The sequence below is a fragment of the Luteimonas endophytica genome, assembly GCF_029887875.1.
In the GTDB taxonomy this organism is placed as follows: domain Bacteria; phylum Pseudomonadota; class Gammaproteobacteria; order Xanthomonadales; family Xanthomonadaceae; genus Luteimonas; species Luteimonas endophytica.
The window spans coordinates 171,259-257,216 of the sequence record NZ_JARXRM010000019.1; the positions used below are offsets into that span (position 1 = coordinate 171,259).

At 69.5% G+C, this 85,958-nt stretch carries 56 protein-coding genes (1 of these 56 running past the window's edge); 25 read left to right on the top strand and 31 right to left on the bottom strand.

Annotated features, from left to right (window positions below; all coding sequences use genetic code 11):
- Positions 1-851, bottom strand: partial view of a Holliday junction branch migration DNA helicase RuvB gene (gene ruvB / locus QFW77_RS04560; protein WP_280573123.1) — the 5' portion only. It extends 214 nt beyond the left edge of the window; only the first 851 of its 1,065 coding nucleotides appear in the window; it begins with the start codon at positions 849-851; the stop codon falls past the left edge of the window.
- A gap of 734 nt (positions 852-1,585) precedes the next feature.
- Between ruvB and QFW77_RS04565 the strand changes: the two genes are divergently transcribed.
- Positions 1,586-2,608, top strand: a complete 1,023-nt coding sequence (locus tag QFW77_RS04565; RefSeq protein ID WP_280573125.1) for a radical SAM protein — start codon at positions 1,586-1,588, stop codon at positions 2,606-2,608.
- A gap of 219 nt (positions 2,609-2,827) precedes the next feature.
- Positions 2,828-3,295: a hypothetical protein gene (locus QFW77_RS04570; RefSeq protein WP_280573127.1), complete on the top strand. Its 468-nt coding sequence runs from the start codon at positions 2,828-2,830 to the stop codon at positions 3,293-3,295.
- A 13-nt stretch (positions 3,296-3,308) separates the two neighbouring features.
- Here the strand turns inward: QFW77_RS04570 and QFW77_RS04575 are convergent, their stop codons facing one another.
- Positions 3,309-4,325 (bottom strand): LLM class flavin-dependent oxidoreductase, encoded by a 1,017-nt coding sequence (locus tag QFW77_RS04575; protein ID WP_280573128.1) that lies wholly within the window; start codon positions 4,323-4,325, stop codon positions 3,309-3,311.
- A gap of 141 nt (positions 4,326-4,466) precedes the next feature.
- Between QFW77_RS04575 and QFW77_RS04580 the strand changes: the two genes are divergently transcribed.
- Entirely contained in the window at positions 4,467-5,798 is a 1,332-nt protein-coding gene (locus QFW77_RS04580; RefSeq protein ID WP_280573129.1) for a TrkH family potassium uptake protein, read from the top strand.
- Positions 5,791-6,468 (top strand): potassium channel family protein, encoded by a 678-nt coding sequence (locus QFW77_RS04585; RefSeq protein ID WP_280573130.1) that lies wholly within the window; start codon positions 5,791-5,793, stop codon positions 6,466-6,468. Before QFW77_RS04580 ends, QFW77_RS04585 begins: the two co-directional genes overlap by 8 nt.
- A gap of 62 nt (positions 6,469-6,530) precedes the next feature.
- On the opposite strand, the gene QFW77_RS04590 is transcribed toward QFW77_RS04585, so the two are convergent.
- The 10 genes from QFW77_RS04590 to QFW77_RS04635 all read right to left on the bottom strand — a co-directional run bounded on the left by QFW77_RS04590 (position 6,531) and on the right by QFW77_RS04635 (position 15,706).
- Positions 6,531-8,438 (bottom strand): potassium transporter Kup, encoded by a 1,908-nt coding sequence (locus QFW77_RS04590; RefSeq protein ID WP_280573131.1) that lies wholly within the window; start codon positions 8,436-8,438, stop codon positions 6,531-6,533.
- 27 nt (positions 8,439-8,465) lie between these two features.
- Positions 8,466-9,056, bottom strand: a complete 591-nt coding sequence (gene ruvA / locus QFW77_RS04595) for a Holliday junction branch migration protein RuvA (RefSeq protein WP_280573132.1) — start codon at positions 9,054-9,056, stop codon at positions 8,466-8,468.
- A 126-nt stretch (positions 9,057-9,182) separates the two neighbouring features.
- Positions 9,183-9,692 carry a crossover junction endodeoxyribonuclease RuvC gene (gene ruvC, locus QFW77_RS04600; protein WP_280573205.1) on the bottom strand — a complete coding sequence of 170 codons (510 nt, stop codon included), beginning with the start codon at positions 9,690-9,692 and terminating at the stop codon, positions 9,183-9,185.
- A 165-nt stretch (positions 9,693-9,857) separates the two neighbouring features.
- Positions 9,858-10,598 carry a YebC/PmpR family DNA-binding transcriptional regulator gene (locus QFW77_RS04605; RefSeq protein WP_280573133.1) on the bottom strand — a complete coding sequence of 247 codons (741 nt, stop codon included), beginning with the start codon at positions 10,596-10,598 and terminating at the stop codon, positions 9,858-9,860.
- A 70-nt stretch (positions 10,599-10,668) separates the two neighbouring features.
- Positions 10,669-11,256, bottom strand: a complete 588-nt coding sequence (locus QFW77_RS04610) for an alpha/beta fold hydrolase (protein ID WP_280573206.1) — start codon at positions 11,254-11,256, stop codon at positions 10,669-10,671.
- A gap of 138 nt (positions 11,257-11,394) precedes the next feature.
- Positions 11,395-11,631: a DUF6289 family protein gene (locus QFW77_RS04615; RefSeq protein ID WP_280573134.1), complete on the bottom strand. Its 237-nt coding sequence runs from the start codon at positions 11,629-11,631 to the stop codon at positions 11,395-11,397.
- A 125-nt stretch (positions 11,632-11,756) separates the two neighbouring features.
- Positions 11,757-12,275, bottom strand: a complete 519-nt coding sequence (locus QFW77_RS04620) for a GNAT family N-acetyltransferase (protein ID WP_280573136.1) — start codon at positions 12,273-12,275, stop codon at positions 11,757-11,759.
- A 125-nt stretch (positions 12,276-12,400) separates the two neighbouring features.
- On the bottom strand, positions 12,401-14,161 hold the full coding sequence (aspS, locus tag QFW77_RS04625) for an aspartate--tRNA ligase (RefSeq protein ID WP_280573137.1): 1,761 nt from the start codon (positions 14,159-14,161) through the stop codon (positions 12,401-12,403).
- Between the two features lie 102 nt (positions 14,162-14,263).
- Positions 14,264-14,644, bottom strand: a complete 381-nt coding sequence (locus tag QFW77_RS04630; RefSeq protein ID WP_280573138.1) for an FmdB family zinc ribbon protein — start codon at positions 14,642-14,644, stop codon at positions 14,264-14,266.
- Between the two features lie 360 nt (positions 14,645-15,004).
- Complete coding sequence (locus QFW77_RS04635; protein ID WP_280573139.1) at positions 15,005-15,706, bottom strand: hypothetical protein; 702 nt, start codon at positions 15,704-15,706, stop codon at positions 15,005-15,007.
- Positions 15,707-16,008: 302 nt separating this feature from the next.
- On the opposite strand from QFW77_RS04635, the gene QFW77_RS04640 reads away from it, so the two are divergent.
- The 11 genes from QFW77_RS04640 (at position 16,009) to QFW77_RS04690 (ending at position 31,841) form a co-directional block, all read left to right on the top strand.
- The gene (locus QFW77_RS04640; RefSeq protein WP_280573140.1) at positions 16,009-17,730 is read left to right on the top strand and encodes an alpha/beta hydrolase-fold protein; all 1,722 of its coding nucleotides are present in this window, start codon (positions 16,009-16,011) and stop codon (positions 17,728-17,730) included.
- Between the two features lies 1 nt (position 17,731).
- Complete coding sequence (locus QFW77_RS04645; RefSeq protein ID WP_280573141.1) at positions 17,732-18,484, top strand: hypothetical protein; 753 nt, start codon at positions 17,732-17,734, stop codon at positions 18,482-18,484.
- 81 nt (positions 18,485-18,565) lie between these two features.
- Complete coding sequence (locus QFW77_RS04650) at positions 18,566-19,135, top strand: RNA polymerase sigma factor (RefSeq protein ID WP_280573142.1); 570 nt, start codon at positions 18,566-18,568, stop codon at positions 19,133-19,135.
- Complete coding sequence (locus tag QFW77_RS04655) at positions 19,110-20,102, top strand: FecR family protein (protein WP_280573144.1); 993 nt, start codon at positions 19,110-19,112, stop codon at positions 20,100-20,102. Before QFW77_RS04650 ends, QFW77_RS04655 begins: the two co-directional genes overlap by 26 nt.
- Positions 20,103-20,177: 75 nt before the next feature.
- A complete protein-coding gene (locus QFW77_RS04660; protein ID WP_280573145.1) occupies positions 20,178-23,513 on the top strand; it encodes a TonB-dependent receptor domain-containing protein in 3,336 nt (1,111 codons plus the stop codon).
- 101 nt (positions 23,514-23,614) lie between these two features.
- A complete protein-coding gene (locus QFW77_RS04665) occupies positions 23,615-25,588 on the top strand; it encodes a S9 family peptidase (RefSeq protein ID WP_280573146.1) in 1,974 nt (657 codons plus the stop codon).
- Positions 25,589-25,620: 32 nt separating this feature from the next.
- On the top strand, positions 25,621-25,938 hold the full coding sequence (locus QFW77_RS04670; RefSeq protein WP_280573148.1) for a hypothetical protein: 318 nt from the start codon (positions 25,621-25,623) through the stop codon (positions 25,936-25,938).
- Positions 25,935-27,773 carry a DUF885 domain-containing protein gene (locus QFW77_RS04675; RefSeq protein ID WP_280573150.1) on the top strand — a complete coding sequence of 613 codons (1,839 nt, stop codon included), beginning with the start codon at positions 25,935-25,937 and terminating at the stop codon, positions 27,771-27,773. Before QFW77_RS04670 ends, QFW77_RS04675 begins: the two co-directional genes overlap by 4 nt.
- Entirely contained in the window at positions 27,770-29,209 is a 1,440-nt protein-coding gene (locus QFW77_RS04680; RefSeq protein ID WP_280573151.1) for a M28 family peptidase, read from the top strand. Before QFW77_RS04675 ends, QFW77_RS04680 begins: the two co-directional genes overlap by 4 nt.
- Entirely contained in the window at positions 29,206-30,558 is a 1,353-nt protein-coding gene (locus QFW77_RS04685; protein WP_280573152.1) for a metal-dependent hydrolase family protein, read from the top strand. Before QFW77_RS04680 ends, QFW77_RS04685 begins: the two co-directional genes overlap by 4 nt.
- Positions 30,534-31,841, top strand: a complete 1,308-nt coding sequence (locus QFW77_RS04690) for a hypothetical protein (RefSeq protein WP_280573155.1) — start codon at positions 30,534-30,536, stop codon at positions 31,839-31,841. Before QFW77_RS04685 ends, QFW77_RS04690 begins: the two co-directional genes overlap by 25 nt.
- A gap of 167 nt (positions 31,842-32,008) precedes the next feature.
- Here QFW77_RS04690 and QFW77_RS04695 read toward each other — a convergent pair whose 3' ends face one another.
- On the bottom strand, positions 32,009-33,943 hold the full coding sequence (locus QFW77_RS04695) for an ABC-F family ATP-binding cassette domain-containing protein (RefSeq protein WP_280573156.1): 1,935 nt from the start codon (positions 33,941-33,943) through the stop codon (positions 32,009-32,011).
- Positions 33,944-34,212: 269 nt separating this feature from the next.
- On the opposite strand from QFW77_RS04695, the gene QFW77_RS04700 reads away from it, so the two are divergent.
- Positions 34,213-36,642: a TonB-dependent receptor plug domain-containing protein gene (locus tag QFW77_RS04700; RefSeq protein ID WP_280573157.1), complete on the top strand. Its 2,430-nt coding sequence runs from the start codon at positions 34,213-34,215 to the stop codon at positions 36,640-36,642.
- A 191-nt stretch (positions 36,643-36,833) separates the two neighbouring features.
- On the opposite strand, the gene QFW77_RS04705 is transcribed toward QFW77_RS04700, so the two are convergent.
- From QFW77_RS04705 to QFW77_RS04725, 5 genes are read right to left on the bottom strand one after another with little or no spacing between them, the layout of a single operon-like run.
- On the bottom strand, positions 36,834-37,406 hold the full coding sequence (locus QFW77_RS04705) for a toxin-activating lysine-acyltransferase (protein ID WP_280573159.1): 573 nt from the start codon (positions 37,404-37,406) through the stop codon (positions 36,834-36,836).
- Complete coding sequence (locus QFW77_RS04710) at positions 37,403-49,672, bottom strand: SPM autocatalytic domain-containing protein (protein ID WP_280573160.1); 12,270 nt, start codon at positions 49,670-49,672, stop codon at positions 37,403-37,405. Before QFW77_RS04710 ends, QFW77_RS04705 begins: the two co-directional genes overlap by 4 nt.
- Positions 49,665-50,258 carry a hypothetical protein gene (locus QFW77_RS04715; RefSeq protein WP_280573161.1) on the bottom strand — a complete coding sequence of 198 codons (594 nt, stop codon included), beginning with the start codon at positions 50,256-50,258 and terminating at the stop codon, positions 49,665-49,667. Before QFW77_RS04715 ends, QFW77_RS04710 begins: the two co-directional genes overlap by 8 nt.
- Entirely contained in the window at positions 50,255-51,652 is a 1,398-nt protein-coding gene (locus tag QFW77_RS04720; RefSeq protein ID WP_280573163.1) for an HlyD family type I secretion periplasmic adaptor subunit, read from the bottom strand. Before QFW77_RS04720 ends, QFW77_RS04715 begins: the two co-directional genes overlap by 4 nt.
- Positions 51,653-51,670: 18 nt before the next feature.
- Entirely contained in the window at positions 51,671-53,854 is a 2,184-nt protein-coding gene (locus QFW77_RS04725; RefSeq protein ID WP_280573165.1) for a type I secretion system permease/ATPase, read from the bottom strand.
- Between the two features lie 368 nt (positions 53,855-54,222).
- Between QFW77_RS04725 and ybaL the strand changes: the two genes are divergently transcribed.
- Both ybaL and QFW77_RS04735 read left to right on the top strand, forming a co-directional pair.
- Positions 54,223-55,923, top strand: a complete 1,701-nt coding sequence (gene ybaL / locus QFW77_RS04730) for a YbaL family putative K(+) efflux transporter (protein WP_280573167.1) — start codon at positions 54,223-54,225, stop codon at positions 55,921-55,923.
- A gap of 35 nt (positions 55,924-55,958) precedes the next feature.
- Positions 55,959-56,693: an SIR2 family NAD-dependent protein deacylase gene (locus QFW77_RS04735; RefSeq protein ID WP_425603266.1), complete on the top strand. Its 735-nt coding sequence runs from the start codon at positions 55,959-55,961 to the stop codon at positions 56,691-56,693.
- A 133-nt stretch (positions 56,694-56,826) separates the two neighbouring features.
- On the opposite strand, the gene QFW77_RS04740 is transcribed toward QFW77_RS04735, so the two are convergent.
- On the bottom strand, positions 56,827-57,729 hold the full coding sequence (locus tag QFW77_RS04740) for a TIGR01777 family oxidoreductase (protein WP_280573169.1): 903 nt from the start codon (positions 57,727-57,729) through the stop codon (positions 56,827-56,829).
- Positions 57,730-57,916: 187 nt separating this feature from the next.
- On the opposite strand from QFW77_RS04740, the gene QFW77_RS04745 reads away from it, so the two are divergent.
- A complete protein-coding gene (locus QFW77_RS04745; protein ID WP_280573207.1) occupies positions 57,917-59,194 on the top strand; it encodes an MFS transporter in 1,278 nt (425 codons plus the stop codon).
- Positions 59,195-59,345: 151 nt separating this feature from the next.
- Here QFW77_RS04745 and clpB read toward each other — a convergent pair whose 3' ends face one another.
- The 5 genes from clpB to QFW77_RS04770 form a co-directional block, all read right to left on the bottom strand.
- The gene (gene clpB / locus QFW77_RS04750) at positions 59,346-61,931 is read right to left on the bottom strand and encodes an ATP-dependent chaperone ClpB (RefSeq protein WP_280573170.1); all 2,586 of its coding nucleotides are present in this window, start codon (positions 61,929-61,931) and stop codon (positions 59,346-59,348) included.
- Between the two features lie 672 nt (positions 61,932-62,603).
- Positions 62,604-63,140 (bottom strand): lactoylglutathione lyase, encoded by a 537-nt coding sequence (gene gloA, locus QFW77_RS04755; protein ID WP_280573171.1) that lies wholly within the window; start codon positions 63,138-63,140, stop codon positions 62,604-62,606.
- Between the two features lie 4 nt (positions 63,141-63,144).
- Complete coding sequence (locus QFW77_RS04760; RefSeq protein ID WP_280573173.1) at positions 63,145-63,759, bottom strand: DUF4166 domain-containing protein; 615 nt, start codon at positions 63,757-63,759, stop codon at positions 63,145-63,147.
- 42 nt (positions 63,760-63,801) lie between these two features.
- Complete coding sequence (locus tag QFW77_RS04765; protein WP_280573208.1) at positions 63,802-65,409, bottom strand: SulP family inorganic anion transporter; 1,608 nt, start codon at positions 65,407-65,409, stop codon at positions 63,802-63,804.
- Positions 65,410-65,528: 119 nt separating this feature from the next.
- Positions 65,529-67,808 (bottom strand): TonB-dependent receptor, encoded by a 2,280-nt coding sequence (locus QFW77_RS04770; protein ID WP_425603267.1) that lies wholly within the window; start codon positions 67,806-67,808, stop codon positions 65,529-65,531.
- A 576-nt stretch (positions 67,809-68,384) separates the two neighbouring features.
- On the opposite strand from QFW77_RS04770, the gene otsB reads away from it, so the two are divergent.
- The 3 genes from otsB to otsA are packed head-to-tail and all read left to right on the top strand — an operon-like array spanning position 68,385 to position 72,285.
- Positions 68,385-69,143, top strand: coding sequence for a trehalose-phosphatase (otsB, locus tag QFW77_RS04775; protein WP_280573174.1), 759 nt, complete (start codon positions 68,385-68,387; stop codon positions 69,141-69,143).
- On the top strand, positions 69,140-70,921 hold the full coding sequence (locus tag QFW77_RS04780) for a glycoside hydrolase family 15 protein (protein ID WP_280573175.1): 1,782 nt from the start codon (positions 69,140-69,142) through the stop codon (positions 70,919-70,921). The genes otsB and QFW77_RS04780 overlap by 4 nt, the downstream gene beginning before the upstream one ends.
- Positions 70,918-72,285 carry an alpha,alpha-trehalose-phosphate synthase (UDP-forming) gene (gene otsA, locus QFW77_RS04785; RefSeq protein WP_280573177.1) on the top strand — a complete coding sequence of 456 codons (1,368 nt, stop codon included), beginning with the start codon at positions 70,918-70,920 and terminating at the stop codon, positions 72,283-72,285. The genes QFW77_RS04780 and otsA overlap by 4 nt, the downstream gene beginning before the upstream one ends.
- Before the next feature lie 146 nt (positions 72,286-72,431).
- Here otsA and pgeF read toward each other — a convergent pair whose 3' ends face one another.
- Together pgeF and rluD are read right to left on the bottom strand one after the other, a co-directional pair.
- Positions 72,432-73,346, bottom strand: coding sequence for a peptidoglycan editing factor PgeF (gene pgeF / locus QFW77_RS04790; RefSeq protein ID WP_280573178.1), 915 nt, complete (start codon positions 73,344-73,346; stop codon positions 72,432-72,434).
- Positions 73,343-74,326: a 23S rRNA pseudouridine(1911/1915/1917) synthase RluD gene (gene rluD, locus QFW77_RS04795; RefSeq protein WP_280573180.1), complete on the bottom strand. Its 984-nt coding sequence runs from the start codon at positions 74,324-74,326 to the stop codon at positions 73,343-73,345. Before rluD ends, pgeF begins: the two co-directional genes overlap by 4 nt.
- 86 nt (positions 74,327-74,412) lie before the next feature.
- Here rluD and QFW77_RS04800 point away from each other — a divergent pair, with 86 nt between their 5' ends.
- Positions 74,413-75,270, top strand: coding sequence for an outer membrane protein assembly factor BamD (locus QFW77_RS04800; RefSeq protein ID WP_280573182.1), 858 nt, complete (start codon positions 74,413-74,415; stop codon positions 75,268-75,270).
- Positions 75,271-75,493: 223 nt separating this feature from the next.
- Here QFW77_RS04800 and QFW77_RS04805 read toward each other — a convergent pair whose 3' ends face one another.
- The 4 genes from QFW77_RS04805 to sucC form a co-directional block, all read right to left on the bottom strand.
- Positions 75,494-76,396 (bottom strand): vitamin K epoxide reductase family protein, encoded by a 903-nt coding sequence (locus QFW77_RS04805; RefSeq protein ID WP_280573183.1) that lies wholly within the window; start codon positions 76,394-76,396, stop codon positions 75,494-75,496.
- A gap of 213 nt (positions 76,397-76,609) precedes the next feature.
- Entirely contained in the window at positions 76,610-78,247 is a 1,638-nt protein-coding gene (locus QFW77_RS04810; protein ID WP_280573185.1) for an NAD+ synthase, read from the bottom strand.
- Between the two features lie 281 nt (positions 78,248-78,528).
- Entirely contained in the window at positions 78,529-79,404 is an 876-nt protein-coding gene (gene sucD, locus QFW77_RS04815; RefSeq protein WP_280573186.1) for a succinate--CoA ligase subunit alpha, read from the bottom strand.
- A 164-nt stretch (positions 79,405-79,568) separates the two neighbouring features.
- The gene (gene sucC, locus QFW77_RS04820; protein ID WP_280573188.1) at positions 79,569-80,735 is read right to left on the bottom strand and encodes an ADP-forming succinate--CoA ligase subunit beta; all 1,167 of its coding nucleotides are present in this window, start codon (positions 80,733-80,735) and stop codon (positions 79,569-79,571) included.
- A 489-nt stretch (positions 80,736-81,224) separates the two neighbouring features.
- Between sucC and QFW77_RS04825 the strand changes: the two genes are divergently transcribed.
- Both QFW77_RS04825 and QFW77_RS04830 read left to right on the top strand, forming a co-directional pair.
- Positions 81,225-82,832, top strand: a complete 1,608-nt coding sequence (locus tag QFW77_RS04825) for a sensor histidine kinase (RefSeq protein ID WP_280573190.1) — start codon at positions 81,225-81,227, stop codon at positions 82,830-82,832.
- Between the two features lie 415 nt (positions 82,833-83,247).
- Positions 83,248-84,654 carry a sigma-54-dependent transcriptional regulator gene (locus QFW77_RS04830; protein ID WP_280573191.1) on the top strand — a complete coding sequence of 469 codons (1,407 nt, stop codon included), beginning with the start codon at positions 83,248-83,250 and terminating at the stop codon, positions 84,652-84,654.
- 170 nt (positions 84,655-84,824) lie between these two features.
- On the opposite strand, the gene QFW77_RS04835 is transcribed toward QFW77_RS04830, so the two are convergent.
- Positions 84,825-85,757 (bottom strand): transposase, encoded by a 933-nt coding sequence (locus QFW77_RS04835; protein ID WP_280573192.1) that lies wholly within the window; start codon positions 85,755-85,757, stop codon positions 84,825-84,827.
- Positions 85,758-85,958 lie beyond the last annotated feature (201 nt).

The window sequence follows — 85,958 nt, forward strand, 5'->3', positions numbered from 1 at the left end:
GAATCCACGCCGACCGGGCCGCCGTCGAAGTTCTCGATGATCAGGTTGAGCAGCCGGCGGTCGAGGTCGTCGAAGCCTTCCGGGTCGACCTTGAGCATCTGCATCGCCGCGTGCGCCACCTCGCGGTCGATGCGGCCGCCGGCGCGCACCTGGGCGTAGTCGCGCACCCGCCGCAGCAGCCGGTTGGCGATGCGCGGGGTGCCGCGGGAGCGCTGTGCGATCTCGGTGGCGCCCTCGCCGGCGCAGTCGATGCCGAGGATCCCCGCCGAGCGCCGCACGATCCGGGTGAGCTCGGCGGCGCTGTAGAACTCCAGCCGCTGGACGATGCCGAAGCGGTCGCGCAGCGGCGCGGTCAGCAGCCCCGCACGGGTGGTGGCGCCGATCAGGGTGAACGGCGGCAGGTCGAGCTTGATCGAGCGGGCCGCGGGGCCCTCGCCGATCATGATGTCGATCTGGAAGTCCTCCATCGCCGGGTACAGCACCTCCTCGACCACCGGCGAGAGGCGGTGGATCTCGTCGATGAAGAGCACGTCGTGCGGCTGCAGGTTGGTCAGCAGCGCGGCGAGGTCGCCGGCCTTCTCGATCACCGGCCCCGAGGTCACCCGCAGGTTCACCCCGAGCTCGTTGGCGATCACGTGGCTGAGGGTGGTCTTGCCCAGCCCGGGCGGGCCGAATATCAGCACGTGGTCGAGCGACTCGCCGCGCTGCTTCGCCGCCTCGATGTAGATCGAGAGCTGGTCCCGCACCGGCTGCTGGCCGAGATAGTCGTCGAGCCGCTTGGGCCGGATCGAGGCCTCGACGGCCTCGTCCTCGCGGGTCGGCGCGGCGGCGATGATGCGCTCTTCGGTCATCCCGGTATGGTCGCACGCCGATGGTCCATACGGGTACGGGTACGGCTCCGGACCGCCCGGCCTGGACAACAGCCGGCAGGAGCGAACTTGCCAGCCCACGCGGAAGCATCGTCACCGCGGTAGCGAAGGGGGACCGCCGATCGGAGTCCACCCGGGGGTGGCGTCGGCGAGGCCCGGGCAGAACGGGCGGGCGGCTTGGCCGGGCCCGCCGGTCGTCTCCGAGCGTGCCGGCCGGATGCCTGCCGTCAGGGGGCGTCGATCCCCTCCGGGGCCGGAAACTCGAATGCCCCTTCTGTTTTTGGACGAATATCACAATCGACCGATTGACCCGGGATACCCGTGGCGTTATTAATCTCGAAAAATGGAAGCGTCGCACCCGAAGGTCCGCTCCATGATTCCCGCCCGTCTGCCGCAGTTCGTACGGCAAGCCACGGACGGAAGGATTCGCGGCGAAGGAGACTGCTATGAATCGCAACGGGATACACCCTCGTGGAATCTCTTATTCAAGTTCCGGCGCACCCATCTACTCGGATGAACGTGCCCGCGAGCTTGCCGAGAGCGGCTTCAGCCCGTCCGACAAGGGACCGGGGGCGAACGATGGATGCACCAATCAGGGCGGGTGCACCGGCCTGAATTTCGGCTGCTCCAATACCGGCAACTGCGATCTCACGACGAACAAGGGCTCGTGCTCCGGCGCGTCGGTGGAACTGCCTCCTCTGGGGCCATGAGGAGCGATGGCCATGTTCACCGATATGGCGCTCGCGGAGGCGCTCACTGATCGCCGCCTGGAATTGATCATTCTCCCGACGGAGAAGTGCAATTTCCGCTGCACTTATTGCTACGAAGATTTCGCCAATGGCCGGATCGCCGGGAAGCTCGTGAGCGGGATCAAGAAGCTGCTTGATGCGAGAGTCGGGACGGTCCACCACATCACCATTTCATGGTTCGGCGGCGAACCGCTGCTTGCCAAGGACGTGATACTGGATGTCGGCAGCTATGCACATGATCTGTGCGGCTCACGTGGTGTGAGCCTGCTGGGCGCGATGACTACCAACGCCTACACTCTCGACCGCGATCTGCTGTCATCGCTTTGCGCGATCCGTCACTCCAGCTATCAGATCACCCTAGACGGCGATGCCGAATGGCATGACAAGACCCGCCTGCTTGCCAACAGGAATGGAACTTTCGACCGGATCTGGTCGAACCTCTTGTCATACAGGAGCCTGGAGGAACGGTTTTCGATCTCCCTGAGGCTGCATCTCCACCGCGAAAACGTCGAATCCGTACGCAGGCTCTACCAGGCCATCCTCCGGAACTTTGGCCATGACGACCGCTTCGGCACCTATTTCCATAGAATTTCGAACCTGAGCGGGGAAAGGGGGATACCCCAGTCCGAGCTATCCACCGACGAATACCGAAAGGCTCTCGCCTATGTCACCGGGGAAAAATCTCCCGCGAATGTAGCCGCCGACGTGAATCTGTCGGACTACATCTGCTATGCAGCCAAGCCGAATTCTCTGCTGATCAGATCGGACGGGCGTATAGGCAAGTGCACGGTCGCGCTGGACGACCCAAGGAATGACATCGGCACGCTCCACGAGGATGGGACGCTCGCGATCGACAACGAGATGGCCCGGCTCTGGTTTCACGGCTATGAATCCATGTCGGAGCAGTCGCTGGGCTGCCCCCTTTCCACGCTGCCGCCGCTCAAGGAGACGCCGCAATGGCTGGGTTCGACGCAAGTTCGATTGGTATAGACGAACGGGGTGTGCCCCGACTATCGGATCCCATGGCGGTATCGATGGCGCGAAAGTACCGTCCAAGGGACTATCGCAAGGGCCCAGAGAACCCCCACTGCAACAACGGCTGCACCAATACCACCGACTGCACCGGGACCAACAACAAGGGGTGTACGAATGTGAACCTATGCGCCATTCAGGTCCCGGAGCTTCCCCCCCTGCAAGAGGAGCGCTGAAATGAAGATCAAGGGATTTTCCCGCAGAGCCCTGCTGAAGCTGATTCCGGCATCGGTGCTCGGCCTGGCCGCATCCTCCGGTCTGCTGGCCAGTAGCCGCGCGGGGGAACGGGACGGCCAGGCCGGCGACGCGACCGCGGTCACCCAGGACATGAGCAAACCCGCCAGCGTCATGATGCGTATCGAGTCACTGAATCCAGCTACGCCGGAACACCTCGGGGCGCACACGCTCCAAGCCGTGCCACTGGACGAGCGGATCGATCTGAGGCATCAAACGAAGATGATGGCGCCCTACTCTTTCGAAGTTGCCGTGGATGAAAGGCATAGCACGCGATCGGATCTGTTCTTGACCATAACCATCTATGGGGAGGCAGGACATCGATTGCAGGCCATCAACATCGGTAACGGTGGAACCGCAATTTTCAAGCGTCAGGGCCTCATGTTCTACGTGAGCGCCAACTACTCCTAGCCTGGCTCGGCCGTCACGGCCCCGCCTGATCGGCACTGTGGGGGGGCTCGAGACCGCACGCCCGCGCGGCCAGGGCGAAGCTGTGCAGGCGCGCGCCGTGCTCGAAAACGTTGGCGGTGACGATCAGCTCGTCGGGCCGGTGGCGCGCGACGAAGGCGCGCACCCCCTCCTCCACCTGGCGCGGATCGCCGACCACCGCACAGGCCAGCGCCTGCTCCACCATCGCCTTCTCCGCCGGCGACCAGAACGCCTCGATGTCGTCGATCGGCGGCGGGATCAGCCCGGGCTGGCCGCGCCGCAGGCGCACGAAGCTCTGCTGCTGGGTGGTGAACAGCCGCCGCGCCTCGGCCTCGGTGTCCGCGGCCACCACGTTGAGCCCGAGCATCGCCAGCGGCTGCGGCAGGCGCGCGGAAGGCCGGAACTCGCGCCGGTACACTGCCAGCGCCTCGTCCATGGCCGCGGGGGCGAAATGCGAGGCGAACGCGAACGGCAGCCCCATGGCCGCGGCCAGCCGCGCGCTGAAGAGGCTCGAGCCCAGCAGCCACACCGGCACCTCGATCCCGGCCCCGGGCACCGCGCGCACCGGCTGCCCCGGCTGCGCGGGCTCGAAGTAGCGCAACAGCTCGGCGACATCCTGCGGGAACGCGTCGGCGCTGTCGAAATAGCGCCGCAGCGCCCGTGCGGTGGCCTGGTCGGTGCCGGGGGCGCGGCCGAGCCCGAGGTCGATCCGGCCCGGATACAGCGAGGCCAGGGTGCCGAACTGCTCGGCCACCTGCAGCGGCGCGTGGTTGGGCAGCATGATGCCGCCGGCGCCGACCCGGAGGGTCGAAGTCCCGCCGGCAATGTGGCCGATCAGCACCGCGGTGGCGGCGCTGGCGATGCCGGGCATGTTGTGGTGCTCGGCCAGCCAGTAGCGGCGGTAGCCGAGGCGCTCGGCGTGGCGCGCCAGGTCGAGCGAATTGGCGAACGCGGCGGCGATGTCGCTGCCTTCGGTGACGGGCGCGAGATCGAGGATCGAACAGGGGATCATGGGCTGGGGCGCAGGCCGGGCCTTCCATGATCGTCCGGGAGGCCGCAGCGTGGCGTGCACGGCGGCGGAACGCTGCGGTCCGGGAGGCGCTGCATGGCACAATTCGCGCCCTCGCGGGCCCCGCCGGGCTGGAGTCGTACCTTGCGTCAAGGCATCCACCACCCCGCCAGGTTGATCCCACTCGGTTTCCTGGGCCTGATCGCGCTCGGCACGGTCCTCTTGATGCTCCCGGCGGCGCGCGCGGGAGCCGGGTCGGCACCGCTGCTCACCGCGTTGTTCACGTCGACGTCCGCGGTCTGCGTGACGGGGCTGATCGTCGAGGACACCCCCGTGTATTGGTCGCTGTTCGGGCAGTGGGTCATCCTGGGCCTGTTCCAGACGGGAGGCTTCGGCATCATGACCGGCGCCACCCTGCTCGGCCTGCTGGTGGCGGGGCGCCTCGGCCTGCGCACCCGCCTGGCGGCGCAGGCCGAAACCAGAAGCCTGCAGCTGGGCGACGTCGGCGACGTGCTGCGCATGGTGGTCCTGGTGACGCTGACGGTCGAGGGGCTTGCCACCGCGGCGCTGGCGCTGCGGCTGCACTTCGCCTACGGCCAGCCGTGGGGCACGGCGCTCTGGGAGGGGTTCTTCCACGCCGTGTCGGCCTTCAACAATGCCGGGTTCTCCACCCGCAGCGACAGCCTGACCGGCTGGGCATCCGATGCCCTGGTGATCCTGCCCATCACCTTCGCGGTCCTCCTGGGCGGGCTCGGATTCCCGGTCCTCAACGAGCTGCGGCGCAAGCCGTTCGCCTTCAGGCAGTGGTCCGTGCATACCCGGCTCACCCTGCTGGGCAGCGCCCTGCTCATCGGCGGCGGCGCGCTGCTGATCGGCGCCTACGAGTGGAACAACCCCGCCACCCTTGGCGCGCTGGAAAGCGGATCGCGGGCGCTAGGCGCCATGTTCCACTCGGTGGCCGCGCGGACCGCTGGGTTCAACACGGTGGACGTGGGCGCGATGCACGTGGAAACGCAGGCCGTCAACTGGGCGCTGATGTTCATTGGCGGGGGAAGCGCCGGGACCGCGGGGGGCATCAAGATCACGACCTTCATGCTGCTCGGCTACGCGGTGTGGGCCGAGGTCCGCGGCAGCGCGGATACCGTGGTGTCCAGGCGGCGGATCCCGCACCAGGCGCTGCGCCTGGCCTTGGCGGTGGTGCTGATGGCGCTGACGGTGCTGGCGTTCGGTACCCTGGCGCTGCTGAGCGTGACCGATCTCGAGGTGCACGACGCGATCTTCGAAGCGGTCTCGGCTTCGGCCACCGTCGGGCTGTCGACCGGCATCACCGGCGAACTGCCGCCGGCGGGTCAGGGTATCCTGATCGCGCTGATGTTCATCGGCCGCGTCGGCTCCGTCACTCTGGTCACGGCGCTGGCGCTGCGCCGGCACCGGCAGGCCTACCGCTATCCCGAGGAGCGCCCGATCGTTGGCTAGGACACCGCATTCCGACAACCGCGGCGACGGCGTCGCCGTCATCGGCCTCGGCCGCTTCGGCAGCGCCGTCGCCACCTCGTTGCTGCATCTGGGTCACGAGGTGCTGGGCATCGACGAGAACCCCGAGATCGTGCAGCGCTGGTCCGACCGCCTGACCCACGTGGTCCAGGCCGACAGCACAAGCACCGAGGTGCTGCGCCAGCTCGGCCTGCGCGATTTCGGGCGCGCGGTCGTGGGGATCGGCAGCGACATCGAGGCCAGCGTGCTGACCGTGCTGGCGCTCGAAGAGCTCGGCGTGGCCGATATCTGGGCGAAGGCCACCAGCGCCAAGCACGGTCGCATCCTCGAGCGAACCGGCGCCCACCACGTCGTCTACCCGGAGGCCGCCATGGGCGAAAGGGTCGCGCACCTGGTGACCGGCCGGATGATCGACTTCATCGAGTTCGACGACGGGTTCGCGATCGCCAAGACCCGGGCGCCGCGCGAGGCCGTGGACAAGACGTTGAGCGAATCGGCATTGCGCACGCGTCACGGCATCACCATCGTCGGCCTCAAGCGGGGCCGCAACGACTTCACCTACGCCCGGGCCGAAACCATCGTGGAGGATGGAGACATCCTGATCGTCTCGGGCGCTACCGCGCTGGTGGAGCGGTTCGCGGCGCTGGACTGAGCCGGGCAACGGCGCCCGGCGCATAGCATCGGGACAGACGGCACCGCTGCGCGGCGAATGCCTCAGATCTCGACCTGCGTCCCCAGCTCCACCAGCCGGTTGCCGGGGATGCGGAAGAAGCCCGAGGCGGGCGCGGCGTTGCGATGCATCAACGCGAACAGCCGCTCGCGCCAGACCGGCATGCCCCGTCGCGCTGCCGCGATCACCGTTTCGCGGCTGGTGAAATAGGTGGTATCCATCGGATCGAAACAGATCCCGCCCTCTTCGTCCCCGCTGCACATCAGCGCGAGCGGCACGTCCGGCGTTTCCATGAATCCGAAGCGGATCAGCACCCGGTAGAAGCCGTCGCCGATCGCCTCGATCTTCAGCCGCTTGTGCGAGTACGGCACGCTCAGCGTCTCGACGGTGAGGATGACGTTGCGCTCGTGCAGCACCTTGTTGTGCTTGAGGTTGTGCATCAGCGCATGCGGCACCACGCCCTTGTCCGCGGTCAGGAAGATCGCCGTACCGGGCACCCGCGTGGGCGGCGCCAGCATCAGCCCCGGGAGGAACGTGTCAAGGCGGATGCCCTCCTTCTGCATCTCCTCGCGCAGCACCTGGCGGCCGCGCCGCCAGGTGCGCAGCAGGGTGAACAGCAGGACTCCCAGCACCACGGGGAACCAGCCGCCCTGCAGCACCTTGGCGATGTTCGCGGTGACGAAGGCCGCGTCCATCACCAGGAACAGCGCGCACATCGGCAGGACCCAGCGGCGCCAGCGCGGCCACAGCGCGCGCGCGACGATCGCCAGCAGCACGGTATCGATCAGCATCGTCATCGATACCGAGATGCCGTAGGCGGTGGCGAGCGCCGAGGAACTGCGAAAACCCAGCACCAGCGCCACCACCACCGCCATCATCGACCAGTTGATCGCCGGGATGTAGATCTGGCCGATGGTCTCCCGCGAGGTATGCAGGATCTTCATCCGCGGGATATATCCCAGCTGCATCGCCTGCCGCGCCACCGAGAACCCGCCGGTGATCACCGCCTGCGAGGCGATCACCGTGGCGGCCGTGGCCAGGAACAGCATCGGGATGCGGCCCCATTCCGGCACCCCGATATAGAACGGATTGCGGATCGCCGCCGGGTCCTCGAGCACCAGCGCGCCCTGGCCGAGGTAGTTCAGCATCAGCGAGGGCAGCACGAAGAAATACCAGGCGTAGCGGATCGGCTTGGCGCCGAAATGCCCCATGTCGGTGTAGATGGCCTCGCCGCCGGTGACCGCCAGGATCACCGCGCCGAGGATGAAGATGCCGCCCCAGGTGTGATCGACGAAGAACCGCGCCGCCCAGAGCGGGTTGACCGCGTTGAGGACCTCGGGCTCGTGCAGGATGTTGACCACGCCCAGCGCCGCCAGGGTGAGGAACCAGATAGCGGTGACCGGGCCGAACACTCGCCCCACCACTGCGGTGCCGTAGCGCTGGGTCGCGAACAGGCTGACCAGCACCAGCAGCGAGATCGGCACGATCCAGTCGTGCAGCCGCGGCGCGATCACTTCCAGGCCCTCGACCGCCGAGAGCACCGAGATCGCCGGGGTGATGACCCCGTCGCCGAAGAACAGCGAGGCGCCGAAGATGCCGAAGATGCCCACCAGGTAGGCCGATCTGCCGCCCTTCGGCAGCGAGCGCTGCGCCAGCGCCATCAGCGCCATGATCCCGCCCTCGCCGTCGTTGTCGGCGCGCAGGATGATGGTCACGTACTTGGTGGTCACCACCAGCATCAGCGCCCAGAAGATCATCGACAGCACGCCGAGCACGGTGTCGTGGTCGGCGACCAGGCCGTAATGCGGCGCGAACGCCTCGCGGATGGTGTACAGCGGGCTGGTGCCGATGTCGCCGAAGACGACGCCGACCGCACCGATGATCAGACCGAATAGCCCGATGTTGCCGTGGCCATGCGGCTGGCGCACGGAACTGCTGCTGGAACTGGACATTGCGGCCGTGGCGACAGGTGGGGGCTGTCAGCGAAGCGCGGACTTTAACGCTTTTCGGATGATGATTTCAGCGCCGTCGCCCTCGGCGGCGGCGGACCTGGCCATTTTCTGCGCTTCGGCGGGCTTGTAGCCGAGCTGCTGCAGGGCGATGGTGGCCTCGGAGAGCGGATCGGCGGCGATTGTCCCGGTGGACATCGCGCCGCCGGCGCCGCCCAGGCCGGCGGCGCGGTCGCGCAGCTCCACCACCATGCGCTCGGCGGTCTTCTTGCCGATCCCCGGCACCCGGGTCAGCGCGGTCACGTCGCCGGCCTGCACCAGCCGCGCGAACTCGTCCACCGACACCCCGGACAGCACCGCCAGCGCGATCTTCGCGCCGATCCCGCTGACCCGCTGCACGTCGCGGAACAGGCGCCGCTCCGACTCGTGCAGGAACCCGTACAGCGACACCGAGTCCTCCTTCTGCGCGTAGTGGGTGTACAGCGAGACCTCGCTGCCCGGCTGCGGCAGGTCGTAGAAGGTGCTCATCGGCGCCTCCAGCTCGTAGCCGACGCCGTGCACGTCGACGACCAGCCACGGCGGCTGCTTGTGGATCAGGGTGCCGCGCAGACGTCCGATCATGGGGTGCCTCCGAGCACGGAATTCGTGATTGATGATTCGTGATTCGCAAGAGCCAGCGCCCAGTGCGGCCGCGGAGGATACCGCCCTTCCCACTCACGAATCATCAATCACCAGTCACGGCCTCCGTCACTTTCGCCCCCAGGCCTCGCGCGCGCCCACGCCCAGGCGCCGCGCGCTGGCGCGCACGTGGGCATGGGTGATCGCGGCGGCCAGCGCGTCGGCGGCGTCGGCCTGCAGCTTGCCCTGCAGGTTCAGCAGGATCCCGACCATGTGCTGGACCTGCGCCTTGTCCGCGCCGCCGCGGCCGACCACCGCCAGCTTGATCTCCTTGGCGGCGTACTCGTGCACCGGCAGGTCGCGCAGCACCGCCGCGCAGATCGCCGCGCCGCGGGCGTGGCCCAGCTTGAGCGCCGAGTCCGGGTTCTTCGCCATGAACACCTGCTCGATGACCACCTCGTCGGGCCGGTAGCGATCCAGCAGCTCGCCCAGCCCGTCCAGCAGCAGCCGCAGCCGCCCGGGGAAATCCTTCGCCCCCAGCAACTGCACCGGCGCATGGAACACGTGCGTGGCCCGGCCGGCGGCGTCGACGTCGATGATGCCCACCCCGGTACGCTGCGAACCCGGGTCGACGCCCATGATCCGCACCGAAGCGCCGTGATGACCAGCCTTCGGCTGTTGAAGCGCGCTGGAGATCGATGATTGGTGATTGGTCATGAAAGCAGCGGCGCTGGCTTCGGCCCAGACGCCACCCGGCGCCCCCGCTGCTGCGAATCACCAATCGCCAGTCCCAGACCGCGGCCCCTAGGCATACGCATCCTCGCCGAGCTCGGCATTGGAGTACACGTCCTGCACGTCGTCCAGGTCCTCCAGCCACTCCAGCAGCTTCGCCACCTGCTGGGCGGTCTCGCCCTCCACCGCGACCGCGTTGTCGGCGCGCCAGGTCACCTCCGCCTGGTCGGCCGGCACGCCGGCGCCGGCCATCGCATCGCGCACCGCCTCGAAGGCCTCCGGCGCGCTCAGCACGTCGATCGAGCCGTCCTCGGGGTAGACCACCACGTCGTCGGCGCCGGCCTCGATCGCCGCCTCGGTGATCCTCTCCTCGTCGGCGCCGGGGGCGAAGCTCAGCACCCCGAGCTTGCGGAACATGAAGGCCACCGAGCCGTCGGTGCCGAGGTTGCCGCCGCACTTGCTGAAGGCGTGGCGCACGTCGGCCACGGTCCGCACCTTGTTGTCGGTCAGACAGTCGACCAGCACCGCCACCCCGCCGGGCGCATAGCCCTCGTAGCGGATCTCCTCGTAGCTCACGCCCTCCAGTTCCCCGGTGGCCTTCTTGATCGCGCGCTCGATCACGTCCTTGGTCATGTTGGCGCCGAGCGCCTTGTCGATCGCGGTGCGCAGGCGCGGGTTGGCGGCCGGATCGCCACCGCCGCCGCGGGCGGCCACCGAGATCTCGCGGATCAGCTTGGTGAAGACCTTGCCGCGCTTGGCGTCCTGGGCGTTCTTGCGGTGCTGGATGTTGGCCCACTTGGAATGACCGGCCATGAGTCCTTCGTCTTGCCTGGAAGCAGACGCGGATTATAGGCGGCGGAGCCGGATCGCCGCCGGCGGGCCGCTACCCCGCCGCGCGCCGGAAGCGCCCCCCGCGCAGGAACGCCACGGTCTGGACCAGGGCCGGTTGCGAAAACAGCAGGCCGCTGTGGCTGGCGGCGACCACGACGTGGTCGGCCAGGGCGGGAAGCCGCGTCTCCTCCACCGTGACGGTGCCGTCGTGGGGGCCGTCGAACCGGGCCAGCAGCGCGCCGAGGCCGCGCGGGATCCGGCCGGCGACCATGCCGACCTCGACCTGCGCCGGCCAGGAGGCGCAGCCGCGGCGCAGGATCGCCCCGCTGCGCCCCATGTACAGCGCGGTCGCGGCGCGGCGCGACAGTGCCATCGCCGCGCCGCTGCCACGGACCGGGGTGCCGAGGCAGACCACGCGCCGGACCGGCAAGCCGGGAATGGTCGCCAACGCATCCAGCGCCAGCAGGCCGCCCAGGCTGTGTCCGACCAGGTGCGCCGGCGGACCGTCGCGCAGGCGCGCCGCCAGCGCGTTGGCGGCGGTCTCCGGGCGGCCGACGATGCTGTGGTAGCCGCAGACCTCGGTGGCGAAGCCGCATCCGCGCAGGCGGCGCGCGAACCACAGCATCGCCGCGCCCGGCATCCACAGGCCGTGCAGCAGGATCACCCGCTCTGGTCCGCCGCGGTCGACCGGTCCGGTCGGGTCCTGGTGCAAGCACTGTCCTCCGGCGGGTGCGCGGAAACGAAAGGGGCGGCCTGCGGCCGCCCCCGGTACGCCATCTCAGTGGCAAGGATAGATGGCCATCGCCCGCGGTGGGCCGGCATTGCCCCAGGTGACGACGTAGCCGTCGCACTCGATGCGGCCACCGCCGATGGCGTTGCCGTTGCTGTCGTAGTTGGTCCACTCGCCCCATTCCTCGCCGAGGATCGGGAAGCGCGCGGAGGCGGTCCCGGCCACGACCAGCACGGCGGCGGTGGCGGCGAGTGCGAGCAGGGTCCTGCGGATACGGGTTTTCATGACGTTTTCTCCTTGTCTGCGGATCCCCCTTGCCCAGCCTAGCGCGGCGCGATCGCCGCGCGGCCACCTGAACAGCGACGGGGGTCGTGCTTTGGCGCATCCGGGGCGCGTCCACCCCCGGCGGGTCAGGGTTCGCGGCGGAGAATGTATTCGAGGTCCTGCACGCGCCCCACCGGGAAGCGGTAGTCGCCGACGCGCTCGAACCCGTAGCGGGCGTAGAACCGCTGCGCTCCGGGGTTCTCCGACCAGACGCCCACCCACAGGGGGCGCGGGCCGCCGCGCAGCAGCCAATCGAGCGCGGTCCGCATCATGCGTCCGCCCCAGCCCCCCGCCTGCCACGGTGCCAGCAGGTACAGCCGCTTGAGTTCGCCGTCGCCCGGCCGCACCGCCGGGTGCGGCAGCCCGCAGGGGCCGGCAGCGGCGTGGCCGACCGCTGCGCCATCGTGCTCCAGCAACCACACCGCATAGTCGGGGTGGGCGAGGATCGTGCGCTGGCGCTCGAGCGCATAGGCCTCGTCGAGGAACGTGCGCAGGTCCTCGGGCGGGTACAGGTGCCCGAACGTTTCGGTGAACGTGCGCGCGGCCAGCGTCGACAGCGCCGCCGCATCCTCGACCGTCGCGCGGCGGATGACCGGCGCGCTCATTGTCGGAGTCCCGGGCGGCACCCTCGCGCGCTGGGCAGGGCATACGCCGGCCCGCGGGCCGGCTCGTTACCCGCAACGGCTGCGGAACTGGGCGCCAGGGACGATTGCACCTTCCCTCCGACCCGCTACTGCTTCTTCAAGACCTGCACGTGCACTTCCGCCAGCTGCGCCTCCGGGATGGGCGAGGGCGCGCCGGTCATCAGGCACTGCGCGGTGGTGGTCTTGGGAAAGGCGATGACGTCGCGGATCGAATCGGTGCCCGCCATCAGCGCGGCGATGCGGTCGATGCCGAAGGCGATGCCGCCGTGCGGCGGCGCGCCGTACTTCAACGCGTCGAGCAGGAAGCCGAACTTGGCCTGCGCCTCCTCGGCGCCGATGCCGAGCAGCTCGAACACGGCCGACTGCATCGACGAGCGGTGGATGCGGATCGAACCCCCGCCGATCTCGTTGCCGTTGAGCACCATGTCGTAGCCGCGCGACACCGCGGTGCGCGCGTTGCCGCGCAGTTCCGCCTCGTCGTCGACCGCGGGCGCGGTGAACGGATGGTGCAGGGCCACGTAGCGGCCGGCCTCGTCGTCCCATTCGAACATCGGGAAGTCGGTGACCCACAGCGGCGCCCAGCCGTCGGCCACCAGGCCGAACTCGCGCCCGGCCCGGAGCCGCACCGCGCCCATGAAATCGCTCACCGTCGCGTACTTGCCGGCACCGAAGAACACCAGGTCGCCGCCGCCGGCGCCGACGTGCGCCAGCAGCGCCGCGAACGCGTCCTCGGCGAAGAACTTGGCGATCGGCGAGGACACCTCGCCGTCCTCCGCGAGCTTGGCCCAGGCCAGCCCCTTGGCGCCGTACTTCGCCGCATGCGCGGCGTACTCGTCGATCTGCTTGCGCGACAGCATGGCGCCGCCGGGAATGCGCAGCGCGCAGACCCGGCCGCCCTCCACCCCGGCCCAGTCGGTGAAGACCTTGAACTCCGAGCCCCGCACCTGGGCGTCGACGTCGACCAGCTCAAGCGGGATCCGCAGGTCCGGTTTGTCGGAACCGTAGCGGCGCAGCGCCTCGGCGTAGCTGATCCGGGGGAATTCGCCCAGCTCCACGTCCACCACCTCGCGGAACACGGCGCGGACCATCGCCTCGGTGGCGTCCTGCACGTCGCGCTCGGAGACCCAGGCGAACTCCATGTCGAGCTGGGTGAACTCCAGCTGGCGGTCGGCGCGCAGCGCCTCGTCGCGGAAGCAGCGCGCGATCTGGTAGTAGCGGTCGAAGCCGGCCATCATCAGGATCTGCTTGAACAGCTGCGGCGACTGCGGCAGGGCGTAGAACTCGCCCGGATGCATCCGCGCCGGGACCAGGAAGTCGCGCGCGCCCTCCGGCGTGGCCTTGGTCAGGACCGGGGTCTCGATGTCCTGGAAGCCGGCGTCGTCGAGCCAGCGGCGCAGCGCGCGCACCAGCCTGGTACGTACCCGCATCCGTCGCTGCATCTGCGGGGTGCGCAGGTCGAGGTAGCGGTACTTGAGGCGGACGTCCTCGCCGGCGTTCTCGTGGGCGTGGAACGGCAGCGGCTCGGCCTTGTTGAGCACCTCGATCCGGCGCGCGACCACTTCCACCTGGCCGGTCGGGATCTTCGCATTCGGCGATTCGCGCCGGCGCACCTGGCCGGTCACGCGCAGGCAGTCCTCGTAGCCCACCGCGGCGGCGGCGGCGATCACAGCGGCGTTGCCGTCGACTCCGGCTTCCGGCTCGGCCACCACCTGGACGATGCCCTCGTGGTCGCGCAGGTCGATGAAGCACAGCCCGCCCAGATCTCGGGCGACATCGGCCCAGCCGCAGAGGGTGACGGTCTGGCCGATCAGGGCCTCGTCGACGAGGCCGCACAAGTGGGTACGCATGGACGCTCCGTGGGGTATCGCCGCCCGGGCGCGGACGGAACCGCGCATTTTACCGGCTGGCGCGCCCACATTCCCGCATCGCGGGCGAATCTCCGCGCGGCGTCAGGGCGCGGCCGCGGGCTTCTCGGCGGGCTTGGGCTTGGCTTCGGGCTTGGCCGGCGCGGCGGCTGCGGCGGTTGCGGCGGGCTTGACGGTCGGATCCGGCTTGGCCCCGCCGGATCCGGCGCCGTCGGACTTGCCGGCATCGGTCTGCTTGCTGGCGCCCTCGCCTCCTTCGACGAGGTTGCGCTTCTTCTCGCCGTCCTTCTTGAAGTCGGTCTCGTACCAGCCGCTGCCGGCCAGGCGGAAGGACGGCGCCGTCAGCTGCCGCTTCACGGCCGCGGCACCGCACGCCGGGCAGGCGGCCGGGTCGGGGTCGGCGAGCTTCTGCAGCCGGTCGAAGGCGTGGCCGCAGTCGGCGCAGCGGAAAGCGTAGATGGGCATGATCGGAACGCTCCTGGAGACTGCCGCATTGTGGGGGCGGCTGCGCCCGTTTCAAGCGGCCCATGGCCGCGAAGGCCGGGGGACGTTGCGGTCGGTCTGGCGCCACACGCCGGCCGATGGATTCCTCATGGGCGCTGTGGTGGGGGGACGAAATCTCCTACGGTCGTGCCAAAGGCCAGATGCGGCTCAGGTCCCTCCGCCCCGACAGGCCCCAAACATACAAGCAGCCCATGGACGCGAAGGACGCGGGGTGCTCCGGCCGGGTGCGCGGCGATCGGGCATCGGCCACCGCGCCGGCCTTCGCGTGCACGCACGCTCCTACGGGCGGCGGCCACGCGGCCGCGGGAGGGATGGGTGGGGTCAGTCGCCCCAGGGGGCCGGGGGCGGGTCGACCGGCGTGCTCAGGTCGAACTCGACCTGGAACAGCCGGCCGCCGGGCCGCGACAGCTCGTACAGGAAGCGTCGGCCCGGTTCGATTTCCATCGCCCAGGTATTGGCGACCGAGGCCGCCAGGCCCTCGCGCTCGAACAGCGCCACCGATTCGGCGTCGACCGGAAATTCCTGGCGGCGGGCGCTGCCCTCGGCGGCGGTGTCGCCGCCGTACATCGTCACCGGGTCGTCGCTGCCGTCCTGGTGGCGGTGGTCGTGCTCGAGCCGCAGCCCCGAGGCCGTGCGGGTCAACACCCAGGTACGGGAGCGGTCGGCGCCGACGTGGAACGGGATCCGCAGCTCGCGCGCCGGCTCCTCGCAGCCGCGGACATGCATCACCAGCGCCTGGCCCTCGAACGCGTCGGGCTGGGGCGGGGCCGGCTCGTTGGCGACGATGCGGCCGGCGAAGGCCTGGCCGCAGTGCTGCGCCAGGCCGGCCAGAAAGGCGTCCGCCGGGGCCTCGCCGCCTGGGACGGGCACGCCGGCGGGCGCGCCGGCGGCTTCGTCGACGAAGTCTTCGGCGGCGGCGTCGGCGCGGGCGGCGGCGCCGTTGCCGGCGTCGGTAACCACGTTGCAGGCGGCGAGCGCGAGCAGCACCACGGAAAGGGGCAGGCGGGCGAGCAATCGGTTCATCGGGCCACCGTAACCACCTGGTACCGGTGCGGCAAGCGCTCCCGAGCCGCGGCGAACGCGCTTTCCGTCCGCGCCGGCCCCGCGCCGAACCCGGCACCCGGTGCCCGGGCCCGTGCCAGGACCCGCCAGGCGTCCGGCAGCGCGGCCGCGAGGTCCGCGCGCCGCGCCGGCGCCGCCCGGCGCGGGGCCCGCCGTCGCAGCGCCGGCCGACGCGCCGCCGCGGCAATGGCGGATTTGTCGCCGGCGTCCCTCGTACTCCTTGTGGGGATGGCCATTCCGGCCGCCGCGACCCAGGAGCGCCGATGCCCGCGCCAGGATCCGTTCGTCATGCCCGGCCGCGGGCCGCGGCCCCATGGCTGCTGGCGCTGCTGTTGATCGCGCTGGCGCCCGCGGCATCCGCCGCCGGCTTCCGCGTGGTGCTGGACCCGGCGGTCGCGGACGGCCCGGTCACCGGGCGCCTGATCGTGGCCGTGGCGCGGAGCGCGGCACCCGAACCGCGGCAGGCGATCGGACTCAACGGCCCGGCCGTGTTCGGGGTCGACGTGGACGCGCTGGCGCCGGGCGCGGAAGTCGTGGTGGGGGCGGACGCCGCCGCGTACCCGCTGGAGAGCCTCGACGCCCTGCCTGCCGGCGACTACCACGTCCAGGCGGTGCTGGTCCGCTACACCCGGCTCGATCGCGCCGACGGCCACCGCCTGTGGCTGCCGCTGACCGACCGCCGGGTGCCGTTCCACGCCAAGCCAGGCAACCTCTACAGCGCGGTGCAGCCAATGGTGCTGGGGCCGGGTGCCGCACTGGGGCCCGGCGCCGCGCCTGCACCGCTGCGCCTCGCCGCCAAGGTGCCCGAGCTGCCCGAGCTGGAAGACACCCCGTGGATCCGCAGGGTGCGGATCCGCAGCGACACCCTGAGCGCATTCTGGGGCGTGCCGATCCACGTCGGCGCCAGCGTGCTGCTGCCGCGCGGCTTCGACGAGCACCCGGACGCGCGCTACCCGGTGGTCTACGTGTTCGGGCATGGCGACGCGCCGTTCGGCTTCGATCCGGACCCGGCCAGCCACGACCAGGCCGCGGTGGCCAGGGCGCGGGACGCCAACGTGGAAACCGGCTACGAGTTCGCCCAGGCTTGGCAGGGCGACGATTTCCCGCGCGTGGTGGCGATCACCTTCGAGCACCCGAGCCCGTACTTCGTCGAATCCTACGCGGTCGACTCCGCCAACAACGGGCCGTACGGGGAGGCCCTCACCACCGAGATCATGCCGGAGCTGGAGCGACGCTTCCGCGGCATCGGCCGGCCCCACGCGCGCATCGTCGAGGGCGCCTCCACCGGCGGCTGGGAGGCGCTGGCGCTGCAGTTGCACTACCCGGAGTTCTTCGGCGGCGCCTGGGTGTTCAACCCGGACCCGATCGACTTCCGCAACTACCTGCTCAGCGACATCTACGCCGACGACAACATGTTCGCCGTGCCGGCCAACGAATGGCTGCAGGCCGAGCGGCCGTTCCGGCGCACCCGCGAGGGCCAGCCGCTGCTGGACATGCGCCACCTGGCCGCGTTCGAGGCGGTGCTCGGCTCGCGCGGGCGTTCCGGCTACCAGCTCGACATTTGGCAGGCCACCCACGGCCCGGCCGGCACCGACGGCTATCCGCGGCTGCTGTTCGACAAGCGCACGGGCGCGATCGATCGCGAGGTCGCCGCCTGGATGCGCGACAACGGCTACGACCTGAGCGCCTTCGCGCGCGAGAACTGGGCGCGGCTGGCGCCGCTGCTGCGCGGCAAGCTGCACCTGTTCGCCGGCGAGATGGACGACTTCTACCTCAATCTCGCGGTCTACCGCTTCGAACGGATGCTGCGCGAGGCAGGCGGCGAGGACTATCCAGCGCGCTTCGAGTACGGCCGGCCGATGAAGGGCCACAACTGGCACCACACCAGCTGGGCCGGGGTTGTGCGCGAAATGGCCGCGCACGTCGAAGCCAATGCCCCCGCGGCCGCTTCCGATTCCGATTCCGATTTCCGCGAAGGACCCTGACATGACGATGACGCCCCGCGACCGCCTGCTCACCGCCTGGCTGCTCGCCGTGACCGCGCTCGCCGGCTGGACCGCCTGGGACCGGATCAAGGCCGGCCCGGCCACCACCGCCGCACCGCCGGCGGCCAGCGCCGCGTTCGAGGAACTCACCGTCGAGCGGATCAACGTGGTCGAACCGAACGGCCTGAACCGCCTGGTGATCTCCAACGCGGCGCGTTTCCCCGGTCTGTTCATGGAGGGCACCGAATACCGCCACCACAGCCGCACCGGCGGTGGAATGCTGTTCTTCAACGACGAGGGCGACGAGTCGGGCGGCATGAGCTTCTCCAGCGCCCGGGAGGACGGGGCGTATGCGGCTTCGGCGGGGTTGTTCTTCGACCAGTACAAGCAGGACCAGACCGTGGGCGTGGTCTACAACGACCAGGACGGCCGTCGCGTCGCCGGGCTGAGGGTCTGGGATCGCCCGGACTATTCGATCGGGCCGCTGATGGAAATGAGCGACCGGGCGGCCCGGGCGGAGTCGCACGCCGCGCGCGAGGCGATCCGCGAGGAAATGATGGACTACGCCATGGCGCGCGGCGGCGCCGGCGCCGAGCGGCTGTTCGCCGGCAAGGCGCTCGAGGACGCGGTGCTGCGCCTGGCGGACCCGCAGGGCCGGCCGCGGCTGCAGCTGACGGTCGATGGCGCGGGCGAACCGCGGGTGGATTTCCTGGCGGAGGACGGCACCGTGCTGCGCAGCATCACCGCGCAGTGACCGATGCCTCAGCCGACGGGCCAGGCGGGACGTGATATGAAGCAACGGTGATCGACATGCGCTGCGCCGTGGACTCCGCCCGTGGAACGTGAGAGCCGCATCCGCTGGTTCGCGCGCGAGGTGCTGCCGCACGAAACCGACGTGCGCCGCTGGCTGGCCGCGCGCATCCGCGGCCTGGCGATGTGCGACCTGGACGAGGTCGTGCAGGAAACCTACGCCCGGCTGTGGGCGGTGGACACCGACGGCATCAACGACGCGCGCGCCTATCTGTTCGTCATCGCCAGGCGCGTGGTCGGGGAGACCGTCAGGAGGTCGAGGATCGTGCCGATCGAGACGGTGGCGGACATCGACGCGCTGAACGTGGCCGACGCCGGGCCGACCCCCGAGCGGCGGCTCAGCGGCCGCGAGGAGGTCGAACGGCTGCATGCGGCGATCGCGACGTTGCCGGCCAAGTGCCGGCAGGCGTTCGTGATGAAGAAGTTCGAGTCGCTGTCCCAGCGCGAGATCTCGGAACGGATGAACATTTCCGAGAGCACCGTGGAAAAGCACCTGGCGAAGGCGCTGCGGACGATCATGCGGGAAATGAGGAAAACGCCGGCCCTGCCGGCACGGAGCAGTGGAGCGGATGAGCGCAGGCAACGACAGCGCTGAGATCGACGGCATTGCCGCCGCGTGGGCGGTCCGGGCGGCCGAGGGCACCCTGGGCGAGCGCGACCGCGGCGAGCTGGAGGCGTGGCTGGCGCGCGATGCGCGCCACCGCGGCGCGTACGTGCGCGCGCAGGCGATCTGGCTCGACCTCGACCGCGTGGCGGCGATGGCCAAGGGCGGCGGCGAGGCGCCGCCGGCACCGCGACCGCGCGCGCGCATGCGCACGTTCGCCGTCGCCGCTTCGGTGCTGGTGGCGGTGCTGGCCGGCGCCGGCATCGGCTACGAGCACTGGTCCGGGCGCCACGCCGCCGGCGTGGGCGAGATCGTGAGACTGGCGCTGGACGACGGCTCCATCGTCGTGCTCAACACCGACTCGGTGATCCGGGTGCGCTACGGCGCGGCGCAGCGCCGCATCCACCTGCAGCGCGGCGAGGCCACCTTCCAGGTGGTGCGGGATCCGGCGCGGCCGTTCGTGGTCGAGGCCGGCGACGTCGCCGCGCGCGCGGTGGGCACCGAGTTCGCGGTGCGCCGGCTGGGCGATGCCGTCGCGGTGACGGTGCTCGAGGGCGTGGTCGAGGTCGAGCGCCCCGGCGCCAGGGGCCTGGAGCGGCCGCGGCGCGCCGTCCGCAACGATCAGGTGGTCTCCGCCCCCGCCCGGCCGATGGTCGAGAAGGCGCTCAGCGCCGAGGAGGTCTCGCGCCGCCATTCCTGGCGCGAGGGCTACCTGACCTTCGACGGCGAGCCCCTGGAAGCCGCCATCGCCGAGATGAACCGCTACTCCGAGGTGCCGATCCGCATCGTCGGCGCCGATCTGGCGGCCGAGCACTTCGTCGGGGTGTTCCGGATCGGCGACACTCGCGCCTTCGCGCGCTCGGCCGCGGCCACCTTCGACGCACGGGTCGAGGAGCGGTCCGATGCCCTCGTGCTGACCCGCGGCCTGCCCGGCGACCCGCCGCCGCAACGGCAATAGCGGATTCGCGGCGCGCGCCCCTCGTACATGGGGAGGGCATGCATCGCGCATGCGACACCGGGGAGAACGGGGACCGTGAACAGCATCGGATCACGCAGGATTCCGCGGCGCAGCAGGCTGTGGCTCGCCATCGGCCTGGGCTGCGCGCTGGCCGCAGCGCCGGCGCTCGCGCAGGAGCGCAGGGACTTCGACCTGCCGCCGCAGGAAGCGGCGGGCGCGATCCGCGCGGCCGCGGAGCAGTCCGGCCTGCAGATCATGGCGCCGGAAGGCGACCTGCGCGGGGTACGCACCCGCGCCGTTCACGGCAGCTTCGAGGCGATCGAGGCGTTGCGGCTGATGTTCGAGGGCACCGGGCTGGAGGTGGTGGCCAGCGGCGCGGACACCGTCACCGTGCGCCGGCCGCGCGCTCCCGCCCCCCGCCCAGACCCAGGCGTTCCGGGCCCGCAGCCGGACGGACAGACCGTGGAACTGGACCGCATCGAGGTTACCGGCACCCGCATCGACCGCGCCGGCTTCGACACCCTGCAGGCGGCGCTGGTCACCACCGGCGACGAGATCGAACGCCGCGGCTACACCAACATCGGCCAGGCGCTGGAGGACACCCCGGGCTTCGGGCCTTCGGCATCGAGCCCGGTGGGGGCGGAGCCTGCGACCCTCGGGGTGGCGCAGACCTTCGTCAACTTCTTCGGCCTGGGCTCGCAGCGCACCCTGACCCTGGTCAACGGCCGGCGGTTCGTCTCCTCCAACACCGTCGCCGGGGCCGGCGGTGCGGCCGCGCCCGGCTCCCAGGTGGACCTCAACGTGATTCCCGCGGGGCTGGTCGACCGGGTCGAGACCGTCGCCATCGGCGGCGCGCCGGTGTACGGCTCGGACGCGATCGCCGGCACCGTCAACGTGATCCTGAAGGAGGATTTCGAGGGCGCCGAGGCCTCGGTGCAGTACGGCATCACCGATCGCGGCGATGCCGAGAGCTACAGCGTGCGCGGCCTGTTCGGCGGCAACTTCGCCGACGGCCGCGGCAACGCGGTGATCGGCACCGAGTACCACCGGCAGCATGGCCTGCGCCTGTCGGACCGGATGCCGTTCCGCTTCGATGAGCTGCCCAACCCCGACGATACCGGCCCTGCGGACGGCATCCCCTCGGTGGTGGTGGTCGACGATCTTCGCTACGCACTGTTCACCGAGGGCGGGTTGCCGTACGACAACCAGCTGGAGCCGCTGGTGGGCTTCGACCTGCCGGGACTGGTGCTGCCGCCGTTCTACCCGCGCGGCAACTACGTCTTCGACGCCGACGGCACCCCCCTGCACTTCGGCGTCGACGGCGAACTGGTGCCTTACCGGCCCGGCACCGTGCTCCAGGCGGAGTCGGGCGCGCCGATCCTGTCGGACGGGGGCGACGGCATGAACCCGGCCGACCACTTCGGGCTGCTGACCCCGAGCGAACGCACCATTTTCAATGCACTCGGGCACTTCGACATCACCCCTGCCGTGCGCGCGTTCGCGGAGACCACCTACGTGCGCACCGAGGGCGTGGAGCAGAGCGAGCTCTACCAGTACGCGGTGCCGCTGCTGGGAGGCCCGACGCTGCGGTTCTCGGCGGACAACCCGTTCCTGAGCGAACGGTCGCGGGCGATCCTCGCCGACAACGGGCTCGAAGCCTTCAACCTGAGCCGCAACCTCAACGACGTGGTCGACCGCCACCCGGGCGAGACCGCGCTGGACCTGTACCGGTTCGTCGGCGGGCTGAAGGGCGACTTCGCGGTCTTCGGCGACACCTGGTCCTGGGACCTCTCCTACAACTACGGCCGCAGCGAGAGCGTCTCCTCGGTGACCTACATCGACCCGGCGCGGCTGCTGCGCGCCATCGACGCGGTCGACGACGGCACCGGCGGCATCGTCTGTGCCTCCGGCGGCGACTGCGTGCCGATCAACCTGTTCGGTACCGGCAACGCGAGCGCCGAGGCGGTCGACTGGGTCACCGATCGCGGCCGCGCCACCAGCCTCAACACCCAGCGGGTGCTCACCGGCAACCTGACCGGCGCGTTCCCGCTGGGTCTGGCCGAGCCGCTGCAGTTCAACCTCGGCGCCGAACGCCGCACCGAGAGCGGCGCGTTCGAGCCCGACGCCACCCTCGAGGCCGGCAACGTGCTGATCGGCACCGGAGCCGGCAGCTTCGAAGGCATCGAGGGCAGCTACCGCACCACCGAGTTCTACGGCGAGCTGGTGGTACCGCTGATCGCGGAGTCGCAAGCGTTGCGCTTCGCCAAGGCGCTGAGCCTGGAGGCCGCGGCCCGCCACGTCGACAACTCGCTCACCGGCAGCGACGTGACCTGGTCGGTCGGCGCGCGCTTCGCACCGCGCCTGCCGGGCTGGGGCGACGGGCTGGTGCTGCGCGGGGTGTATACGCATGCCATCCGTTCGCCGGCGATCACCGAGTTGTTCCTGGGTTCGGCGCCGGTCTCCGGCTCGATCGACGACGTCTGCAACGCGCAGAACTACAACCGCGGCGCCAACCCCGCGGTGCGCGAGGCCAACTGCCGCGCGGCCCTGGCCGCGGTGGGCGTCGAAGATCCCGCCGACTTCGAGTCCACCACCGGCGCGGTGTCCGCGTTCGGCACCCGCTCGGGCAACGTGGACCTGATGAACGAGACCGCCGATTCCTGGTCGCTCGGTTTCGTCTACCAGCCCACCGCCCTGCCCGGCTTCCGCCTGGCGATGGACTGGTCCGACATCTCGCTGGAGGACGGCATCCAGAACCTCGGCATCGATGCGCTCCTGGCGGCGTGCTACGACAGCGCCAACTGGCCAGAGGAACCGGCCTGCGCCAGCTTCGAGCGCCTGACCGCCGAACAGGCGGCGGCCCAGCCGGGCGCTGCCCGCAATGCCGGCGACATCGCGAACGGCTACCGGACCGGTTTCGTCAACACCTCCACCCTGGACTTCTCCGGCCTGATCGGCGCCGCCGAGTACCGCTTCGACCTCGGCGCCGGCAGCATGCGCGTGGGCAGCAAGCTCTCCTACACGCACAAGTACGAGATCGTCCTGCAGCCCGGCGTGCCGGTGCGCGACGCCGTCGGCAGCGTGGGGACCCCCGAGTACCGGGCCAACCTGTCCACCGGCTACACCCTGGGCGACCTGGAGCTGGACCTGCAGGCGCTGTGGACCAGCTCGGTGGTCCGCGACCTGGACGCGACCGGGGAGGATCTCCCGCGCGAGGCCAACCACGTCGGCGACTACTGGCGCTTCAACGCCACCGTCGCCTACTGGCTCGGCAGCCATGTCAAGGCGCAACTGGCGATCCAGAACCTGTTCGACCGCGAGGTTCCCTACGCCGCCCAGGTGGGCCGCAACTTCGGCGCATACGATCCGATCGGCCGCACCTACCTGCTGCGCCTGAGCGCGAACTTCTGAACGGCGCGCGCCGCCGGGGCCCCGCCCCGGCGGCCGCCCGTCCCTCACGGCACCGCCGGCATTCCCGGCCGCCCGCCTCCGCCGCATCGAGGAGCCGCGTGTTGAAACATCTGCTGTCCATCGCCCTGCTGTCGGCCGCGCTGCTGCCGGCGTGCTCGCCCTCGTCGCCCGGCGATTCGGCCGCCGCCGCCGACGCCGTCGTGGCCCCGCCGCCCCGTCATGACATCGAGCGGCTGATGGCGTTCGACGAGATCGCCGGGCTCGACTTCTCGCCCGACGGCGAACTGCTGCTGTTCACCAGCAAGCGCAGCGGCGTGGCCAACCTGTACGTGATGCCGTTGGCCGGCGGCGGCGCCGAGGCGCTGACCGACTCGGACGAAACGGTGACGGCGATCGGCTGGTTCCCCGACGGCGAACGCGTGCTCTACGCCAGCGACCGCGGCGGCGACGAACTGCATCATCTCTACGTGCGCGAGGCCGATGGCGGCACCCGCGACCTCACCCCGGGCGACCGCCTCAAGGCCCGGTTTGTCGCCTGGGCCGCGGACGGCGCATCGTTCTTCGCCGTCACCAACGAACGCGACCCGCGCCATTTCGACCTGTACGAATACTCGACCGCGGACTACGCGCGCCGGCGGCTGTTCACCAACGACGCCGCCTACCAGGTGCACGCGGTCAGCGCCGATCGCGGCCTGGTGGCGCTGAGCCGGATCCACGACAACGCCCACACCGACTGCTTCGTGCACCAGGTCGAAGGCCGCCGCATGCGACGTCTGAACGAGGCGGGCCGCAGGATCGCCTGCGTGCCGCAGGCATTTTCCCCCGACGGCCGGCACCTGTTCCTCACCAGCGACGAGGGCGGCGAGTTCAGCCGGCTCGAGCGCCTCGAGCTGGAAAGCGGAGAGCGCACCACCGTGCTGGCCGCCGACTGGGACGTGACCGGGGCGCGGCTGTCGGCCGACGGCAGCCGCCTGGCCGCGTTCGTCAACCACGATGCGCGCACCGTGGTCCACCTGTTCCACACGGACACGCTCGAGCCTCTGCAGGTGCTGGACGCGGCGCCTGCCACCATCGCCGAGTTCGCGCTGGCCCGCGACGGATCGATCGCGACGGTCGAGAGCGCCGGGGACATGCCCGGCGACCTGCGCCTGTACCCGGCCGGTGCCACGGCGCCGGTGCGCCTGGTCGATTCGCTGCCGCCGGGCATCCCGGCAGAGGATCTGGTGCAGGGCCGGGTGGTCCGGTTCCACTCGCACGACGGGGTGATCGTGCCCGGCATCCTCTACGTGCCAAAGGGCATCGCCGAGGGCGAGACGCGCCCGGCCGCCGTGTGGGTGCACGGCGGCCCCGGCGGCGAGAGCAGGATCGGCTTCAAGCCGATGGTCCAGTACCTGGTGAACCACGGTTACGTGATCTACGAGATCAACAACCGCGGATCTTCCGGTTCCGGCAAGAGCTTCTACCATCTCGACGACGGCCGCCATGGCGAGGCCGATCTCGACGACGTGGTCGCCTCCCGGCAGATGCTGGTCGACACCGGACTGGTGGATCCACGGCGGATCGCGGTGATGGGCGGCTCCTACGGCGGCTTCATGGCGCTGGCCGCGCTGGCGTTCCGCCCCGAGGTGTTCACCGCCGGGGTGAACGTCTACGGCATCTCCAACTGGACCCGGCTGCTGGCCAACACCCCGGACTGGTGGGAGGACCTGCGCCGCCTGCTCAAGAGCGAGATGGGCGACTGGGAAGCCGACCCGGCGCGCTTCGAGGCGATCTCGCCGGCCTTCCACGCCGGCAACATCCGCAGGCCGCTGCTGGTGCTGCAGGGCGCCAACGACCCGCGGGTGCTGCCGGTCGAATCGGAGGACATCGTCGAACGGGTGCGCGCCAACGGCGTGCCGGTCGAATACGTGGTGTTTGCCGACGAGGGCCACGGCTTTCGCAAGAAGGCCAACCAGGCGGTCGCCTACCGCACCATCCGCGAATTTCTCGACCGCCACGTGCGCGATGCGCCGCGCACGGCGGCACCGGCTCCGCCAGCGGCCGGCGCAGGCGACGCCGTCGCGGCGGGCCAGTGAGCGTTCGCGGCGCCAGCCCCGGCCGCCGCGGCTTGCGCGCCCGAACCGCTGCGGGCGCCGCGCTCGCGGCCGGGATCGCCGCCCAGTCCTGCGCGCTCGCCGCCACGCTGGACGCCCACATCCGCGAGACCGACTGCCACGTCCCCGGCAACGGTACCGAATCGGCCACCGGCTACCAGCTCGGCAAGCGCAGCATGACCGCGCTGCAGGTGCGGGCACGGCGCGTACCCGGCCCGGGCTTCCGGCTGCCCGGCTTCAACGATGCGCTGATCGGCGCCGGGCCGCTGCCGCTGCTCGAAAAGCGGGCCGGCCGCCGGATCGCCGCAGGGGCCGGAGCGGGCGCGAGATGAGCGCGGCCCCGCCGCGCACCGCGAAGCGCTGGGCCTGGGCGGCGCTGGCGGCCTGCGCCTGGGCCGGGGCCACCACCGCGGCCGCCCCGGTCCCGGCGGCCGAAGAGGCCCGCCTGGAAGCGTTCTTCGAGCGAGCCTGGCAGCGCGACCTGCGGCGCAGCCCGATCCGCCAGTCGCGGCTGGGCTTGCGCGAGGCGCAGGACCGCTGGGACGAGGTCGGCGATGCGCCACGCGACGCCGAGGCCGCGGCGCTGCGCAGCGACCTGGCGACGCTCGACGGGTTCGACGATGCCGCGCTCGGCGCGCAGGCAGCGCTCAGCCGGCGTCTGTACGCCGGCTTCGCCGAGGACCGCCTGGAACGCCTGCGCTGGCACCGCCACGACTACCTGCTGAGCCAGATGGGCGGCCTGCACTCGCGGGTCCCGGACACCCTCATCAGCCACCACCCGATCCGCGGCCGCGCCGACGCGGAGGCCTACATCGCCCGGCTGCAGCGCGTCGACGGGCTGATGGCCGGGGTGGTCGCCGCGCTGGAGCGCCAGGAAGCGGCCGGGATCCGGCCCCCGCGATTCGTCCACGCCCTGGTGCTGGACGCGGCCGGCAACCAGCTGCGCGGCAGGCCGTTCGACGACTCGCCGCGCGACAGCCCGCTGTACGCGGACTTCAAGGGCAAGCTGGCGCAGCTCGACTGGCCCCAGGACGAGAAGCGGGCCGTGCTGCGCCGCGCCGCCGAGGCGCTGACCGGCGGCTTCCGGGCCGGCTACGGCAGGCTGATCGCGCACCTGGAGGCCGCCGCCGAACGGGCCGGCGAGGACGACGGCGTCTGGCGCCTGCCCGACGGCGCCGCGTACTACGCCTCGCTGCTGCGCCACTACACCACCCTGCCCGTCGAGGCGGAGGCGCTGCACCAGACCGGCCTGCGCGAGGTCGCGGCGATCCACGCGCGGATGCGCGCGATCGTGCGGGAGGTCGGTTTCGAGGGCGACCTGCAGGACTTCTTCGCCCACGTCCGCACCGATCCCCGCTTCCGCTACCCGGACAGCCGCGCCGGCCGCGACGCCTATCTCGCCGACGCCGGCCGCCTGCTGGAGGAGATCCTCGCGCGCCAGGACGAGCTGATCACCCGCATCCCCGCCACGCCGGTGGTGATACGCGCCGTCGAACCCTGGCGCGAGGCGACCTCGCCCAAGGCCTTCTACCGCAGCCCGCAGCCGGGCAGCGGCGGTCCCGGCGTGTTCTACATCAATCTCCACGACATGGGCGCGGCGCCCCGCTACCAGCTGCCGGTGCAGCTCTACCACGAGGCGGTTCCGGGGCATCACACCGAAACCATGATCGCGCACCAGCTCGAGGGCGTGCCGGCGTTCCGCCGCTACGCCTCGATCGCCGCTTTCAGCGAGGGCTGGTCGCTGTACGCCGAGGCGCTGCCCAAGGAGCTGGGGCTGTACCGGGATCCGTACGACGACTTCGGCCGGCTGTCGCTGGCGCTCATGCGCGCGGCGCGGCTGGTGGTGGACACCGGCCTGCACGCCCGGCGCTGGAGCCGCGCGCGCGCGATCGGCTGGCTCGACGCGAATACCCCGGCCTCGCAGTACGACAACCGCCGCGAGGTCGAGCGCTACGTCGTCCTGCCCGGGCAGGCGACCGCCTACTACGCCGGCATGCTGCACATCCGGGCGCTGCGCGAGCGCGCCGAAGCCAGGCTCGGCCCGGGTTTCGACCTGCGCGGCTTCCACGACACCGTGCTCGGCAGCGGCCCGCTGCCGCTGCCGCTGCTGGACGAGGTGGTCGACGCCTGGATCGACCTTCAGCTGCAACAGGGAGACCCCGAATGACCCCACACCGTCCAGCGATGCGCCGCGCCCCGCCGGTCCTCGGCTGCCTGATCGCGCTGCTCGCCGCCGCCGCGCCGGCACCGGCCGCGGACCGCGCCGAGCGCACCGCCGCACGGCTGCGCGACCAGGCCCTGGCGGGCGAGGCCATCGCCTACGGCTTCGTCAGCGAACTGACCACGCGGTTCGGCCCGCGCCCGGCCGGATCGGCCGCCGAACACGCGGCCGCGGACTGGGCCGCGGCGCGGCTGCGCGCACTGGGGTTCGACCGGGTCGCGATCGAACCCTTCCCGCTGGTCGGATGGACCCGCGGCGAGGAGTCGGCCGAGATCGTCGGCGCGCACCCGCAGCGCCTGGCCGCGGCGGCGCTCGGCGGTTCGCCGGCCACCCCGGCGAGCGGCATCGAAGGCGAGGTGGTGCCGTTCGACAGCCTGGAGGCGCTGCGCGCCGCGCCGGTGGGTTCGCTCGAAGGCCGCATCGTCCTGCTGAACCAGCGGATGCCGCGCGTCGCGGGCGGCTACGGCGCGCTGGTGCCGGGGCGCCTGTTCGCGCCCGGCGAGGCCGCCGACCGCGGCGCGGTGGCGCTGCTGCTGCGCTCGCTGGGCACCGGCACGGCGCGCTTCGCCCACGTCGGCTCCACCCGCTACCGCGACGGCCGCGTGCCGCTGCCCAGCTTCGCGCTGGCCGGCGCCGATGCCGACCAGATCGAGCGGCTGCTGGCGCTGGGGGAGACGGTGCGCGTGCGGCTGCACTCGCAGGCCGCGCACGTGGACACCCACTCCCAGAACGTGGTCGCAGAGCTGCACGGCCGCGAAGCGCCCGACGAGGTGATCGTACTGGCGGCGCACCTGGACAGCTGGGACGCCGGCACCGGCGCGATCGACGACGGCGCCGGCGTGGCGATCGTGGTCGCAGCGGCGGAGCTGATCGCGCGCCTGCCGCAGCGGCCGCGCCGCAGCCTGCGCGTGGTGCTGTACGGCGCCGAGGAGGTCGCCCAGCCGCACACGCCCGAGACCGGCGGCGCCGCCTACCTCGCGCGCCACGCCGCCGAGGTCGGAGATCACGTGCTGGCGATGGAGAGCGACTTCGGCGCCGGCGCGGTGCAGGCGCTGTCGCTGCCGCCCGGGGTCGCGGCCAGCGACTTCGGCCGTGCCCTGTATCGGGTGCTCACGCCGATGGCGATCGTGCCTTCGCGCGAGCCGCCGGGGCGCGGCGGCGTCGACATCGCGCCGCTGGTCGAGGCGGGGGTGCCGGCGTTCGTGCTGCGCCAGGATGGCAGCCGCTACTTCGACTTCCACCACACCGCCGACGACACCCTGGACAAGATCGACCGCGCCGAACTGGACCAGAACGTCGCCGCCTGGGCCGCGCTGGCGTGGCTGGCGGCGCAGACCGGCGCGGACTTCCGCGCGCTGTCCGCGGCGGAGCCGGCCGAATGACGGCTTCCGGACCGGCCCGCGCGCTCGCCGCCTGGCTCGCCCTGGCCATGGGCGTGGCACTGGCCCCCGCCCTCGCCACCCCGGCCGGGCGGGACGGCCCGCGCTACGTCCATGCCGGCCGGCTGCTGGCGGATCCCGCGGACGGCCGGGTGCTGGCGCGGATGACCGTGGTGGTGGACGGCGGCCGCGTGGTCGCGCTGCGCGAGGGCTTCGTCGGCCCGCCGGACCAGGTGATCGATCTCTCCGACCGCTTCGTGCTGCCCGGCCTGATCGACAGCCACGTGCACCTGGGCCACGAGAACGGCCCCGACGACAAGCTGCTGCGCACCGTGCGCACCCCGGCCGACCTGGCCATCAACGGCGTGCGCTTCGCGCGGCGCACCCTGGAGGCCGGCTTCACCACCGTCGCCGACCTGGGCGCCGAGAACGAGGCGATCTTCGCCCTGCGCGACGGCATCGCCGCCGGCAAGCTGCCCGGGCCACGGATCCTCGCCGCCGGCAACGTGCTCAGCCCGCACGGCGGCGAGGGCGACCTGTTCGGCTACCGCGACGACGTGACCCGCGCGCTGCAGCGGCCCAACCTGTGCTCCGGCGCCGACGACTGCCGGCGCCTGGTGCGCCAGCAGGTCCAGCGCGGTGCCGACCTGATCAAGATCGTCGCCACCGGCGCGGTGCTGTCGGATGCCGATGCCGGCGTCGACCAGCAGTTCACCGACGCCGAACTGCAGGCGATCGTGGAGGCCGCGCACGCGCTCGGCCGCCGCGTCACCGCGCATGCGCACGGCGCCGCCGGCATCGACGCGTTCCTGCGCGCCGGCGGCGACGCGATCGAGCACGGCACCTGGCTGGACGACGGTTCGGTGGTCCTGTTCAAGCGCAGCGGCGCGTGGCTGGTGCCCACGTTGCTGGCCGGCGAGACCGTGGCCGGCTGGGCGGCCGATCCGGCGTCGTTCCTGAGCCCGGCGGCGAAGGCCAAGGCCGCGTCGGTGGGCCCGGCGATGCTGGCCATGGCGCGGCGCGCACATGCCGCCGGCGTGCCGATCGCCTTCGGCACCGACTCCGGCGTGAGCCGCCACGGCGACAACGCGCGCGAATTCGGGCTGCTGGTGGCGGCCGGGCTGACCCCGCTCGAGGCGATCCGCACCGCGACGGTGAACGCCGCCGCCCATCTGGGCCTGGCGGACCAGATCGGCCGCCTCGCGCCGGGCATGGCCGCCGACCTGATCGCCGTCGACGGCGACCCGCTGGAGGACGTCGACGTACTGCGGCGGGTCCGGTTCGTGATGAAGGCCGGCGTCATCCACAAGCATCATCAGGAGGTCACATGCGAAGCTGGGGAATTCTGTTAGCGGCGCTGGCGCTGGTCGCCGGGCCGGCGCGCGCCGACACCGCCGCCGATGAAGCGGCACCGGCGCACTACGACCTGCAGGCGCGGATCGGTGCGGACGGCACCCTCGATGCCAAGGTCGCGATCGAGCTGGCGGCCGGGGCGGCGGACGGGCCGGTGTCGTTCCTGCTGGCGGAGCGCTTCCAGATCGAACGCACGGATGCCGGAACCGGCGGCACGGTGGCGATCGCCGCCACCGACCAGCCGATCGCCGGGCTGCAGAAGATCACCGCGCGGTTCGCGGGTCCCGGCCCGGCGCGCCTGGAGCTGGACTACAGCGGCCCGCTGGCCGGCGGCGAGAACGGCGTGGCGGCGTTCGCGCAGGACCGGATCGAGCTGTCGGTCGACAACATGTGGTTTCCGGTGCGCGAGGACATCGGCCTGCAGTTCACCGTCGACGCCACCTTCCAGGGCATCCCGGCGGACTACGTGGCGGTCTCGCAGGGCGAGGTGACGCGCGCCGAGGACGGCGCGGTGCGGGTGGTCCGCAGCCGGACGGACGTCGACCTGCCGCTGATCGCCGCGCCCGGGCTGCGCCGCGAACTCCTCTCCGGCGCCGAGTTCCATGCCGCCGACCCCGAGGGCGTGGTCGCCTCGCTGTTCCGCAAGCACGCCGCGCAGGCCGGAGAGTTCTTCCAGGACTGGTTCGGGCCGCTGCGCGTGCCGTTCCGCATCGTGGTGCTCTCGCGCGAGCAGACCATGGGCTACGTGCGCTCCGGCTACATGGTGCTCTCGGACGGCGGAGCGGCGGGGCGCGAGTCGGCGAAGCAGGACTTTCCCGAGGCCAACCCGGCCAAGCACATCGCCCACGAGTTCGCGCACGCCTGGTGGTCGCCCGCGGACCCGCTGACCGAACACTACTGGCTGTCCGAGTCGGTGGCCGAGTACGCGGCGATCCGCTACGTCGAGGCGACCTTCGGCATCGCCGACGCGCAGCGGCTGGTCGACCGCCTGCGCGAGCGCGGCGATGCCGCCGGCCCGGTGATCGGCCACGGCCGCCCCAGCGGCGACCAGCTCTACCGGCGCGGCCCGCTGCTGTTGTTCGAGCTGGAAGAGGCGGTCGGCCGCGCCGCGCTGGACCGCACGCTGGCGACGCTCGGCCGCGATCCCCCGCGCGAGACCGCGCAGTTCCTGGCGGCGCTGGCCGCCGAGGCGGGCGCGGACGCGGCGGCCGCCTTCGACGCCGCGCTGCGCCGCGACGGTCCGCTCACCGCCGAACACGAAGCCGGCGAGGACACTCCGTAGGAGCGTGCCATGCGCGCGAAAGCCCGCGCGGTTGGCCGACGCCCGGCATCACACCGCCGACCCGGCCGCGAACTCCCGCGGCCTTCGCGGCCATGGGCCGCTCCTACCGACGGCCGGTCCCCCGGCAGCGGCGATCCGTTTTCCCGGCCGCCGGCGTGCCGTGCCGATCAGGCGGCTTCGTACAGCGCCAGCAGCTCGGCCTCGGCCCGCTCCAGCGTCTCCCGCAGCTCGCCCTGGCGGCGCGCCAGTTCCGCAGCGCGCGCACTGCCGGCGGAATAGACCGCAGGATCTGCCAGCTCCGCGTCGACCGCAGCGATTTCCGCTTCCAGCTCCTGCACCCTTGCCTCGGCACGGGCAAGGCGGTGCGGATTGACCTTCGGCTTCGCCCGTTTCGCCGCATCGGCCGGCGGTGTCGCGATGGAAGGCTGCGGCGCAACGCCGAGCGAGGCCGCCCCGGTGGACTGGGGCGCGGGCTTCGCTCCGGGCGCCGGCCGCGAACGCAACCACGCAGCGTATTCGTCCAGGTCGCCGTCGAACGGCTGCACGGTGCCGTCGGCGACGCGCCAGAACGTGTCGCTGACCAGCCCGATCAGGTGCCGGTCGTGCGAGACCAGCACGATCGCGCCCTCGAAATCGCTCAGCGCCTCGGCCAGCGCCTCGCGCATGTCCAGGTCGAGGTGGTTGGTCGGCTCGTCGAGCAGCAGCACGTTGGGCTGGCGCCAGGCGATCAGCGCCAGCGCCAGCCGCGCGCGCTCGCCGCCGGAGAAGGTGTCGATGCACTCGAACGCGCGGTCGCCCGGGAAATTCCACTTGCCCAGGAAGTCGCGGAACGCCTGGACCGGGCTGTCGGGCGCAAGCTCGCGCAGGTGGTCGATCGGCGAGGTGCCCGCCTTCAGCGCCTCCACCGTGTGCTGGGCGAAGTAGCCGATCCGCAGGTCCGGATGCGCGGCGCGCTCGCCGGCCAGCAGCGGCAGTTCGCCGACCAGCGACTTGACCAGGGTGGACTTGCCGGCGCCGTTGGCGCCGAGCAGGCCGATGCGATCGCCGGGTTCCAGGCCGAAGCCGACGCCGTCGAGAACGACGACGTCGTGGTTGGTGGCAGGTGATTCGTGATTCGCAGCACGCCGCGAAGCGGCATAGCCGCAACGCGCGTCGTTGAGCCGGAGCAGCGCGTGCGGCAGCTTGTGCGGTGCCGGCAGCTCGATGCGCAGTTCGCGCTCGGCGCGGACCGCCTCGGTGCCCGCCAGCTTGGCCAGGCGCTTGATCCGCGACTGCGCCTGCCGGGCCTTGGTGGCCTGGGCGCGAAACCGGTCGATGAAGCTCTGCAGGTGCGCACGCTCGGCCTGCTCCTTCTCGTGGGCGATCTGCTGCTGGCGCAGGTGCTCGGAGCGCTGGCGCTCGAAGGCGGTGTAGTCGCCGACGTAGAGCTTCGCCTTGCCGTCGTGCAGGTGCAGGGTGTGGGTGGCGACGTTGTCGAGGAACTCGCGATCGTGCGAGATCAGCAGCAGGGTGCCGGGGTATTTCAGCAGCCACTGCTCCAGCCACAGCACCGCGTCGAGGTCCAGGTGGTTGGTGGGCTCGTCGAGCAGCAGCATGTCGCTGGGCATCATCAGCGCGCGCGCCAGGTTCAGCCGCACCCGCCAGCCGCCGGAGAACGCGCTGACCGGCCGCTGGTGGGCTTCGGCCCCGAAGCCGAGCCCGTGCAGCAGCCTGCCGGCGCGCGCGGTGGCGTCGTAGCCGTTGAGTTCGGCCAGGCGGTGGTGCGCCTCAGCCACTGCCTCCCAGTCCTCCGCGGCAGTCGCCTCGGCCTCGGCGCGCAGCGCCGCGGCCACGTCGGTGTCGCCGGAGAGCACGAAGTCGATCGCCGCGTCGGGCAGCGACGGGGTTTCCTGGGCGACGCTGGCGATCCGGACCCGGCCGGGCACGTCGAGATCGCCGCGGTCCGCCTCGACCTCGCCGCGAATCGCCGCGAACAGCGAAGACTTGCCGGTGCCGTTGCGGCCGACCACGCCGACCCGCCAGCCCGCGTGCAGGGCCAGGTCGACGTCGGACAGCAGCAGGCGCTCGCCCCGGCGCAGGGCGAAATTGCGGAATGCGATCATGGACCGCGCATTCTACCGGCAGCGCCAGGCAACTGTAGGAGCGGCCCACGGCCGCGAAAGCCGGCGCGGCCTGCCAGCCCCGGAATCACCGCCCGCTCCATCGGAACCGCCCCTGGCCGGCGCCCTGCAGCCGCCCAGGCCGCGCAGTGTGAACTGCTTCCCATCCACGAAAGGTTGAAGTTGCAACCGTTGACCCGTTCAGGCCCCGGTGTTACAGCGAGATGACGCGCTCCCCCCCGGCGCCGCCAACAAGAACAGGAGTTCACCCCATGCAGCGTCATCCCCTCGCGCTCGCGCTCGTGCTTGTGCTCGCTTCCCCGGCCGCCTTCGCCCAGTCCCCTGAGCGGGAACCACCAGAGCGCGAACGCGCCACCACCCTGGACACGCTGATCGTCACCGGCACGCGGGTGGCCGACCGCACCGTCGCCGAGTCTTCCTCGCCGATCGACATCATCTCCCCGGAGACCCTGGAAGCCACCGGCACCGTGGAGCTGGCAACCGCGCTGTCGCGGGCCCTGCCCTCGCTCAACTTCCCGCGCCCGGCGATCACCGACGGCACCGATGCGGTGCGCCCGGCGCAGCTGCGCGGGCTGGCCCCGGACCAGGTGCTGGTGCTGGTCAACGGCAAGCGCCGCCACACCACCGCGCTGATCAACCTCAACGGCAGCCAGGGCCGCGGCTCCTCGCCGGTCGACCTCAACGCGATCCCGATCGCCGCGATCGAGCGGGTCGAGGTGCTGCGCGACGGCGCCTCGGCGCAATACGGCTCCGACGCCATCGCCGGCGTGATCAACGTGGTGCTCAAGGGCAGCGACGCCGGCGGCGGCATCGCCGGGCGCTACGGCCAGTACAGCGCCGGCGACGGCGAGCAATACCAGCTCTCCGGCGATGGCGGCATTCCCCTGGGCGATGCCGGCTTCCTGCACCTGGCGGCGCAGGCCGGCCATCAGGACCAGACCGACCGCGCACGGCCGTTCCAGGGCACGGTGACGCCCGGCTCGGCGCCGGCCGGCGTGGTGGTGCAGCGCTACGGCGATCCCGAGGTCGACAGCCGCGCCGCCTCCTACAACATGGAGATCAGCCCGGCCGAGGGCGTGGTGTTCTACTCCTTCGGCACCTACAGCCGCCGCGACGCGCTGTCGAACGGCTTCTTCCGGCCGGCCGGCGACAACCGCAACATCCCGGAGATCTATCCGGACGGCTTCCTGCCCAACATCCGCAACATCGCCGACGACCGCGCCGGGGTGCTCGGCCTGCGCGGCACCACCGCCGGCGGCACCGGCATCGACATCAGCTTCAACCACGGCATCAACCACCTCACCTTCGACGTCGAGAACAGCCTCAACCGCAGCCTCGGCCCGGACACGCCGACGCGGTTCCATTCCGGCGCGCTCGAGGTCACCCAGAACGTCCTCAACCTCGACTTCAACCGCCCGGTCGACATCGGCCTGGCCTACCCGCTGGCGCTGGCCTGGGGCGCCGAATGGCGCGGCGAGAAGTTCAACCAGAGCCCGGGCGACCCGGCCTCGTACGCCGACGGCAACCTGATCCTGCCCGACGGCAGCCGCGCCCCGCCCGGCGCCCAGGTCTTCCCCGGCTTCCGCCCCGCCAACGCCGGCCAGCACGACCGCCACAGCTACTCGGCCTACCTGGACGCCGAGGCCGACTTCGGCGAGCGCTTCAGCGCCGGCCTGGCGGTGCGCTACGAGGACTACAGCGACTTCGGCAGCACAACCTCGGGCAAGCTGTCGGGGCGCTACGCCTTCAGCGATGCGGTGGCGCTGCGCGGCACCGTATCGACCGGCTTCCGCGCGCCGTCGCTGCAGCAGCAGCATTTCAGTGCGATCTCGACCAACTTCATTGGCGGCGAGCCGTTCGAAGTCAGCACTTTCGCGGTGAGCGACCCAGCGGCGATCGCTCTCGGTTCTGAACCGCTCAGGGCCGAGGAGTCCACCAACTTGAGTCTCGGCCTGGTGCTACAGCCGGTCGAAGCGCTGTACGTCACTATCGACGCTTACCAGATCGACATTGACGATCGCATCATTCTTTCCGAGAACCTGATCGACGACCGCAACAATCCTGATCCGGCGCTGAGGCGGCTAGTTAGTGATTTTTTGGAGGCGCGCGGCATCTTCGGCGTCAACGGCGGCCGCTATTTCACCAACGCCATCGATACCCGCACGCGCGGCATCGACCTGGTCGGCACCTACCGCTGGGGCCTGGCGGCCGGCAATCTCGACCTGACCGCAGGCTTCAACTACAACGACACCGATATCGAGGCGATCGCCCCCAACCCACCGGAACTGGAGAGCGGCGACCTGGATCTGGAACGCATCGGCCGCGTCGAACAGGGCCGGGTGACCGTGGGCGCGCCGTCGGACAAGTTCTTCCTGTCGGGGACCTGGCATACAGGGCCATGGCGCTTCGCCGCCTCTGCCACCCGCTACGGCGAGTTCGACGTGCTCAACAACGATTCGACCCTCGATCAGACCTTCGGCGCGGAATGGACCCTGGACGTGTCGGCCAGCTACGCGATCGACGGCTGGGACTTCACCATCGGCGCCGACAACGTGCTCAACGAGTACCCGGACGAGGTGATCTTCGTGAACTCCAGCGCCGGACAGCTGCCCTACAGTGCAGCCTCGCCGTTCGGCTTCAACGGCGCGTTCGCCTACGCGAGGGTCGGCTACAGCTGGTAACACGAAACGGCTCCACCCAACCCATCGCAACTGTACACTCGCGATGGTTTGGCGCGGATGGCTGCTAGCCCTCACTGAAGGGATCACAACGATCTGTGCACCCTCGCGCGTTCCGCAGCACCTTCCACGCCGTCTCCGGCCAGCAATCTCCGATCATCGAGCGGCCGTCACACGGTGACGGCCGCAAACGACTACTGCTTTTCCGGCAGTGGCTTGGCGGGTAAGCCGCTCAACTTGACCTTGTCGCGCCTACCGGATTGCGGATCTGTGCGGTGCAGATAGAAAGTCTTGCCGCTGAGGGGACCACCCATCAGGTCCAACATCATCGCTTCGCCCAACTTGTTTTCTGTCGTGGCGAAAGGTGTGACGAACTCCACCACCCACAGACGGTCGCCAGACTGCCAGTCCGCCTCGTCGAGATGCTCGCCGCGCTCCAGCTTGGCCTCGGCTGCTTCCGACAGATGCGCCCAGATCGCCACCCCCAGCGGCAACTGTTCTATACCTTCCTTACTGAATCCAGCAAGCTTGAATTCCGTCGGATTCATCGCCGCAAGCGTTGGCAACGGACCGAAGCGGAAGATCCGAAATTGTTCCTTGAGGATCGCCGGCATGAAGGACCACTCAAGATCCTTCAACTTCATTTGCCGATGCAGCGGTGACTGGCTCAGCAGCCACACCACCTGGCCCAAAGCCTCGGCGACGGTTCTTGGCGCGCCAGGATAGGCGGACTCGCCGCTAATCTGACTGTCAGCGGTATCGTTCATGCCGTCATCTTAAGGTCAGGCAGCGTGGTCAACAACTCCAAGGCCTTGGGATTCTTGCCGGCACCCAAACCGAACTCGGCGAAAGGCTGAGCTGAGAATGCGGACATCGCTTCCACCATCTGGAAGCGCTTCTTTTCGCTCAGCGCAAGGCCGTCATGCAGGGCCGAACGCGAATGGGCAAGTGTAGGGCGGTACCCCTCCAGCGCCGCATCCATTCGCCTGTTCTGGCGCTTTGGCTCGCGCCGTTCGGCACCGGATGTCCGCGAGGCTGCGCTTTCTTCTGAGACCTGGGTTTGCGGGAGGTCTACCGCGCCTCCATTTCCGTCAGGCCCTTCCCAAGCGCCACCTTGCATCGCTCCCGCCATCACCTGGGCGGCGGTGAATTCGCGACGGGCACGGCGGTCCACTTTGCCCGATGCAGCGTCACCCGGGCCGGGATCTCTCGCGCCATTCCAACCGATGTTGTGCCTAACGTAACTTCCGTCCAAACAGTCGTCCTGCAGAACCACCCCGTCCCATCCATTCTTTCCCCGCCCCATGTCGACATCCTGCTTTTGCGATGTCGGCATGGGCTCTATCGTCACGTTGGTATTCGTAGCGTAGAACAGAAATACATCGCCGACCGTACCGACCGACCCGTCGACCCTGTGGAAACTGGAGGTCGCGTAGATCGTATTGTCGAGTTCGGCCTCCGGATCCAGGCCTGTACGTAACCCATCCAAGTCAATAGAGACGATGCCCAAGTCCGCTAACGTCCACAATTCCTCTGCCTGGCTGACGCCGTCCGAATTCTGATCGCGCCATACAGCGAATTCGCTGTATCGTGCATCTTCCGAATCGAACAAGCCGTTACGGTTGCTATCGTAAGCCGCGAGCCCCTGGAGATCAGAATAGGCTTCTGGTAAATCATCGACGAACGAAATTTCCGAGCCGTTATCAATTACGCGGTTGCCATCACGGTCAAGCACCAACAGGCCGTCGTCCGCGCCTACCCAGCCACTCGCGTCGCGAACGCCATCGCCGTCCATGTCGAAACGCACGGTCGACGATGCCAATGGCAGCAACTCCACACCATCGCCATCCAGATCGACTACGACCGGTCCAGTCGCGCTATTTCCGTACACGTCGAACCTTACAACAGTTGACAAGCCGCCGTTATCAGTTGCCTTTACATATATGGAAGCCGACTCTCCACCATAGACGGTTGCTCCCACTCGGAGGATATCGCCGATGATTTTTGCTTCGCTGATCCATCCGCCATTGCTAACACTCACAATGCTGTAAGTGATCGCTCCCCCCTCAGGATCACTTGCGTTCATTTCGAGTGAAAGTGTTCCATATTCTCCAGGGCTCCAGACGAAAATCCCGCTTGCCCCACCGGACGAGAAAATTGGCGCCTCGTTGGCATTAGTAACGTTGATCGCGACCGTCTTTTGGACCGAGAATCCACTCCCGCCTCTATCCTTAACCGTAATCTGCACCTGATGACTGGTAGCGGCCTCGTAGTTCAAGGATCCCTGCAGATACAACTGCCCAGTCGTCTGGTTGATCGAGAATAGGCTGGCGGCACCGCCGGTCAGGCTGTAGCGAAAATTACGGTTGTAGCTCTGCGAGTCCGGGTCGCTAACCGCCACAGTGCCGATCAGCGTTTGACCCGCGCCCGGTGCCGACTCGCTCACCGAGAAACTGGAAGTGCTGATGGCTGGAGCTTCATTCTTGTCCTCGATGCGCACGGTCACCGCCCGGTTGCCGGAGGCCAGGCTGCCGTCTGTCGAGCGCACGGAGGCGGTGTAGGTTGCCTCCTTCTGCCCGTCACCGTCGACATCGGTCAAGGTCACGCCGCCCGCGGATACCAGCGCCTCGAAGTCAGAATTAAACCCACTCTTGAACTTGAGCTGGTTACCGGAAAGCGTGAACCAAGCCTTGGGATCGCTGGCGATCTGGTAGCCCGGCGCGGTGCCGTCCGGATCGGTGGCGGAAAAGGTGGCCGCGACCACGCCGGACAACGCCGTGCCTTCTACCTTCGCCGTCACCGGCTGGGTAGCGATGGTCGGCGTACCCGGCGCTTCGTTGACGTTGGTGAGGGCGACGGTGAAGTTCTCAGTGCGAGTAGTCGCACCATCACTGACACGGACCTTGATCGTGTGGGATGCCGCGGCTTCATAGTTCAATAGCCCCCCGTTGGCCACCGTGAGCCGGCCGGCCGAGGTGAGAGCGAAGCGCCCGCCTGCGTTGTCGACCAGGCTGAACGTCAAGCCATCGCCCGGGTCCTGGTCGGCTCCGGTGAAGTTTCCTATGAACGCGCCGTTGGCCGAGTTCTCGGCGATCTTCAGCGTGCGGTCGGCAGCGATGTCGTGCGGTGCATCGTTGGCATCCTCGATACGGACGGTGACCGTGCGCTCGCCCGTGGAAGTCAAACTGCCGTCGGAGGACTTGACCTTGGCGGAGTACACCACCTCCTGCCGTCCGTCTCCATCGATGTCGCTGACGGTCAGCCCCGCCGCTTTGAGCGCCTCGAAATCGAAGCTGAGGCCGGTACGGAACTTGAGTTGGCTGCCCACGATGGTAAACCAACCACGTGGATCGCTGGTTACCACGTAACTTGGCGTGGTGCCGTCGGGATCGGTAGCAGCAAGATTCGCTACTGCCTGCCCCGCCAAGGCCGTGTTCTCAACTCCCACCGGTATCAGCACGCTGGCGGACGGGGTAGTCGGTGCTTCGTTAACGTTGTTGACCGCAACGGTGAACTGCTCTTCGTAGCTCAAGCCGGAAGCATCGGTTACTTTAACTCTGACCACGTGCGAGGCTGCCGCTTCGCGATTCAGCAGGGCCCCATTGGCGACAGTGAGCACTCCTGTGGTGGTAATTGCGAAACGCCCACCGGCGTTGTCGACCAGAGCAAAGGTCAGCGTTCCGCCATCTGGATCGGTGGCAGTGAAGTTTGCGACGAGTGTGCCGGCTGGGATCGTGGAGGCCGCGGTGGACTCGTTTATCGCCAAGCTACGGTCCGCGGCGATGTCGGTCGGTCTGGCATTGATCGGTACCGACAGGACGTGGCTGGTCTGGGCGGTTTCGCCGGTGGCGGTCTCCTTTGCGATAGCGGTCACGGTCAGTGCGGCGGTACCCGTGAGGTTCTGCGACCAGTTCGACGGACCAGTCAGCGCGAGTCCCGACAGTTGAGCAGCCGTCAGCGACCAGACGCCGTTCCCTAGGTGCGTGCCCTTGTTCAAAGCCAGGCCGGTGGGCACGTTGGAAATGCGGATCTCGAGCGTTTCAGAACTGTCCTGATCCACCAGTGCAGCCTGAACGTCGAGCGGGAGTGGGCCGCCGTCGAGCGTGGTGCCAAGCGGTACGGCCCGGGTGATGATGGGCGCATCGGCCACCGGGATAATGGCAAGCGCAAAAGTCTGCTGGCTGATCAGGCCTCCAGCATCCGTAGCCTTCAAGGTGATCGCCACGTCTCCACTGCGGTGGTCAGCCGCGCGCACCGTCAGCGTCCAGACGCCGTCGGCGTTCGGACCGGTGACTTGCGGCGGGTCGGCCCGGTCGTTGCTCGCCGTTGCCACCACCGCCAACCCGTTAGCGGGTGTCACGTCATCGGATACCGTGAACTGCAGCGTCAATGTTCCGTCTTCGGAGATCGTCTGGCTACCGACGGAGGAAATCACTGGATCCTCGTTGCCCTGCCAGTAGTTGGTCCAGCGATTCCCGAATGCCGAGTCCGCTTGCAGCGCGTCGAAGGCGGCCTGGTTGGCCGGCTTTGTATAGCCGCCCATCAAACCAACCAGACCCTCGGCGTTGATGGTCTCTGTGTAGTGTTCGCCGGCGAGAATGAAATCGATCTTGTAGTTGGCGCGGTCGGATGCTGTGGCTGTCGAATACCAATCCTTGATTGTGGTCTGGACTCCCGTACCGATGGCGGAGATGGTCAGATCGTTGCCACTCCGGGCGAACCACAGTTGATTGCGGTCGATCCCCTGGTAGCCGATAACGTCGACGTCCTGCCCGCTGGAGTCGTAGTTGCGGATCTCGTCCGACCCTGAATCCAGGTCGATTATGTAGGTATCGCTGTCGTCGCCGCCGATCAGGATGTCGCTGCCGCTGCCGCCAATGAGCCGGTCGTTGCCGGACTGGGCGTCGATGAAGTCGTCGCCTGCTCCTCCCATCAAGATGTCGTCGCCAGCACCCCCATGAATCGTGTCGTTGCCGGCGGCACCCTCGATGTGGTCCGCATTTGCAGAGCCTACGATCGTGTCCGAGAGGCTGGAGCCGATGACACGCTCAAAATGATCCTCGATGACGTCCCCTTCAGCTGCACCAGCGTGTGCACCCGTGACCAGGTTGAGGACGATACTGGAAGACGAGGTGGCATAGCTGAGCGTGTCGACACCGGCACCGCCTTGCATGCGGTCGGCACCGTCGCCACCGATGAGCACGTCATCGCCACTACCGCCATCGAGGATGTCTTGCCCGTAGTTGCCGTACAGATAGTCGTTCCCATTGCCGCCTTGCAGGCTGTCATCCCCAAATCCGCCGTCGAGGTTGTCGGCGCCGTCGTCACCGAATAGCAGATCATCGCCCTCCATGCCTTTCAGGTGATCAGCGCCATCCCCGCCATGCAGCTGGTCCGCGCCTTCACCGCCTTGAACCTGATCGTCACCAAGTTCACCCCACAGTCGGTCATCGCCGTCCCCACCCATCACCACATCGACATCGTCCCCACCATAGACGTCGTCGTTTCCGCCACCTCCTGAAAGAATGTCGAAGCCGCCGTACCCGTAGATGATGTCGCGGTTACCCTGTCCAGAGAGGGTATCGGCGCCAGCCGTTCCGTAGAGGTAGTCGTCCTTATCGTTGACGGCGAAAGTCAGTGTCCGCGTGTAGCCCAACCCGCTGCCGCCGCGGTCAGTGACCGTGACGTCAACCGGTACCGTTGCACCAGCCTCGAAATCGAGGGCCGCACCAGCCTTGAGGCGCAGCTCGTTTCCGTTTACGACTTCAAAACGCTCGTCGGTGACGGTGAACACAAGGGAAGCAAAGTCCAGGCTCCCGGCTGTGTCGGGATCGATTGCCGACAACGTGCCCAGGAGGATGGCCGGCGCCGGGGATCCCACGGCCGGGTGGTCACGTTCCTCGATCGACGTCACAGTGGAAGCGAACCCGATGGCAGTCGGTGCTTCGTTGATGTCTTCGATAAGGAACCAGAACCGAGTCGGCTGCGCGGAACTGAGCTCGCCGTCGGTCGCGACCACCGCACCGCCGAGCCTGATTTCTCGTATCCCGTCCCCATCGGTATCCTCTAGAACGCCTCCTGCGGCTACCAGCGCCTCGAAGTCCACCGCCGCGCCGGCCTTCACGCGCACGGTATTGAGCGACGTGTCCAGCCAGCCGTACGGGTTATCCGTCAGCTGGAGCGCGGGCGTCGTGTTGTCGGGGTCGCCGATGACGAAGCTGGCCACTGTACCGCCAGTTGCATTCTCGGCGAGCACGGCCGGTACGGTGGTCGGCGGCGGGGTGACGATGTACGGGACTTCGTTGACGTTGCGTACCGTGACCACGAAGTCCTTCTCGAAGGAAGCACCCGCCAAGTCGGTCACGCGCACCCGGATGGCATGACTGCTGTTCGCCTCGTAATCGAGGGCGGCGCCGTTGGCGACGGTCAGCTTGCCGTCCGCTGTCATCGCGAAACGACCGCCCGCGCTGTCCACGAGTTGGAAGCTCGGGATGTCCTCGGGCCCGTCGACGTCCTCGTGAGTGAACACGCCGAGGCCCAGTCCCTGCCCGGCGCCTTCATCGACCTCGAGCGGCCCCGGGGCGAAGATGTTACTGGGCGCGTCGTTGACCGATGCCACCGCGATGGCGATGGACTGCCGGGCGCTGTTGCCGTCGGCGTCCGTGACAGTGATCATGAAACTATCGTTACCGTGGCGGTTCGCCTCCGGCGTGTATGTCCACGCGCCGGTGGCGGCGTTCAGGGCAACACTGCCGAACTTCGCTTGGCCAGTGAGTGCGTATCCGACGATGTTCCCGTCTTGGTCGACTGCGCCGACTTGGCCGGAGACCGGGACGTCCTCGTTCGTCGCATAGGACTTGTCGACGACCTTCGGCAGCGCCGTGCCGGTCGGGTGCCAGTAGGTCTCCAGCAGGTCCAGCACCGATTGCGGCATGGAGCCGGGCAACGTGGCGGACGCCTGAGCCATCGCCTGCAACAACGGACCGGCAGCGGCGAGAAACAGAGACCCGCCGGCGGTCGCGATCTCGAAGACCCGGCTCCCCGTGCCGTCAGTCTTGAAATATCCGCTGATCACGACAACGCTGGTGCCGCCGATCACCGACACCCGCAGGTCGTCGCCGGCGCGCGCCAGCCAGATCTCATCCGGTCCGGCGCTGGTGAAGACTATCTTGTTCCGGTCCTCCTCGTAGCCGGCGTCGACGATGGTATCGATGCCCGAACTGGGGTCAAACAGATAGCTATCGCTACCCGCGCCGCCACGGAGCTGATCATTGCCCCCCTCGCCTGCGAGCTGGTCGACGCCATCGCCGCCTTCCAGGATGTCATTGCCCTCGCCGCCGGCGAGCTTGTCGTGGCCGCTCTCGCCGTACAGCGTATCGTCGCCCTGCCAGCCGCCAAGCGTGTCGTCGCCGGTGCCGCCGTAGAGGGTATCGTTGCCGTCGTCACCGCTGAGCTGGTCGTCAGCGTCCCCGCCCAGCAACGTATCGTTGCCGGCACCGCCGCTCAACAGATCCTTGCCGGCGCCACCTTCCAGGCGATCCACCCCGCTATCGCCGGCCAGGGCATCGGCGCCGTCGCCGCCGTACAGGATGTCGTCGCCGTCGCCGCCGACAAGCACGTCATCGCCCGCCCGGCCATCCAGCACGTCGCCGCCGCCGAGACCCGCCAGGCGGTTCGCCCGCGCATCGCCGGACAGCGTATCGCCGTATCCGCCGGATCCGGCCGCATTTTCAATGGTGCTGACGCCACCGACCGTGACAAGGGTATCGCCAGTGGCGTGGCCGCCCGACGCGGTTGCGGCGGCCAGATCGATCGTCACCCCTGCATTGGACGTCACGTAGCGGATCGTATCGCCGTATGCCTTGCCTGCCTCGATCGGCAGCGCCAGGGTGACGCTGTCCGATCCGCCATCGAGCACATCGGCACCGGCACCGCCTTCGAGCGTGTCGTCGCCATCGCCGCCCTGCAGGCTGTCGTTGCCGCCGGCCCCCGACAGGATGTCGTCGCCCGCCAATCCGTTGAGCGTGTCCGCGACGGTCCCCGTCGCGCCGAGCATGACGTCGTCTGAAGCCGTGGCCGCCTCGCCGGCGAACTTCAGCCTCGCCAGCTCCAGCGTCAGGCCGTCGGCGAATTGCAGCATCTCGACGCCGCGACCGGTGAGATACTGGCCAACGAGCGTCGCACTGGCAGCACCAACACTGACCTGCAAGTCGCTTCCATTCCTGGCAAACACCAGGTCGGCGAGGCTGATGCCCGCCTGCAGCGACAGCGCGTCGCCTTCCCCGCCATTCCCGGTTCCCACGGTTTCGACGCCGTTCGCATCGACCGTGTAGATGCCCTCATGGATACTGTCCGAACCGCTATCCCGACCGAACTCGTAGATATCGTCGCCGGCGCCGCCATACAGCGCATCGTCACCGGCGCCGCCGTCGAGCAGATTGTCACCAACGTCGCCACCGAGCCGGTCGGCGAGGGCGCTGCCTTGCAGCCCTTCGATGCTGTCGAAGACGTCGTCCTTCGCGTCGCCGGTGTTTTCTCCGCTGGCCGAAGGATCGAGATATGCCCTGACAGCTGCCGCACTGGAGGCGTAGGAAGCCACGTCGTCGCCGTCGCCACCGAATAGCAGGTCGCCGCCGGTGCCGCCGTCCAGCGTGTCGCTGCCCGACCCGCCGAACAGGACATCGACCGCCGCACCGCCTTTCAAGTGGTCCGCGCCAGCATTGCCGACCAGAATGTCTGCTTCGGCACCGCCCTCCAGCGTATCGTCGCCTCCATTGCCGGTCAGCCAGTCCTTGCCGGCGGTCCCGGCGATGACATCGTCCCCATCGGTACCGCCGTTGAGATTCATCCCGCTCACGGCGTGCCGGCCCGTTGCCGCGAATACGAAGTTCTCGATGGGCGCGCCCAGCGAATACCAGTCCTTGATCGTGATTCTGTCGGAGGCTTGATCGATGCCGCCCGGCTCGCCATCCTCCGAGACGGCGATCAGCAGATCGTTGCCGGTCCGCTTCAGCATCAGGTCCTGGATGTCGATGCCGACACCGAACTCGAGCGTATCGGTCCCCGCATCCGAGGCCACGATCCCGTTCACGGCCCCGGCATGGCGCCTGAGCACCTGGTTCTCGTCGTCCCAGTCGTACTGGCCCAGCCACTTGGAGCCGTCGAAGTAGACGACGCCGTTCTTGGTGACGGTGCCATTGCTCTGCAGCACGTAGCCGTTTACGTAGCTGCCGTTCTGCCAGACCTGGTCCCAGTTGTTGACGTAGTCGTCCAGGATCACGTCCTGGCCGTCGCCACGCGAGTAACGGAACACGTCGTCACCCGCGCCGCCGACAACTTCGTCGTTGCCACGACCGCCGACCACCAGGTCGGAACCGAGGCCGCCGTAGACTCGGTCGCTGCCGTCGTCGCCGAAGGCCGTATCGTGCCCCGCACCGCCGATCACCTGGTCGTTGCCGGAACCGCCCATCACCCAGTCGTTGTCGCCGTCTCCGGCAACGAAGTCGTTGCCGGCGCCGCCGTTGCCGAAGTCGTTGCCGGCCAAGCCGCGGATCTCGTCGTCGCCCCCGCCGCCATACAGGAAGTCCGCTCCGTAGCTCCCCAGAATCACGTCCGATTCGCCGGTTCCGATGACGAACGATGTCATGTCGCCGAGCCTGATCTCTTCCCCATTTGCGAAGCGCAGCCACTCCACCCGCCGTGTGCTCTCGAACCAGTCGAGAATAGTCAACTCGTCGCCAGTTAGCGCACCATTGCCATTGGCGTCGAGCGAAATCAGTTGAATCACCAGATCGTTGCCCCACCGCCGCATCAGCACGTTTGCCATCGTGATGCCGGCCCCGAACGCAATCGCGTCTTCACCGCCCTTCACGGAGCCATCGACTTCGTAGTCGCCGCCACCAGCCCAGTTGCGCTGGAACGCACCGCTCTCTAGCTGCTGGATGCGCCAAGCGATTGAATCGCGCGACACGCCCGCCTCAGCGGTTGGATCAGACTCGTCGAACACTACATCCTTCCCATCACCAAACCCGAACACATACTGATCACTGCCCGCGCCTCCAAAAAGTGCGGCCGCGCCGGCGTGTCCTTGGTCGTCCCCTTCGCCTCCTTGGAGAATGTCGCCTCCAGCGCCGCCAAGAAGCAGATCGACTCCCGCTCCTCCATTAAGCCAGTCTGAACCGCGCCCTCCGTACAGACGGTCAACGCCGGCCCCACCGTCCAAGTAATTCCCGTTGCCGCCAGCGGCCGCCAACGCCGAGGCTTCGCCCGCGGCATCACCTGGAGCGAAATCGGTGTTAGTAACTTGGCCGGAGAAAATCAAATCGTTTCCCTCACCGCCAAACAGCCAATCGTCCAACTTTCCGCCAATCAGCGTATCGGCTCCTGCACCGCCCAGCAAATCGTTACCTAGATCCCCACCGCGGATAATATCGTTGCCGCCAGCGCCATCGATGACAGCGGAAACGTCGATCGTGTAGGGCCCTGATGAGTGGGTTCCATTGATGGATAGCCCTGCGGCGTCCGAAATCGTGTCGTCCAGGACGACGACGTTGTCGTCGACATTCGAGCCAATTATCGAGTCCTTCAGCGTCCGATTAACTGTGTCGCCTTCGGTATAGACGACAGTTCCTCCAAAGTCCAAGTAGTTGAACATTCGCGCATTGTTCTCATCCAGTTCGAGGAACATGTTTGTCGGAGCAATGGCATTGCCGTCCAACACGCCGTCGGCAACTTGGTCCAAGTGGGCGGCAAATCCTCCTGCCCAGTCGGTATCAGCCCGCTTGTCCAACCCGAGCTCATGTGCTCGAGCCAACGTAATAGCCCATTGCGCCGCGATCGCGCTTTGCGGGCCGGAGCCAATTAGGGCATTCACCAGCAAGGGATCCCGAAGATAAAGCCCATAATCACTCGCGATCGCCAGGTCTCCGTAAAGTGCACTCATGTCGAACGCCGCAGGGTCATCCGCAGCGGCTAGACTAGACCTTAAGGCGCGCTTCATGAGAACGTCGCCGCCAACCAGCCTCATAACCATCCTACTAAGGGCCGAGTGCGTAGCGAAACTGATTACTTCTTCGGCTTTGCCGGATTGGAACTCACCCGGTGACCCGTAATAGAACGTGCGCCCCTTCATTCCAACGGTAAAGTTTAGCGCGCTCCCATCAGCAATTTTTCCCCCAACGAAATCGACGATAGAGCTCAGCGAGCTGGTCACAGCCGCGCCCAGCCCGATGGCCGTCTGCCCCGACGCCCCGTGCTTAGTCCCAGCGTCAACTACCGCGAACAACCGCTCATTTTCATCCCAGCCAAGCGTAGCCCATGCATGCGGTGTCCCGCCGAAGAACGAGCCGATGAGACCGCCAAAAATGTAGCCCAGGAACGCCCCGGCGAGCGCACCGACTGGGCCGGCGACTGCGCCACCTATCTGTGCACCTCCTTTCGCCCAGGCAACGCCAACGGCATATCCGGCGTACGCGCCTATGGCAGCGCCAATCTGTGCTCCAATTTGCCCGCCAGTCGTGTCAAACTCGACAAGCTCCGCGGCCAACCGCGTTCCGACATATGAGGCAAGTGCAGTCCAAACCGTACTTAAATCCACGCCTTGGAATAGGCTTGTAACTTCCGTACTGTTTTGTGCGATCTGGATCGCGTTCTCGATGATCTTGCTGAGCGTTGCATTTGCCGCCGTATGCCCAATCTCAGCGAGCGTACCCTCGATTTCTAGTGATGAGATGAGCTCTGAAATCAGGAACGAGGAAATCGCACCAGCGACTCCGCCCTCAAGGCTGGTTGTAAACTCGTTGTCCACGTCCCCGAGCACTTCTACGATGCTACCCGACGGAAGCGCAGCACTGAATCCGCCGGCGGCTATCGCCTCCGCAAGATTTTCGCCGATCGTCGTTAGGGTCGCAGAAGCCAGAACACGCCACGCGTGATTATCTATTTGTAGCGCACCGGCAATCGCAGAGCCAATGACCCCTCCAAGGCCGCCTGCTTCCGAGATCCGCCGCAGCGCGCTCTCATCACGCTGAGCGAGCTCGAGCCAAGCGACCAACTCCGCATGCCGCGTGGAAAGCTCACGCTCATATTCTCCTTTCCATGGCCCATGGCTAGTCAATGTACGGTTTACAGGAGCCCCGTTGCTTGTGTCCTGGATTATGAACGGATCCAATCCATGACCGAAGAACAACTGTTGCTGCATCAGTTCTTGATAGCTCACGCCAACCTCACTGAGATTGACGATCAGAGCGGCCGGGTCGTAGGCGCGATCCGCCATTATCTCGCTCTGAATGATGTAGCCCAGCGCCGTCACGGCATCGGCGATCCGATCCTCACCGGCCGTGTTTGCTTGCAGGTCGTAATAGCAGCTGCCGAAAGCTTCGATGTTCTCGGTAGAACGTGAAACGGAATAGTCCGGTCCGACCTGAATGGATGGGATCGGCCGAAAGCCATCCTCGGTGGGTACGAAGCACTTGGGGATTATTTTCTGCAGCTCGCCGTAGAAACGGGCGGCGTCTATATTTCCTCCATTCTGTGAGAGGTACAGGTCCCTCAAAGTGTTCCAACCAGCGATTGTCGCGGCCGCCTCGATTCTGCGACGACTGTCCAAGTATACTTTTACTACGTCGGTATAGTCGTTATTGCCCTCCGTTCCGATTTTTTGGGCCACCTTGGATATGAACTCACCAAAAGGGGTGCTGCCGTTGCGTGGATTCCGGGCGTAAGCGTGGTTGGTTTCATGGCCTAAGACGAATGCGATTCGCGCGATACTCGAACTTTCATCACCTCCGACAAAGAGCGATGGATCAAGCGCGATACGGAACGTGCGCTCGTTGTAAGTTCCGAGCGCCCTGGAGTGGTCTTCTATATCAAGGGCCTTCAAATAACCCTTTTGAATCGCGTTCTCCAGCCGCGCCGCCAAGAAATCTGAACTCGATATCGCGATTTTAATTAAACGGACTGCTTCTTGAGTCGCCGCGCCTTGATTCGCAAGCTCCTCCAGCAACGCTAATGTCCTGCTTTGGATGTCAGTCATTTCCCGTCTCCACAGACTGAATCTCAATAACCATTATGCAGCTCAGACCCGCAGCTCGCTCCCTGATGTAGGTAACCCTAATCACTAGATCACCCTTTTGGTAAGTCATTCTCTGACCGCCGAGAGCGTGGACCGTGCTGTTGGCAGCGTCAAAGCTATTTCCTCGCAGGCGCGAGTCCAAAGTTTCGAAATCTAGGGCGCAGCGGTCGATCGGCGCGTCATAAAAATCAATGGTCGGTGCAATCCCGATGTCGACGGAACTGCGAGCTGAATCCTTCAACGTGAAGAGGTATCCCCATGCGCCATCAGTCCCGTACGCGTACCTAAGCAGGATGTTGCCTTCAAGCGCGGACTCGCTGGCGGGTCGCAGCCCAACGTGTCTTTCAAAGTTCTGTCTGTTAATGTCGGCCGCCCCCCCTATGCTATCCAGGAAGCTAAATATTCTCCGGTTCATCAACGCATTGCGGTACGCCTCTTCTCCCACTGGCGCGAGAAGTTGAGCGGCAAAAGCGGAAGCCGAACCTGAAGCCATAACCGCGATTGCGAGAATCTGTACATAAAACGGGGGCGGTCGTCGATATTTCATCGCTCCCTCCCCGCTTCCTGCAATCGCCGCGAAAGCGGCGATAGCAGGTACTCGATGATGCGGCGATCACCGGTCTTGATCTCCGCAGTCGCGGCCAACCCGGGTGCGAGCGCAGTGCGCTTGCCGCCGATGTCGATCCAGGCCTGCTTCAAACGCACGCGTGCCGGGTACAGAAGTCCGTCCTTCTCGGTCTGTACCGCGTCGCGGCCGACGTGTTCGACCACGCCCTCGACCACGCCGTAGCGCGTGAACGGATAGGCCTCGAACTTCACCTCGACCGCCTGGCCGGCGTGAACAAAGCCGGCATCCTTGTTGGGCACCATCGCGTCCACGACCAACTCCCCTTCGTTCGGCACCACCACCATGAGCGGGTCAGCGGGCTTGACCACGCCTCCGACGGTGTGGATCTGGAGCTGCTGCACGACTCCGGCGACCGGCGCATTGAGTACCGTACGCCCGGCACGTTCCGCGGCCTTCTTCAGCTCCTCGGCTCGCAGGGCACGCGCGGCCTCGGCCTCGATCAGCGCGTCGAGCGCCTCGCGCAGGAATTCGCTCTCGGTTCTCGCCAGTTGCTCGCCTGCGGCACGTTCGCCGGCACGCGATTTCACGCTCTCCTCTCGCCGGATCGCCAGGTCCTGGCGCATGCCCACCAGGCGCTCCCTGACTTCTGAAACCTGCATCCTCGGAACGTAGTTGTCCCGGCTGAGCGCTTCGAGCCTGGCGTGCTGGTCGGTGACCATCGGCAGTTGCTCCTCGAGCTTTGCGACCTCGGCGAACACCATGCCCACGTCCCCCTGGCGCTGCGCGACCTCCTGACGCAGTGCTGCGCGGGAGGTCTCGTATTCCCGAATCTTTGCGGACACCAGCGCGCCCTGGATGCCCGCGACGTCGGCAGGCGCCGTGGGCGGGGCAATGAAGGTGTTGCCCTTGCCCGTGGCGTAGTCGACCAGGGCGCGGGTGCGGGCCACGTCGAGCTCGGCTGTGGCCAGCGCCTGGCGCGCCTGCTCCACCTCGGCTTTGCTGACGGTCGGGTCCAGTTCCACCAGCGGCTGCCCAGCCGCCACGCTCTGGCCCTCCACCACATGTATCGCCCGGACTACCCCATAGTCCGACGGCTGGATCGTCTTCACGCTGCCGCGCGGCGTGACCTTCCCACTGGCCGCGGCCACCATATCCACCTTCCCCAGGCACGCCCAGACCATGGCGATTAACAGGAACGCGATCAGCGCCCACAGCACCGCGCGGCCGGCCGGGTTCGGCGGGCTTTCCAGGATCTCGAGCGCTGCGGGCAGAAACTCCGGCTCGGCTGCGGGCCTGCGCGTGTCGCACTGGTCCCGCTCCAGGCGCAGGCTCTCGCGCAGGACTTCCCAATGCCGTCTCAGTCCTTCGAGCATTCTGGCTTCCTTCTGGGCTCAGGAGAGCTGCACGCCCGCCGGAGCGGGAAGTCCCATCTGTTTCGTATACAGCGAGGCGTAGCGTCCCTCGCTCCTGAGAAGCTCCTCGTGCGTGCCCGCCTCGACGACGCGGCCGCGCTCGAGAGTGACGATCCGGTTGGCCAGGCGCACCGCGGAGAGTCGATGGGCGATGATGATCACCGTGCGGCCCACCGCCATGTTGCGCAGGTTGGCCTGGACGATTTCCTCGCTTTCCGCGTCTAGCGCCGACGTCGCTTCGTCGAAGATCAGAATTCGTGGGTCGGTGACCAGCGCCCGGGCGATCGCGATCCGCTGGCGCTGCCCGCCGGACAGGTTGCCCCCACGCTCGTCGATGGGTGCGTCGTAAGCCTCCGGCAACTCGAGTATGAAGTCGTGGGCCCCGGCCAGCTTCGCCGCCTCGATCACCTGGGCCATCGGCATGGCCGGATCGGCCAGGGCGATGTTTTCCCGGACGCTGCGGTTGAACAGCAGGCTCTCCTGGAGTACGACCCCGATCTGGCGCCGCAGCCAGGATGGGTCCACCATCGACAGATCGACGCCGTCCACCAGCACGCGGCCACGTTCGGGCACATGCAGCCGTTGGATCAGCTTGGTGAGGGTCGATTTACCCGATCCTGACGGGCCCACCACGCCGATGACCTCGCCCGGCGCGATGTCCAGATCGACGTCGCTCAACACCTCCGGACCGTCCGGCCGATAACGGAAGCCGACCCGCTCCAGCCGGACCCGTCCTTCCATCGCCGGCAGGGTCGCACGTGAAGGAGAGACCGACGGCTCGGTTGGAGAATTCAGGATGTCGCCCAGTCGGTCTACCGCGATGCGCGCCTGCTGGAAGTCCTGCGCCAGCTGGGCCATGCGCAGCACCGGCCCGGCCACCTGCCCCGCCAGCATGTTGAAGGCCACCAGCTCACCCACCGTCAGCCTGCCGTCGATCACCAGCCTTGCGCCGAAAAACAGCAGCGCCACGGTAGCCAGCTTGTGGATCAGCTGGATCGCCTGCGATCCCCAATTGGCGATCATGCGCGCCTTGAAGCTGGCCTGGATGTAGCCGGCAAGCTGCTGGTCCCAGCGATTCTGCATCTGGGGCTCGACGGCCATCGCCTTGAGCGTCTCCACCCCGGTCACCGACTCGACCAAGAAAGACTGGTTCTCGGCACCGCGGACGAACTTCTCGTCCAGCCTGCGCTTCAGCAGCGGCCCGACCACTGCGACCACGATTGCATACAGCGGCAGCGTGATCAGCACGACCAACAGCAGGGTCGGGCTGTAGAGCCACATCACCGCGAGGAACACGATGGTGAAGAAGAGGTCCAGCACCACTGTCTGCGCGGAGGAGGTCAAGAACTCACGAATAGTCTCCAGTTCGCGCACGCGCGCAACCGAATCGCCGACCCGCCGGGCCTGGAAGTACGCCAGAGGCAGATGCGTGAGATGGGAAAAGAGCTTGGATCCAAGCTCGGCGTCCACCCGGCTGGTTGTGTGCGACAACAGGTAGGTACGCAGCCCCCCCATCACAACGTCGAACAGCGACACCACCAGGAGACCGATCGCCAGGATTTCCAGCGTGGTGATGCCTTTGTGCACCAGCACCTTGTCGATCACCACCTGGAAGAACAATGGCGTAATCAACGCAAGGATCTGCAGAAAGAAGGAGACGATCAGCACGTCCCGGAGCAGGCTGCGATATTTGACCAGCGCCGGGATGAACCAGCTCACGTCGAATGCGCGGGCTGGCCCAGCCATGCGCTCGCGGGTGGTCATCAACAGCAGACGTCCGGCGTAATCCTTGGCGAACTCCTCGCGCTCCAGCGTCTCCGGTCGCTCCTGCGTCGGATCGAAGACCAGGACGCGTTGCTCGTCGGCCTTCAACAGCAGGATGCAGCGATCGCCGGTTAGCCAGGCGATTGCAGGAAGGGGATATCCGGGTAGCTTCGTCGTGTCGGCATCGACCAAACGCGCTCTAACATCCAGCCGTTTAGCGAGCCGGAGCAAGTCGGTTGGTTCGGGGGTTTCTCGACCCTTGCCCAGGAGATGGGCGAGTTGATCCGGGTCAGCAGGACGACCTAGATACCCGAGCAGCGCGACGAAGCAAGCCAGAGTATGCCCGTCCGCAATCGGCGCTGAGCCTTCGACCGTTCCCGGTCCGCAATCCTTCTGCATGGCACCCCCCCGATGCCAATGCGCCATCCCTTTGGCGCTGACGGATCATACTCGGCCGGTGGGCGGTGTCAAAGGTTATTTTCCCTATCGCTGGGGCTGGCCCGGGTCAGGCTCCCGGCGCCGTTGACACCCGCATAATCCGGACAGCATCTACCATGTGCTCAAGCGTCCATCGCTGGGCAAGGTGTGGCCAGGGCTCATCCCGGAGCGGATCGGGCTAAGCCAAACCAGCATCAAGTCGGTCCGGTGGGGAGATGGTCGCGGATCCGGCCCCGCTACTACAGGTTTTCGGCAAGAGTCCGCTGTCGCTCCCTCCCCCGGACTCCACTTCCGTACGTGGGGAGCGATTGGAGCTGAGTGGAATCCAGATGCCGCACGACATCTCCCTGATCTCCATGCTGTGCGTCGGCTTCGTGCTGGCGTTCGTGCTCGGACTGGCCGCGCAGCGGCTGCGGCTTTCGCCGCTGGTCGGGTACCTGGCCGCCGGGGTCATCGCCGGGCCCCATACACCCGGCTTCATCGCCGACCAGGAACTGGCGCCGCAGCTGGCCGAGATCGGCGTGATCCTGCTGATGTTCGGCGTCGGCCTGCATTTTTCGCTGCGGGACCTGATGGCCGTGCGCAGGATCGCGCTGCCCGGCGCGGTCGCGCAGATCGTCGTGGCCACCCTGCTGGGCCTGGGCCTGGGCGAATACCTCGGCTGGTCGCACGGCGCCTCGCTGCTGTTCGGGCTGGCGCTGTCGGTCGCCAGCACCGTGGTGCTGCTGCGCGCGCTGGAGGACCGGCGCCTGATCGAGAGCGATCGCGGCCGGATCGCGGTCGGCTGGCTGATCGTCGAGGACCTGGCGATGGTGCTCGCGCTGGTGCTGATCCCGGCGTTGTCCGGAGCGCTGGGCGGCCAGGACAGCGAGCCCGGCGCCAGCCTCTCCACCACCCTGCTGATCACCCTGGTCAAGGCGGGCGCGTTCGTGGCGTTGATGCTGCTGGTGGGCCGCCGGGTGATCCCGTGGATCCTGGAGCGGGTGGCCGGCACCGGCTCGCGCGAGCTGTTCACCCTCGGCGTGCTGGCCATCGCCATGGGCGTGGCGTTCGGCGCGGCCGAGCTGTTCGGGGTGTCGTTCGCGCTGGGCGCGTTCTTCGCCGGCATGCTGCTCAACGAGTCGGAATTCAGCCACAAGGCGGCCAACGACTCGCTGCCGCTGCGCGATGCGTTCGCGGTGCTGTTCTTCGTCTCGGTGGGCATGCTGTTCGATCCGGGCATCCTGCTGGAGCGGCCGCTCGAGGTGCTGGCGACCTTCCTGATCATCGTGTTCGGCAAGTCTGCCGCGGCGTGGGGCATCGTGCGCCTGTTCGGCCGCCCCAACTCGACGGCGCTGACGATCTCGGCGAGCCTGGCGCAGATCGGCGAGTTCTCCTTCATCCTCGCCGGCCTGGGGCTGTCGCTCGGGATACTGCCGGCGGAAGGCCACGACCTGGTGATCGCCGGTGCGCTGCTTTCGATCATGGTCAATCCGTTCCTGTTCAGCCTGCTCGACCGCTGGCAGGCGCGCGAGGACGCGCGCGACGCGGCGTTGCGCGTCCCCGAGCCGAAGGCGCCGCCGCTCGATATCGAGGGCCATGCGATCCTGGTCGGCTACGGGCGGGTCGGCAGCCAGCTCGCCGCGCTGCTGGCCGAACGCAAGGTGCCGCTGGTGGTGGTGGAGGAGGACACGAGCTTGGCCGCCACGGCGCGCGCGGCCGGCCTGCTGGTGGTCCGCGGCAACGCCGCCTCCGAGCAGGTGATGGCCGAGGCGCTGCCGGAGCGCGCGCGCATGGCGATCTTCGCCATTCCCCGCGCGCTGGAGGCCGGCGAGACCATCGCCCGGCTGCGCGCCGCCAACCCGGAGCTGAGCATCCTCGCCCGCGCCCACAGCGATGGCGAGGTGCGGCACCTGCTCGAGCACGGCGCCGATGCGGCGGTGCTGGCGGAGCGCGAACTGGCGTACTCGCTCTCGGAGATGGTGATGGCGACGCCGCCGTTCCGCACGCTGCGCCCGGCGCCGTTCCAGACCACCCCGGCGCCCTCCTGATCCCAGTGCGGATCGCCCTGCTCAGCGGTGCCGGCATGTCCGCCGAGAGCGGCATCTCCACGTTCCGCGATGCGCTGACCGGGCTGTGGGCGCGCTTCGATCCGCAGCGGCTGGCGACGCCCGAAGCCTTCGCCGCGGACCCGGCGCTGGTCTGGGGCTGGTACCGCTGGCGCGCGGCGCAGGTGGCGGCGGCACGGCCCAACGCCGGCCATGCCGGGATCGCGCGGCTGGAGGCGTCGGGACACCGGGTCGATGTGATCACCCAGAACGTCGACGACCTGCACGAGCGCGCCGGCTCCACCCGCGTGCTGCACCTGCATGGACGGCTGCTGGCGTCCAGGTGCGCGGATTGCGGCGCACGCCGCGCGCCGGACCCGATCCTCGGCGGACCGCCGCCGGCCGAAACCGGTGCGCCCGAGCCGCCGCCCCGCTGCGACGCATGCGCGGGCAGCTATCGCCCGGACGTGGTCTGGTTCGGCGAGGCGTTGCCGCAGGCACCGTGGGAGGCCGCGTGCGCGGCGATCCAGGCTTGCGAGCTGCTGGTTGTGGTCGGCACCTCGGGGCTGGTGCAGCCCGCCGCCTCACTGCCCGGCCTGGCGCTGGCGCGCGCGGTTCCGGTGCTGGAGATCAATCCCGATGCCACCCCGCTGTCGGCGCGGGCCGATGCGCTGTGGCGGCTGCCCGCGAGCCGCGGCATCGCGGCCCTGGTGGCTCGCCTCGAGGCCGCCCCCGGAGGAGACCCGCGGGTCCTCGTCGCAGCAACCCCGTAGACGCGCGCCATGCGCGCGAGCGCCGGCACCGTCGGACGTGCCCGCAATGGCGGCCGCTCGGCCGCCACCAGCCGCGGCTTTCGCGCCATGAGCCGCTTCTACGAGCGTCGCGGAGCCGGGACTCGCCGGCCGGCTACGACAGCTGGGCGCGCAGCGCGTCCTCCAGGCGCGGGTGCAGGAACCGGAAGCCGAGCCGGGCCAGGCGCTCGGGCAGCACCCGCTGGCCGTCCAGCAGCAGGGTGGACATCTCGCCCAGCCCCAGCCGCAGCAGCGGCGCCGGCAGCGGCAGCAGCGCCGGCCGGCCCAGCGCACCGGCCAGCGCGGCGGTGAACCCGGCGTTGGTGACGGGCTGCGGTGCGGTGAGGTTGACCGGCCCCTCGGGCGCCTCGGCTTCGCCAGCGAGGTGCATGCGCAGCAGCATCCGCACCGCCTCCACCCAGTCTTCGCGCGCGATCCAGCTGATCGCTTGGGTGCCGTCGCCGAGCCGCCCGCCCAGCCCCAGCCGGAACGGCGGAAGCAGGCGCGCGAGCATGCCGCCATCCGGGTGCATCGCCACCCCGGTGCGCAACAGCAGCACGCTCACCCCCAGCGCCTGCGCCTCCAGCGCCGCCGCTTCCCAGCGTTCGCACAACTGGTGCACGAACTCGTCGTGGAAGCCGCTGTCCTCGGTCAAGGGCGCGTCGCCGCGGGCGCCGTACCAGCCGACCGCGGAGCCGCTCAGCAGCACCTGCGGGCGCCGGCGGCAGCCGGCCATCCACTCGAGCAGGCGCCGGGTCGGCTGCAGCCGGCTGTCCAGCAGTTCGCGCTTGCGCGCCGCGCTCCAGCGGCGTCCGGCGATGCCGGCGCCGGCCAGGTTGACCACCGCGTCCCAATGATCGTCCTGTCCGAGCGCGTCGTAGCCGCGCACCTCGACGTTCCCCGAATGGGCGATGCCCGGGGTGCGCGAGAGCCAGGTGACCGCGGCGCCGTCGTCCACCAGCCGCGCAGTGAGCGCCCCGCCGAGGAAACCGCTGCCCCCTGCGATCAGAACGCGCATGCTTCACCTCCTCTGGTCGGCGGCACCGGCACGGTGCCGGCCGGCTGCGGCCCTGGCCACGATGCCGGTCACGCGCCACCGGCGAGTACAGCAGATCCGCGATCAACCCTCCGTCACGGCACGGTTCGCCTCGGGGTCACACAAACGATCGTGCAGCCGCGCTAGGCTTGCGGGGATGCTGCAGACGATGCGTTCCATGCTCTCGCTGCTGTCCGGGGTGGCGCTGCTGCTGCTGGGCAGCGGCCTGCTCAACACCCTGATCCCGCTGCGCGCCAGCCGGATGGGCCATTCCGAGACCCTGATCGGCGGCTTCACCTCGGCCTACTTCGCCGGCTTCTTCGTCGGCACGTACCTGGCGCCGCGCCTGATCCGCCGCATCGGCCACATCCGCGCCTTCGCCTTCTACACCGCGGCGGCCGCCTGTGTGGTGCTGCTGCACGCGCTGAGCGCGGACCCGCTGCTGTGGCTGCTGGCGCGGCTGGCGCTGGGGGTGGCCCTGGTGGGGTTGTACACGGTGATCGAGAGCTGGCTCGGCGCGCAGGCCGAACCGCAGCAGCGGGGCCGGGCGTTCGCCACCTACATGGTGGTCAACCTGGGCGCGCTGGCGCTGGCGCAGCAGCTGCTGCGCTTCGAGGGCGGCGCAGACTTCGTGCTGTTCGTGGTGGTGGCGCTGCTGGTGTGCGCCGCCAGCCTGCCCGTGCTGCTCACCACCCAGGCGCTGCCGCAGCTGCAGCCGGCGCCGCGCCTGCACCTGCGCCGGCTGTTCGCGGCCGCGCCCACCGCCGGCACCGGCGCACTGCTGTCGGGCCTGGCGATGGGCGCGTTCTGGGGCCTGCTGCCGGCGTTCTTCATCCAGCGCGGCATGGGCGCGGCCCAGATCGGTACGCTGATGAGCGTCGCCATCCTCGGCGGCGCCGCCCTGCAATTCCCGCTGGGGCGGCTCTCCGACCGTCACGACCGCCGCTTCGCCCTGGCCCTGGTCGCCGCCGCCGCCTGCGTGATCGCCGCGCTGGTACCGATGTCGATGTCCTGGCCGGCCGTCACCACCGCGCTGATGTTCCTCTACGGCGGAATGGCGTTCTCGATCTATCCGATCGTGGTGGCGCACCTGCTCGACCATCTCCCGCCCGAGGACATGCTCTCGGCCAGCAGCAGCGTGCTGCTGCTCAACGGCGTCGGCTCGGCGATCGGCCCGCTGGCCGCTGGCCTGCTGATGGCGGCGATCGCCCCGGCGGCGCTGTTCGGCTGGTTCGCGCTGCTGCTGGGCAGCCTGGCGCTGTATGCCGGTTATCGCTACCAGGCGTTCCGCCGGGTCCAGACCCATGGGCCGGCGTTCGTGCCGATGCTGCGCACCACGCCGGCATCGCTGGAAATGCTGGCGGCCGAGGCCACCGAGCAGGCGGAGGCGGAGTCCGAACACCCGAAGCAGGACGGGACCGCCGCGCAGGAACGGCCCGCCCCGTAGGAGCGGCCCATGGCCGCGAAGGCTACGGGCGGTTCCGGCCGGGTTGGCGGCGGCTGCCGGTGCGGCCACCACGCCGGCTTTCGCGTGCATGGCACGCTCCTACGGGAGCTCGACGCCTAAAGGGCGCGATTCGTCACGCGGGGGCGTTGGCTCAACCCTTGGCGAACACGATGCGGCCGCCGTCGACGTCGACGCGCACGGTGTCGCCGTTGCCGAAGGTACCGGACAGGATCTGCTGCGCCAGCGGGTTTTCCAGCTGCTGCTGGATCGCGCGCTTCAGCGGCCGGGCCCCGTACACCGGATCGAAACCGACGTTGCCGAGCAGCTCGAACGCCGCTTCGGTGACTTCGATGCGGATCCCGCGCTCGCCCAACCGCTTCTCCAGCCCGCGCATCTGGATGCGGGCGATCTCGCGGATCTGGGTCTTGTCCAGCGAGTGGAACACCACGATGTCGTCGAGCCGGTTGATGAACTCCGGGCGGAAGTGCGACTGCACCACGCCCATCACCGAGGCCTTCATCCTGGTGTACGCCTCGGGGCTGTCGTCGCCGTCGAACTCCTGGATCATCTGGCTGCCCAGGTTCGAGGTCATCACGATCACGGTGTTGCGGAAATCGACCGTGCGCCCCTGGCCGTCGGTCAGGCGGCCGTCGTCCAGCACCTGCAGCAGGATGTTGAACACGTCCGGATGCGCCTTCTCGACCTCGTCGAGCAGGATCACGCTGTACGGGCGCCGGCGTACCGCCTCGGTGAGATAGCCGCCCTCCTCGTAGCCGACGTAGCCCGGGGGCGCGCCGACCAGGCGGCTGACCGCGTGCTTCTCCATGAACTCGCTCATGTCGATGCGCACCATCGCATCGCCGCTGTCGAACAGGAACTCGGCCAGCGCCTTGCACAGCTCGGTCTTGCCGACGCCGGTCGGGCCCAGGAACAGGAACGAGCCCGAGGGCCGATCGGGGTCCGACAGGCCGGCGCGCGAACGCCGCACCGAATCCGACACCGCCTTGATCGCCTCCTCCTGGCCGACCACACGGCCGTGCAGCGCGTCCTCCATCTTGAGCAGCTTCTCGCGCTCGCCCTCCAGCATCTTCGACACCGGGATGCCGGTCCAGCGCGCCACCACCTCGGCGATCTCCTCGGCGGTCACCTTGTCCTGCAGCAGGGTGAAGCCCTGGGTCTCGGCCTCCTGCGCGGCGGCCAGCTGCTTCTCCAGCTCCGGCAGACGGCCGTACTGGATCTCGCTCATCCGGGTGTAGTCCTGCTTGCGCTGCGCCGCCTCCAGGTCCAGGCGGGCCTGCTCGATCTGCTCCTTGATCCGGGTGGCGCCCTGCACGGTGGCCTTCTCGGCCTTCCACACCTCCTCCAGGTCGTTGTATTCGCGCTCCAGCGCGGCGATGTCGGTTTCCAGATCCGACAGGCGCTGCTTCGACTCGGCGTCCTTCTCCTTCTTCAGCGCCTCGCGCTGGATCTTCAGCTGGATCAGCCGGCGCTCCTTGCGGTCGAGCTCCTCGGGCTTGGAATCGATCTCCATTCGGATCCGGCTGGCGGCCTCGTCCATCAGGTCGATGGCCTTGTCGGGCAGCTGGCGGTCGGCGATGTAGCGGTGGCTGAGGGTGGCGGCGGCGACGATCGCCGGGTCGGTGATCTCCACGCCGTGGTGCACGGCGTAGCGCTCCTTGAGCCCGCGCAGGATCGCGATCGTGTCCTCGACGCTGGGCTCGCCCACGAACACCTTCTGGAAACGGCGCTCGAGCGCGGCGTCCTTCTCGACGTACTTGCGGTACTCGTCCAGCGTGGTCGCGCCGATGCAGTGCAGCTCGCCGCGCGCCAGCGCCGGCTTGAGCATGTTGCCCGCGTCCATGGAGCCTTCGGCCTTGCCGGCGCCGACCATGGTGTGCAGCTCGTCGATGAAGAGGATGATCTGCCCCTCGTTCTTGGACAGGTCGTTGAGCACCGCCTTCAGCCGCTCCTCGAACTCGCCGCGGAACTTGGCGCCGGCGATCAGCGCGCCCATGTCCAGGCTCAGCAGCCGCTTGCCGCGCAGCCCCTCCGGCACCTCGTTGTTGACGATGCGCTGGGCCAGGCCCTCGACGATCGCGGTCTTGCCCACGCCGGGCTCGCCGATCAGCACCGGATTGTTCTTGGTGCGCCGCTGCAGCACCTGCACGGTGCGGCGGATCTCCTCGTCGCGGCCGATCACCGGGTCGAGCTTGCCGGCCTCGGCGCGCGCGGTCATGTCGATGGTGTACTTCTCCAGCGCCTGGCGCGCCTCCTCGGCGTTCTCGTCCTGGACCTTCTCGCCGCCGCGCATGGCATCGATGGCCGCGCCCAGTCGCGCCTTGTCGGCACCGGCGGCCTTGAGCGCGCGTCCGGCCTCGCCGCCATCTTCCAGGGCGGCCAGCAGGAACAGTTCCGAGGCGATGTAGGCGTCGCCGCGCTGCTGCGCCAGCTTGTCGGTGACGTTGAGCAGCCGGCCCAGATCGTTGCCGACCGAGATGCTGCCGGCCTGGCCCGACACCTTGGGCAGCTTTTCGAGGATCTCGCCCAGGCGTTCGCGCAGCAGCGGCACGTTGACCCCGGCCTGCGCCAGCAGCGGGCGGGTACCGCCGCCGGACTGGTCCAGCAGCGCCACCAGCAGGTGGACCGGTTCGATCAGGTTGTGGTCGCGCCCGACCGCCAGCGACTGGGCGTCGGCGATGGCCTGCTGGAAGCGCGAGGTGAGCTTGTCCATCCGCATCGGGTGGCTCCTCCGGAATGTGCGGGGCGCCCGGGGATGTCCGGCGGGACGCCGTGATGTCCCGTCAATGCGGGCCGCGCCCCCCGGATTCAAGTCGCGGACCGGCCCCGCGACGCCCCGCCTCCCGGGCGCACTCCCGGAGGTCCCGACCGATCACCGTCCCCAACTGCTCGATTGCTCCGACGCCACGTCTGCGGCCATCGGCAGGGGTGGCGCCGCAAGTCGCTCCGGCCTGCCCCGGCGCATTTCTGGCAGCCCGGCCAAGAACCGTCTACGGCTGCTCGAACGAACGGTCCGAAGGCACCTGCGGCCATCGGGCGGCGGTGGCGCCGCAAGTCGCTCCCCGATACTCGCTTGGTTGCGACGCCACCCCCACCCGATGGAACGAGATCACCGGCGCTTCCAAGAAAAGCGAGAACCGACGCGGCCGCACCCGGCCGCGACCCATGCTTTCCAGCCCGATCGCCACGCCCTCTCCAGCGGGCCGGGGGATGCGTGACAACCAAGCGAGTATCGGGGAGCGACTTGGCACGTATCCCCCGGCCCGCCCCCCGGGATCGTCTCGAAACGCCAGCCGAGAACGGTTCCCGGCCCGCGAACTCACGGCGCTCTGTTTTTCGGGCTTTCGGGCTTTCGGCTTTCGAACCTTGGCCTCGGGCCTCTCCGCCGTCGTCAATCCAGCCGCGCGGGCTGGATGATCTCCACCCAGTAGCCGTCGGGATCCTTGATGAACGCAATGCTCCTCATGCTGCCCTCGGACAGACGCTTCTGGAACGGCACCCCGAGCGCCTCGAAGCGCGCGCAGGCGGCGCGCACGTCCGGCACGCTCACGCAGATGTGGCCGAAGCCGCGCGGCGCGCTGTTGCCGTCGTGGTAGACCGGACCGTCCTGTTCCTCGGTGCCGTGGTTATGGGTCAGCTCCAGCACCCCGCGCTGCTCGGCCAGCCACTGCCGGCGCGCCTCGTCGCCGTCGGGAATCGCGGCGTCATCGTCCACCAGCACCAGGAAGTACAGCGAGAACCCGGCGGGCTCGAAATCGACCTTGCGCGCCAGGGTGAAGCCCAGCACCCGGGTGTAGAAATCCAGCGAAGCACCCGGGTCCTTGATCCGCAGCATCGTATGGTTGAAGACGAACTCGCGGGTCGCGGGGTCGCGCGCGGCGGCGACGCCGGAAACTTCGGCGAGTGCGGCACGGGTGTTGGCGGTCATGGCATCACTCCTGGGGAAGGGCCTGCATGATCGCCGATTCCTCCCCGACCGACCCGCCCGCCTGCGCATCCACCGGCGCCAGCCAGCCCTCGTATCGCACCACCCGCCCGACCAGCGGCAGCACCGCCTCGACCAGGAACTCGTAGCGTTCGCCACGGGCGCGTTCCCGGCAGCACACCCCTTCGAACAGCCGCGCCGGCAGCGGGACCAGCCCGAACAGGCGCACCCCCACCGTGTTCCAGAACACCATGCCGTCGTTGACGTGGAGCGCGAAGCGGAACTGCAGCGGGCCACGCCGCTCGACCAGGCGGCCGCCGCGCGCGCGCAGCCGCGACGTCATCCGCATCCCGCCGAAGTCGCGATGCCAGTGCTCGGCGCCGCCCTCGGCGACGAAGTCGACGGTCAGCGGCACGTCCGCCGACGCGCGCGGCAGCCCGGCCAGCCGGGCGCACAGGCGCGCCAGCGGCCCGGCCCCGCCCTCCACCGAGGCGCGGCCGGCGCAGCGCAGCCGGCCGTGGTTGGAGTGCAGCAGGCGCACCGCATCGGGCAGGGTGAAGAACGGCGCGCCCAGCAGTCGCTGGTAGAGCGTCGGCGCGACCGGGCGCGGAGACGTGGGCATCGTTGACGTCGGCAGCGGGCGGGCGCGCAGGATAACCCGCCGTCAGCCGCGGGCCGGTTCCCCGCGCTGCAGCGCGAGCAGGCCGAGCGCCAGGGCCAGGGCGACGTAGGCGCCGGCGAACTGCCAGACGATGGCCTGGCGCATGCCTTCCAGCCGCCAGGGCAGGTACACCGCCCCCTGCGGATGCGCCGAATGGATCACCCCGAACGCGGTGAGCGCGGCGGCCAGCAGCAGGCAGCCGATCGCACGCCACGGCCGCGCGTCGATCATCGCCACCAGCGCGGTCGCCCACAGCATCGCGGTGATGATGAAGCCGTTGCCGAGCACCACGATGGTCGCCAGTTCCGGCAGCCCATGGCCCTGGCCGGTGGCGTAGAGCTCGGCGAAGCGGGCCGGCTCGATCCAGGCGGGATTGCCGAGCTTGATCGTCAACAGGTAGGCCACCGCAGGCAGGAACGCCAGCGCCACCGCGATCGCGTGCTCGCGGCGGGTGTCGCGGAAGGCCTGCACCGCGATGTCGATGCCGACGTAGACGATGATCGGCGCCAGCACCGCCAGCGGCAGCCACTGCACCAGCCCGGCGATCACCCCGAGCATGCCGCCCAGGCCGACGAACAGGCCGGTGAGCAGGGTGTAGCCGCTGCGCGCGCCCATGTGCTTGTAGGCCGGCTGGCCGATGTAGGGCGTGGTCTGCGCGACCCCGCCGCAGGCGCCGGCCACCAGGGTCGCCACCGCCTCGACCAGCAGCACGTCGCGGGTGCGGTAGTCGTCGCCGGCGGCGCGCGCGCTCTCGGCGACGTTGATCCCGCCGACCACCATCAGCAGCCCGAACGGCAGCAGCAGCGACAGGTAGGGCACGGCGGCCGGCAGGCCCTCGATCGCGCCGAGGGTCGGCAGCGGCAGCACCGGCACCGGCGCGGTCCAGGCCGGCAGCGCGAAGCCCGGCAGCGCGCCCGCCAGCCCGAGCGCGTAGTACAGCGTGGTCCCGACCAGGAACGCGAACAGCACCCCGGGGATGCGCAGCGGCAGCCGCCCGCGCGCCACCAGCGCGTACAGCAGCAGTCCCAGCGTCACCAGGCCCACCACCGGCGAGCGCAGCGCCTCGATCAGCGGGAGGAACCCCAGCAGCACCAGCGCGGCGCCGCCGATCGAGCCGAGCAGCGCGGCCCGCGGCACCATCCGGGTGATCGCATCGCCGGCGAACGACAGCGCCAGCTTGAGCGTACCCATCACCAGCAGCGAGGCCATGCCGAGCTGCCAGGTGGCGATGCCGGCCGCCTCCGGATCCATGCCCTGCTCGCGGTAGCCGGCGAACGCCGGGCCCAGCACCAGCAGCGCCATGCCGATGCTGGTGGGCGCGTCCAGGCCCAGCGGCATCGCGGTGACGTCGTCGCGGCCGCTGCGCGCGGCCAGTCGCCGCGCCATCCAGGTATAGAGCAGGTTGCCGACCAGCACCCCGAGCGCGGTGCCGGGGAACATCCGCCCGAACACGATCTCCGCCGGCATCCCGAAAATGCCCACCAGCGCCGCGGCGATGAAGCCGAGGATCGACAGGTTGTCGACCACCAGGCCGAAGAAGCCGTTGAGATCGCCGGAGACGAAGAGCGGTGGGCGGTGACGACCAGCCGGCCGGCTGCTGGAGGCAGGGATTGGTGATTCGTTGGTCGACATCGGACGTTCCGGGGCAAACGGGGACGGGCCGCAACGCTCGGCGAGCCGGACGCCGCCGCGCCCGGCACCTGCTCAACCAGCAATCACGGAGCGCGACATCAGAAGCGTGCGGTGTACTCCATCCCCCAGGTCCGCGGCTCGTTGAGGAAACCGGTGAGGTTGTTGAAGTCGATCGCCCCCACCACCCGCGTGGTGTCGGTGATGTTGCGGCCGAACAGCGCCACCTCGTGGTCGCCCTGGTTCCAGTTGTAGCCCACCCGCAGGCCGCCCTCGACCATCGACTTGCCGGTGAACTCGATCGACTCGTAGAGGAAGAAATTGACTTCGCTGCGGTAGGCCCAGTCGGTGAACACGAAGAACTCGCCCGCGCCCATCGGCACGCCGTAGCGCATGGTCAGCGCGTGCACCCATTCCGGCGCCTGCGGCAGGCGGTTGCCGTCGATCAGGTACAGGCCAGAACCGGGCGAGGTTTCCGGATCGGTCACGGTGCAGCCGCCGCCGCAGCCGGGCACGGCCAGGGCGGGATCGTCGATCTCGGTGTCGTTGTAGCTGCTGCCCAGGGTGACCAGCAGGTGGTCGGTCAGGTAGGCCTCCAGGTCGAGTTCGAAGCCCTGGCCGCGGGTGCTGTCGGCGTTGAGCAGGGTGGCGGTGTTGGCGCCGCCGCCTACCGCGATGATCTGCTGGTCGTCGACGTCGTAGCGGAACACGTTGAAGCCCACGCGCGCGCGCCGGTCCCACACGTCGGCCTTGATGCCGGCCTCGTAGGAGATCGCCTCCTCGGAGTCGGCGGTGGACACGCCGCCGAACGCCAGCCGGCCCTGGATGGAGGGTGCGCGAAAGCCCTTGGCGACGCGGGCGTAGACGTTGACGTCGTCGTTGAGCGCGTAAACGCCACTCAGGTCCCAGCTGACGTCATTGACATCGGTCTCGACCAGATACGGCCCGCTGACCGGCGTGCCGCCAGGCACCGCCTGCTCCACGCTGGCCGAGAAGTCCTTCTGGTCCTCGGTGTAGCGCAGGCCGCCGCGCAGGGTGAAGCGGTCGGTGATTTCGAAGTCGCCGGAGGCGAACGCCGCCCAGGCCTTGTTGCGCTGGTCCTGCACCGCCAGCCCGGTCTGCGGGTTGCCCGGCGCCACCGAGTCGTAGTTGAAGCTGTCGATCGAGATGTCCTCGTCGAACCAGAACAGCCCGGCCTGCCAGTCGAAGCGCCCCCACTCGTTGGACTCGAGGCGGAACTCCTGGGTGACCTGGCGGTGGTCGGGCAGGCCGTCGGCCGACTCGGCCGGGAACCGTGCTCCGAAGACGGGTGCGCCGATATCCAGACCGTCGGAGGGATCGAAATCGAACGTGTATTCGGAGCCGCCGTCGATATCGCCACGGTTGAGCGATTCGGCGGTCTCGTAGCCGGTGACCGAGTACAGCGTCACCCGCCCCAGGTCCCAGCGCAGCCGCGCGCTGCCGCCCCAGGTGTCCAGGTCGGAGAAATTCACCCCGTCGGTGCTGACCACGTCGCGGTCGAAACCGGAGACCAGGTCGTTGGTCCCGGGCGCGATGATGTTGGCGCGGAACAGCCGCGCGGTGCCGTTCATGTGGCGCTTGTGGAGATTGAACAGCGCCTCGAACGCGTCGCCCTCGTACAGGAACTGCACGCGCGCGGCGGATTCGTCGTACCCCTCGAAACCGTCGTTGGGCCCGTCGATGGCGTTGTCCACCGAGTCGTCCCGGCGTTGGTACAGCGCCGAGGCGCGCGCCGACCAGCGCTCGGTGAGCGGGCCGCCGTAGGCGCCCTCGAAATTGAACATGCCGTCGCTGCCGGCCGCGGCCTGCAGATAGCCGCCGGCGTCCTGCGAGGGCTTGACCGATTCGAACTTGACCACCCCGGCCGGGGTGTTGCGCCCGAACAGGGTGCCCTGCGGGCCGCGCAGCACCTCCACCCGCTCCAGGTCGAACACCGGAAAGCCCTTCAGCAGCGGGCTTTCCTGCACCACCTCGTCGTAGACCAGCGAGACCGGCTGCGAGGCGTTGAGATCGAAGTCGGTATTGCCCAGCCCGCGGATGTAGAAGCGCGGGAACGCGCGGCCGTAGGAGGATTCGATGTTGAGGCTCGGGACGCGCCCGGAGAGAAAGCGCACGTCGCCGCCGCCGGAGCCCAGCACGTCGAGCTTTTCGCCGCCCACCGCGGTGATCGACACCGGCACGTCCTGGATGTTCTCCACCCGGCGCTGCGCGGTGACCTGCACCGCGTCCAGGGTGGTGGCGTCCGGCCCGGCCGGCTGCGCGCCGGATTGCGCCGCGGCGGGCATGGCCGCCGCGAACAGGGCGCCGGCGAGGGCGGCGGGGAGCAGGGCAACGGCGGGGCGCGGGGCGGAGCTCGGCATGGGTGGGCGTCCGGAAGTCGGGAGGGGTCCAGCACGCGGATGTTGCAGCACAGCAACAGCTGGAGCAAATCCCTGTGACAGCGGCCGCCTTCGCATTCCCGGTATCCCCTACCCGATCCGTCTACGGCTGCTCGAACGAACGGTCCGAAGGCACCTGCGGCCATCGGGCGGCGGTGGCGCCGCAAGTCGCTCCCCGATACTCGCTTGGTTGCGACGCCACCCCCGCCCGATGGAGCGAGATCCACCGGCGCTTCCAGATAGAGCAGGAGCCGACGCGGCTGCACCCGGCCGCGATCCTTGCTTTCCGGCCCGATCGCCACGCCCTCCCCAGCGGGCCGGGGATGCGTGACAACCAAGCGAGTATCGGGGAGCGACTTGGCACGTATCCCCCGGCCCGCCCCCGCGGACGCGCGTTTGCCCCGGGGGCGCTTGCGCCGGCCCCGTGCCTCCCGCGGCTTTCGCGGCCATGGGCGCTCCGCCGGGACCTTGCGGCCGGCCGCCCCAGCAGCTGGCGCTCGGGCCCGGCGTGACGGCGGCGTCCTGAAGACGTCGCGCTGAATTGGGCACAATGCGGGCATGGCAGCAGCGACCCCCACCCGCCCGCCGCCGCCGACGCTCGAAGACGACTGCGCGTTGTTCCTCGACGTCGACGGCACCCTGCTCGATTTCGCCCCCGACCCGGCCAGCGTCGCCGTGCCCCCGCCGCTGCGCGAGGTCCTGCAGGCCCTGGCGCGGCGCCTGGACGGCGCCGTGGCCCTGGTCAGCGGCCGCCCGCTGGCGACCCTGGATGCGCTGTTCGCGCCGCTCAAGCTGCCGGTCGCCGGCATGCACGGCCTGGAGCGCCGCAACGGCGGCCGCAAGTCCAAGCCGCCCCGGGCCCCCGACGCCCTGCAGCGCGTCCGTGGCGAGGCCGAGACCCTCAGCGGCCGCCACCCCGGCACCGTGGTCGAGGACAAGGGCACCGCGCTCGGCCTGCACTGGCGCCGCGCGCCGCAGCATGGCCCGGCACTGCGCGCCTTCGCCGAGGCCGCCCTGCCGCGGCTGCCCGGCTACCGCCTGCAGCACGGCGACCACGTCGTCGAACTGCGCCCCGTCGGCGCCGACAAGGGCGATGCCATCGCCGCCTTCCTCGGCGAACCGCCGTTCCGCGGCCGCCGCCCGGTCTTCGTCGGCGACGACCTCACCGACGAACACGGCTTCGCCGTGGTCAACGCCCGCGACGGCTGGAGCGTGCTGGTCGGCGACCGCCAGCCGAGCGCGGCCCACTACGCGCTGCGCGACACCGCCGCCGTGCACGCCTGGCTCCACTCCAACCACAGGACCCCCACCGCATGACCCCATCCACCCTCGACCTGGGCGTGATCGGCAACGGCACCTTCGGCGCGCTCGTGGACCGGCGCGCGCGGGTGGTGTGGAGCTGCCTGCCCGCCTTCGACGGCGACCCGGCCTTCTGCGCCCTGCTCTCGCCGCGCGACCACGCCGGCGGCGACTTCGCCATAGAACTGGAGGACTTCGAGCGCAGCGAGCAGGCCTACCTCACCAATACCGCGATCCTGCGCACCGTGCTGCACGACCGCCACGGCGGCGCCGTCGAGGTAATCGACTTCGCACCGCGCTGGCGCGACTACGACCGCTTCTACCGGCCGGTGGCGATCATGCGCAAGGTCACGCCGCTGGCGGGCAACCCGCGCATCCGCATCCGGGTGCGGCCGCTGGCGGACTGGGGCGCGCGCAGGCCCGACACCACCTGGGGCAGCAACCACGTCCGCTACCTGCTGCCCGAGTTCGCCCTGCGCCTGACCACCGACGTGCCGGTGCGGTTCGTGCGCGAGGAGATCCCCTTCGTGCTCGGCCACCCGGTGCACCTGATGCTCGGTGCAGACGAGTCCTTGACGCGCCCGCTGGCAGGCTACGCCCACGAGGCCCAGGAGCGCACCGCCCACTACTGGCGCGAATGGGTCCGCTACCTGTCGGTGCCGCTGGACTGGCAGGAAGCGGTGATCCGCAGCGCCATTACGCTGAAGCTGTGCCAGTACGAGGACAGCGGCGCGATCATCGCCGCGATGACCACGTCGATCCCCGAAGCGCCGCATAGCGCGCGCAACTGGGACTACCGCTACTGCTGGCTGCGCGACGCGGCGTTCGTGGTCCGCGCGCTCAATCGCCTCGGTGCGACCCGCAGCATGGAGGAGTTCTTGCGCTACATCTTCAACATCGCGACGCACGAAGGCACCCTGCAGCCGCTGTACGGAATCGACTTCGCCGAGGAACTGGAGGAGCACGAGGTCGACACCCTGCAAGGCTACCGCGGCATGGGCCCGGTGCGGCGCGGCAACCTGGCGTGGCTGCAGAAGCAGCACGACGTCTACGGCAGCGTGGTACTGGCCTCCACCCAGCTGTTCTTCGACTTGCGCCTGGCCGAGCCCGGCGATGTCGACACCTTCCGCAAGCTCGAGCCGCTGGGCGAGCGCGCCTACGCGCTGTACGACGAACCGGACTCTGGACTGTGGGAATTCCGCGGCCGCGCCGAGGTCCATACCTATACCGCGGCGATGTGCTGGGCCGCCTGCGACCGGCTGGCGAAGATCGCCGCCAAGCTCGGCCTCGGCGACCGCGATGCCTACTGGCGCGAGCGCGCCCACACGATCCGCGAACGCGTGCTCGACGCGGCCTGGAACGAGGAGCTCGGCCACTTCACCGACACCCTCGGCGGGCAGCGCCTGGACGCCTCGCTGCTGCTGCTGCCGGACTTCGGCTTCGTCGACCCGATGGACCCGCGCTTCGTCGACACCGTGGAGGCGATCGGCCGGGACCTGAAGCGCGGCAACGGCCTGTTCCGCTACATCGCCCCGGACGACTTCGGCTCTCCGGAGACCAGCTTCACCATCTGCACATTCTGGTACATCGACGCGCTGGCGGCGATCGGCCGCGAGGACGAAGCGCGGGAGATGTTCGAGGCGATCCTCGCCCGCCGCAACCACCTCGGGCTGCTGTCCGAGGACCTCGCGTTCGAGAACGGCGAGGCCTGGGGCAATTTCCCGCAGACCTATTCGCACGTCGGCCTGATCATCGCCGCGATGCGGCTCTCGCGCTCCTGGCAGGAAGCCTCGTGAGCCGCCTGGTCGTCGTCTCCAACCGCGTCGCCGTCCCGGGCGAGAGCCGCGCCGGCGGGCTGGCGGTGGCCCTGGACGGGGCGCTGAAGGAGCACGGCGGCCTGTGGTTCGGCTGGAGCGGCAAGACCTCGCGCGATCGCAGCGGCGAGCTCCACGAGCAGACCAGCGGCAACGTCCGCTACCTGACCATGGATCTCAGCCGGGCGGACCTCGACGCCTACTACAACGGCTTCGCCAATCGCACCTTGTGGCCGCTGCTGCATTTTCGCCTCGACCTGGTCGACTACGACCGCAAGACCCGCGAGGGCTACGCGCGGGTCAACGCGCTGTTCGCCGAGAAGCTGGCGCCGCGGCTGAAGGACGACGACATCGTCTGGATCCACGACTACCACCTGATCCCGATGGCCTCGATGCTGCGCGAGCGCGGCATCGGCTGCCGGATCGGCTTCTTCCTGCACGTGCCGATGCCGTCCTCGGACCTGCTGGCGGCGATGCCCAATCACTCGCGGCTGTTCTCGTCGCTGTACGCGTACGACCTGGTCGGTTTCCAGACCCAGCGCGACGTCGAGCGTTTCCAGGACTACGTGCGCCTGTTCGGCGGCGGCGAGGTGCTCAAGGGCGGCATCCTGCAGGCGCCCGGCGGCCGCCGGTTCTGCGCCGCGGCGTTCCCGATCAGCATCGACACCGGGCACATCGCCGCGCAGTCGCGGGCGGCGGTGAACAAGTCGGCGGTGCGCGGGCTGCGCGCCAGCCTCGACGGCCGCGACCTGGCGATCGGGGTCGACCGCCTCGACTATTCCAAGGGCCTGCCGGAGCGCTTCCACGGCTTCGAGCGCTACCTGGAGAGCCACCGCGACCAGAAGGGCAGCCTGACCTACCTGCAGATCGCCCCGGTCTCGCGCGGGGACGTGTCCGAGTACCGCAAGCTGCGCAACGAGCTGGAACAGATCTCCGGCCACATCAACGGCGCCCACGCGCAGCCCGACTGGACCCCGCTGCGCTACGTCAACCGCAATTTCGCGCATGCCACGCTGACCGGCTTCTACCGCATGGCGAAGGTGGGGCTGGTCACGCCGCTGCGCGACGGCATGAACCTGGTGGCCAAGGAATTCGTGGCGGCCCAGGATCCGGAGGATCCGGGCGTGCTGGTGCTGTCGCTGCTGGCCGGCGCGGCGTACGAATTGAAGGAGGCGCTGCTGGTCAACCCGCACGACTACGACGGCGTCGCCGACGCGATCGCCATCGCCGCCACCATGCCGAAGGAAAAACGCATCGAACGCTGGCAGGCGATGATGGAGCACCTGCGCGCCAACGACATCGGCACCTGGCGGCGGCGCTACCTCGAGGCGCTGGAAAAAGCCTAGCCGCGGGCCATGCCCGGAATCGCTGCCAAACTGGACGAAGCCACCGGAGTCACCGCCGCGCTGAACGGACGCATCCGCGGCCTTCGCGGCCATGGGCCGCTGAGTTGCCGCATCGCGGAACGCACCCGCGACGCCCCGCGAGCGCATCAGCGCGCCCGGTACACCACCGTCGCCATGCGCCCGCCGCGGCCGTCGCGGCGATGGGAGAAGAACCGGGCCGGGTCCGAGATCGTGCACTCAGCGCCGCCGTGGATGTCGCCCGGCGCCATCCCGGCGGCCGCCAGACGCATCCGCGCCAGGGCGTAGAGATCGGCGAACCAGTGGCCGGGGCGGGTCGCCACGAAGGCCTCCGCGGCGCGCCCCTCCACGGCGAGAAAGGCCTCGCGGACCGCGGCGTCGACCTCGTAGGCGCGCGGACCGGCGGCGGGCCCGAGCCAGGCGCGCACCGCGCCTGCGGGCGTGCGCAGCTCCGCCAGCGCCGCTTCCAGCACCCCGGCCGCAAGCCCCCGCCAGCCGGCGTGGACCGCCGCCACTTCGCTGCCGTCGGCGGCGGCCAGCACCACCGGCAGGCAATCGGCGGTCAGCACCGCGAGCACGGTGCCGGGGTCGGCGGTGACCGAGCCGTCGGCTTCGGGCGCCACTGCGCGATCCGGCGGCCCCGCGTCGCCGAGACTCCCCGCCTCCAGGTCTCCGGCACCGGCCTCCAGGCGCCCCCGGGCGCCTGACCCCGCCGCTTGGCCGGGCCCATGCTGCGCGAGATCCGCCCGCGGACCGGCGACGCGCGCCGGTGACGGCCCCGGCCGATCCCAGCGCTGGACCGCGGTACCGTGCACCTGTCGCAGCCAGCACGGAGGCCCGGGCAGCCCGAAGCGACGCTCCAGTTCGGCGCGGTTACGCGCGACCGCGGCGGGGTCGTCTCCGCAATGCGCGCCGAGGTTGAAATCGTCGAACGGCGGTGCCGACACCCCGGCGCCGCGGCGCAGCGTGGTGAACGCGACCACCCCGGGCGGCGCCGGCCAGGCGGCCCGGAGGATGGCCGGCTCGGCGTCCGGGGCGCTCACCGGCTTGGCCCGGCCGCCCTGGTGTCCTCGCGCAGCTGCCGCAGCAGCTCCAGCATGTCGGCCGGCACCGAGGCGCCAACGCGCAGCGGCTCGCCGGTGCGCGGGTGCCTGAACTCCAGGGTCTCGGCGTGCAGCGCCTGGCGGCGGAAACCGCGCAGCGCCGCCACCAGCCCCTCGGCGGCCGCCTTCGGCAGCTTGAGCGCGCCGCCGTACAGCGGATCGCCGACGATCGGGTGGCGCAGGTGCTGCATGTGCACGCGGATCTGGTGGGTGCGCCCGGTCTCGAGCCGGCATTCCAGCGCGGTGTGCGCGCGAAAACGCTCGCGGACCCGGAAATGGGTGACCGCGTCGCGGCCGTCCTCGCGTACCGCCATGCGCAGGCGGTCGCGCGGGTGGCGCTCGATCGGCCCGTCGGCGGTGCCGCCGCTGACCAGCGCGCCGACCACCACCGCCAGGTACTGGCGGTGGACCGCGCGCGCCGACAGCTGTTCCACCAGCGCGGCATGCGCCTGCAGGGTACGCGCCACCACCATGACCCCGGACGTGTCCTTGTCCAGCCGGTGCACCACCCCGGCGCGCGGCACCGCCGCCAGCGCCGGATCGCGGAACAGCAGCGCGTTGACCAGGGTGCCGGTGCGGTTGCCGGCGCCGGGGTGCACCACCATGCCGGCCGGCTTGTCGATCACCAGCACCTCGGCGTCCTCGTGGAGCACCGTCAGCGGGATGTCCTCCGGGGCGTCGCTGGTCTGCTCGTCCAGCACCACGTCAAGGGTCACCAGCTCGCCCCCCGCCACCGTCTCGCGCGGCCGCACCTGGCGTCCGTCCAGCAGGGCGTCGCCCGATTTGATCCACTCGCTCAGGCGGGAGCGGGAGAATTCCGGGAACAGCTCGGCGAGCGCCGCGTCGAACCGGCGCCCGGCCTGGTCATCGGGGATCCTGGCGCTGCGCGCGCCGCTGTCTTCGGGGTCGGTATCGGTCATGGAGGGCTTCGGTTCAGGCGTGGTCGCCGGACCGGCGATGCGGACTGCTATTATCGGCCCTTCGTGCCGCCAACGCCCAACGCCCCATGACCCGAGCCCGCTCCTTGCTGCGCAATGCGCTGATCCTGTCGCTGCTGGCCGTCTTCATGGCGTCCGGCTGCTCGCGCTTCCGCGGCGGCGACAAGACCGATGTCGACGAGGGGGTGCCGGTCGAGGAGCTGTACGAGAAGGGCCATACCTCGATGCGCTACGGCAACTGGAACAGCGCGGCGACGACCTTCCGCCGGCTGGTCGCCCAGTACCCGTACGGGCCCTATACCGAGCAGGCGCTGATCGAGACCGCCTACGCGCAGTTCAAGATGGGCAACAACGAGGAGGCGATCTCCAGCATCGACCGCTTCCTGCGTACCTACCCCACCCACCGCAATACCGCGTACATGTACTACCTGCGCGGGCTGGTCAACTCCAACCGCGACACGGTGTTCCTGCAGCGGGTGTGGTCCCTGGACGCCAGCCGCCGCGACCTGGCCACGCCGAACCAGGCGTATGCGGATTTCCGCGTCGTCGCCGAGCGCTTCCCCAACAGCCGCTATGCCGCCGACGCGCGCGAGCGGATGGCGGCGCTGCGCAACATGTTCGCCCGCCACGAGGTGGATACGGCCCTTTACTACCTGCGCCGCGGCGCCTGGGTGGCCGCCGCCAAGCGCGCCACCTACGCGCTGGAAACCTACCCCCAGAGCGTCTACCAGAACGACGCGGTGGCGGTGCTGGCCGAGGCCTACACCCAGCTGGGCAACGAGACCCTCGCCGCCGATGCGCGCCGGGTCCTCGAGCTCAACGACCCGGACCACGGCTGGCTGAGCGGCGACTGGCCCGACTACCCCTGGGCGATCCGCAAGCTCAATCCCTTCGCCGGCGAGAAGTCGCCCCTGCAGGAAGACTGAGCCCTCCGGGCGCTCCTGCGGACGCGCGCCGGCGACTCCGGCTTCCACTTAGGCGCGCGAAGGCCGGCGCCGCCGGCCCGCCCGGATCGCCGCCGATCCGCACGCAGATACCTGCTGCCGACCCGGGGAGACGCCCGCGGCCTTCGCGGCCATGGGCCGCTCCTACGGGGGCGACAGGAACCGGCCAGGGCCGGCTGTGCTGCAGGATGGCATTCGGCTAGCGCTAGCGCTCGCGCTCCCAGTCGAAGCCGGACAGCTGCGCCAGTTCCTCGGGGGTGAGCACGCCGACGTGGTGCAGGCCGTGCACCACCCAGGTCGGGTACGAGCCCACGCCCGCCGCCACGCATTCGCGCGCGACCGGGCCGCCGCGGCCCTGGGGGCTGCACTCGACATAGGGCAGCCGCGGCGCGGACGCGCCGAACAGCCGCGTCTGGCGGCGGCAGTTGCCGCACCAGGAGGCGCCGTAGTACTTCGCGTCGATCGCCTCCAGGTGCGCCACCAGGGCCACCACCCGCGGATTTTCCGGCCGCCGATCCAGCACGCCGCTGGCCGCCACGTGCAGCGCCAACACCGCGCCAAGCGCCAGCAGCCCCCCGCCGAGCCACCAGGCGCCGCGGCCGCGGCCGGCCGGGGCGCCGCCCCGGCGAACATGGACCAGGGCGAAGATCGCGGCCATGGTCGCCAGCGAGGCCAGGCACCAGCCGCAGGTCGCGCGCAGCGCGAGGAGCCCGGCGGCGGTGAGATAGACGCTGATCGCCAGCCCCACCAGGGACAGCCGCGAGAGCCGCCGCCAGCGCTGCGCTGCGGAGCGCCCGGTGGCGGCGGCCAGGCCGATCAGCGCATACATCGCCAGGCCCCACAGCGCGATCGGCAGGCCGAACAAAGTCGACCAGCGGCTCCCGGCGATGAGGTCGCAGCCGCCGCCCTCGGTGCACAACGCCGGCGCCGCGTCGCCCCAGGCGGCCGCGGTGAGATAGCCGGTCAGCAACACGCCGAGGGCGGCCAGCGCCAGCACCGGCCGATCGACCGGGACGCGCTGGGCGTGCGCTCGCGGCGCGCTCGCGGGTGCGGCAGCAGCGGCGGTCGCGGAGGACTGGCGGGACTGCTTGCGCTTCTTTCTGGCCATGCGTCCGGGTCGGGATGAGGGACGGCGATTCTAACGGAGCCGACCGGGCCGGTCCGGGGCAGCGAGCTTGGCGGCGGCTCCAGGGATCGCCGGCCGCGCCGGCTTTCGCGTGCATGGCACCCTTCTACTGGGCAAGCGATGCCGCGTCCGCTCTTGTGTGGGAGCGGTCAATGGCCGCGAAAGCGGCTGCCGGCGCCAACCACCCGAAGGGCGTCAGCCGGCGTAGCCGTTGCTGATCGGGTAGCGGCGCTCGCGGCCGAAGGCGCGGCGCGAGACCTTGGGCCCCGGCGCGGCCTGGTGGCGCTTCCATTCGCTGATCCGCACCAGCCGCAGCACCTTGTCCACGGTGTCGGCCTCGAAGCCGGCGGCGACGATCTCCTCGCGCGACTGCTCGCGGTCGACGTAGCGCAGCAGGATCGCGTCGAGCACGTCGTAGGGCGGCAGCGAGTCCTCGTCCTTCTGGTCGGCACGCAGCTCCGCCGAGGGCGGCCGCGAGATCACCGCCGGCGGGATCACCGGCGCGCCGGCCACGGTGTTGCGCCAGCGCGCCATCGCGAACACCTCGGTCTTGTACAGGTCCTTGATCGGCGCGTAGCCGCCGGCCATGTCGCCGTAGATGGTGGCGTAGCCGACCGCGTACTCGCTCTTGTTGCCGGTGGTCAGCAGCAGGCCGCCGAACTTGTTGCTCATCGCCATCAGCAGCGCGCCGCGGGTGCGCGACTGCAGGTTCTCCTCGGTGACGTCCGCCTCGGTGCCCTCGAAGGTCCCCGCCAGCGCATCGAGAAAGCCCTGGAACGGCGCCTCGATCGGCACCGACAGCAGCCGCACCCCGAGCGCCCGGCACTGCTCGGCCGCCAGGTCGTTGCTGAGGTCGGCGGTATAGCGCGAGGGCATCGCCACCGCGGTGACGTTCTCCGCGCCCAGGGCGTCGACCGCGATGGCCAGCACCACCGAGGAGTCGATGCCGCCCGACAGCCCCAGCCACAGCTTCGAGAATCCGTTCTTGAAGCAGTAGTCGCGGACCCCGCGCACCACCGCGCGCCAGGCCATCGCATCGCGGCCGCCGTCGGTTTCCAGCGGCCACTGCACCGCGGTCAGTTCGCGCCGCTCGGGATGGTAGTCGGCGACCAGCCAGTGCTCCTCGAAGGCGCGCGCGGCGTGGTGCACCTTGCCGTTGGCGTCGGCCAGCACCGAACTGCCGTCGAACACCAGCGCGTCCTGGCCGCCCACCACGTTGAGATAGGCCAGCGCGACGCCACTCTCGTGGATGCGCTCGGCCAGCAGCGCGTCGCGCTGGGCATGCTTGCCGCGCTCGAACGGCGAGGCGTTGGGTACCAGCACCAGCTCGGCGCCGGCGCTGGCGGTGTCGTGCAGCGGCTCGGCGAACCACAGGTCCTCGCAGATCACCACGCCCACCTGCACGCCGCCCACCGCGAACACGCACGGCCCGCCGTCGGGGTCGACGTGGAAATACCGGCGCTCGTCGAAGACGTTGTAGTTGGGCAGCTCGCGCTTGCGGTAGGTGGCCTCGATCCGGCCGTCGCGCAGCACGCTGGCCGAGTTGTACAGCACGCTGCCGGCCGACTCCGGCCAGCCCACCACCGCGACGATCCCGGTGGCCGCCTTCGCCACCTCGCGCAGCGCCCGCTCGCAGTCGGCCAGGAACGAGGGCCGCATCAGCAGGTCCTCGGGCGGGTAGCCGCTGATCGCGAGTTCGGGGAACAGCACGACATCGGCGCCGAACTCCTCGCGCGCCTCGGCGATCATCAACGCGATGCGCTCGGCGTTGCGGGCCACGGCCCCGACCGGGAAGTCGAACTGGGCGAGGGCGATGCGCAGGGGCTTGGTCATGGCGGGGCGGTCCTGGGAGCGAATGGCATCAGCCTACAGAGCCGGCTGCGTCCATTGTAGGAGCGTGCCATGCACGCGAAAGCCGGCGCGGGTGGCCATGTCCGGGATCGCCGCCGACCCGGCCGGAGCCTCCCGCGGCCTTCGCGGCCATGGGCCGCTCCTACGGGATCGCACGCAGCCACGTAGGAGCGGCACGCAACCCCGTAGGAGCGCGCCGTGCACGCGAAAGCCCGCGCGGGTGGACGCGCCGGGAATCGGCGCCGACCCGGCCGGAGCCGGGGTCAGCCCTGCAGCAGCTTCGCCAGCGCGGCGCCGAGGTCGCCGGGGGACTTCACCGTGGTCACGCCGGCCTTCTCCAGGGCCGCGAACTTGCCCTCGGCGGTGCCGGCGCCGCCGGAGGCGATCGCGCCGGCGTGGCCCATGCGCTTGCCCTTCGGCGCCGAGGCGCCGGCGATGAAACCGACCACCGGCTTGGTCACGTACTCGCTGATGAACTCGGCCGCTTCCTCCTCGGCCGAACCGCCGATCTCGCCGACCATGATGATGCCGGCGGTCTGCTCGTCGTCCTGGAACAGCTTCAGGCAGTCGATGAAGTTCAGGCCGTTGATCGGGTCGCCGCCGATGCCGATCACCGTCGACTGGCCCAGGCCCGCGTCGGTGGTCTGCTTGACCGCCTCGTAGGTGAGGGTGCCCGAACGCGAGACGATCGCCACCTTGCCGGGCTTGTGGATGTGGCCGGGCATGATGCCGATCTTGCACTCGCCGGGGGTGATGATGCCGGGGCAGTTGGGGCCGACCAGCACCACGTCCTCGTAGCCCTTGAGCACGTTCTTGACCCGCAGCATGTCCAGCACCGGGATACCCTCGGTGATGCAAACGATCACCTTGATGCCGGCGTCGGCCGCCTCGAGGATCGCGTCGGCCGCGAACGGCGGTGGCACGTAGATGACCGAGGCGTCGGCGCCGGTCTCGGTGACCGCCTCGGCCACGGTATTGAAGACCGGCAGCCCGAGGTGCTCGCTGCCGCCCTTGCCCGGGGTCACGCCGCCGACGACCTTGGTGCCGTAGTCGAGCATCTGCTCGGCGTGGAACGTGCCCTGCTGGCCGGTGAAGCCCTGCACGACGACCTTGGTGTTCTTGTTGACCAAAACGCTCATTCGATTTTTCCTACCTGTTCTGTGACCGGATCGGCTCCGGCTCGGCGGGCATCGGCGCTGCCGATGCCCTTGCGTCATGCCTCCACGCCCCCACCCCGCCGCTTTGCGGCGGGGTCGCCCCCTGACTTCGGGGGCTGGCGAGGCGGTCTCGAAACCTCGGTCGATCAGGCGGCCTTGGCGGCCGCGACCGCCTTGCGGGCGCCGTCGTTGATGTCGTCGGCGGGGGTGATCGCCAGGCCGGAATTCTTCAGCAACTCCTTGCCCGCGTCGACGTTGGTACCCTCCAGCCGCACCACCACCGGCACCTTGACGTCGACCTCCTTGACCGCGGCGATGATGCCCTCGGCGATCATGTCGCAGCGGACGATGCCGCCGAAGATGTTGACGAAGATCGCCTTCACGTCGGCGTCGGAGAGGATCAGCTTGAACGCCTCGGTCACCCGCTCCTTGTTGGCGCCGCCGCCGACGTCGAGGAAGTTGGCCGGCTCGCCGCCTTCCAGCTTGATCACGTCCATGGTCGCCATCGCCAGCCCGGCGCCGTTGACCATGCAGCCGATGTTGCCGTCCATGGTCACGTAGTTGAGGTCGTGCTGGCTGGCGGCCACCTCGGTCGCGTCCTCCTGGCGGATGTCGCGCATCGCCACCAGCTCGGCATGGCGGAAGGAGGCGTTGTCGTCGGAGTTGACCTTGCCGTCCAGCACCGCCAGCTCGCCGTTCTTCAGGATCGCCAGCGGGTTCAGCTCGACCAGCGACAGGTCCTTCTCGTTGAACAGCCGGTACAGGCCCATCATGATCTTGGTCAGCTGGTTGACCTGCTTGCCGTTCAGGCCGAGCGCGAATCCGAGCTCGCGGCACTGGTAGGGCTGCAGTCCCTGCACGAAGTTGATGTTGAGGGTCTGGATCGCGTCGGGGTTCTCCTCGGCGGTCTTCTCGATCTCCACCCCGCCCTCGCTGGAGGCGATGAAGGTGACCGACTGGGTGCCGCGGTCCACCAGCACCGAGAGATACAGCTCCTTGGCGATGTCGGTGGCCTGGGTGACCAGCACCGTGTCCACCGGCAGCGCCACCCCGGCCGACTGGTAGGTCTCCATCTTCGTGCCCAGCATCGCCTTGGCGGCTGCGCGCACCTCGTCGAGGGTCTTGCACAGCTTCACGCCGCCGGCCTTGCCGCGGCCGCCGGCGTGGATCTGGGCCTTGACCACCCAGAAGTCGCCGCCGATCGCCTTGGCGACGTCGACCGCCTCGTCCGCGGCGCGCGCGACGCGCCCGGCGGGTACCGCGATGCCGTAGTCGGCAAAGAGCTGTTTCGCCTGATATTCGTGGAAGTTCATGTGGGGTCCATGCGTGGGAGGGTCGTGAGCATGCCGGCGCGGCCGAACGATGGCCGTGGTGGCCGGAATGCCTCGCCGCGCACGGTCGATCGCAGGCGCTGGGGCCGGCGAAGGCGCGGACGGGCCACACATTCTCGCCGATGCGGCCGGCGCGGGCAAAACCGACCATGGTCGGGGCCGGATGGGCCCCGGGCCGCCATCGTCGCGAACCCCCCCCCCGGGAGGAGCGTGCCATGCACGCGAAGGCCGGCGCTGCCGGCCGGGCCCGGAATCGCCGCCCGCCCCGTCGGAGCCACCCACGGCTTTCGCGGCCAGGGGCCGCTCCTACCGGGTCTTCGCATCACCCGGATTCCCGTAGGAGCGTGCCATGCACGCGAAGGCCGGCGCGGCCGGGGCTTGTACGCCTTCGCCCGCGGGCATGGCCGGCCCGGCGCAGGGCCGCCCCGGCCGCCGCTCTATACTCGCGGCTACCCTGCCCAGGCCAGCCGCTTGTTCGCCATCCCCGCCCCTCCCGTCTATACCGCCGGCGTGCTGCGGCGCGAGCTGTACCTGTTCGCGCTGTACCGCCTGCTGGAGGCGAGCCTGCTGGCGCTGATGGTGTTCAGCCCGGTCGGGGCGCTGATCGGCGAGCCGCACAACCCGCTGCTGGCGCAGGTGGTCTGCGGTGCCTACCTGCTGGCCTCGCTGGCGCTGCTGCAGTGGGCGCGCAGCTCCACCGCCGGCCTGCCCGAGCAGGCGCTGATCGGCGCCGGCGTGGACGTGGTGGTGGCCACGTTGGCCGTGCACGCGCTGCCCACCGCCGGCCCCGGGGTGGCGCTGATGCTGCTGGTGAACCTGGGCGCGGCCTCGCTGTTCCTGCCGCTGCGGCTGGGGCTGTTCACCGCGTGCCTGGCGGCGCTGGCGATGCTGGCCGAATACGTCTGGTCGCAGGTGCACCAAACCGGGGTGGCGCGGCCGCTGGCCGAGATCCTCATGTTCACCGTCAGCTTCTTCGCCATGGTCACCCTGACCCAGCAGCTGGGGCGGCGCCTGCGCGAGAGCCAGGCGCTGGCCGAGCGCCGCGGCCAGGAGGCCGAGAACCTGGCCGGCATCAACGAGCTGATCATCCGCCGCATGCGCACCGGGGTGCTGATGATCGACGACGGCCGCCGCGTGCGCATGGCCAACGAGGCGGCGATGCGCCTGTTCGGCGAGGACGAGGACCGCCTGGAGGGGCGAACGCTGGCGGAGCTGTCCGCGGAGCTGGGCGCGCGCCTGGAGCGCTGGCTGCAGGGCGGCGCGCTGGACGACACGCCGCTGCTGCACGGCCCGGAGCAGCTGGAGATCCAGCCGCGCTTCGCGCGCCTGCTGACCGAGGGCGACACGGTGCTGGTGTTCCTGGACGACGCCTCGCTGGTGGCGCGCCGCGCCGAATCGCTGACCCTTTCGGCGATGGGGCGGTTCTCGGCCAGCCTGGCCCACGAGATCCGCAACCCGCTGGCGGCGATCAGCTACTCGGTGCAGCTGCTGGAGGAATCCCCGGACCTGCCCGAGAGCGACCGCCGCCTGGTGCAGATCATCCACCAGCAGTGCCAGCGCACCAACGGCATCGTCGAGAGCGTGCTGGGGCTGGCGCGGCGCGAGCGCGCGGTGACCGAGCAGTTCGACCTGGTGGCGTTCGTGCGGCGCTTCGTCGACGAGTTCCAGCAGCTGGTGCCGACCGAGAACGGCGCGCTGCGCAGCGCCGGGCGCGAGCGGCCGCTGCAGGGCATGTTCGACCGGCGCCACCTGCACCAGGTGCTGACGGTGCTGGTGCAGAACGCGATCAACTACGGGCGCATGCCCGGCGAATCGGCGCGGGTGACCATCGCGGTGGCCGAGCGCGAGGGCCGCCCCGCCATCGAGGTGAACGACCGCGGGCCGGGCATTCCCGAGGCGGTGGTACCGCAGCTGGGCCGACCGTTCTTCACCACCTCCGAGCACGGCACCGGCCTGGGCCTGTACATCGCCCGCGAGCTGTGCCGCGCCAACGGCGCCAGCCTGGACTACGTGGCCGTGCCCGGCGGCGGCGCCTGCTTCCGGATCCTGATGTCGGGCCGCAACCCGCTGCTCTCCTGATCGATTCCGATCCGGCGGCCATCCCGGGCTTGGACGTGCGCGCGGGCCTTCGCGTGCATGGCACGCTCTACGGGAACCCGGGCGATGCGAAGACCCGGTAGGAGCGGCCCATGGCCGCGAAGGCCGCGGGTGGCGCCGGCCGGATCGGTTGGTGATTGCGACCGATGACTTCGATTTTTGCACCGCAGCAAGCCATCGGACCACTTTGGCAGCCCGCAGCGCGCGCCGCACCTGACCCAGCGCGGCGCCCCACTGACACGCAGCGCTCAAGTCGAGCCGCGCGCGGCCGATAACGGCCATGAGGCAGCCCCCGCTCCTGCCGACGTGACCCAAACCGCGCGAAATGGCCCTTTTTTGCCACCAAGTACGTGCTGTAGGGCACAATGCCTACCGTAGCCCGTACGAGTTCCCCCTAGTGACAGAGAACCGCAGCGTCCTCATCGTCGACGACGAGCACGACATCCGGGAATTGCTGGTGCTGACCCTGGGCCGCATGGGCCTGCGCACCGATACCGCCCCCAACCTCACCGCCGCCCGGCAGATGCTGGGCACCGTGGCCTACGACCTCTGCCTGACCGACATGCGCCTGCCCGACGGTTCGGGGCTGGAACTGGTGGCCGAGATCTCCACCCGCTTCCCCAACACCCCGGTGGCGGTGATCACCGCCTACGGCAACGTGGAGGCGGCGGTGGAAGCGCTGAAGGCCGGCGCCTTCGACTTCGTGAGCAAGCCGGTCGACATCCACATGCTGCGCGGCCTGGTCAAGCAGGCGCTGGACCTCAACGAGCGCGGCCACTCCCAGGCCGACGACGCCGGCCGGCTGTTCGGCGAGTCGGAGGCCATGGTGGCCCTGCGCCGTACCATCTCGAAGGTGGCCCGCAGCCAGGCCCCGGTGCACATCAGCGGCGAATCCGGCACCGGCAAGGAACTGGTGGCGCGCACCATCCACGCCCAGGGCTCGCGCGCCGCCGGGCCGTTCGTGCCGGTCAACTGCGGCGCGATCCCCGCCGAGCTGATGGAAAGCGAGTTCTTCGGCCACAAGAAGGGCAGCTTCACCGGCGCCCACGCCGACAAGCCCGGGCTGTTCCAGGCCGCCGACGGCGGCACCCTGTTCCTTGACGAGGTGGCCGAGCTGCCGCTGCCGATGCAGGTCAAGCTGCTGCGCGCGATCCAGGAAAAGACCATCCGCCCGGTGGGCTCGTCGACCGAGGTCAACGTGGACGTGCGGATCCTCTCCGCCACCCACAAGGACCTGGCCACCCTGATCGACCAGGGCAGCTTCCGCCACGACCTGTACTACCGCATCAACGTGATCGGCCTGCAGGTGCCGCCGCTGCGCGAGCGCGGCGGCGACATGCCGCTGCTCTCGGCCGCGATCCTGCAGCGCCTGGCCCAGGCCATGCACCGCAGCACCCCGGCGCTCTCCCCCGAAGCGCTGCGCGCGCTGGAGGGCTACGCCTTCCCCGGCAACGTGCGCGAGCTGGAGAACATCCTCGAGCGCGCCCTGGCGATGGCCGAAGGCGACACCATCCAGTCCGAAGACCTGCAACTGCCGCGCAACGGCGGCGTGGCGCTGGCCGCGGGCGGCGCGGGCACCGCCGCCGGCCAGGGCGCAGCGGCCAGGCCCGGCGCCGACCCCCGCACCCTCAGCCCCTACGACACCGCCTCCAGCGCCCTGCCCTCCTACATCGAGGAGATCGAGCGCGCCGCCATCCAGCAGGCGCTGCAGGAGAACCGCTACAACAAGACCAAGACCGCGGCCGCCCTGGGCATCACCTTCCGGGCGCTGCGCTACAAGCTCAAGAAGCTGGGCATCGAATAGGGCGCCGCGGCCGTACCGCGTAGGAGCGGCCATGGCCGCGAAAGCCGCGGGAGGCGCCGGCCGGGTCGGCGGCGATACCGGGCGCTGCCAGCCACGCCGGCCTTCGCGCATGGCGCGCTCCTGCGAAAAACGAACCCCTGTAGGAGATTCTATGTTCGGCTGCAACGGTCTCAGGTCGGTTGTGGGCGGTATTGGGCTCCGCTCTTGAGCAGGGCGAAGGCGAGCCGGGCGAGCTTGCGGGCGACGATGACCAGACTCTGGATGCGGGTCAGGCCCCGGGCCAGGTTGGCTTGGTGCAGCTGGTGCCATCGGCCCCTGCGCGAGGCGGCCATGGCGGCGTTGTGCAGGAGGCGTCGGGTCTCGCTGTCGCCCTGCTTGGTGAGTTTGCGGCGGCCACGTTGGCGGCCGGAGTCGCGGATTCGAACGTCCAGGCCCAGGAAGGCGATGAAGGCGTCGCTGCTGCGGAACGCGCCGCGCAGGTAGGCGGTGGTCAAGGCCGTGGCATTGAGCTTGCCGATGCCCTCGATGGCGCCAACCCGCTTGATCTGGTCCTGCAGCCCGGACTTTTCCACTTGGTGCTGCAGCAGCCGGTCGATCGACGCCAGCAGTCGATCCAGGCGTTCCAACAGGCTGCGGCACGCGGTCCGCAGCTCCGGCACCCCGGCCAGGCTCTGGCGCACCGCCACGCCCATCTTGACCAGCTTGGCGCGGCGGTTGAGCAGGCGCTTGAGGCGGGCGTAGCCGGGCGGCGGGGCCACCCAGGGGCGTAGATGGTCGTACTCGTGGCGCAGGTAGCGCCACAGCAGCTTCGCATCGGCCAGGTCGGTCTTGGCCCGACCGCCGACGCTGTCGCGGTAGCGGTTGAGCCGGAAGCCGTCCACCACGAACAGGGCGTGGCCCTTCCGGCTCGCCTGCTCCAGTACCTGCAGGTGATAGGTGCCGGTGGCTTCGACGGCGATCCTGGCCGGTCCGGTCAGGGTCTTGAGCCAGGCCTTGATCTGCTTGGTGGTGTTGACCACCGTGATGAAGCTGCTGCCGTCATAGATGGCCAGCTCGGCCTTGCTGACGTCGATGCCGATGCACAGGGGGTGTTCTGTTGTCATGACAGGATCTCCGAGGTAGCGTGGATCAGCCTGTCGGGGCCCCGGCGCTCGCTTGCCGAGATGGTCGGTCCGGCGCCACACGCCGGCCGATGGATTCCTCATGGGCGCTGTGGTGGGGGGGACGAAATCTCCTACGGTCTGTGCCAAAGGCCAGATGCGGCTCAGGTCCCTCCGCCCCGACAGGCCCAAACATACAAGCGG

Excerpts from the sequence above, each read along its gene's own strand:
- QFW77_RS04565 (WP_280573125.1), top strand. The coding sequence starts at position 1,586 with ATGGCCATGTTCACCGATATGGCGCTCGCGGAGGCGCTCACTGATCGC.
- QFW77_RS04570 (WP_280573127.1), top strand. The coding sequence starts at position 2,828 with ATGAAGATCAAGGGATTTTCCCGCAGAGCCCTGCTGAAGCTGATTCCG.
- QFW77_RS04575 (WP_280573128.1), bottom strand. The coding sequence starts at position 4,325 with ATGATCCCCTGTTCGATCCTCGATCTCGCGCCCGTCACCGAAGGCAGC.
- QFW77_RS04590 (WP_280573131.1), bottom strand. The coding sequence starts at position 8,438 with ATGTCCAGTTCCAGCAGCAGTTCCGTGCGCCAGCCGCATGGCCACGGC.
- ruvA (WP_280573132.1), bottom strand. The coding sequence starts at position 9,056 with ATGATCGGACGTCTGCGCGGCACCCTGATCCACAAGCAGCCGCCGTGG.
- ruvC (WP_280573205.1), bottom strand. The coding sequence starts at position 9,692 with ATGGGCGTCGACCCGGGTTCGCAGCGTACCGGGGTGGGCATCATCGAC.
- QFW77_RS04605 (WP_280573133.1), bottom strand. The coding sequence starts at position 10,598 with ATGGCCGGTCATTCCAAGTGGGCCAACATCCAGCACCGCAAGAACGCC.
- QFW77_RS04610 (WP_280573206.1), bottom strand. The coding sequence starts at position 11,256 with ATGCCGGGCGCGGCGATGCTGTGGTTCGCGCGCCGCCTGCGCGGATGC.
- QFW77_RS04615 (WP_280573134.1), bottom strand. The coding sequence starts at position 11,631 with ATGAAAACCCGTATCCGCAGGACCCTGCTCGCACTCGCCGCCACCGCC.
- QFW77_RS04620 (WP_280573136.1), bottom strand. The coding sequence starts at position 12,275 with ATGAGCGCGCCGGTCATCCGCCGCGCGACGGTCGAGGATGCGGCGGCG.
- aspS (WP_280573137.1), bottom strand. The coding sequence starts at position 14,161 with ATGCGTACCCACTTGTGCGGCCTCGTCGACGAGGCCCTGATCGGCCAG.
- QFW77_RS04630 (WP_280573138.1), bottom strand. The coding sequence starts at position 14,644 with ATGCCCATCTACGCTTTCCGCTGCGCCGACTGCGGCCACGCCTTCGAC.
- QFW77_RS04635 (WP_280573139.1), bottom strand. The coding sequence starts at position 15,706 with ATGAACCGATTGCTCGCCCGCCTGCCCCTTTCCGTGGTGCTGCTCGCG.
- QFW77_RS04640 (WP_280573140.1), top strand. The coding sequence starts at position 16,009 with ATGCCCGCGCCAGGATCCGTTCGTCATGCCCGGCCGCGGGCCGCGGCC.
- QFW77_RS04645 (WP_280573141.1), top strand. The coding sequence starts at position 17,732 with ATGACGATGACGCCCCGCGACCGCCTGCTCACCGCCTGGCTGCTCGCC.
- QFW77_RS04655 (WP_280573144.1), top strand. The coding sequence starts at position 19,110 with ATGAGCGCAGGCAACGACAGCGCTGAGATCGACGGCATTGCCGCCGCG.
- QFW77_RS04675 (WP_280573150.1), top strand. The coding sequence starts at position 25,935 with ATGAGCGCGGCCCCGCCGCGCACCGCGAAGCGCTGGGCCTGGGCGGCG.
- QFW77_RS04680 (WP_280573151.1), top strand. The coding sequence starts at position 27,770 with ATGACCCCACACCGTCCAGCGATGCGCCGCGCCCCGCCGGTCCTCGGC.
- QFW77_RS04685 (WP_280573152.1), top strand. The coding sequence starts at position 29,206 with ATGACGGCTTCCGGACCGGCCCGCGCGCTCGCCGCCTGGCTCGCCCTG.
- QFW77_RS04690 (WP_280573155.1), top strand. The coding sequence starts at position 30,534 with ATGCGAAGCTGGGGAATTCTGTTAGCGGCGCTGGCGCTGGTCGCCGGG.
- QFW77_RS04695 (WP_280573156.1), bottom strand. The coding sequence starts at position 33,943 with ATGATCGCATTCCGCAATTTCGCCCTGCGCCGGGGCGAGCGCCTGCTG.
- QFW77_RS04700 (WP_280573157.1), top strand. The coding sequence starts at position 34,213 with ATGCAGCGTCATCCCCTCGCGCTCGCGCTCGTGCTTGTGCTCGCTTCC.
- QFW77_RS04705 (WP_280573159.1), bottom strand. The coding sequence starts at position 37,406 with ATGAACGATACCGCTGACAGTCAGATTAGCGGCGAGTCCGCCTATCCT.
- QFW77_RS04710 (WP_280573160.1), bottom strand. The coding sequence starts at position 49,672 with ATGACTGACATCCAAAGCAGGACATTAGCGTTGCTGGAGGAGCTTGCG.
- QFW77_RS04715 (WP_280573161.1), bottom strand. The coding sequence starts at position 50,258 with ATGAAATATCGACGACCGCCCCCGTTTTATGTACAGATTCTCGCAATC.
- QFW77_RS04720 (WP_280573163.1), bottom strand. The coding sequence starts at position 51,652 with ATGCTCGAAGGACTGAGACGGCATTGGGAAGTCCTGCGCGAGAGCCTG.
- QFW77_RS04725 (WP_280573165.1), bottom strand. The coding sequence starts at position 53,854 with ATGCAGAAGGATTGCGGACCGGGAACGGTCGAAGGCTCAGCGCCGATT.
- ybaL (WP_280573167.1), top strand. The coding sequence starts at position 54,223 with ATGCCGCACGACATCTCCCTGATCTCCATGCTGTGCGTCGGCTTCGTG.
- QFW77_RS04735 (WP_425603266.1), top strand. The coding sequence starts at position 55,959 with ATGTCCGCCGAGAGCGGCATCTCCACGTTCCGCGATGCGCTGACCGGG.
- QFW77_RS04740 (WP_280573169.1), bottom strand. The coding sequence starts at position 57,729 with ATGCGCGTTCTGATCGCAGGGGGCAGCGGTTTCCTCGGCGGGGCGCTC.
- QFW77_RS04745 (WP_280573207.1), top strand. The coding sequence starts at position 57,917 with ATGCGTTCCATGCTCTCGCTGCTGTCCGGGGTGGCGCTGCTGCTGCTG.
- clpB (WP_280573170.1), bottom strand. The coding sequence starts at position 61,931 with ATGCGGATGGACAAGCTCACCTCGCGCTTCCAGCAGGCCATCGCCGAC.
- gloA (WP_280573171.1), bottom strand. The coding sequence starts at position 63,140 with ATGACCGCCAACACCCGTGCCGCACTCGCCGAAGTTTCCGGCGTCGCC.
- QFW77_RS04760 (WP_280573173.1), bottom strand. The coding sequence starts at position 63,759 with ATGCCCACGTCTCCGCGCCCGGTCGCGCCGACGCTCTACCAGCGACTG.
- QFW77_RS04770 (WP_425603267.1), bottom strand. The coding sequence starts at position 67,808 with ATGCCGAGCTCCGCCCCGCGCCCCGCCGTTGCCCTGCTCCCCGCCGCC.
- otsB (WP_280573174.1), top strand. The coding sequence starts at position 68,385 with ATGGCAGCAGCGACCCCCACCCGCCCGCCGCCGCCGACGCTCGAAGAC.
- QFW77_RS04780 (WP_280573175.1), top strand. The coding sequence starts at position 69,140 with ATGACCCCATCCACCCTCGACCTGGGCGTGATCGGCAACGGCACCTTC.
- rluD (WP_280573180.1), bottom strand. The coding sequence starts at position 74,326 with ATGACCGATACCGACCCCGAAGACAGCGGCGCGCGCAGCGCCAGGATC.
- QFW77_RS04800 (WP_280573182.1), top strand. The coding sequence starts at position 74,413 with ATGACCCGAGCCCGCTCCTTGCTGCGCAATGCGCTGATCCTGTCGCTG.
- QFW77_RS04805 (WP_280573183.1), bottom strand. The coding sequence starts at position 76,396 with ATGGCCAGAAAGAAGCGCAAGCAGTCCCGCCAGTCCTCCGCGACCGCC.
- QFW77_RS04810 (WP_280573185.1), bottom strand. The coding sequence starts at position 78,247 with ATGACCAAGCCCCTGCGCATCGCCCTCGCCCAGTTCGACTTCCCGGTC.
- sucD (WP_280573186.1), bottom strand. The coding sequence starts at position 79,404 with ATGAGCGTTTTGGTCAACAAGAACACCAAGGTCGTCGTGCAGGGCTTC.
- sucC (WP_280573188.1), bottom strand. The coding sequence starts at position 80,735 with ATGAACTTCCACGAATATCAGGCGAAACAGCTCTTTGCCGACTACGGC.
- QFW77_RS04835 (WP_280573192.1), bottom strand. The coding sequence starts at position 85,757 with ATGACAACAGAACACCCCCTGTGCATCGGCATCGACGTCAGCAAGGCC.